The following is a 115,343-nucleotide window of genomic DNA, read 5'->3' on the forward strand; positions in this document are numbered from 1 at the left end:
TACGTGCAGTTGCTCGACCGGACACTGGCCGGCATGCCGCCCGACGCGGGCCGTACGATCGTCGCGCAGCTCGGCGGCCAGGCTTCGCCGCCGCCTGCTGCGCCGCCGCATGCGCCGAACCTCGCGGCCTTCTTCCGCACCTGGCAACGCGACGTGTTCATGCAGGCGCTCGAACGCCATTTGCCGCCCGACCTGCCGGCACGCTGGCAGTCGGGCGACGACGAACGCCTGTGGATCCGGCTTCATGCTGCCGGCACGCCGGTGTGGGTACCGCTGCCGATGGCGGCCGACGCGCAGGCGAGCGGCATCACGACGGCCCTCGTGCTGTCGGTCGCGCTGGCGCTGCTCGCGGCGCTGACGGGCTACCTGATCCAGCTCCACCTGAACCGGCCGCTCGACGCGCTGGCACGCGCGGCGCAGCGCGTCAGCGCCGGCGAGCGCCCGCCGCCGCTGCCGACCGACGGCCCGACCGAAATCGCCGATGTGAGCCGCGCGTTCAACCGGATGGCCGACGCGCTGCAACAGGCGGAAGCGACCCGCTCGCTGATGCTGGCCGGCGTGTCGCACGACATTCGCACGCCGCTCACGAAGCTGCGCCTGGCGATCGCGATGGCGCTGCCGCGCGGCACGCATGACGCGCTCACCGCGTCGGCCGAGCACTACCTCGACCAGATCGATACGATCCTGCAGCAATTCATGGATTACGCGGGCAGCGGCGAGCGCGAGACCCCGCAAACCGGCGACCTGAATGCGCTGATCGGCCAGCTCGTCGCGGATTTCGCGGGGCTCGGACACGAATTCGATTTCGACGAAGGCGACGTGCCCGCGTTTGCGTTCCGCCCGATCAGCCTGATGCGGCTGCTGATGAACCTGATGCAGAACGCGGTCGTGTACGGCCGCACGGGCCTCGGCGTACGGACCTGGACCGAACGCGGTATCGCGTATGCAGTCGTCAGCGATCGCGGCAACGGTATCGGCGCCGCCGAACTCGAACGTCTCAAGGCGCCATTCAACCGCGGCGCGAATGCGCGCAGCCATGCTGGCGGCACGGGGCTCGGCCTAGCGATCGTCGAACGGATCGCCCGCCTGCATGGCGGTTCGCTGACGTTTCGCGACCGCGATGGCGGCGGCCTTGAGGCCGTCGTCGCACTGCCCCTCGATTCACCCGCGCCGGCCCCGCCGTCACTCTCGGCGTGATGGCTGATGGCTGATGGCTGATGGCTGATGGCTGATGGCTGATGGCTGATGGCTGACGGCTGACGGCGTGACGGCTGATAGCTTGATAGCCTGACGGCCTGATGGCCCGAGTTCGTTGCGCTGCCACGGACTCCGGCACGTGACATGCGCCGACATAATTCCTGCGTGGCGCGTGACACCCGACCTCCGCATACTTGCGCCTGCGTGTTGCGCAGCGGCATGAAACCTCTCCCTCGCCAGCAATCACGCCCCGCTTCCGATCGTTCGCGTTCCTGAATGCCGCGACAGTATCGGCAAATTCATCCAGGCCACGGAGATCGACATGTTCACTTCCCTTCACACATTGGCTGCCCATGCCAAACGTCTGACCACCACCGCGCTGATTGCCGGCGCACTCGCGATGACCGGTTGCGCATCGACGGCAACCACGACCACGGCCGCAGCGCCCGCGGCCCGCACGCTGCCGCAGGTTCATGCGGACGTCGTCTACGTATCCGCGTTCGACGTGGATACCACCGACGTCAAGGTCGACGGGGGAATGATCAACAAGCTCACGATGCTCGCCACCGGTTCGTCCGCCGACGCGAAGCGCCAGCAGAGCGCGCTGAAGACCCGCGATCAGCTTGCCGACGCGCTCGTGCGCGAACTCCGGTCGCAAGGCATTCCCGCGCTGCGCGGCCCGGTACCCGACGGCCGCGACGCACTGGTAATCGAAGGCCGGTTGGATACGATCGACGCCGGCAACCGCCGCCGCCGCATCCTGATCGGGCTCGGCGCGGGCAAGAGCGAAGTGGGCGCATCGGTCACCGTGCTGTTCCAGCCGGTGCACGGCGCACCGCAGCCGCTCGGCACGTTCTCGGCCAGCGCGAACAGCGGCCACCTGCCCGGCATGGTCGAAACCGCCGGGGTGGGCGCGGCGGCCGGCCGGCTCGCGACGTCGGCGGCAGTCGGCGCCGGCCTGCACGGTGCGTCGGAAGCGAAGCACGACACGGTGGCATCCGATACGGACCGCCTCGCGCGCTCGATCGCGAAGCAACTCGCCGCGCAGAATGCGGCGAATGCATGGCTGCCGACGGCATCGGCAAGCTGACGCCCCGCGACGTCATGGGCACGGCCCGGCGGGCACGGATGCGGGCGGCCGGGCATAATGCGCGAGGCTGGTCCGGCGCGACGCGCGCCGCGACCGCCGTACCGGGCTACCCGACGGCCCGCGCCACCCCGGCTCGAATCCTGAATCCCAACCCGTCAATTCCATGCAAGTAATCGTCGTAGGAACCGGCAAGCTGGCCAACGAGCTGCTCGATGCGCACAAGCTCGACCCGGCAACCTGTCGCGTGATGCCGTGGTCGGACAGCACGCGAACCGACGCGACGCGTAGCGACGCCCGACGTAGCGACGCCCGACGTATCGACGCCCGTTCGATCGTCGTGCATGCCGGTTCCGGCCGCGAACTCCCCGCCGCGATCGCGTTCTGCCAGGCCACCGCGTCGCCGCTCATCGAGTTGTCCACCGGCTCCGACCTCGAAACCGCGTCGCACGATTTCCCGGTCGTGCTCTGTCCGAACACGAACATCCTGATGCTCAAGTTCATGAGCATGCTGGAAACCAGCGGCCACCTGTTTCGCGATTGCGAAATCAGCCTGACCGAGTCGCATCAGGCCGGCAAGACGTCCGTCCCCGGCACGGCCGTCGGCATCGGCCAGTCGCTCGGCGTGCGGCCGGAGGACATCCGTTCCGTGCGCGACCCCGACGTGCAGCGCAGCGAATTCGGCATCCCCGACGATCAGCTCGGCCGCCATGCGGTGCACCGGATCCGCATCGACGACGGCGCATGCAGCCTGCAGTTCGAGTCGCGCGTGTACGGCGCGACGCCCTATGCGGATGGCGTATCGCGTATCGTCGAAGCTGTCCGGCAGCACGATCTCGAGAATCGCCAATATTCGATCGTCGAATTCATCCGCAACGGCTGGCTGTAATCGTGGCGGCGTGCGGGCCGGCGCTTGCTCGGCTCGCCACGCAAGCCGCGCCGTTGCCGCAGCGGCTGCTCACACCGGCTCGCGGCCACCGTTACCCGTCTCCCAGCACTGCACCGCTCTCCGGCAAGGTCGCGCCGCCGTCGACGACGATCGTCTGCCCCGTGATGTACGCCGCGTCGGCCGATGCGAGAAACAGCATCGCGTTCGCGATGTCCTCCGGCTCGCCCATCCGCGCGAGCGGGATGTCGCGTGCGATCTGCGCCGCGACCGACGCGTCGCCGAGATTGCCGGCCGCCGGCGTGCGGATCATCCCCGGCTCGACGCCGTTGACCGTCACGTTGCGACGCGCGAGCTCCAGCGCCGCCGCACGAATGAAGCCGTTCACGCCGGCCTTCGACGCCGCGTAATGCGCGAGCCCCGGATAGACGACGCGCGGCCCCGTCACCGACGACGTGACGAGCAGCCGCCCGGCCCCTGCACGCTCGAATGCCGGCAACGCGGCCTGCGCGAGCCAGAACAGCGCCGACAGGTTGACCGACAGCGTTCGTTCGAGCGTCGGCTCGTCGATCTGCGCGAACGGTGTCAGCGGGAAATACGCGGCGTTATGAATGACGACGTCGAGCCGACCGCCATCGCGCTCGACCGCCGCGACGAGTGCGCCCAGTTCGTCGCGGCTGGCTGCGTCGACCCGGTACGCGCGCACATCGCCACCCGCACTGGCCAGCGCATCGGCCTGCGCGGCAGCCGCGTCGCCGTTCAGGTCGGCGATTGCGACGAACGCGTCGGATTCCGCGAAACGGCGTGCGATCGCCGCGCCGATCCCCTGCGCGGCGCCCGTGACGAGCACGACGCGCCCGCTGAAATCCGCACGCACGCGGCCGCTGCCCAGCACGGCATTCATCGCTGCGCCTCGCCGCCGAACGGATGCACGGTTTCGTTCAGCACCTGCGCGTAGGCGCCGATCTGGAAGTTCGACAGCGACCCGAAATCACCGCCCTGATAGCCGAAGATCTTGCCGTCGGTCTTGCGCTGCGCGAGGTCGATCAGGACGACGCCCAGCGTCGGCACCACCTTTTCGCGCCACACGAACAGATACAGTTCGTCGGCGATCCTGAAGTAATGACAGCGGTCGACATCGGCCAGCCCGCCTTCGACGCCCTGCAGGCACTGCCACGCGTAGAAGTTCTCGTTCAGGTAGATGTGCTCGTAGCATTCGGTCGGGCTGTAACGGTACATCGTCCGCTTGCCGATCAGCTCGCGCGTGGGCGCGTGCAGCGGCCCCGGCTGCGCGTGGCCACCGAGCGTGCCGTGCCGGAATGCCGCGTCGACACCCGTCAGCGGCAGCCCGCGCGCGACGCGCGTGAATGCGTCGATGCGCGTGTCGGCTTCGGTCGGCAGCACGCCGACGACCGACGTCCATACGCCATTGTCGAGATCGATCACGAGACTGGCCGACGTCGCGCGGGCAGCCGTGTCGATGTAGTCGACGAAGTACAGCCCGTCGCGCAGCCGCGTCACGCGGCACGGCTCGCGGCCGCCCGTGCCGGTCGCCGCGTCACGCCACTGCAGCGCGCCCGGCTCGAACGAATAGACGCGCCATGCGCCCGATGCGTCGCCGAGTGCGAGCGTTCGCCCGGCGAGCGCGTCGACGGACGCGAGGATGTTCGCTTCCGGCGCGAAGCCGTCCGCGAGCGCGCCAACCTGAATGAATACCGGATCCTGTCGTTCCACCTGCCGTCTCCCGCGCAGCTTCAGGCCCGGCGGGCCATGTACGCTGCCGATGTGCACATGGTGCGGGCTGCGCGCCCCGCGCGGTATCCGCCAAAAGGATGAAGGGCGCGCGGCGGCGGAACGCGCTAAAGTGCACGTCATCCGCGCCGCGACCGGCGCGAGGAGCGCACATGCACCGTGTCACCCACTACCGACGCACCGGCGAAGGCATCGAGGCGATCAGCCTCGAATCCGACCGCGCGTTCCCGCGCCACGCGCACGACGAATTCGGGGTCGGCGTGATCGTCAGCGGTGCGCACCGGTCGTGGAGCGGCCGCGGGCAGGTCGACGCGCTGGCCGGCGACGCGATCATGGTCAACCCGGGCGAAATGCACGACGGTTCGCCGATCGATGCCGGCACGGGCCGGCGCTGGCGGATGCTGTACCTCGCCCCCGCGCTGGTCGCGGGCGTCGCGGCGGAAGAAGGCCTCGGCGGCGTCGAGCTGGCGCACCCGGCCGTGCGCGACGCGCGGCTCGCAGCCGCCGTCGGCCGGCTGCATGCTCGCATCGTCGCGGGAGAATCCCAGCCGCTCGCCCGCGACGAGGCACTCGTGATGCTCGTCGCCGGGTTGCTCGCCCGGCATGCGAACCGCACGCTGCCGGCGTCCGGCGTCGCGCCGGCGGTCCGCTTCGCCCGGGAGCGGCTCGACGCCGCGCCGGCCGCCCCCGTTTCGCTCGCCGAGCTGGCCGGCCTGAGCGGCGTGAGCCGCTTTCAGCTGCTGCGCGGCTTCGCGCGCGAGCTCGGCATCACGCCGCATGCGTACCTGATCCAGTCGCGCGCCCGGCTGGCACGTGCGCTGCTCGCCAGCGGGATGCCGATCGCGGATGCCGCGGCCGAAGCCGGTTTTGCCGATCAGAGCCACCTGACGCGTGCGTTCGCGCGCCAGTTCGGGATCACGCCGGGGCGATTTGCGCAGGCGGTCTGACGCCAGCGCTCTCCCGGCGCAACGGGCCGCCGGCCACACCGCATTCGACGGTGGCTGCCACGGCGACGGCAACCGTTCCCCGTACCCGCCCGCGCACGCACGCACCGCATTCAACGCGCCTGCCCCGCTGCAATTTCGTTCAAGACGCACGTTGCCGCCGTACGCGACGATGCGGCGCATGAAGACACGACTGATTGGCTATCTCTATCTCGCCGCCGCGATGGCGGGCGTCGGCAGCACCGTCATCGCGAGCCGCCTCGCGGCCGGCGGCCTGCCGCCGTTCGCGGCCACCGCGCTGCGCTTCCTGATCGCGACACCGCTGCTGTTCGCACTGATGCGCGCGCAACGAATGCGCTGGCCGCGCGTTTCCACGCACGACGCCATCCTGCTCGTCATCCAGGCCGCGGCGGGCGGCGTCGGTTATACGGTGCTGCTGATCAGCGGCACGAAGCTGTCGTCGCCGCTCGACGCAGGCGTGATGCTCGGCACGCTGCCGGCCATGTCGACGCTGATCGCGGCCGTCGTGCTGCGCGAGCGGCAGACGCCGCGCGACTGGGCGGCCGCCGCGCTCGCCACGGCCGGCGTGCTGTTCGTCACGTTCGCACCTGGCCACGCGATGCCGTCGCTCCAGACGCTTGCCGGCGATGCGCTGGTGCTGGCCGCCGTCGCGTGCGAAGCCGTATTCATCCTGCTCAACCGGCGGCTTGCCGCGCCGCTGCCGCCGCTCGCGCTATCCACCGCAATGTCGGGCCTCGGCTTCGTGCTTGCGCTCGTGCCGGCTGCATTCGAATGGCGCGCGGTCGCAGACGGCTGGACCGTCAGCGCCGTGTCGGCGATCGCCTACTATGCGCTGGTGCCGACCGTGCTCGGCTACCTGTGCTGGTACGCCGGCTCGGCGCGCACCAGCGGAACCGAGGCCGCGCTCTTCACGGCGGTCGCGCCGGTCTCGGCCGTGCTGTTCGCGGTCGCGCTGTTCGGTGAGACGCTGAACCTCACGCGAGTCGCCGGCATCGCGCTCGTCGTCGCGGGCATGCTCGTCGGCGCGACGCGGCGGCGCGAGCAGCCCGCTGACACGCACGATGCCCGGCCGGCCAGCCCCGCACCCACCGCCGCGCAAACCGCCGCCGACTGACCCGCGGTCATCACGGGATTGCGGCAACGGCGGCCACTTCCTCCCCTCACATGGCCCCTGGCCCGCGCGCCCCGGCGACTGTAGGAATGTGTCCGTGTACCGCAAATCGATTGCGCGCCACCCCGCAAGATGCAATATTCGCGTGGCCGGACCCTTTGACAACCATCGAAAAACAATCCGCCACGCAATGAACAGGAAGGAAGCCAAAACAAGAATCGCGGTGCTGCTCTCCGCGGGAACGAGGAAGGCCGACGCACTGGCCGAACTGTCCGGACAGGGGCTCAAGGACCGCGTGCTCGCGCACCTGATCGCATCGCGCCCCGACCCCGAGCGCTGCCGCAAGAACAGGGTGCACGTCCGGATCCTGGTCGCGCTCGGTATCGCCCAACTGGCGATCAGCCTCATGCTCGCGTATTACTTCTTCGCAAGCGGCGCCGGCACGGGCCTCGTAGCCGTGTTCCTGGCGTTGACCGTGCCGCTATCGCTGCTGTTCATCTGGGGCTTCGCGACCCATCGCGTCGGTGCCTATCACGCGTTCATCCTGCTGTCGCTGCTGCAGTTGCCGAAGACCATCGCCGAGCTCGGACGCGATCCGTCGACCGCGCTGCCGAGTCTCCTGATCACGGCCCTGCTTGTGGGCTACGTCTGGTACGTGCGCAACCGGATGTTCCCCGACTACGGCTGGTTCACGCCGCGCAAGGTCGAAGGCCGCTACGCGTTCGTCGAACACGCCTGACGCCGCCAGCGTCGGCACCGGCCGAAAAAAAGGCGCCGGGCCGCCCCGCAATCGCGGGACGGCCCGGCGCCTTCTGCATTCCGGAACCGGTCGGCTTACTTGGCCTTTTCAGCCGTATCGCTGATCGCCTGGCCGCCCTTCGAAATGTCCTGGCCCATGCCGGCGACCGTGTTGCAACCGGCGAGCGCGGCGGTCACCACCAGCAGCATTGCAGCAATCGTACGCGTCATTCTCATTCTCCTTCGAATCAGCAAGCCCGACCGGGCGAATTGTTTGCGGCATGGCGCCCGGCAAGATGCCGGGCACGGGGCCTGACCTGATTATACGGAGACGAACGCGGCGCGCCAGTACGACGCCACCGCGTGTGACACGCGCCACACAGCCCGTTCGAGCAGATTTTCCTTGACTTCATTGCGTCAGGATCTAATATACGCACCGCGTATATTTTCCGTCAGGAGCCGCCGATGACCGTTCCCCAGCAAGCCTTCCTCCGCGACGCGATGCGCCGCCTCAACATGACCCGCGAAGCGTTCGCCAATCGCATCGGCGTCAGCCGGCGCGCACTGGATACCTGGCTATTGCCCGACGACTCGCAGGAATCGCGCGGGATGCCCGAGATCGTCGAGCGCTTCGTGTCGGAAATCGTCGAGCGCCCGGCACCGGATGGCGCGGACTATACGCAAAGCGTAGACAAACAAGGACTCTCGAAGCAGTTCCTGTTTGAAGGCAAGCCGCAGTTGATCTCGGTCGACCAGTTCTCGCGGGATTCGGTCGAGGCGCTGTTCCGCGTGGCCGACGTGATGCAGCCGATCGCGCGACGCCACAAGATTTCGCGCGTGCTGGAAGGCGCCGTGCTCGGCAACCTGTTCTTCGAGGCCAGCACGCGCACCCGCGTCTCGTTCGGCGCGGCCTTCTGCCGGCTCGGCGGCTCGGTGTGCGACACGACGGGCTTCACGTTCTCGTCGATGGCCAAGGGCGAATCGATCTACGACACGAGCCGCGTGATGGCTGGCTACGTCGACGCACTCGTGATCCGCCACCCGGAGAAAGGCTCGGTGGCCGAGTTCGCGCGCGCGACCAACCTGCCCGTGATCAACGGCGGCGACGGCCCCGGCGAACACCCGAGCCAGGCGCTGCTCGATCTCTATACGATCCAGCGCGAGTTTTCGCGGCTCGGCAAGATCGTCGACGGCGCGCACATCGCACTGGTCGGCGACCTGAAGTACGGCCGCACCGTGCACTCGCTCGTCAAGCTGCTCGCGCTGTACCGCGGGCTCAAGTTCACGCTCGTGTCGCCGCCGACGCTCGAGATGCCGGCCTACATCGTCGACCAGATCGCGACGAACGGCCATGTGATCGAGCAGACGACCGACCTCGCGGCCGGGCTGCGCGGCGCGGACGTCGTCTACGCGACGCGGATCCAGAAGGAGCGCTTCACCGACGAGTCGTTCGAAGGCTACACGCCGGATTTCCAGATCAACCAGGCGCTCGTCGACTCCGCGTGCAAGCCCGACACACTGATCATGCACCCGCTGCCGCGCGACAGCCGGCCCGGCGCGAACGACCTGTCGGTCGACCTGAACCGCGACCCGCGCCTTGCCATCTTCCGGCAGACCGACAACGGCATTCCGGTGCGGATGGCGATCTTCGCGGTGCTGCTCGGGGTCGAGAATCTCGTCCAGCATTCGATGCGCGACGCGACGTGGCGTCCGCCGGCATATCTCGGGCCGGAGGACGCGGTGTTTCACGGGGTTGATTGAACCGCAACCAGGGTCGCGCGCCTGCCTGCCATCGTTTCGGGCTGGCGTGCGCGCCCGCCCGAAGCAGAACGCGCCGCATCGCACGGCGCGTTTTTCAATTGGGGGGCAGCCTGCGGGACCGGCAGCCGCGCGCTCGCTAGCGCGCCCACGGATCGATTGCGCGAATTCCCATCGCCTCGAACGGCGTGACGTCGCGCGTGGCGACGATCAGGCCGTTCGCCTCGGCCGTGCCGGCGATAAAACCATCGGAAGGCGCGATTGCCGCACCTGCGGCACGTGCGCGTGCACGAAGCCTCGCATACGCTTTGCTCGCAGCATCGTCGAATGGCACGATCCGGCCGCGAAACAATGGCAGCACGCGCTGCTCGATGCTCTGATGCAGCCACTCTCGCCGGCGCCCTTCGGGCAACACTGCCACGCCCAACCGTATTTCCGCGAGACTGATCGCGGCCAGAAACAGCGTTTCGACGTTCTGGGCATCGAGCCATTCGATCACGGCCGCGCTCGGCTCGCGTCGTAGCGGTTCGGAAATGACATTCGTATCAACAAGGATCATTCGAAGCTCATCGGATCGGCAGGCGTCTTGTCGCGCTGGGCATCGAAATCGAATCCACCGGCCTCCTGCCCGATTGCCGCCAGCATCGTTCCCAGCTTGAGCCGCCCGCCTGGCAGAACGGCCTGTTCGAGAATGTCGCGTACTTCGGCTTCGGTGCTGCGGCCATGCTGGGCCGCGCGAATGCGAAGTGCTCGATGCACTTCATCGGGCAAATTTCGAACGGTGATCACCGGCATGATGTGCCTCGTCAAGATTGCTTTCAATGCAGTCATATTAGCACTCTGCTGTCATACCAGGCGAACCGCGACACAGCCACTCTAACCGGCCCGACAAGCCCTTCATATCCGGCCATTCGGCCAATCTTGCCTCGGCAACCACCCTTTCACATTCGTCAACAATTCCCCAACAAACGAAAACAAGAACGCTTCTCATTTAACTTGAAATTACATAGAATGCCGCCTGAAAACAAATCGTAATAATTCCCGGCGGCATGCACATTCCTGCAGCGCACCGCCTCCGGGGCCACATCGCGAGGTCGAAGCGCACCATGAAGTCCCGTCCCGACGAGCTGAAGCTCGGCAAATTCACCACCCTGTGCAGCGTGCTCGCCGCAAGCCCGGCATTCGCGGCAGACGGCACGCCGCCGCCCGCCCCCGCCAGCACCGAAGGCCATCTCGCACCGATCGAGATCCAGGGCAAGACCGAGCACAGCTACAAGGCCGACTTCTCCGCCTCCGCGAAATTCACCGCGCCGCTCGTCGACACGCCGAAATCCGTCACCGTGATCCCGCAGGAACTGATCCAGAGCAGCGGCGCGTCGACGCTGACCGAAGCGCTGCGCACCGTGCCCGGCATCACGTTCGGCGCCGGCGAAGGCGGCAACCCGCTCGGCGACCGCCCGTTCATCCGCGGCTACGACACGCAGGGCAGCATGTTCGTCGACGGCATGCGCGACACGGGCGCGACCACGCGCGAGATCTTCAACACCGAGCGCGTCGAGATCACCAAGGGTTCCGACGGTGCATACGGCGGCCGCGGCGGCGCAGGCGGCAGCATCAACCTGATCACGAAGGCCCCGCACCTCGGCACGACGGCCGCCGCGAGCGCGGGCCTCGGCACCGACCGCTATCGCCGCTTCACGGCCGACGGCAACTGGCAGTTCGCCGATCACGCCGCATTCCGCCTGAACCTGATGAGCCACAACAACGACGTCGCCGGCCGCGACGCCGTCAACAACGAGCGCTGGGGCGTCGCACCGTCGATCGCGTTCGGCCTCGGCACGCCGACGCGCGTGACCGCGAGCTACTACCACCTGTCGACGGACGACATGCCGGACAGCGGCATCCCGTACTTCTATACGACATCGAACAAGCCCGCGAACGTCGGCACGATCTATCCGGCGCCCGTTGATCGCCACAACTTCTACGGCCTGATCGACCGCGACTTCCGCAAGACCACGTCGGACATCAGCACGATCAAGATCGAGCACGACATCACGTCGTCGCTGACGATCCGCAACACCACGCGCTACACGGAATCGACGCAGGACTACATCTGGACCCAGCCGGACGACAGCCAGGGCAACGTGGTGAACGGCAAGGTCTGGCGCCGCAACAACAACCGCGACAGCTCGATCAACAGCCTCGCGAACCTGACCGAGCTGTTCGGCGAATTCCGTACCGGCCCGTTCAAGCACAGCTTCACGACCGGCATCGAGCTGTCGCGCGAATGGGGCAAGCGCGACTCGTACACGGTCGCGACCGACACCGGCAAGATCTGCCAGAAAGGCATCGGCGCCGCATCGGGCTACAACTGCACGAGCCTGTGGTCGCCGAACCCGAACGACCCGTGGGCCGGTTCGATCACGCGCAACAACGACTACGCGCATGCACGCACCACGACGAAGTCGATCTACGGCTTCGACACGATCGAGATCACGCCGCGCTGGCAGGTCAACGCCGGCGTGCGCGTCGACGACTACTCGACCCGCTTCACCGACACCAAGGCCAACGGCGGCAAGACCACCACGCGCGACGACACGCTCGTGAACTGGCAGGCCGGCCTCGTGTTCAAGCCGGCGCAGAACGGCAGCATCTACGCGTCGTACGCGACGTCGTCGACGCCGGCCGGCATGCTGCTCGGCGAAGGCAGCGAGACGCAGTCGCTCACGCCGGGCCGCGGCGGCGTCGGCCCGAACGCCGATCAACTGTCGCCGGAAAAGAACCGCAGCATCGAGCTCGGTACGAAGTGGAACGTGCTGAACGACAAGCTGTCGCTGACGGCCGCACTGTTCCAGATCGACACGACGAATGCGCGCGTGACGCTGCCGAACAACCAGTACGCGATGGTCGGCAACAAGCGCGTGCAGGGTCTCGAACTCGGCCTCGCCGGCCAGATCACGAAGCAGTGGCAGGTGTTCGGCGGCTACACGTACATGAAGAGCGAGCTGCGCGACAACGGCAAGGACAGCGCGAACAACGGCAACCGTTTCCCGAACACGCCGAAGCACAGCCTCACGATGTGGTCGAACTACGACGTGACGCCGAAGTTCACGGTCGGCGGCGGCGCGTTCTACATGTCGGAAGTCTTCGGCGATCCCGCGAACCTGCGCGCCGTGCCGTCGTACTGGCGCTTCGACGCGATGGCGCAGTACCGGATCAACAAGAAGCTCGACCTGCAGCTGAACGTGAACAACCTGTTCAACCGCACGTATTTCGATCAGGCGTACCCGGCGCACTATGCGTCGATCGCGCCGGGCCGCTCGGCGTTCCTGACGCTGAACGCGCGCTACTGATCGATGGAGGCCGTGTCGCTGAAGGCGCTCGCGTCGGTTTCGCCGCGCGAGTTCGCCGACATCCTGGCCGGGCCGCCCGAGCGCGCCGCCGCGTGGGTCGCGGCGGCCGCCGACAACGGCATCGTCGATGCGCAGGCCGTCTACGGGCAGTACCTGCTCGACGGGCACGGTGTCGCGCGCGATCCGGCGGCCGCGTTCAACTGGTTCCGGCACGCGGCGCGGGCCGCGCATCCGATGGCGATGAACATGCTCGGCCGCTGCTATGAGTTCGGCTGGGGCACGGCCGCTTGCGCGCCGGTCGCCGTGTACTGGTACCGGCTCGCCGCGCAGGCAGGGCTCGACTGGGGCATGTACAACTACGCGACGTCGCTCGCGCTCGGCAACGGTGTCGACGAGAACCGCACCGACGCACTCGACTGGTTCCGCCGTGCGGCCGCACTCGGCCATGCGAAGTCGATCAACCTGATCGGCGGCTTCTACGAAGACGGCTGGGTCGTAGCGGTCGACACCGACGCCGCATTCGACCACTATCGCCGCGCCGCCGTCGCCGGCGACTTCCGCGGCCAGTTCAACTATGCGCGGCTGCTCGCCGAGCGCGGACGCATCGACGAGGCGCTCGGCTGGCTCGCGCGCGTGCCGGCCACCGCTACCCCTGCGTTCGTCGCGAAGATGCGCGCGTATCTCGCGTCGTCGCCGATCGACGCATTTCGTGCGGCGGCGCTGCAGTTGCAACCACAGCCGCAGCCGCACTGCATGGAATCCGCATCATGATGCTTCATATCCCCGGCGTATTGACCAGGGCGCAGGTCGCGCAATGCCGCGACCACCTCGATGCGGCCGAATGGGTCGACGGCAACGCGACGTCCGGCGCGCAGTCGGCGCTCGCGAAACGCAACCGGCAATTGCCGGAAGGCTCGCCCGCCGCACGCGCGGTGGGCGACGCGATCCAGGATGCGCTCGCACGCAATCCGCTGTTCTTTTCGGCGGCGCTGCCGTTGAAGGTATTTCCACCGCTGTTCAATCGCTACGCAGGTGGCGAGACGTTCGACACGCACGTCGACAACGCGATCCGGCTGCTGCGCGGCACGGATTTCCGCGTGCGCAGCGACCTGTCGGCGACGCTGTTTCTCGAAGAACCCGATGCGTACGACGGTGGCGAGCTGTGTGTCGAGGATACGTACGGCATGCATCGCGCGAAGCTGCCGGCCGGCGATCTCGTGCTGTATCCGGCATCGAGCCTGCATCACGTGACACCGGTGACGCGCGGCGAGCGCGTGGCGTCGTTCTTCTGGATTCAAAGCATGGTGCGCGACGACGGCGATCGCACGCTGCTGTTCCAGCTCGATACGCAGATTCAGGCGCTGTCCGCGGAAAAAGGCGCGAAGGATCCGATGGTCATTGCGTTGACGGGGATTTATCACAACCTGTTGAGGAAGTGGGCGGACGCGTAGCGCGAACGGGTAACACTGGCTGCCCCGGCGCTTGCGCCGGGTCGGAATCCGCGACTAAAATGACCATCGTCAAATGACCATGCTCATATCATGATGCCGCACGCTCCCGTATCGAAATCCGAATTCAAGGCTCGCGCGCTCGAATACTTCCGGCTCGTCGAGGCGTCGGGTGAAAGCCTGATCGTCACCGACCACGGCAAGCCGACGCTCGAGATCAGGCCGTATCACGCACGCGAGGCTCAGCCGTTGGACATATTGCGCGGCTCGGTCATGCGCTACGACAATCCTCTCGATCCGATTGCGGAAGATGATTGGGAGGCGTCGCGGTGATTGTGCTGGATACGCATGCGTTGGTGTGGTGGGTAGCGGGCGATCCTTCGCTCAGCAAGAAAGCGCGAAGCGCGATCGATCGCGCACGGAGCGAAGGTGCGCTCGCCGCATCCGCGATCTCCGCGTGGGAGATTGCGATGCTGGTGCGCAACGACCGCCTCGCGCTGACGATGGATGTCGACGCGTGGCTCGCCACCGTCGCGCAGATCGACGGCATGCGCTTCGTGCCCGTCGATGCCGACATCGCCGCGAAATCCACCGACCTGCCCGGCACGTTCCACAAGGATCCGGCCGACCGCATGATCGTCGCGACTGCGCGTCGGCTCGGCGCGCAGTTGATCACCCGCGACGAAAAAATCCGCGCGTACGCGCACGTCAAGACGCTCTGGTGAGCGCCACCCGCCCGCGTACCCAACCGCCGCACGTCCTCGGCCGGACTCTGGCATATTGGCGATTCGTCTGACCAAAACGACCACGGCCGCCGCACCGCATCGGCTCGTGCCCCGCAATCGCCATCTCGTTGCCCTGCCCGTTACCGTGATACCGCTCTCCGATCCCGCCGTCCGGTCGATCGCCCTGATGGAGTCGCACGAAGGGTTCGTCGATCTCGCCACCTACGATGAACGCATCGCCGTCGACCTCACCCGCAGCGTCGTCGAAAACACGAGCCCGCATTTCCTGAAGGTGCGCCGCGGCGTCGCCGAGCGGCTGGTGGCCGCCGCGCATGCGCTCCCCGCCGGCCTGCGCCTGTACGTGAAGGAAGGCTATCGCCCGCTCGCCCTCCAGCGCGAGTACTTCGCGAGCCATCTCGCACAATTGCGCGCGACGCTGAATCCGCTGCCGTCCGACGACGCATTGGTCGAACTCGCGAGCCGCTATATCGCGCCGCCCGGAGTCGCCGCCCATCCGACCGGCGCCGCCGTCGACCTCTCGCTGATATCGGTGGATGGCATCGAAGCCGACATGGGCACCGTCATGAACGCCACCGACCAGGAATCCTCCGGCGCGTGCTACACGCACAACGCGTTCATCAGCCGCCCGGCCGCACGCAACCGGCAGATATTGATCGCCGCAATGGCGAGCGCCGGCTTCACGAATTACCCGTCCGAATGGTGGCACTGGTCGTTCGGCGACCGCTATTGGGCCGTCATTCAAAACGAATCGCACGCCATTTACGGTCCTGTCGAGGAAAGCATGCTCGACGAAGCATCGCGATGACGGTCTTTCCGGCCTGACGGGCGCGAATCGGTAACATCCTCACTTGCCGATCCCCGCCCGCTCCCGCACAATCGCAGCACCTGCCTCACTCCCCCCGCGCCGATGTCCTATGCGTCACTCGCCACCGGCGTCCTGCTCGCCGGCGGCCTTGGTCAACGCTTCGACCCGAGCGGCCTGCACAGCAAGCTGCTCGCGCTGCTGCCCGACGGCACGCCGGTTGCGGTTGCCGCCGCCCGTCATCTCGCGGCGGCCACGGCCGACGTAATCGCTGTCGTCCGCCCTGGCGCCGAGAAACTCGCGATTCTGCTGAACGAAGCCGGCTGTCAGGTCGTCTATGCGCCCGACGCGTTGCGCGGCATGGGCGCAAGCCTCGCCGTCGGCGTACGCACGACGCCCGACGCGAGCGGCTGGCTCGTCGCGCTCGGCGACATGCCTTGGATCGCGGCTTCCACCTACGAAACGGTCACACGCGCGCTCGAGGCCGACAACGTCTCGATCGTCGCGCCCGCATATCGCGGCGTACGCGGCCATCCGGTCGGTTTCGCCGCGCACCACTACGAGGCACTGGCCGCGCTCGACGGCGATACCGGCGCCCGCACGCTGTTCGCGAGCGCGCCCGTGCAACTGCTGGACGTCGACGATCCCGGCATCCTGCGCGATGTCGATACGCCGGCGGATCTGCGCTGACCGCGATCGCGCGGACCACACAACGCATTGCAGTAGACGAACCCGTTCGACGATCGCCGATCGCCGATTCACGGCTTTCAGCGACGATCGACACCCCGCCGCAAGAATCCCGCTGCAAACGCATGTTCGATTGCCTATAACGGAGACGAGGCGCACCTGCCGCGCCGCCGCCGTCACGCACTGCGCGAGTTCTCCATGACCGATCACACGACCCCGACGCCCGAGCCACCGGCCGACCCGAACCGCGATCCGGAAGACGACCCGCTGTCGTCGCCGCCGGGTCATCACCACGACAACCCGCAACAACCGGACGGACCGCCGAGCAAAGACCCGGTCTAGCCGCGCGTCGGCCGCTCCGCACATTCGCCCCTATTTCCCATGATGCGCGGCTGGCGGCTGGCGGCCGCCCGTCGCCCGTGACCGCATCGCGTGGCCTAGCGCGACGTATACCCGCCGTCGATCGGCAGCGACACGCCGCTGATCATCGACGCCGCATCGCTCAGCAGAAACAGGATCGGCTCGACGACTTCGTCCGGCTCGGCAAAGCGCCCGAGCGGAATCGCGGCCAGCATCGGCGCGCGCTTCTCCGGTTCGCTCCACGCGAACTGCGCCATCGGCGTGAGCGTGACGGTCGGGTTCACGCTGTTCACACGAATGCCGTGCGGCCCGAGTTCGATGCACAGCACTCGCGTGATCGCATCCATCGCTGCCTTCGACGCGCAGTAGCTCAGATGCGCGGGCAGGCCGACGAGTGCGGCCTGGCTCGATACGTTGACGATGCTGCCCCGTGCGCGTGCCGCCCCGCGCCCGTCGCGTTCGATCATCTTGCGCGCGACGGCCCGCGCGACGAGCGCCGCACCGCGTGCGTTGACGGCCATCACGCGATCGAAATGCTCCGCGCCGACATCCAGAGCCGGTTCGAGCGACGCGATCCCCGCGCAATTGACGAGGCCGTCGAATGCATCGTGTGCGGCAAGCGCCGCGTCGATCGCATGCTCGTCGCCGCCGACATCGATATGCAACGTCTCGCACGCGGTCTCGCCGGCGAGTGTGTCGAGCGCGGCCCTGTCGCGCGCCGCCGCGACGACCCGTGCCCCCGCCTGCGCCAGCGCGACCGCACACGCGCGCCCGATCCCGCTCGACGCCCCCGTGACGAGCACCCGCGCATCGCTGAAATCGAATCGTGTGTTCATGATGATGTGCCCAGCCTGTGGAGGATCGGCTTGAGTGCCGGATAGAGCGCCGTGTAGAGCGCGAAACGCGCGTCGTACGTGTTCGCGCTGGCGGCATCGGGCCGGGCGCGCTCGACGAGCGTGACCCAGCCACCCTGCGCTTCGTCGTGCGACACGAGCCCTGCCCCGACACCCGCGAGCAGCGCGGCGCCCATCGCGGCTTCCACATCCTGCTCGATCGTCCACACCGGAAAACCCGTCACGTCCGCAATGATCTGCATCCACAGCGCCGAATGCGCGGCGCCGCCGACGACGATCAACCGGTCGTCCAGCACGACCGCACCGCGGCGGCCGGCCTCGATGTTGTGTCGCAACGCGAACGCGACGCCTTCGAGCACCGCGCGATAAAGATGTGCCCGCGTATGCGCGAGACTCAGCCCGACGAACGCGCCGCTTGCCTTCGCATCCCACACCGGGCTGCGCTCGCCCATCAGATACGGCAGGAACAGCACGCCGTCGGCGCCGGCCGGCACGTTTTCGGCGGCCTGCTCGAGCAGCACGTGCGGATCGCCGTGCGGCAGCAGGCGCGCCGCATCGATTTCCGCCTGACAGAACTGGTCGCGGAACCATGCGACCGATGCGCCGGCCGTAATCGCGCCGCCGAACACGTACAGGTCGCGCTGCCCGTCGAACACGTGCGGCATGCTGACGAGCCCGTGCCGCGCATCGACATGCCGGTTCACGTAGCCCCAGCACATGCTGGTGCCGATCATCGCGACATGCTGCCCGGTACGCGTCGCGCCGGCCGCGAAGGTCGCGACGGCCGCATCGACGCCGCCCGCGACGACGGGCGTGCCGGCCGGCAGCCCGAGCCGCTCCGTCCATTGCGACAGCAGGCCGCCAACGATGTCCGTCGAATCGACGAGCCGCTCGGGCATCATCGTCGCCGGAATGCCGAGCATGTCGAGCGCATCGTCGGACCACTCGCGGCGCGCGACGTCGTACACGCCACCGATATTGCCGGCCGAACTGTGATCGACCGCGACTTCGCCGGTCAGCAGGTAGATCACGTAGGCGTTCGGCGGCAGGAAATAGCGCACGTTCGCCCACACGTCCGGCCGCTGGTCGCGCAGCCACAGCATCTTCGTGAAACCGTAGTAGCTGTCGACGCCATTGCCCGTGATCACGCGCAGCCGCTCGACGTTCACGTGTTCGTTGACCCAGTCGACTTCCGCGGTCGCGCGCCGGTCCATCCAGATCAGGCAGGGATGCAGCGGCCGCATGTCGATATCGACCGGAATGCCCGAGCCGCCGTACAGGCTGCTCACGCACACCGCGCGAATCGCGTCGGCCGGCACGCCCTGCGCGCGCGCGTCGCTCACGCAGCCCGCGACGCATTCGAGCACCGCGTCGAACCACACCTGCGGCCACTGCTCGGCCCACAGCGGGCGCGGCGTGTCGGGCTGGTAGCCGGCCGAACGCCGCGCGACGATCGTGCCATGCCGGTCGACCAGCAGCGCCTTGGTGCTCTGCGTGCCGATGTCGACGCCTATCACGTATTCCATGATGTCTCCGGTGAGGCGCATGCCTGCCGCATCAGCGGGCCGGCTTCAGCAGCACCTTGATCGATTCCGGCGATTTCGCGACGCGGATCGCGTCGTCCCAGTCCTCGAGCGCGAAACCGTGCGTGACGATGCCTTTCGACGTGACGAGCCCGCGCGCGAGCAGGTCGATCGCGACCGGATAGCAGTATGGCCCAAGGTGCGCGCCGCGCACGTCGAGCTCCTTGCGGTCGCCGATGATCGACCAGTCGACGGTCGCATCCTCGCCGAACACGCTGAATTCGACGAAGCGGCCGAGCTTGCGGATCAGGTCGAGCCCCTGGCTCACGCCGACGGGCGCGCCGGTCGTCTCGATGTACACGTCGCAGCCGTAGCCGTCGGTGAGCGACTTGACGATCGCGCGCGCGTCGTCGCGCTTCGGGTTGATCGTCACGTCGGCGCCGTACTGCCGCGCAAGTTCGAGCCGCTCGTCGATCAGGTCGATCACGACGAGCTTCTTCGGCGTCTTCAGGTGTGCGACCTGCGTCATCATCAGGCCGAGCGGGCCCGCGCCCGCAATCACGACGACGTCGTCGAGCTGCACGTCGCCGCGGTTCACCGTATGGATCGCGCACGACAGCGGCTCGATGATCGCCGCATCCTCGAGCGATACGCCGAGCGGGATCTTGTGGACGATCGCGGTCGGCGGAATCCGCATGTACTCGGCCATCCCGCCGTCGGCGACTTCGCGCTGGAAGCCGAAGATGTTGTGCACTTCGCACATCCAGTACTGGCCCGACTTGCAATAGCGGCACTTGCCGCACGGCACGATCTGCTCGGCGATCACGCGATCGCCCATTGCCACGCCGAAATGTTCGGCCGCGCCGTCGCCGAGCGCTTCGACGTAGCCGAAGAATTCATGGCCGGGAATCACGGGCGCCTTCACCCACGGGTTCGGGCCGCCCCAGAACATCTTCGCGCCCGTATAGCACTTGCAGTCGCTCGCGCAGATCCCGCATGCGGCGATGCGGATCACGAGCTCGTTCGCACCGGGGCGCGGCTTCGCGACCTGCTCGACGCGGTAATCCTCGGGGCCGTGGCAAACGACCGCGGTCATCCGCGGCTGGGCTTCGGGTGTCGTCATGAGTTGTCTCTTTCGTTGATGATAGGGATAGCTGATCGACTGGATCGTTACCGCGACCGTTCGCGGCTGATGTAGATCGCGAGCAGGATGATTCCGCCCTTGATCACGTTCTGCACATACGGGTTCACGCCGATCATGTTCAGCCCGTTGTTGAGCACGCCGAGCAGCAGCGCGCCGACCAGCGTGCCGAGGATCGCGCCGCGCCCGCCGGAGATCGACGTGCCGCCCATCACGACGGCCGCGATCGCGTCGAGCTCGAAGCCGACGCCCGCGTTCGGCTGCCCGCTCATCAGCCGGCCCGTCAGCACGATCGCGGCCAGCGCCGACGTGAGCCCGGCCAGCGTGTAGACGATCAGCTTCACGCGCGCGACGCGCACGCCAGTGAGCCGCGTCGCCTGCTCGTTGCCGCCGATCGCATACACGTAGCGGCCGAACGGCATGCGGTCGAGCAGCAGCCACGCGATCGCGTACACCACCAACATGATCAGCACGGGCGCCTGGATGCCGAGCACCTTGCCGCTGCCGAAGAACGCGACCCAGTCGGGCAAGCCGTCGATCGGATAGCCGCCCGTGTAGATCAGCGCGAGGCCGCGCGCGATGCCCATCGTCGCGAGCGTGACGATGATCGGCGGCATCCCCGCGAACGCAACGAACACGCCGTTCAGGAAGCCGAAGCCGAGGCCGACCGCGATGCCGATCGCGAGCGCGGCGACCGCGTTGACGCCCGCGACCATCAGCCCGGCCGCGAGCGTGCCCGACAGCGCCATCACCGAGCCGACCGACAGGTCGATCCCGCCGGTCAGGATCACGCAGGTCATGCCGACCGCGATGATCGCGTTGATCGACACCTGGCGCAGCACGTTCTCGAGGTTCGCGGCGGACAGGAAGCTCGGGCTCGCGATCATCATCGCGATGCACACGACGATCAGGCCGACGAGCGGATAGAACAGCGTCGAGCGCCGCAGTTGCGCCCACATCGCGCGTGGCGGCGGCGCGTCGCCGTTTCCGGCGGCGGTCGCGAGCGTCGTGGAAGGCGTGGAAGAAGAATCAGGCAGGTTCATGGGTCGCTCCTCGCGTGCCGGCCGTGGCATAGGTCATGACCGTGTCGGGATCGATCTCGTCGCCGGCGAGCGTCGCCTCGATGCGTCCTTGCCGGAACACGGCGACGCGATCGCACATGCCGACGATTTCCGGCAGCTCGGACGAGATCATGATGATGGCGTAGCCGCGCGCGGTGAGTTCGCGCATCAGCCCGTAGATTTCGGCTTTCGCGCCGACGTCGATGCCGCGCGTCGGCTCGTCGAAGATCAGCACCGACGTGTGATGGTTCAGCCAGCGCGCGATCACGACCTTCTGCTGGTTGCCGCCGGACAGCGTCGCGACCTCGGTATGGATCGACGGCGCCTTCACGCCGACGCGCCGCATCACGTCATGCGTCGTGCGCGCCTCGCTGCCGCGGTCGATCAGCCAGCGCATCGACCGGTACTTGCCGAGGTTGTTCAGCGAGATGTTGTCGCGGATCGAGAACGACGTGACGAGCCCTTCCGTCTTGCGGCTTTCCGGCAGGATGCCGATACCCGCACGCAACGCGTCGGCCGGATCGGCGAGCTTCGCGGCCGCACCGCGCACGCGCACGTCCTTGCGATGCGCGCGCGTCGCGCCGATCACCGCGAGCGCGGTTTCGGTGCGGCCCGAGCCGACCAGCCCGGCGAAGCCGAGTATCTCGCCGGCATGCAGCGCGAAGCGGTTCACGGGGCCATCGCGTTCGATCTGCAGCGCATCGACTTCGAGCACGGCCGGCGCATCGGCCGCGCGCGCCGGCTTCGGCGGAAAACTGCTCTCGATCCGCCGTCCGACCATCATCCGCACCAGTTGCTCGACGTCGGTGCGCGCAACGTCGGTCGTCGCCACATACTGGCCGTCGCGCAGCACCGTGATGCGGTCGCACACCGCGAAGATTTCCTCGAGATGATGCGAGATGAAGATCATCGCGACGCCCTGCCGCTTCAGCTCGCGCATGATCGCGAACAGGTGCCCGGCCTCGGCCGGCGTGAGCGTGGCGGTCGGTTCGTCGAGGATCAGGATGCGCGCGTCGAGCGACAGCGCCTTGCCGATCTCGACGAACTGCTGCTGCGCGACCGACAGCGCGCGGATCGGCGCATCGAGATCGATCGCCACCCCGAGCCGCGCGAAGATCGCGGCCGCCGCGCGGCGCATCCGCTTGCGGTCGCGCGCGCCCCAGCGGTTGCGCAGCTCGCGGCCGAGGAACAGGTTGTCGACGGCATCGAGGTGCGGAATCAGGCTGAACTCCTGAAACACGATGCCGACGCCGGCCGCGACCGCGTCGTGATAGTCCGCGAAATGGCGCGCGGTACCGTCGATCTCGATCGTGCCGGTATCCGGCTGATGAATGCCGCACAGGATCTTCATCAGCGTCGACTTGCCGGCACCGTTCTCACCGAGCAGCGCATGGATCTCGCCGCGCGCGATCTCCAGGTGAATGCCGGACAGCGCCTTCACGCCCGGAAAACTTTTCGTGATATGGCTGAGCCTGAGTATCGTGTCCATCGGCTTCTCCGTGCGAAAGGCGCCGGCCGCGCCGCCGCCCTTCTCGTCACGTCGTACGTCGTTCACCAGCTGAAGCCCTTCGCGTTGCCGCGATCGACGACCTTCACGTCGACCGGGATCGCCTTCGGCACCGTCGCGCCCCACTTGCGCGCGATCGCGATGCCGAGCGCGATGCGCACCTGGTCGGCCGGGAACTGCGCGGTCGTCTCGATGAACTTCGAGTTCGGTTTCTGGATCGCGGCGATCGCCTCGGGCGCGCCGTCGACGCTCGTCAGCTTGATGTCCTTGCCGGAACCCTCGATCGCGGCGAGCGCGCCCATCGAGCCGCCGTCGTTCACGCTGAAGATGCCCTTCAGGTTCGGATGCGCGGAGATCATGTTTTCGGTGACCGACAACGCGGTCGCGCGCTCCTGCTTGCCGTTTTGGGTATCGACGAGCTTCACGTTCGGGAATTTCGCGAGCCCTGCCTTGCAGCCGCGCACGCGTTCGAGAATCGGCACGACCGGAATGCCGTCGAGGATCGCGACCTCGCCGCTGCCGCCGATCGCCTTCGCGAGGTATTCGCACGACATCACGCCCGCGTCGTAATTCTTCGAGCCGACGAACGAATCGACGGGCCCGTTCGCGTTCGCGTCGACGGCCACGACCACCGCGCCGGCCTTTTTCGCCTGCGTGATCGCCGACTGGATGCCGGTCGAATCGGTCGGGTTCACGAGCAGGATGTCGATCTTCTTCTGCAGCATGTCCTCGACGTCGCTCACCTGCTTGCTGACGTCGTGATGCGCGTCGGTGACGACGACCTGCGCGCCGATCGATGTGGCCGCATCGTTCAGCGCCTTCTGCATCGTCACGAAATACGGGTTGTTCAGCTCCTGGAACGTCATGCCGATTCGCAGCGGCGCGGCCTGCGCGGCCGTGACGGGCAGCCAGGCCGCGGCGGCGAGCGCGGCAACGGCCGCCATGCGGGCGGCGCGACGAGGGGATGAAGCGGGCGATGCATGCGTCATGGCGGTGTCTCCGGAATTGTGTGCAGCTTTTTCGTGGGTGAGTGAGCCCCTCGCGACGTGAGCGGCGCGATCGGCTGGGTAAAACGTCGGGGAAAACTCAGGCGGGCAACGGCCCGGCGATCATCCGGGCTGCGGGGCGAGTTCGGGCGCGCCGGGTGTCAGCACGCGCGGCGGCATCGGGTTGCCGGTAGGCGCCGCGTGCAGCGCCAGGTCGCGGCTGCGCGCGTTCAGGCGCTGCAGCGCACGGAATTCGGAAGGCGCCATCCCCTTCACCGCGCGGAACTGGCGGTTGAAGTTCGACACGTTGTTGAAGCCGGCCTGGAAGCAGATGTCGGTGATGTTCGCGTCGTCGGCGAGCAGCATCTGGCACGCGGATTCAATCCGCAGACGATTCACGTACTGCACGAACGGCATGCCCGTCTGGCGATGGAATGCGCGCGAGAACGCGCTGACGCTCTGCCCGGTCAGTTGCGCGAGATCGGATTCGCGCAGCTCGGACGCGAGGTTCTTGCCGATATACGACAGCGCGTGGCTGAGCCGCGTCGGCGTGACGTCGGCCTGGTCGTACGCGGGGCTGGCGAGCAGCGTGCGTTCGGCCGCGCCGCACAGGCGTTCGAGGATCGTCATGAACAGCGCGATGCGGCGCATGCCGCGCGCGGCCAGCAGTTCGTCGAACAGCGGCGCGATCGCGGCGCTCGTCGTGGCATCGAAGCCGACCCCGCGCCGCGCGTCGTCGAGCAGCGCCTGCGCGTCGCGGCATTCGGGAAACGCGTCCATGCAGCGGCGCACGAACGCCGGGTCGAACTGGATCACGAGATTGCGGCGCTCGACGGTTTCGCCTTCGGCCATGTCGCTGACCCAGTTGTGCGGCAGGTTCGGGCCGAGCAGCACGAGATGGCCGGGGCCGAACGAACCGATATGGTCGCCGACGAAATACTTGCCGTGCGTCGCGACGATCAGGTGCAGCTCGAATTCGGGATGGAAATGCCAGCGGATCGTGCGATACGGATAGCCGTGCGACCAGACCTTGAACGACTCGTCGCGTCGCACGTCGACCACTTCGAGATCGGGGTGCATCATGTTGGCGTCTCCATTCCCATGTATCGCTGGCCGGCCTGTTCGGCATTGCGCGCGTGCGCCGCGTGGTTCGTGCGGCGACGCGACCGGTCGCATGGGAAGCAATGTAGGTCGATCGAGCGCGCGGCTCCACCAACTTTACGCCTGATTTCCGATACTTTTTTGCGCGATCCGGCCGCAAACGGCGCCGGACGGCAAATTTGTGCAGCGCGGAACGGCCGGGCGGCCGCCCGCGCCGGCTTTACGCAGCCGCGTGCTCGCGTGCCGTGCGCACCTCGTACGCCTTCAGGTGGTTGTACGCGATCCGCAGCAGCGACAGCGCATCGGCCGCCTGCGGGTCGCGGCGAGCGAGCAGGTCGCCGATCACGTGATCGGCCTCGACGCGCGCATGGTTCTCGACGTCGCGCAGCATCGACGCGGTCAGCGGCGACGGCGTCAGCACCATGCGCTGCATCCGTTCGATCGCCGTCGGGTCGGGCCGGTGGCCGTTGTGTTCGGCGATCGCGCTGCATTCGGCGAGCATCGTCTCGAGCAGGCGGCGGCCGTCCGGCGCGGCCAGGATGTCGCCGACCGAGCCGCGGAACAGCGACGTGCTCGCGGCGAGCGTCGCGAGGAACACCCACTTCTCCCACATCCGTGCGGCAATGTTGTCGCTGAGCGTCGCGTCGAAGCCCGCGCCGCCGAACACGTCGGCCACCGCGCGCACGCGCGGCGATTCGCCGCCCGCCAGTTCGCCGAACGACAGCCCGGCCGTGTCGTTCAGGTGCACGATGCGCTGCTCGCGATCGAGCGTGGCCGCGATCACGCACAACCCGCCGAGCACCTGCGCGGCGCCGAAGCGGTCGCGCAGCACGTCGAGGTGGCGCATCCCGTTGAGCATCGGCAGGATCAGCGTCTGCGGGCCGACGAACGGCGCGAACGATGCAATCGCGTCGTCGAGGCTGTAGGCCTTGCAACTCAGCAGCACGAGATCGAACGGCGCGACGCCGGCATTCGCATCCGCCGCGCGCACGGTCTGCACGTTCGCAAGCGTCAGGTCGCCGCGCGGGCTGCGGATCAGCAGCCCGTCGCGTGCCAGCGCAGCGGCACGGCCGTCGCGCACCAGGAACGTTACATCGCGCCCTGCCGCAGCCAGCCGGCCGCCGAAGTACCCGCCGACCGCGCCGGCCCCTACCACCAGAATTCGCATCGTTGCCTCCTTTCGGTTTCGTTCAGCGCCGCACCGGCGCCATCCCGGGCGCGCAACGCGTACGCAATCGCCTCGACAGTATAGCGATGCCCGTTATGCATATGCATAGATACCCGCATCGGCATCGATGCCATGGGCCGCGGTACCGGTTCCTAGGGATAACCCGTCTACGGCGACGCGCCTTCGACGCCGTCAAGATACTTAACCCGTCACGCCGCCCCGGCGAGCATCCTCGACTGACCGACCACACACCATGCGCAACCTTTCCCTGAATCAGAAACTCGCCTCGATGATCGTCATCCTGTGGCTCGGCCTGCTCGTGATCGCCGGGCTCGGCGCGTGGCAGACGCGCGCCTCGATGATCGAGGACCGCCGCGACCAGCTCGCGTCGCTGGTCGCGCAGGCCGCGAGCGTGACCGACCATTACTACAAGCTGTCGCAGCAGAACGCGCTGCCGGAAGCCGATGCGAAGCAGAAGGCGCTCGAAGCGATTGCCGCGATGCGCTACGGCGCCGACGGCTACATCTCCATCAACGACTCGAAGCCCGTGATCGTGATGCACCCGATCAAGACCGAGCTCAACGGCAAGGACGTGTCGAACTTCACCGACCCGGACGGCAAGCACCTGTTCGTCGAGATCGTGAAGGCCGGCAACCTGGAAGGCGGCAAGGGCTTCGTCGAATATCTGTGGCCGAAGCCGGGCGCGGACAAGCCGCAGGCGAAGACCAGCGCCGTGCAACGCTTCGCGCCGTGGGACTGGTATCTCGTCACGGGCATGTACATGAACGACGTGCGCTCGGCCGTGCTCGCGAGCATCGGCCGCTGGCTCGCGATGACGGCCGTGCTCGGCGCGCTCGCGACCGTCGTGATGGTGCTCGTGCTGAAAAGCGTGCGTGCGAATCTCGGCGGCGAGCTCGAAGTGGCGCTCGACGCCGCGCAGCGCATCGCGCAGGGTGACCTGACCGCGCGCGTGACCGTGAAGCAGGACGATCGCGGCAGCCTGCTGCACGCGCTGCACACGATGCAGGGCGGATTGATCGACATGGTGTCGCGCGTGCGGATGGGCACCGAGAACATCAACGTCGGCGCAAGCGAGATCGCGTCCGGCAACACGGACCTGTCGCAGCGCACCGAGGAACAGGCGGCCGCGCTCGTGCAGACCGCGTCGAGCATGGACCAGATGACCGCGAACGTGAAGCAGAACGCGGACAGCGCCGCGCAGGCTGCGTCGCTCGCCGGCCAGGCCGCGCAAGTCGCGACACGCGGCAGCGCGGTGGTCGATGACGTCGTGCGCACGATGAACGAGATCACCGACCGCTCGCACAAGATCGGCGACATCATCGGCGTGATCGACGGGATCGCGTTCCAGACCAACATCCTCGCGCTGAACGCGGCCGTCGAAGCGGCGCGCGCGGGCGAACAGGGCCGCGGCTTCGCGGTCGTCGCGGCCGAAGTGCGCTCGCTTGCGCAACGCTCTGCCACGGCGGCGAAGGAAATCAAGTCGCTGATCGTGTCGTCGAACGAGACGGTCGAGCACGGTGCGGCGCTCGTTTCGAACGCGGGCGAGACGATGGCCGAGCTCGTGCAGTCGGTGCGGCGCGTGAACGAGATCCTCGACGAAATCAGCCATGCGTCGCGGGAGCAGAGCGCCGGGATCGAGCAGGTCAACCGCGCGGTGGGCGAGATGGACCAGGTCACGCAGCAGAACGCGGCGCTCGTCGAAGAGGCCGCGGCGGCCGCGCATTCGCTGCGCGATCAGGCCGAAGCGCTGCGCGACGCCGTCACGCGGTTCGCGTTGCCGGCTTGATGGCGCCCGGCCGGCGCGGGCGTGCTCACCCCGCGCCGCCGGCCCGCAGCATGCCCGCCCCGGTGCCGAGCCCCAGCCCGGCCGCGCGCTGGATCAGCTCGACGTCGTTGCTCGCACCGAGCTTCTTCATCGCGCTGATCTTCTGCGCGCTGACCGTCTGCTTCCCCTTGCTCAGGCGCTGCGCGATCGTCTTGATCGGCACGCCCGACAGATACAGGCGAATCACCTCGATCTCCCTTGCCGACAGCTTCACGGGCGCCTCGCCGCGCTCGCCGAGCGTGTCGACCGCGCGCCTGACGGCCGGCGACTGGTACGCGCCGCCGCTGTAGCTCGAATGGATCGCCGTGACGATGTGGCCGACCTCGTCGAACTTGCTGACGACGCTCACGCCGCCGATCGCGATGATCGACCGGAAAATCAGCGGGTTCTCGTTTGCGACCAGCGCGACGATCCCGGCGTTCGGCCGCGTGCGGCGCAGCCAGTTGAACAGTGCGAGGTTGTCCATTTGCGCGTCGCCGCGAATCGCATAGTCGACCAGCACGACGTCGCAGTCGACGCCACCGAACGACGCGAGCAGTTCGGCCATGCTCCGGTAGACCGCGACGAGTTCGATCGCGCAGGTGCCGCCTGCGATCTGCTCGATGCCGGCCAGCGTCAACGGCCAGTCGTACGCGAAGACGATGCGAACATTGAATTTCCTCATGCGCAGTTCCTGATGGTTCACCGGCTACGCCGCGCGGAACGCGCGCGACCGGTTGGGCGTTGAAAGGGCATTCAGGCGATTTTTAGCCTGCATGCCGATTCTATGAACCTGCTCGCGGGCGGGATATCGGACGGCATATGAATCGGCCGCCGGAGACGTAATACGAGTTTGATATTTGCAGGGTTTCCGCGGCCGGCAGCCGGCGGTCGACCGTCGCGGCATCGGCCCAATGGCCAGCGTTGCGCGCGATACGGCCGGCCAGCAGGTAAAATTGCGCCTTTGCATGCCATTCCGGGCCGCCGGCGGCGAGCGATGCGCCGATACCGGCCGCGCGCCACCGCCCTTTTGCCGGCTGCCCGCACTCGCCGCTTTCCTCATGACCGAATCCGACCTGCAATCCGACGACACCTCCATCCACGAAGACGGCCTCTGGCGCGACAACGGCTGGACGGCCCGCATCATCAAGAACGAAGACGACGACGGCTGGGCCGTCGAGATGATCAAGGACGGCGAGTCCGAGCCCGCGCTCGTCGGGCCGTGGACGATGGGCCGCGACAAGAAGAACCCCAAGCCGATGGACGCGAACGCGTTCCGCACGCTCGTGAAAACCGCGACCGAGGTGCTGATGCGGCACGAGCAGCAGCGGCGCGCGATGCTGCACAAGGAAGTGACCGTCCAGGGCGACGACGAACAGGATGTGTCGGTCACGCTCGACATCGTGCCGGACGAGTTCGAGCCGTATGCGCAGTTGAAGGCATTCGATCCGTACGGCGAGCTGCTGGCCGAAGCGAAGGTGTCGGCCGGGTTCAAGCTCAGCAAGGCCAGCGCCGAACGCTGGGTCGCATCGGGCTTCGAGCGGCCGGCCTGAGCGGGCGCGGCGCGCGCTTGCGCGCGATCAGGTGCCGGCGCCCTGCTCCATCCGCCTGAGCCGGCGCGCCGCCAGCTTGCGCCGTACGAACTCCTCGAACTGCTGCGTCGCGACCTCCGGATCGCGCGCGGCCAGCCCGAGCGCATTGCGCACGAGCTGGATCGGCGTCAGCACGATGCCCCACGGCAGCCCCCACCAGCCGAGCGTGGCCGACGCGAGCAGTGCGGCCGCCTGCTTCCTGCGCCCGCAACGGCGGCAACACACGTGGCGTCGCGTCGCCCAGCGCGTGACGAACAGCAGCGACACGACGCGATGCGACGCATGCACGTCGACCGGCTGCCCTTCGCGCAGGCAGATCGGGCACGGCCCGTAGCGCCAGTCGTCGACATACTGCCGGACCTTCGCGTCGGGCACCCGTTCGGCCTCGACGATGATCGGATGCGCGTGCGCGCACACCCGGCTGCAATAGCGGCGGCCGTCGATCGACCGGCCGCCGGCCAGGAACGTCCTGCCGCAGTAACTGCACTCCTTCACGATAAACCCCGGATAAGCGTGATGCGCCGCGTGTCGGCCGCCGGCGCATCGATGCGCCGGCGGTCCGCACAGGTCATTTCATGTCTTAACGGCCGCTACCGCGCAGTCTTGAGCGAAGCGCACCGGCGCGCATCAGCTGTGCAGCCCGTGCGCGGTCATCAGGCGGTACAGCGTCGCGCGCGAAATGCCCAGTTCGGCGGCGACGTCCGCATGCTGGTGGCGGTTGCGCATCAGCGTTTCCTCGATCGCGCGCCGCTCGGCCTGCCGACGCGTTTCCGCAAGCGTCGGCGGCTGCCGTGACGTGTACGCGCGCAGTTCGAGATCGGCCGCCGAGATCAGCGGACTGTTCGTCATCACGACCGCGAACCGGATCCGGTTGATCAGCTCGCGCACGTTGCCGGGCCACGGATAGTTGTGGATCGCCTCGACCGCGCATGGCGTGAAGCCGCGGATCCGGTGCGCACTGTCGCCGCGATAGCGCCGCAGCACGTAATCGGCGAGCAGCATGATGTCGCGGCCGCGCGCGCGCAACGGCGGCTCGTCGATGCGCAGCACGCACAGGCGGTAGTACAGATCGGCGCGGAACCGCCCCGTCTGCATCGCGGCCTCGAGATCGACGTGGGTCGCCGATACGATCCGCACATCGACCGGAATCGACATGTGCCCGCCGAGCCGTTCGATCTTGCCCTCCTGCAGGAATCGCAGCAGGCTCGCCTGGCTCTCGAACGGCATGTCGCCGATCTCGTCGAGAAACAGCGTGCCGCCGTGCGCGGCCTCGATGCGGCCGATCTTGCGCTGGTGCGCGCCCGTGAAGGCGCCGCGCTCGTGGCCGAACAGTTCGGCCTGCAGCAGCGTCGACGGGATGGCCGCGCAGTTCACGGCGACGAACGGCGCATCGGCCCGCGGCGACTGTTGATGGATCGCCGCGGCGGTCAGCTCCTTGCCGGTGCCGGATTCGCCGGCGATGAACACGGTGGCGTCCGTGTTCGCGACCTTGCGGATCGTCGCGAACAGCCGGCGCATCGCGTCGCACGAGCCGATCATCGTGCCGCCGGGCGGCGCCGTGTCGGCAGCCGGATCGCCGTCCGCGAGCTTCAGCATCCCGTACGCATGACCGACGAGATAGCCGATCGTCGTATAGGCCGTCGCGTTGCGCACGTAATCGAAGCAGCAATGACGGATCAGGCGCGCGATCGACAGGTCGCGCAGCCGCTCGTCGTCGGCGAGCGCGACCCAGCCGACGCGCGGGTCGCGCAGCAGCGCTTCGAACGACGCGACGTCGGGCGAAGCGAAACTGTCGAAATCGACGATGCCGGCATGCGGGCGGTTCGCCTTGACGAGATTCAGTGCGTCCGCAACGGTTTTCGCGCGCCACACGTCCCAGCCGCGCGACGCCAGACAGTCGACGAGCGCGGCATCGTGCTGCTGCGACAGGTAGACGAGCGGCCGCGACGGCACCACATGATTGCGCCGGACGGCGACGAACGACATCGCGCCGGCCTCCCGTTCGACATCCTGCGGGCCTGACACTCTGAGCTGGCAGCAATAGTTCACGATGGCCTCGCCGCGTAGCGTTGTATGTCGGAGCGGCCGTTGCCGGATCGCATGTGGCGGGGCCCCGTGGTCCCGCGGCGCGGCGCCGCCCCGTCCTCGAATCGATGTTTCGTTATCGGCAGAACACGACGCGCTGCGTGTAGATCTGCGGCTCGACGACCGGCTTCGCCGACCGGTCGAGATCGTCGCGATAGGCGCGATAGGTCTTGCCGTTCACCGTCACGTCAGCCGCGCGGGCCGTCTCGATCTTGTCGAGCCCGTTGCGCTGCCACTCGGTCACCCGGTCCGCCGCCGTCACGCTCGATTCGCCGGCGATCTTCTGCGTGATCGCGCTGCCGTCGCTCCACGGCAGCGTCTGCATGTCCTCGGCGTGCTGCATCGCGCCGACCGTCTTGCCGGTCGACGACGGCCCGTTCTGCGCTTCGAACGGTGCGCCGCGGCCATACACCGGCGATTGCCACGACGGCGCGTGCCCCGCCTCGGGCATCATGTAGATCATCTGCGGGTCGCCGACCATCATCATCGGTGCGCAAGCGGTGTTGTCGGAGCGCCCGAGCGTCGTCAGCGCCTGCTGGACGCTCACGGCATTCGCGGCAGTCTGCTCGCTCAGGATGACGAACACCGCGGGATTCTGGAAAACCGACTGCGCAGCGGCTTGCACGCTGACCAGCAGCAAAGCGACCAAAAAGATCCTCATGATTGAGGCCTCCTTGCATCCTCGTCAGGCAAAAAGAGGTGTTGACCTCGGGGATGGGACCAACACCCGTCCAAACGGAAACGACCGTCGGGCATCGGGGCCGAACGGCTCCCGTGCGACCGGTGCTCCGGTCGCACGGGAAGCGGCCCCGCGCGCTTACGACGACGTGCTCGTCGAGATGACGGCCGGCGCCGGCGCGACCGGCGCAGCCGGTGCGGCCTGCTGGTCGACCGTGGCCGGCGGCAATGCCTGGGCCGGGTCGGTCAACGCCGGCATGTCGGCGGGCGGCGCAGCCGGTGCGGCAGCGGATTCGACCGCTTCGGGCACCTTCGCGTCGGCAGCCGGCATGTCGGCCGGCGCTGCGGCGGCGGCAGGCTGTGCAGCTTCCGGAGCGGGCGCTTCGACAGCCGCTTGCGGGGCCGGCTCGACAGCCTTTGCGTCGGCTGCCGGCGCCGTGACGACGGCAGCTGCCGGCATCGGTTCGGCAACGGGTTCGCCGGCGGCCTGCGCTGCGCTGTCAGTCGCGGCCGGCATCGGCTCCGGCGCCTTGTCGGCGACGGGCTGCACAGGCTCGGGGGCCTTCGTGTCGGCAACCGGCTGGGCGGGCTCGGGGGCCTTCGCGTCGGCTACGGGCTGTGCGGGCTCGGGGGCTTTCGTGTCGGCAACCGGCTGCGCAGGCTCGGGAGCCTTCGTGTCGGCCACCGGCGTGGCAGGCGCTTGCGATGCCTTGTCGGCAACCACCGGCGCGGCAATGACGGCCGCGGCCGGCACGGCTGCCATCGCGGCCGCCGGTACGACCGCTGCTGCGGGCGCGGCGGCAACGGCCGGTGCAGCGGCGACAGCAGGGGCCGCGGCAACCGCGGGCGCTGCTGCTGCCTGCGCAGCCACTGCCGGTGCGGCTGCGGCAACGGCTGGCGCCGCGACTGCCGGAGCGGCTGCGGCGATTGCCGGCGCTGCGGCGGCCGGAGCAGCGGCAACCGGCGCGACTGCCGGTACCGGGACAGGCACCGGGATCGGGACAGGCGCCGCCTGCACCGACGTCGTCTGGATCGGACGCGTCGGCGCGGGAGCCGGTGCGGCCGAACCGAGCGGCGGCAGGCCCATGCGGTCGCGCACGATCGGGTCGCGATACTTCACGTCGTCGGCGACGGTCGCCTCGACGCTCGGCGCCACGTTCGAGCGCGCGAGCGGCGCGGTCGTGCCCGGGCACAGATGGCCGGTCGCTTCCACCGCGCGCCGGTTCGCATCGCTCTGGCACAGCAGCGCGAGCGCGACGTCGGTCAGGCCCATCGCACGGAATTCACGCGCATCGAGACGCCGGACGCAAGCCTGGTCGACCAGCGTCGTGCCGCCCGTCGCGCCGAACCCCGGGAACGACACGCCGACGCTCACCGAGCCCATGCAGGTGTCGGACAGCGTGGTCGTGAGGCCGGGCGCCTGGATCGCCGGGTTGGTCTTGATCGTCTGCGTGCCCGAGTAGTTGACGTTTTCCGATGTCTGGGTGTTGTACGGGTTGGTGCCTGGCGCGCCGGACGAAGCCAGCGAGCCTACGCTCTGCGGCGTCACGTTCGAGCCGCCGCTCGTGCCGGACGGCATCGTCACGTTCACGTTCACGCTCGAATTGCCGCTGCCGCGCACCCCGCTGGAGCTGGTGGCATTGCCGCCGCGCGAGCTCGTGGTGTTCGTGTTCATGCTCGAGCCGCCGCCCTGGCTGACGGCCGTCGACGACGTCGACGACTGCGCGCTCGAAGTCGAGTCGGCAGTTTGCGCCTGGGCACCGATCGTGGTCATCGCGAACATTGCCGCGCATGCCACCTTGATCCTGTTGCTGTTCATTTCACTCTCCGGACGAGGTTAAACCTCCCACCCAGGCAACCGTGCTAATTCCCCTGAATGACTTCAGATTTCGCTGCTTCCCCGAACTGCTTCCAGCCACTGCCCAGCTGGGACCACGAGCCGGCCGACATGCCCTGCCACTGCTGGGCGTCCGGTCCGCCGATGGCACTGCCCGACGAAAGCGTTTGTTGTTCTGACGGTTTGGTTGTCTGGTCAGGGTTGTTTGACGTCTGCATAGTCGATTGCACACCATCGGCAGCACGGTCAGCGCCATACGCCGTCAGAGACGCGAGCATCAGAGCGGCGGCAATCAGGTTCTGCTTCATGCCAACTCCTTACGTGACAACAGTGCGGAAAAGAGACCAGCGTCGCTGGGAAACTGGTCCCCCCACACCAGACTAATGACTGCTCCCGGTCGCGCTCGAGCTGCCCTGGCTTCCGCCCGATGCGGACGGCGAACCGGCCGGACCGGTACTCCACGCGGTCGACGAGTTGTAGTGATTCGAACCCGTGATCGCAGCCGATCCGCCACTGCCCGTGAGTCCAGCGGCACCCGCGTTGGCAATGCCGTTGTCGTTCGCGCCCGTGGCCGTGTAGTGGTTCGCGCCGAGTACGATCGTGGCGGTCACCCCTCCCGACAATGCGTTGGCGTTCTCGTTCGTGCTGCCGTTTCCGCCGTACGAGCCTGCGGCACCGATACCGCCGCCTGCCGCGAACGCGCCCCCGTTCGTGCCGGAACCGCTGGCCGTCGAGGTCGAGTTGTGGTTGGCGGACGCCGTGCCGACGGAACCAGCGGGTGTCACGGTACTTCCGGCGCTTGCACCAGCCGTCGACGTCGAATTGCTCGTATAGCTGCCGGAGCCGACCAGTACCGACCCGGACACACCCGCGGCAACGGATTGCGTCTGGTTGGTCGTGAACGAACCCGCTGCCAATGCGGCCGACGATAGGACGGTGAGCGCTGTCGCTAATATGACTTTGGCTTTCATAGCAATCCCTTGCTGTGAGGAAGTTCGGCGGTGGCGGAGCCAGGCTCGCCCTGGCGGGGTGAAGCCCGGCATCCGTACCGCCAGCCAATGACGAACGCTACGCGCCGCGGCTTAGTGGTGGAACGTCCAGCCAGTCGAGCCGGCATTCGCGCCGCTGCTGCCGCCAGCCTGTGCGCCGCCGAAGCCGAAGCCGCCGACGGTCGACGTTTGGGTATGGTTCGTGTACGAGATCGAACCGCTGCCCGGGCCGCCCGCCACTGCGCCGGCTGCGCCGAGTGCCGAGCCGGAATCGGTCGCGGTGAAATGGCCGAAACCTGCAACCCCGGCCATCGTCTGGCCACCGCTCGACGAGTTGCTGGTGGACACCGTGCCGCTGGCGGCGAACGCTGCACCCGAAACCGCCAGAACTGCTGCTGCAATCAGAAGCTTCTTCATGGTCGACTCCATAACGGCGTGAACAGAATGAGCAAGGAAGATCGCACGCCATCAACCTTCCCGCCGTGAGCAATCCCAAAAAATTAGGATCACTATCAAAACAAGAAATTATTGTTGGCCGTGAATTCGATATTTTTGTAATTTTGGTCAGCCGAATTCTAGTTTCGTGATTTTAAGTTGTCCAAACTTTATACGTAGGTGTTTTCGATTAATTTTATGATGATTAAATCAATCACCATGAAACACCTCGATAATGACAACAAGAACGACGCATGCACTTTTACAACCCGCTATTTCCAATACACCGCCCGACGGAATGCCGGCACTCAGCATCCAGTTGCGGAATCGAAAATAGGCGAATGCATTTAAAACATCAAAAATGCAACACCGTTCAAAATGCGTCCGTTATCCGGGCGATAACAGGCCTGCATGACAGCCAGTCGGCATGTTTGCTCCCTGAGCGAGCGAAATAGGCTTTCCGGATAATCCGGCCGACAGGCGTTCGATCTAATCCGGCCGGCGCCGGTATTGACCCGGCGCGATCGAAACTGCCTTGCACGATCGCAGACGAATCGGCGTCAGGCTGTCCGGCACGAACAGTCTGGCCCATGCGGGTGAACTGGATGAGGGCGAGCACCGCTGTCGTCCGGCCGTCGCGCGCAGCGACAACCGATCCGGCACACGGCGGATGCGGAGCCAGGAAACCAGGCAATGGAATACTCGCGAAGCTGGCACTGCGTCGCGAGCAACACCCCGATCTTTCCGACTACCCCACCGGTGCGCAAAATACGCGCGGATCAAACTACTGCTTATGGTCTTCATCGCCGTTTCCCCGACTGCTACTGACGAGTTGGTCGCCCCCACATCTTTGTTGCATCGCGTCGACCGCTCGCCGATGCAACCAGTACCGCAAGCGGCATGCCACACGTTGTCCCGTCGCGCATTGCGCGCGGCAGATCGCCGCCACGCCGGGTCATTCCGCCGGAATCGTCATTTTTTGTTTCAGGAATGTATCGCGACAACGATTGCGCACGTGCCCCGATCATTGAGCGTCGCGAAGCAATACCGCGATTAGACGGACGAATCCGGCCCGTGGACCCTTGCCGGACGGCAAGATGAACGGGTGTTTCAAACTTGAGAAGCGCGCAGCCGCGCCGGCTGGGCGGGAACCGGCTTTCCACTGACGAACCACGCTTCGCGACGCATGCGACCAGGCTCCGGTCCGAAAAAGAACGAGAATCGATTCGCCCTGCGCGCGGCTCCCGGGCCACGCGCGGCGGGCGTCGATGCGCCGCCGGCACGCGCGCGCCCCGATCATCGAAACGAATTTGATTCATCCGTGAAAATACCGACACGATCACACGACGAAAAATGTTGCCATCCCGGCCGTTACCGGCGTAATAATTAAAACAAATGTAAACACGGAATTCCGACAGGATCGCAAGCGCAATTTTTCATTCCGGCTCGCGCCACCTTTCACTTCGGAGACATCCTGGCAAGCGATACCTTCGAGAAACATTTTCAAGCATTTATTCGCCTGATTCTCATCGATGAAACATGCCGATCAAGCATGCGTTTTACGTTAACAATCTCGTAAAAGCCTGATTTATCGAGCGTTTCGTCGTATCGAATCGCATTGATCCGGCGCTCGCCCGGGTCATTCCCCTGTCCCCACGATTCACGCGTGAAACGCCTGCACGCCTGTCGATCGGCGATGGCATCGCCGCGCCCGCGCCCGGCGGCACTGCGTCGTCCATGGCATGCCGATTGCCTGATGTCCGGCTCTTACCGAGCGGCACGCCACCACACACGCATCACGGGCAGTGCCGCTCGCAATCAGCGTGTCGGGGAAACGGCGATGAAGATCACCACCGATCGATCGGCGCTCGCGCCGTTCAAGCATCAACGGGGTTGTCAGCGAAACCGGAGCGCCTGTCGCGGCGCTTCGTCGACATCGGAACAGGCGGACCGGCGCTTGCCGAAACGGTACCCGTGCAGCGGGATGGAGCGCGTGCGCGACGCCGTCGGGCAAATCGACCTGTGGTTCCTCGACATGCTCGACGAAGGAGACGGCGATGAATGACCGCGCACCGCTCGAAACGCGCGCCGGTCAGCGCGTGCTGGTGACCGGCGGCGCCGGCTTTCTCGGCAGCTACGTGTGCGAGCGCCTGGTCATGGAAGGCGCAACGGTCACGTGTGTCGACAGCCTGCTGACGGGGCGCAAGCTCAACATCGCCGATCTGAAGGCATCCGGCCGCTTCGAATTCGTGAAGGGCGACGTGTCGCTCGGCCTGCCGCAGCTGCAGGCGGACGAGATCTGGAATCTCGCATGCGCAGCCTCGCCGCCCACGTACCAGATCGATCCCGTGCACACGATGCTGACAAACGTGCTCGGCATGAACCACTGTCTCGCGCTCGCGCGCAAGACCGGTGCGCGCGTGTTCCAGGCATCGACCAGCGAAATCTACGGCGACCCCGGCGTGCATCCGCAGACGGAAACCTATCGCGGCAACGTGAACACGATCGGCCCGCGCGCGTGCTACGACGAAGGCAAGCGTGCAGCCGAGGCGCTGTGCTACGACTACTACCGCACGCACGGCATCGACGTGCGTGTCGCGCGCATCTTCAACACCTATGGTCCGCGCATGTCGCCACGCGACGGCCGGGTCGTGTCGAACTTCATCGTCGCCGCGCTCAACGGCGAGTCGCTCGAGATCTACGGCGACGGCAGGCAGACGCGTTCGTTCTGCTTCGTCAGCGACCTGATCGACGGCTTCTTCAGCCTGATGGGCGCCGAGCGCAACGTCGGCACGCCGGTCAACATCGGCAATCCCGGCGAATTCACGATGCTCGAGCTGGCGCAGCAAGTGCTCGCGATGACGGGCTCGACATCGGAGATCGTATTCCGGCCGCTGCCGATCGACGACCCGCACCAGCGCAAGCCCGACATCTCGGTCGCCGCGACCGAGCTCGGCTGGCAACCGGCGATCGATCTCGATGAAGGGTTGCGCCGGACCGTCGACTACTTCAGCCGCGAACTGTGGCTCGCTCCGGTGCTGCGCCTGACCGGAGCGGTCGCATGAAAGTGCTCGTGACAGGTGGGGCGGGCTACATCGGCAGCCATACGTGCAAGGCACTCGCGCAGGCCGGACACGAGCCGATCGCCTACGACAACCTCTCGACCGGCCATTGCGACGCGGTGCGATGGGGGCCGCTCGTCGTCGCCGACATTCTCGACCGCCAGGCGCTGTCGAAGGCGCTCGCCGCGCACCGGCCCGACGTCGTGATCCATTTCGCCGCACTCGCCTACGTCGGCGAATCCGTGCTCGCGCCCGATCGCTACTACACGGTCAACGTGGCGGGCGCCTGCACGCTGCTGAGCGCGATGCACGCGGCCGGCGTCGGCAGGATCGTGATGTCGTCGTCGTGCGCGACTTACGGGATTCCGGACGCGCTGCCGATCTCGGAGCGCACGCCGCAGCAGCCGATCAATCCGTATGGCTTCACGAAGTATGCGATGGAGCGGATGGCCGCCGATTTCGAGCGCGCGTACGGGCTGAAATGGGTCGCGTTGCGCTACTTCAACGCAGCGGGCGCGGATCCGGACGGCGAGATCGGCGAATGCCACGAGCCTGAAACGCACGCGCTGCCGCTGGCGATCCGCGCGGCGCTCGGCGCGGGCAACGCATTCCGGGTGATGGGCACCGACTACCCGACGCCCGACGGCTCGGCGATTCGCGACTACGTGCACGTGAGCGACCTCGCCGATGCACACGTGAGGGCCACCACCCATCTGTGCGGCGGCGGCGAAAGCGTCGCCCTGAATCTCGGCACCGGCAAGGGGACTTCCGTGCTCGAGGCGCTGCGCGCCGTCGAGGCCGTGACCGGGCGCCGCGTGCCGACGGTGATGGCCGCGCGCCGCCCGGGCGACCCGCCCGCGCTGTATGCGGACGCGACGAAGGCCGCGCGCGTGCTCGGCTGGCGGCCGCGCTTCACCGCGATCGAACAGATGGTCGAACACGCCGCGGCATGGCATCGGAAGGCGCAGCAACTCGAACCCAGCAGCTGAGCAGCTCATTACACCCATGTTCTCAAACGCTACCCAGAGGGCTCATCATGAATGTGCGGATCGCCATCGTTGGCACCGGCTACGTCGGGCTGGTGAGCGGCGCGTGCCTTGCGGATCTCGGGCATGACGTCATTTGCATCGACAACAATCGCGGCAAGATCGACGCGCTGAACGAAGGCCTCATGCCGATCTACGAGCCGGGCCTCGATGCCGTCGTCGCACGCAACGCCGCACGCGGCACGCTGCGCTTCAGCAGCGACCTGGCCGCGAGCGTGCGCGATCGCGATGCCGTGTTCATCGCGGTCGGCACGCCGACGCTGCCGGGCACCGACCACGCCGACCTGCAGTACGTCGAGGCGGCCGCGCGGGAGATCGCGTCGAACCTGACCGGTTTCGCGGTGATCGTCACCAAGTCGACGGTGCCGGTCGGCACCAACCGGATCGTCGGGAAAATCGTCGAGTGCTGCGCACCGGACGGCGTCGGCGCGGCGATCGCATCGAATCCGGAGTTCCTGCGCGAAGGGTCGGCGATCGACGACTTCATGCATCCGGATCGCGTCGTGTTCGGCGCCGAGCATCCGCGCGCGATCGAGATCATGCAGGCGATCTACGCGCCGCTGGAAGCGACGGGCCATCTTGTGCTTGCCACCGAGATCGAGACGGCCGAACTCGTGAAGTATGCGGCGAATGCCTTTCTCGCCGTGAAGATCAGCTACATCAACGAGATCTCCGACCTGTGCGAAGCGGTCGGCGCCGATGTCGAGCTGGTCGCGAACGGCATGGGCCTCGACCGCCGCATCGGCGCGTCGTTCCTGAAGGCCGGCCCCGGCTGGGGCGGCTCGTGCTTCCCGAAGGACACGCGCGCACTGAAGGCGACGGCTTCGCAGCATGCGGTGCCGCTGCGCATCGTCAGTGCGGCGATCGAATCGAATGCGCTGCGCAAGGAACAGATCCTCCGCCGTATCGAGAACGCGTGCGGCGGCTCGATCAAGGGCAAGCGCATCGCGGTGCTCGGCCTCACGTTCAAAGGCCAGACCGACGACGTGCGGGAGAGCCCGAGCATCGACGTGATCCAGTTGCTCGTCGGTGCGGGCGCGCATATCCGCGCGTATGACCCGGCGCGTCCGCACGAGGCATCGCGGTTGCTGCCACAGGTGTTCATGGAAGGGTCCGCGGTCGACGCGGTGCGCAGCGCGGACGCCGTCGTCGTGATGACCGAATGGAAAGCGTTCGAGATGCTCGATCTCGCCGACCTGGCCGATCACATGGCCGACCCCGTGATGCTCGACATGCGCAACCTGTTCAGCGAACAGCTGGCGGTCGACAGCGGCTTTCGCCGTTACGAACGCGTGGGCCGCTCGTGCGGCGAACGCACGTCGGCCGATCCGGCGCACGAACGGCCGCATGCCAGCGAGGGCGCCCGGCTGCCACGCAGCCTGCTTCAAGACTGATGGTCCGACCTTGACGGGAGAGCACCATGAAGAAGCTGGTTGCGTCGCTTGCCGGCGGCGCTGTGCCGGATGCCGCAGACACGACGGACTCCGAATCAAATAGAACCGACTTGCAGCAAACCGGCATCCCGCTCGTCGTGCCGCTGATGGACAGCGGAACCCGGATCGTCTTCCAGATCCTCGCGCTGTGCTGGTTCGTCGCACTGGGGATCTTCTGGCGCTGGTGGCTGCGCGACGAGCACTATGTCGACGCGTTCCGCTTCGGCGTCAACTGCTTCGTGCTGTTCTGGACCACCTTCATCCCCGGCTACTTCATCTTCATCATCCGCTCGGCGGTCGTGCCGAACCCCTCGCTGCCCGTGCCGCGCGACTGGCGCGTCGCGATGGTCGTCACCAAGGCGCCGTCCGAGCCGTTCGACATCGTCCGCACGACACTGCTCGCGATGCTCGACCAGACCTACCCGCACGATACCTGGCTCGCCGATGAAGACCCGTCGCGCGAAACGCTCGACTGGTGCCGCGAGCACGGCGTATTCGTGTCGACGCGGCGCGGCATTGCCGCGTACCACCGGACCAGCTGGCCGCGCCGGACCAGATGCAAGGAAGGCAATCTCGCGTACTTCTACGACACGTACGGCTACGACAACTACGATTTCGTGTCGCAGCTCGACGCCGACCACGTGCCGACCCGCACCTATCTCGAGGAGATGCTGCGGCCGTTCGTCGATCCGGAAATCGGCTACGTGTCGGCGCCGAGCATCTGCGACAGCAACGCGGGCGACAGCTGGAGCGCGCGCGGTCGCGTCAACGTCGAGGGGCCGCTGCACGGCACGATGCAGGCCGGCTATGCGGGCGGCCTCGCGCCGCTGTGCATCGGCTCGCACTATGCGGTGCGCTGCCGCGCGCTGCGCGAGATCGGAGGGCTCGGGCCCGAGCTCGCCGAGGATCACTCGACCACGATGATCTTCAATTCGAACGGCTGGCGCGGCATGCACGCGCTGAACGCGATCGCGAACGGCGAAGGGCCGCGCACGTTCGGTGATCTCGCGACGCAGGAATTCCAGTGGTCCAAGAGCGTGATGATCATCATGCTGCGCTACACGCGCCGCTATTTCGCGGGCCTGCCGCTGAAGCTGAAGGCGCAGTTCCTGTTTTGCCAGCTGTGGTACCCGCTTTGCGCGCTCGCGATGGCCGGCAGCGTCGTGATTCCGGTCGTCGCGCTGCTGACCGGCCGCGTCTGGGCGCACGTCGACTACCTCACGTATCTCGCCTACGCGCTGCCGCTCACCGTGCTGATCCTGTGCGTCGTGACCTGGGCCACGCATTCGACGCAGTCGTGCCGTCCGCTGAATACGAAGCTGCTGTCCTGGGAAGGGCTTGCGTTCGTGTTCGCGCGCTGGCCGTGGGTCGTGCTCGGTTGCGTGTCGGCGATACTGGACTGCGTGCGCGGCAAGGAATTCCCGTTCAAGGTCACGCCGAAGGGCGGCACGATCGAACAGGATGCGCCGCTGCGCGTGGTCGCGCCGTACCTGCTGATCTCGCTGTTCTGCAGCCTGCCCGTCGTCGCTGTCGAGAACCCGCGCAACGCGGCCGGCTTCTATCTGTTCTCGACACTGACGAGCATCCTCTATCTCGCGATCGCGGCCGTCGTCGCGGTCAATCACGGCCGGGAGCAAGGGCTCGCCGCGTCGACGCTCGGGCAGATGTTCGTCAGCCGCCTGCCCGTGCGCAACGCGCTGTTCGCCTTCGCGCTCGCGATGCTGCTGACGGGCATCGGGCTGCGCGCGCCGAAGGGCTGGCAGGCGATGATGTGGCGCTCGGGCGTGCCGGCCGTCGCCATGGCCGCGCCGGCGCCGGGCGAACCGGTCAGGCAGCCCGAACTCGGCGCGTACGATCCCGAACACCGGCTGAGCGCCGATCCCGTGCTGACGTTCGACCATGTGTTCGTGTCGTGGAACGCGCCCGACCTCGGCGCGCAAATCGGCGACGCATACCGGACCGCGCAGGCCGGCAAGCGCTCGCTGATGCTGACCATCGAGCCCTGGGCCACCGGCGACACGCGGCAAGGCGCGCTGCTCGCGGATATCGCGCACGGGCGCTACGACGCACGGATCGCGACCACCTGCTCGGCGCTCGCGGCCTTGAAGGGCCGCGTGTTCGTGCGCTGGGGCCACGAGATGGAGGCGGACACCGGACGTTACCCGTGGGCCGTCGGCGACGCATCGGCCTACGTCGACGCATACCGGCGCGTCGTGACCGCGTGCCGCACGATGACCGACCAGATCCGCTTCGTGTGGTCGCCGGCCGGCAACCGGAACCTCGACGACTATTTCCCCGGCCGCGGCTATGTCGATGAAGTCGGCCTGTCGGTATTCGACTGTCCGCGCTGCGCGATCTGGCCGTCCGGCGGCCACTTCTCCGCCGCGAGCATCCTGCAGGCCAAATACGCGCGGGTCACCGACTACGGGCTGCCGGTGATGGTCGCGGAGCTTGGCGTCGACGGGTCGAATGCACGCAAGCGCGAGGAACTCGACGAATTCCAGCGCTCGCTATGGCGCTATCCGCTGCTGAAAGCCGTGGTCTATTTCAATGCGGTCGATACACCCGGCGCGTGGCCGGCGCACTACGTGCCGGACTGGCGGATCCCGCCGACGTTCCTGCAGACGACGGTCGTCGCCAGGTGAACGAGAGGCGCCGACTGTCGAGCGGCGCTATGGCACGGTCGTGGACATGCCGTGCATTCGCGCCGGCTGGCAATGGCGTGAGCCGGCGGTAACACCCCACTGGCCCACCGGGGCGACGTCGCACATCGCCAGCTTTCATGCACGCCTGCTCTTTTGCCAAAAGTTAGCATATTTGCTAATATGCGCAAATGAACTGGACCGTCAGCTATTACAACGCGCGCATCAAACGTGAAGTGTTCGCCTTGCCGCCAGGAATTCTTGCCAGCTATCTCAGGCTGCTTGAATTGATGGAGTCGTACGGGGCAGACCTGCGCATGCCGCACTCTCGGGCGATGGGTGGCGGCCTCTTTGAATTGCGCCCCAAGGGTCGCGAAGGCATCGGGCGCGTTTTCTATTGCATGCACGTCGGCCAGGAAATCGTTGTCCTTCACTCCTTCGTCAAGAAGACGCAGGAAACCCCGGACAGCGAATTGAAGATCGCCCGGAAACGAATGAAAGAGGTACAAGACAATGGCTAAGGCAGCACGCCCCGCGCACGCGCGGGATGACGGATACGCACCGGTTCGGCACACGAAGGCAGACACAAAGCGCTTGCTTGCCGACCCGGACGTGAAGACGGCATATGACGGGCTCGAGGAAGAATTTTCTGCGCTCGATGCCCTGCTTGCCGCCCGTCGTGACGCAGGCCTTACCCAGGCGCAAGTCGCAGAACGCATGGGCACCACCGCGTCCGCCGTGTCGCGCCTCGAGGCATCGTTGTCCAGCGACAAGCATTCGCCGTCGTTCTCGACACTGCGCAAATACGCAGCCGCTTGTGGCAAACGGCTTGTGATCTCGTTTGCCTGAACACGGCGCAACGTCAATGCTCAGTAGCCGGCTGTCGGTCACGACCGCGATGTCATCGACGCTGCCCTCCATGCCAACCCGCCATGGCGCGGCGGCAAGCAGCACCCAACGCCGGCTGCGGCATCAGCCGAGCAGTTCCTTCTTCCGCAGATGCACGACATCGCGCATCGGCGGCGCGCCGAACAGCCGGCTGTATTCACGGCTGAACTGCGACGCGCTTTCGTAACCGACGACGGCGGCCACCGACCCGACGTCGCCGCCCTGCCGCAGCAACAGCCGCCGCGCCTCGTGCAACCGCAGCTGCTTCTGGTACTGCAGCGGGCTCAGCGTCGTCACGTGCTTGAAATGATGGTGCAGCGACGACACGCTCATGTTGACCGCCTGCGCGAGCGACTCGACGCGCATCGGCTCCGCGAAGTGATCGCGGATCCATTCGATCGCGCGTGCGATCCGGTGCGTCTGGCTGCCCGCAATGGCCATGTGCCGCAGCCGCGTGCCCTCCCCGGTCGTCATCAGCCGGTACAGCAGTTCCTTTTCGATCAGCGGCGCGACGACCGGAATGTCGGCAGGCGTATCGAGCAGCCGCAACAGCCGCAGCGCGGCGTCGAGCAGCGGCGGGGTCAGTTCGGCGAGCGCGATCCCCTCGCCTTCCGGGCCCGCGTCGGGCTCGGGCAGCCGCATCTCGGCCGCGAGCTCGACGATCCGCTGCGGATCGAGCGTCAGCGACAGGCACAGGTACGGCGCATCCGCCGACGCGCGCGTCACGCGCGAGAGGATCGGCAAGTCGATCGACGTAATCAGGCAATTGTGCGTGTCGTATTCGTAAGCCTGGCCGGCCACGATCACGCGCTTCGCGCCCTGCGCGGCGATCACGAGCGCGGCACGCGACACGCCGCAGCCGAGATCGACCGGACGCGTGTGCCGATGCAGCATCAGGCCCGGCACGGCCGTCGAATGCGAGCCGTCGGCCGGTGCGAAACGGCCGATCAGCGACGCCAGCTCGCGCCGCCCGGATTCGCGCGACGCCACGATATCGGTCATGTCCATGACGCATCCTCGAATGATTTCCCCGTGTCGCGCGAGCATAGCGAAACGGCCCGCCGCGTGCCGGGGATTTGCAGGATTGTTCAATAAATTTGCAGGATTGGGTAGACGCAAACTTCGCGTGCTCGCGCACACTGCCCGCTAACCGGGCGCATGCCGGGTTTTCCCCACGGAGACATACAAAATGCCTACCTCGTTTGTCCTGAACGGCAAGAACGTCACGCTCGACGCCGATCCGTCGATGCCCGTCCTCTGGGCGATTCGCGAACACGCGGGACTGACCGGCACGAAGTTCGGCTGCGGCATGGCGCAGTGCGGCGCGTGCACGGTGCATCTCGAAGGCCAGGCCGTCCGCTCGTGCGTGCTGCCGCTCGCCGCGATCGCGGGCAAGCACATCACGACGATCGAAGGCCTGCAGAGCAAGCCCGCGCACGCCGTGCAGGCCGCCTGGGTCAAGCTGCAGGTGCCGCAATGCGGCTACTGCCAGTCGGGCCAGATCATGTCGGCCACCGCGCTGCTCGAGCAGAACCCGAAGCCGACCGACGCGGACATCGACGCCGCGATGAACGGCAACCTGTGCCGCTGTGCGACCTACGCCCGCATCCGGGCCGCGATCCACGACGCCGCCGCGACGCTGGGAGCCTGACCATGACGATCGAACTCGACAACACCGGTTCGGTGCGTCCGTCGCGCCGCACGTTCCTGAAGGCCGCGGGGGCCGCCGCGGTCAGCCTGACCATCGGCTTCGACTTCACCGGCTTCGGCCGACGCGCGCTCGCCGCGAATGCGCCGGCCGCCGGTTTCGCGCCGAACGCATTCCTGCGCATCACGCCCGACGGCACCGTCACGGTCATCGCGAAGCACGTCGAACTCGGCCAGGGTGCGTATACGGGCATCGCGACGATCGTCGCCGAGGAGCTCGACGCGAACTGGTCGAACGTGCGCGTCGAAAGCGCGCCGGCCGATGCGAAGCGCTACGCGAACCTCGCGTTCGGCACGATGCAGGGCACGGGCGGCAGCTCGGCGATGGCGAACTCGTGGCAGCAACTGCGCGACGCGGGCGGCAAGGCCCGCGCGATGCTGGTGTCGGCCGCCGCAGCCCGCTGGAAGGTGCCGGCCGGCGAGCTGACGACCGCCAACGGCGTCGTCACGCACGCGAAGAGCGGCAAGACCGCGTCTTACGGCTCACTCGTCGCCGATGCGTCGAAGCTGCCCGTGCCGGACAAGGTCACGCTGAAGCAGCCGGCCGATTTCAAGCTGATCGGGCACCGGATCCCGCGTGTCGACGCGTCGGCGAAATCGAACGGCACCGCGCATTTCACGCTCGATACGACCTTCCCCGGCATGCGCGTCGCGCTGCTGCAGCGCCCGCCGCGCTTCGGCGCCAAGGTGAAATCATTCGACGCGACGGCCGCGAAGGCCGTACCGGGCGTCGTGTCGGTCGTGCAGGTGCCGGGCGGCGTGGCAGTCGTCGCGACGGGCTTCTGGGCCGCGAAACAGGGCCGCGACGCGCTGAAGGTCGAATGGGACGAAACGAACGCGGAAAAGCGCGGCTCGGACGAGATCATGCGCGAATACCGGCAGCTCGCCGACAAGCCGGGCACGTCGGCGCGCAAGGACGGCGATGCCGATGCGGCGATCGCGGGCGCGGCGCGCAAGATCAGCGCGTCGTACGAATTTCCGTATCTCGCGCACGCGCCGATGGAGCCGCTCGACGCGGTCGTCAAGCTGACGGCAAGCAGTTGCGAAATCTGGGCCGGCGACCAGTTCCAGACCGTCGACCAGGCCAACGCGGCCAGGACGGCAGGGCTGACGCCCGAGCAGGTGCAGATTCACACGCTGTATGCGGGCGGCAGCTTCGGCCGGCGCGCGAACGCGTGGTCGGACTACGTGGTCGAGGCCGTGTCGATCGCGAAGGCGCTCGGCGCGGACGGCAAGCCCGTCAAGCTGCAGTGGACGCGCGAGGACGACATCCAGGGCGGCTTCTACCGGCCGATGTACTTCCACAAGCTCGACGCGGGCCTGACCGCCGACGGCAAGCTGGTCGGCTGGCGCCACCGGATCGTCGGCCAGTCGATCCTCGCCGGCACGCCGTTCGAGGCGTTCATGGTCAAGAACGGCGTCGACGCGACGTCGGTCGAGGGCGCGGCGAACCTGCCGTACGCGGTGCCGAACGTGTCGGTCGAGCTCACCACCGCGAAGACGGGCGTGCCCGTGCTGTGGTGGCGCGTGGTCGGCAGTTCGCACACGGCCTACGCGGTGGAGGCGTTCATCGACGAAGCCGCGCACACGGCGGGCAAGGATCCGTACGCGTTCCGGCGCGACCTGCTCGAGAAGGAGCCCCGGATGCGCGCGGTACTGGACCTCGCCGCGCAGAAGGCCGGCTGGGATCCGGCCAAGCCGCTGCCGAAGGGCCGCGGGCGCGGGATCGCGGTCGCCGAGGCATTCAAGAGCTATGTCGCGCAGGTGGCCGAGGTGTCGGTCGACGCGGACGGCAAGGTGAAGGTCGAGCGCGTGGTGTGCGCGGTCGATTGCGGGATCGCGATCAATCCCGACATCGTCGCCGCGCAGATGGAAGGCGGCATCGGCTTCGGGCTCGGCGCGGTGATGCACAGCGCGATCACGCTGAAGGACGGCCAGGTCGAGCAGCGCAACTTCGACGGCTACCACGTGTTGCGGATGGCCGAAATGCCGAAGGTCGAAGTGCATATCGTGCCGTCGGCCGAGGCGCCGACCGGCGTCGGCGAGCCGGGCGTCGCGCCGGTCGGGCCGGCCGTGGCGAACGCGATCTTCGCGGCGACGGGCAAGCGGCACTACGTGCTGCCGTTCGATTCGGCGGATGGCGCGAAGGCCTGACGGCCGGGTGATGCGCCGGCCGCGGGGCGAGGTTTGCACTGCGGCCGGTGTTTTTTACGCCGGCCATCCAGCTTCCGTGGCGGGTTCGATGTCGGGTTTGATATGCACTTACACCGCTGATTCATATAGATTTTTACGACGGCCATGCCGGGTTCCATGTAGGGCTGCCCGTGCCCGCCTCGTACCCAAATCGAGCGTACGTTACCCGAACCCTTACCCGCCCCCCACACGTTACGTCAGACGTAACGCCCGTAACGTCGCCCGCCGATGCTACGTAACAATCCTTCAATATTGCTCCGACCCCTTCGGTGCCCGCGCAGCACCTCCCGTTAAAAATTCTTTTAAATTCAACGCTGCCAAGCCGTTTGCGCCGGCACTGCCGTCGGCCGCCACCCGGCGATCCTTCCCCTGGCCCGAAAGTTGCAGCACAGGTCCCGCAAACACTCCTTAATGGACATGCGAGGGCCACCATGGATTGCAAATACCTGTACATCGACAACATAAAAATCAACTTCGTGCGCCGCACGATCGAAATCGACAACAAAGTCGTTGACGTTACGCCGCGTGAATTCGACGTCGTCGAATTCCTGCTCGACAACATGAACAAGATCGTGCCGCGGCAGGCAATCCAGGAAGCCGTGTGGGGCCGTGAACTCGGCGTGTCGTCGCGCACGCTCGACACCCATATCTCGCGGATCCGTTCGAAGCTGCAGCTCGAACACGACAAGAACCTGCGGATCATCCCGATCTACGCGGTCGGCTATCGCCTGGTGCTGTTCGGTGCGGCGATGACGCACGTCGAGCGCCACGACGCCGCGCCGATCCTGCGCGCCGCGCCGCAACCCGCGATGGCCGCCGACTACGCGTGACGCTTTACCCGCGCGCCGCCCGCTCGCGGCGCGCCGGCCACGTCCCCCCCCACCGCGCTGCGCCAGGCCGCAGCGCTTCGCGGCCTGTCAGCCGGAGCCGGCCTGCACGCCCTCCGGCCCGCCAGCCAGTCGCGACCCGACCGCCGCCTCCGGGCGGCGGTTGCTTTTGGGCGCCGGCCACTGCCTGCCCGGCTTCATCACGCTTCGTAGCACCCCGCTTCCCCGATCGCCGCACGATGCGCGCGACTACGGATTCCGGCGCGGCACGCGGCCATGGCCGTCCCTACAATCGACGCAGCAGCCGCGCGCCTCTTCGCGCCGCCGGCCCCATCACAACCCGTCGAATCAACGCCGAATCCGCCCCGATCCCGCCGTGCCTGCGCAGTTCCTGACGAATGCCGACGCCGGCGACGCCGCGAGCCGGGCGATGCCCGCCGCTTCCGTGCCGCCCGCCGCGCCGCCGGCCGCGGTCGCGCTCGACGCGTCGCCCTACTTGCCGCGCCTGTCCGCCGCCGCCGCGCACGGGCTGTCGCACGCGTACTGCGCGACCGGCGCCGTCCCGGTCACGCTCGGCGAGCATGCGTACGACGTGCGCTGGCGCGTCGACGCGGAGCCGGCCGCCGATGCGCACGCATACCGGTTCGTCATCGGCCCGGCCACCGGCACGCTGTGGATCGATCCGGTCGCGGAAACGGAATGGCTCGGCGACGCAGCCGATCCGGCCGTGCCTGCCGTGATCCGCGCGGCGCTGCTCGCCGACCTGAGCGCGCCGCTCGCGGCCGTGCTGCAGGCCGCGACGCGACAGCGCGTGGAATTGCTGCCGCCGCCCGAAAGCGTGCCGGCGTGGCGCGCGGCGCCGGCCGCGCTGCGCTTCGAGTTGCGGCGCGCCGATGCCGCGTGGCGCTGCCACGGCGCGCTGCTGTTCGACGTGCCGGATGCGCTGGCCGTGTTCTTCGCGACCGCGCCGGCCGCGCCCGCCGATGCCCGCGCGGCCTACGCGAACCTGCCGGTGCCGCTCGTGTTCGAGATCGGCCGCACCGAGCTGACGACGGCCGAACTGGCCGACGTCGTCGGCGGCGACATCATCGCGATCGAACGCTGGCAGGCGCACGAGCAGAACCTGCTGTGCGTCGCGCGACTGCCGGCCGCTCCGGCGTGGGAGATCACCGGACGGCCGTCGGGCAACCGGCTGACCGTCGAACGAATCAGGGAGATGCCTTTGGAACCGACCCGCACCGACAACGCGCCCGCGACGACACACGACGCGCCCTCGGCCGATGCGCCGCGCACGCTCGACGGCCTCGCGGTCGACCTGCGCTTCGAGCTGCCGCCCGCGTCGATGCCGCTCGGCGAGTTGAGCGCGCTGCAGCCGGGCGCCGTGATCGAGCTGCAGCACGGGATCAACCAGAGCGTGATCCATCTCGTCGCGAACGGGATGCTGATCGGCACCGGCCACCTGATCGCGGTCGGCCAGAAACTCGGCGTGCGCGTCGTCACGCTGACGCAACCCGCGCCGCGCGAGCGCTGAGCGATGGGTAGCCTGCCGAATCCGGTCGCGCTGATCGCGGTCATTGCCGCGCTCGGCATCGCGCCGTTCGCGGCGCTGATGGTGACGAGCTACACGAAGCTCGTGGTCGTGCTCGGCCTGCTGCGTTCCGCGCTCGGGATCCAGCAGGTGCCGCCGAACCTCGTGCTGAACGGCATCGCGCTGATCCTGTCGCTGTTCATCATGGCGCCCGTCGGGATGTCGATCCGCGATGCGCTGCAGGCACGCCATTTCGATGCGTCCGCGCAGCTGTCGACCGCCGATATCGGCGCGCTTGCCGATGCCGCACTGCCGCCGATCAAGGATTTCCTCGTGTCGCACACGCGGCAGCGCGATCGCGAGTTCTTCGTGCGCACCGCGACGTCGGTGTGGCCGAAGAACCGCGCGGACGGCATCAAGGACGACGACCTGCTCGTGCTGGTGCCGAGCTTCACGCTGGCCGAGCTGACGAAGGCGTTCCAGATCGGTTTCGTGATCTATATCGTGTTCATCGTCGTCGACCTGCTGGTCGCGAACATCCTGCTCGCGCTCGGGATGCAGATGATCTCGCCGACGACGATCTCGGTGCCGTTCAAGCTGCTGCTGTTCGTCGCGCTCGACGGCTGGTCGCTGCTCGTACACGGGCTGGTGATGTCGTACCGCGTGGCGGGCGCGGGATGAACGCGCGCGGCCTGCGACTCGCGGCCGCGTGCCTGTGCGCGCTGGTCGTGTTCGCGCTTGCGGGCATGCAGCCGCGTGCCGCGCAGGCGACCGGCAGCGGTGCGGGTTTCGCTCAACTCGCGCGTGCCTGCGCGCCGAACGTCGATCCCGACACGCTCGCCGCGCTGGTGCGCACCGAGTCGGGCTTCAATCCGTACGCGATCGGCGTGGTCGGCGGCCACCTGACGCGCCAGCCCGCGTCGCTCGACGAAGCACGCGCGACCGCACGCGCGCTCTCGTCGCGCGGCTACAGCTACAGCGTCGGCCTCGCGCAGGTGAACGAGCGCAATTTCGCGAAATACGGGCTCGACACCGCGACGATGTTCGAGCCATGCCGCAACCTGCAGGCCGGCGGCGCGATCCTGACCGAATGCTTCGCGCGCTCGTCGGGCACCGGCCGCGCCACGCAGGCCGCGTTGCGCGCGGCGCTGTCGTGCTACTACAGCGGCAACTTCACGACCGGCTTCTCGAGCGGCTACGTGAGCCGCGTCGTCGCAAGCGCGCAGCGCAACGCGCGCGAAGGCGGCGCCGGACCGATTCCCGTCGTGAGCGACACGCCGCCGCCCGAGCGCCAGCGGCGCATGGCCGCGGCGGCCACCACGCCGCCCGAACGCGCGCGCCGATCAGCCTCGCCCGCGGCGTCAACCGACGCGCCGTCGTGTCATGCGCGGCCGGTCGTGATGATGTGCCGCGGGCTGCCGGCAAACCAGGCGAAGCGGCTTTGCGTGAAGTGTCTCGATCAGTGACGGCGCACGGCCCGTTTTCCGGGGCGCGAACGTTGCCAGCGCACCACGTGACGCGGCGCCGCCGCCAGGCGGCGCGCGTCTCGTAGCGTGCGGCGCGCGCGCACGGCGGCCGCGCCGCCGTGCTACGAAACAGCGGCGATCCGGCCGCAACCCGTGTCCCTACACTCGTCGGATCGCGTCGCGGCACGCATGGCGCCGCGCGCCTTCAGGGAGACGAGCATGCTGTTGATCGACGGATTGGGACTGGGCGTCAACTGGCAGCGCTTCCTGTCGGACACGCTGAACCCGGTCGTCGCGCCGCCGCCCCCGCCGCCGCCGAAACAGAACGATCCGTCGGCCGGCCCCGCGAACCCGGTCGCGACGCCGCCGATTCCGGTGACCGCCACGCCGTCCACCGATCCGACGAAGCCGACCAACCCCGAGATCGCGTCCGCGACGTCGCTGGTCCAGAGCATGGCCGCGCAATACACGGCGCCGCCGCCCGACATCACGGTCGAGAACGACAAGACGCGCGCCGTGCAGAAGGCGATCCAGGACGCGCAGACGCAATACGACAATGCGTCGCAATCGCTGCAGGGCGCGCAGAGCGTGCTGCGCCTCGTAAACCGCGACCCCGAATCGACGCCCGACGACCGCAAGTCCGCTCAGGATGCCTATTCGAAGGCGCGCACTGCCGCCGACAGCGCGCAGCGCGACCTGAACGTGACGACCGACGCGGGCTACATGATCCTGTACGGCGAACAGGCGAACGCCGACATGCCGGCCGGGATGAAGATCGACGACTCCGGCAAGGTGACCGATCCGGGTGACGCGCAACACGCCGCCGACCAGCAGTTCAAGACGCTGCTGGCCGCGTTTCCCGATCACGCGAACGATCCGAACTGGGTACCGCAGCAGAGCGACTGCAAGAACCCGCTGCAGATCCGGCTCTACGACGACTGGCAGACCGCCAGCGCGACGGCCGCCGTCGGCGCGTCGAAGTACTACGCGGACGTCGCGAATTCGAACCTCGCCTATACGCAGTTCCAGTCGTATCTCGCCGACCCGGACTACAAGAGCGCGCTCGACTCGGGCGTCGGCCGGCTCAACGATGCGCTCCAGCCGCTGGAACTGCAGGTCACGATGCCCGACGCGCCGGCGTCGCAGGACGCCGCGCAGCAGGCCGTCACGGCGGCGGCGAAGGACGCGAACTATGCCAATGCCGCGGCCGGCGCCGCGAACGACAGCCTGGCGCTCACGAACGCACAGCAAAAGTACGACTCGACCAGCGGCAAGGAAGGCCCGACGGTGGTCGTGCCGAATGCGGTGTCGGATGCGAAGACCGCGCTCGCCCGCGCGCAGACGGCCGCGAACACGAGCGGCGGCTATCTGCAGATGCTGTCCGCGCAACAACAGGTCGACACGCTGCAGGCCGACTACACGAAGAAGCAGCAGGCCTCCGACGACTGGCACAAGGCCAACCCGGATTCGATGCTGAAGGATCCGCAGGTCGACCTCGACGTCGGCGACGCGTACGCGAAACTGTCGCAGGCGCAACAGCAGGCCGGTATCGCGCACGACGGTTTCGTCGCGACCTACGGCGCGACGCTCGCGCAGCAGTACGACGACCAGGCGTCGCAGATCCAGGCGCAGGTCAACGCACGGTCGATCTTCACGAAGCCGACGAACCAGCCGCCGCTGCTCGCGCCGTCGCTGTCGACCGCGAGCGGCCTGCCTTCCCTGCCCGCGTCATCGCTGTCGACCGCTGCGACCGCCGCCCCCACCGGCACGCCGACGCTGCCAACGTCGTCTCCGTTGCCCGCGCCGTCGTTGTCGACCGCGAATGGCGGCTTGCCGCCGTCGGTCACCGACCCGTACCCGTTCACGCTGCCGCAATCGTCGGCCACGCAGGCCGCGCCGACGGGCCCGACGATGCTCGACGCGAAGCGCCTGCAGGTCGTCGCGGGCGCGATCCGCGCGGCCGACAGCCGGCTGGCGGATTCGGTCAACGAGCGCGCGACCCAGGCCGCGCTGTCGCAGGCGCGCATCCAGCAGACGCAGGCGAAGAGCACGCTCGCATCGGTGCAGAAGCAGTACGACGACTGGGCGGCCGCGAATCCGCCGCCCGTGCGTTTCCGCTACGTCGCGGGCGACGACATGATCCCGGCGCCGTCGATGCCACGGCCGAACCTGTACCAGGACCAGCTCGACAAGGCGAAAACGGCCGTCACGCAAGCCGACAACGCGGTACAGCGCCTGCAGCTGCTGAGCGAGACGTCGCACCAGCAGGTGTTGATGGACCAGTTCGACGCGGGACTCGACGAGCGGCTGCGCTACGCGGCGCCCGATTCGGACGCCGGCAACGACTACAAGAAGGCGCTGCACGATTTCTACGAGGCGCATCGCGGCGAGCTGTCGAACTCGCTGCTCGACGCGGCGAGCGCAAGCACGCAGAACGGCAATACGATCGCGTTCGGCAAGCTGACCGACAACGAACAGCGCAACCTGATCGGCGTCGCGCTCGGGATGCAGCCCGACGTGCCGGGCACGGCATCGTCGATCGATAGTTCGGACCCCGTATCGCCGACGAGCGACGATGTCGCGCGCTTCACCGACAAGGACAAGCTGTCGACGATCAACAGCGTGCGCGACAAGCTGCTGTCGGTCGGCGGCGGCGCAAGCACGCAGGTCAGCGTGCTGCCGATGGTATACGCGGCGAAGGACGCCGGCATGACGACCAGCGCGATCTTCAAGGTCACCGGCAAGGACGGCACGCAATACGTCGACGAGACGGCGAGCACCTACAACGACATCAACGATTACATCAACAACAACGAGCTGTCGAAGGACGGCACCGTCGACATCGCGACCGGTCACAACGCGGACGGCTCGCTGCAGCTCGTATCGAAGGCCGCGCATCATGAAAGCGGCTTCGACAGCTTCCTGAACACGCTGACCAGCACCGGCCTGAACATCGGCATGATGGTCGGCGGAATGGCGCTGGAAGGGCTCGGCGGGCTGCTCGACGGCACCGGTATCGGCGCGATCGTCGGCGTGCCGCTGAACATCCTCGGCGCGGGGATGATGTACACCGCGATCGGCGCGTCGATGACGAGCGCGGGGCTGGACATCGCGACGCGCATGGAACACGGCCGCAGCATCAATCCGTTCACCGACGCGGGCGCGCGCGCCGACTTCATCAATCTCGTGCCGATGGGCGCGGCCGGCGCCGCCAAGCTCGCCGGCAGCAAGCTGTTCACGCGCGCGGTGACGGCGCTCACGCGCACGCCGAAAGTCGCGTCGCTGCTCACCACCGGCGCGAAGGCCACCGCGATCGTGACCGGCGTCGGCGGCGCGGTCGAGGCGTTCGGCGAAGCCGGCGTCGACTATGTCACGGGCAACACGAAAGCGGCCGGCGAGGAACTCAAGTCCGGGCTCACCAACGTCGCGCTGATGGCCGCGGGCGGCCTCAAGGAACGCGCGGTCACGTCGGTGCGAACCCGCACCGGCCGGCCGGTGCCGATCCGCACGACCGACGGCGACACCGTCACGGTCGACAGCAAGATGCTCGGCCAGATCCTGAACAAGGGCGACGTGTCGTCGCTCGCCTACGGCCGCACCCGCGCAACGCTCGACGGCGAAGCCGTGAAGGTGTCGCCCGAAGGCATGCTGATGGTCGGCGACAAGATCCTGACCTACGACAACAAGCCGATCCGCGTGCTGGACAAGACGTCGAGCAAGCAGATGCCGCCCGGCGAATCGGTGGTGCTCGGCGAAGACGGCACGCTGTCCGTCGTGTCGGCCTCGCCGAAGGAATGGACCAACGGCACGCGCGTCGACGGCGTAACGGGAACCGGTGAGCGCCTGTCGTTCGGCCCCGACGGCGAGATGACCACGACGCCGAACGTCGTCCCGAAGACGCCGCTCGACCTGCTCGATCACGCCATTGCGCAAACGAGCGAAGCGATCCGGCAGGCAAACGGCGCCGAAACGCAGGCGCCGCGCAGCCTCGCACAGACGGCCGCCGAAAGCGAAACGGCCAGCACCGCGAGCAACGCCCGCAGCACGCAGCGCGCGAGCCAGGAACGCGCGCGCGTCGATCAGCAGCACGACGAAACCGAAGTGAACCGCACGGCGGCCGCGCGCAGCGACCGGCGCAGCGAGGACGCGCAGACGCTGCACACGCGGGCCTCCGACCTCGAGGAACCGGCCGGCGCCGGCACGCGAACGAAGACGGACGGCACGCCGCCGCGCGTCAACGTGAAGATCGTCGACCTGACGGACGAAGCGCCCGCCGCGCGGCCTGCCACGCGCGATCCGGCCGGTATCGCGGTGCCGCGCGGGCCGAGCGCCGAACCGCTGGAGGTCGGCGACCGCACCGTCTATGTCGTGCGCGACCGTGCGGCGCAGGATGCGCCCGGCGCTCGGCCGTCCGCGCTGCGCCCGCAGGATCTCGAAGAACCCGTGATCGTCGTCGCGGGAGAGCATGACGCGGCACTGGCGCCCGAACTCGCGAACCGCTGGCAGAAGCCCGTCTACGCTGCCACGCCCGACGCGTTCGGCGCCGACGGCCAGCTGCGCGCGGACGCGCGCGTGCTGCGTTTCGATCCCGCACCGGAAACCACGGCAGCCGAAACCGGCTTGCCCGGCGCTGCCGCGGCCGACGAAGCGCCGCCGGCGTCGCCCCGCCCGGCTGCCGGCGACGACACGGTGATCGTGCTGGCCGGCAAGCGCGGCCCGAACGAACCGGCGATGCCGCGCCCTGCCGCGATGGCCGAACCCGTCAGCGCGCTCGACGGCATCTTCAGCGCGCCGAATCGCGTGCTCGTCCTCGTCAAGCCGGAGCCGCCCGCCACCGTCGAGCGCACGGCGGAACCCGAGACGGACGCCGGCACAACCGCCGGCAAGGCAGCCGGCGACACCGCCGGCCGGACGACCGCCCGCTCGAACGCGGCCGACGAGCGCCCGGCCGCCGCGAACGACGATACCGGGCTCGCCGCCGCGCATCCGGAAACGACCGAAACCCCGCCGCCCGACCATGCCGCGTCGAACCCCGGCTGGATCACGCGGATGCAGATGCGTTTCGGCGGCGCTGCGCTGCCCGAAGCCGCGCAGGCGCTGGCCATGCAGTCGGGCACGCTCGCGACGCAGTTGCGCATGCTGCAGGACGCCGGCTGGCGCGTGACGCTCGGCAAGCGCGGCGGCGGCAGCCGCATCGATCCGCGCAAGCGCCGCGTGACGATCGACGGCGGCCTCCAGCATCCGGGCAGCATCGCGTACACGCTCGCGCACGAAGCGCGGCATGCGGTCGAGGCGATGGCCGGCGTGCTCAATCTCGACTACGGCAACCGCAGCCGCTTCACGCGCAAGGCGCTCGAAGCCGAGGCGCGCGCGCAGATCAATGCGTTCGAGGCCCGCTACGAGATCCAGCTCGCGGGCGGCGGCGACATCGCCGCGCACGTGCGGCTGCCCGATGCGATCGAGCACGAAGGCAACGCCTGGCGCGCGCCGTCGCACGACTATGCGGGCACGGTCGGCCGGCTCGTCGACGCCTTCGCCGATGCGCCCGTGTCGGGCCGCGACGGCGAGACTTATCGCGACTTCTACCACGACGTATGGGCGCGCCAGAAACGCCGCGGCGGCATTCCGCGCCGGATGCCCGCGCCGCAGACGCGCGAAGCCGGCGACGCGCCGCGCGGCGTGCGCAGCTTCGACGAGCGTGTCGCGTGGAGCCGCGCGCATGCCGAGTACGCGTCGCCGTTCGGCGCCGGGCCGGCCCCCACCGTGTCCGAGCTGCAGGCGGCCCGCAGCCGCCATTTCACGGTGCTGGAAGACGCCGGCGTGATGATGCTGCACGCCGACACGCTGCCGGACGGCACGCTGCTGACGGGCGGGCGGCCGAGCGGCGTGCACGAATACGCGCTCGACCAGGCGCCCGCGTTCATGATCAAGGACGGCTATTCGATCGTGCTGTCCGCGCAGCACGGCGGCGAAGCCGCCGCCGCGCAGCTCGCAAACCTGTGGCAACGGCCGGTGTATGCGCCGCCCGCGCGCGCGGTCGGCGAGCACGCCGCGCTGCTCGACACCGGCGTGTTCCGCCGCTTCGACCCGGCGCCCGTGGCGCCGTACGACCTCGGCCCGCTGACGGCCGACGCCGAAGGCGTGCACGTCGAAGGCCGGCCGGGAGAACGGATCGACGTCGATCGCCATGTCGGCGAGCTGCTCGGCTCCGGCGGCGAGAAAACCGTGTTCGCGCTCGGCGACGACGCGGCGCTCGCGGTCTACGACACCGGCCCGCATACGTCGGAAGCACGCCAGCTCGACGCGGCGATCGACGAAAGCATCGCGCTCGACGATCTCGCCTCGTACGGCCTGAAAACCCTGACGATGAGCGGCCCGTTCTCCGCGCTCAACCGCGTCGCGGTACTGTACCGGCCGCTCGGCGTATTCCACAGCTTCAGCTTCGAGACGGGCGCGCTGCCGCGCGTGGTGTCGCGCGCGGCGCTCGAACATATCCGGCAGATCCGCGCCGTCATCGAAAGCACGGGCATCGGCTTCGACCTGCAGGGGCTGTTCACGCGCAACGGCGATTTCCTGCTGAGCGACCCCGGTTCGATCGGCATGAGTGCGGGCGAGCACTTCACTGCGCTGCAGCGCCTCGCGGTGATCGAACGCGCGCTGACGAACGGCCTCGAACGCGGCGAGATCGAGCTCGCTCATCCGCAAATCACCGAACATCTGCCGCCCGATGCCTTCGCGCAGAAGCCGTCCCTCATCACCCAGGTCAGGATGCGTTTCGGCGGCGCACCGCTGCCGAAGGAAGCCTACGCGCTCGTCGACCGCTCGACCCTGCTCGGCGGGCAGGTCGCGCAAGCCCGGGCGGCCGGCTGGAAAGTCGTGCTCGGCCGCCCCGGACGCGGCAGCCGCATCGACACCGCGAAACAGCGGATCGTGCTCGACGGGCAGTTGCGCGGCACCGGCACGCTCGTCTATGCGCTCGCGCACGAAGCACAGCATGCGGTCGAGACGATCACCGGGCAGTTGGCGCTCGATCACGCGTCGCCCGAAACACTGACCGACAGCGCGCTGATGGCCGAGGCGCGCGCGCAGGCGAACGCGTTCGCGGTGCGCCGCGAGCTCGTCGACGGCGCGGGCATCGATGTCGCGAAGGACGCGCACCTGCCCGAGGCGATCGCACGCGAAGCCGATCACGTGATGCCCGACGACGAAGCCGGGTTGCGCCGGCTCGCGGCCGCATTCGGCGACGCCGCGCCGTCGGTGCCCGGCCATGCGACCTATCGCGACTACTACACGAGCCAGGCCGCACGCATGCGGCCCGGCGGCGTCCCGCGCGAGATGCCGGCTCCCGCCCCGCTGTCGCGGCGGAACCGAGCGGCGCCCGCGCAGGCGTCGAGGCCGGCCGTCAAGCGCGCGCAGCGGGCGCTCGACCAGCTCGCCACGCACGGCAAGCGCGATCTGGTCCGCATCGACGGCGACCAGCTCGCCAGCGTCGCCGACATGAAAGCGGCGTTCGGCAACGACGCCCATGTGCTGATCGCGCCGCACATCGACCGGCCGGCCGACCGGATCGACGCACGGCATCCGCAGCCCGAGTTCATCGCGAGCCTGCGGACAGGCGCCAACGGCAAGTTCATCGACAAGAAGCCGGCATCGGACGATATCGATCCGAGGGTGGCGCAGGATGCATTCCTGCCGCTCAAGACGAAAGGCGACGACAGCCGCAAGAACTACGACTACTACCTGTCGCCCGTCCCGCTCGACGAGTTGCTCGCATTTGGCGGCCCCGCGCGCATCGAAGCGTACTTCGGCGACCTGCGCCAGTGGGACGCCGAGCCGTCGGCCACGGGCGCCGCCGACAACGTCGTCGCCACCGTGAAGCAGCTCGACGACGCGCCCCGCTTCCAGCGACCGAAGCAGGCGGAAAAATACGCGCGCAAGCATCCCGGCACGCAAACGACGCTTTATGCGATCGATCGCAAGTCCGGCAAGGTGCTCGGCTACGCGACACTCGATGCCGAACAGAAATGGACGTACGTCGAAACCACGTCGCTGGGCGACGCGACGATCGCCGAGCGCGAGCTCGCCGACGCGTTCCGGCGACGTTCGCGCCTGTTGCCCGACGGGCGCCGCGGCGTGCGCTTCGTCGTGGCCGACGTCGCGCACGACGTCGTCGACAGCTACGGCGGATTCGCGCCGGCCAAAATGCGCCGCGCGATCGACGACCGGAAGACCCCGCTGTCGAAGCCCGACGCCTACGTCCAGCGCGCGCTCGGGCGGGTGCGCCCGTCGCTGCGCCAAAAGAACCGGGAAGCGGCCGACGCCGGCACGCCGAACCTGCTGCCAGCGACGCCGGACACCGCGCTCGACTTCAACGCGCAGCACGCGCCGCAACTGTTGCGCGCGATCGAGATGGGCGAAGTCCCCGACGGCCACTTCGTGTACGTGTTCGACCACGAAGGGAGCGTCACCGACGCGCTGCGCGGCACGCTCACCGGCCTCATCGCGGTAGAGGACGGGACGATCCGCTGGTACGACACCCTCGCCCAGTTCCGCGACGCCACCAACGAAGGCCTGCCGCTGGAACGGGCAACGATCGGCCGCGGGCCGTTCGGCGGGAACCAGCACTTCCTGCTGTCCTCGCTCGCCCCCGATGCGTTCGTGCCCCGCGCCGCCGCGCTGAAGGAGGCCGCGCTGCAGGCCGAGGAAGCGGCGCGGCAAGCCGCGGCGGGCACGGCCGCTACCGCCGCGCCGCCCGCCGCGGGCAACAACAACGCGGGCCGCCAGGGCGGCCGGCCCGGCAAACCCGGCCGCAAACCCGTGCGCGGCAAATCGCAACCGAAACAACCGAAGCAAGCGGCCGTTCAGCCGGCCAAACCGCCGGCCGTACCGGCCGCGAAGCCGATCGCGCTCGAACCGTACCAGCCGGCCTTCGTGTCGAGCACGATCGTCGAATCGGTCACGCGCTACGGCAAGGCGAAGGTCGCCGATTTCGCGTCGACGCTCGAACACCTCAAGGAATGGGGCAAGCGCGACCAGGGCAAGCACGACGGCGACGGCTTGACGCTCAGCGGCGAGCCGCGGGCCATCATGGCCGACGCCACGCAGTGGAAGAAGATCTTCAAGACGCTGAACATGTGGCGCGAGGCTTCGAGCCTGCATCCGCACGGCTTCCTCGCCAATCCGGGCGGCGGCCGCAACTGGCTGGTGCGCCGTTCGCAGCAGTTCGCCACCGACCACGGCGCCGCGCGAACCGCCGACAGGAAGCTGATCGACGCGTACGCCGAGCTGCCGCCCGAGATCCGCGACCGGCTCGTCCCGATGTCGCGCTCGTTCTCGCTGCGAGACGATCCCGAGCAGATGAGGCAGTACCTCGAGCAGTACGGCGGCGCGCTCTCGGCCGTCGCGCTCCAGGTCGATCCGTATTCGCAGGCTGCCGCGGTCGGCGGCAAGCAGGATCCGGGGCTGATCCGGCGCGCCCGGCAGTTCGGCGACCCGACGGGCGCCCGCTACGACGACGATACGGCGACGATCACGCGTACGGACCCCGACGGCACGCAACACACGCTCGAACTCGATGACCTCGCCCACCTGCACAAGTGGCTCACGGCGGCATCGAAATACGGCTTCCTGCTGCGGCTCGAGGCCGCACCGTCGCGGCCGCTCGTGTCGCGCGAAGACGGTCATGCGATGGCCGGTACGAACAACGGGTATGCCGAAATCCGGCGCATCGCCGAATCGCTGGAAACGTGGGCGAAGCAGCACGAAGGAGACAAAGCGCCGCTCGTGCTGCTGACCTTCCACGGTGCCGATGCCGTGCTCGAGCCGGTGCCGGGCGAAGGTCACGTGCAGTTGATGGACAACCTCCTCGGCCGGAAACAGCTCGACTGGGTTCATGTCGGCCTGTCATGGGGCACGAACGGCGACGACTTCATCGCGAATGCGGATCTGACGCGCGCGCTGGCGGCGAAACTCGTCGACTACAAGCTGAACGCACCCGGGAAGTTCGCGAGACTGCACGGCGGCGATGCACTGACGCGCGTCTACGAACCGGTCAGCGCCGAAGACTTCGCGAACCAGCAGCGCATCCTGTTCACGGAAGTCGAGCGCATCGCGAAAACGAAAGGCATGACGGACGACCAGATCGCCGGCATGCGCGACGAACTGTACGAGCAGCACACGTCGACGCTGCTGAACCAGGCGCGCCGTGCGGCGAACGAGTACGGCCAGGGCATGTGGCGGCGCAACGGCGACGACAGCGTCGGCAAGCTCGAAAAGAAGGTGCGCGAGATCGGCCGCGACTGGCTCAAACGCCATCGCGCCGGCACGCCCGCGCGGCCGAAGCTGGCGCCGCAGCCGGCCTCCGACAGCCGCCTGCACTGGAAGAAGGTCACCGGCCAACCGGCGCTGCAACACGACGACTCCCATCCGATCGGCGCCAATCGCAAGGCCATCGCCCAGCCCGATACGCCCGCCACCGCGACGATGGACGAGGCGACCGCGCAGCTCAATGCGCTGCGCGTGCACCGGCCGTCGAAAGAACCGTCCGACCGGAAGAAGACGAACATCACGAGCGGGATCGTCCTCGGCGCGTCGAGCCTGATCGGCCTCGACGCCGCATTCCACTGGATCAACCCGACCGTCATGAGCAACATGTCGTCGTCGTTCCTGCTCGCGTCGCGTCTCGGGCGCGTGTTCCAGGTGATGCACCAGGGCGCCATCCGCAGCCTGCAATCGGGCGACCCGAAGGCCGCGGTCGCGGCGCTCTCGCATCTCGAGACGACGCTCGCGCGGCAATTCGGCTCCCAGACGCACGAATACGGCGAGCACCGGCCGATCCAGCTCGACGCCGCGGTACGCGACGCGCAGGCGATGGCCAGGCAATACGTCCGGCAATACCGGCGCGGGACGATGAGCTTCGAGGACGCCAAGACCAACATCACCGCGCTCGCCGACGACGTGCTCACGCAAATGCAGGGGTTCGTCGGCGGCACGTCGTTGCAGCAGCTTCACGCGGGCAATCCGCGCAGCCTGCTGGGCATCGCCGGGCGTGCGGGCACGGCCGTCGCGTCGGTCGCCACCCTCGCGAGCGGCATCGGCAAGATCGCCGGCGCGCACGACGGGTTCACCCTGGCGCTGGGCACGACCGGCGTCGCCAGCGGCGTGCTCGGCGCCGCGTACGCGGGCGCGTCGTTCCTGATCGTGTCGCGGCGCGTGAACGCGGACAAGCGCAGCCGCGTCGTGCGCGTGCTCGATTCGGCGGGCGACTTCGCGTCGGTCGCGCTCGGCGGGCTTTCCACTGCGTCGCAATGGAAGCAGGGCGAATACGATCTCGCGGTCGCGACCGCGACGTCGACCGCCCTGCTGCTCGCCGGCCGGCTCAATACGCACTTCCCGAATGCCACGCCGTTCGTCAAGAAGATCCCGACCGCCGTCGTCATGATTCCGGTCGCCGCATTCGGCTACAAGTTCATCATCGGCGTCGCACCGATGATCGGCGGCCTGTTCAACTGGATCTTCGGCAGCGGCTCGCCGTCGCAGTCGAATCTCGCGCCGGGCGCGTCACCGGGCGCGTCACCGGGTGCCTCGCCGAGCGCATCGCCGTCCGCATCGCCGAGCGCCACACCGTCCGCCGCGCCGTCGCCCACGACCAGCACGACGACACCGCAACCGTCGCAAGGCACGCCGTCGAGCCCGCCGGCACCGTCGAACTCGCCGCAACCGTACATCGTCGTCGCCGGCGATTCGCTGTGGGTGATCGCGGACCAGCATCGCCAGTCGCTGCTCGACGCCGCTCAGGTATCGCGGGCCGACCAGCAGGCGATGACGCGCGGCGAGCAGGACGCGCGCGCGCTGAACGAGATCCTGCAGCTCAATCCGTCGGTAGCGGGCGATCCGGGCCGTCTCGCGATCGGCACGCCGCTGAACGTCGGCTGACGGCCAGCCGGGTCCGACTGCGGATGGCCGGAAAGCCGGCCATCCGCCAGGTCACGCGTCACCCCGCGCGCTGCGCCTCCAGCCACGCCTGGAACATCAGCACCGTCCACAACTGGTGCTGCCAGTTCATCCGGCCGGTCGTGTGCTGCCGCCACAGACGCTCGACCGCGGCCGCGTCGAAGAAGCCCTCTTCGCGCAGCCGCGACGGCCGCAGCAGCGCCTCGGCCCAGTCGCGCAGCGAGCCGCGCAGCCAATGGTCGACGGGCGCGCAGAAGCCCTGCTTCGGCCGGTCGATCAGTGCGGACGGCACGTACCGGTCGAGCAGCCGGCGCAGCAGCGCCTTCGACTGCCCTTCCGGCAAGCGCACGGCCGCCGGCACGCGCCACGCGAATTCGACGACGTGATGGTCGAGGAACGGCATGCGTGTTTCGAGGCTCACGGCCATCGCCGCGCGATCGACTTTCGCGAGAATGTCGGTCGGCAGATACGTGAGCGTATCGATCGCCATCGCCTGCTCGGCGAAGCTCAGGTGCGCGGGCCACGCCGACACCGTGTCGAGCGGCGTCGGCGGCTCCTGCCCCGACAGCGCGATGCGCTCGGGATGATGCACCGACGACATCAGCAGCCGGTACAACCCGATGCGGCTCTCGGCCGTCATCACGTGGCCGAGCTTGTGCAGGCGATCGCCGATGCGCGCCGCCGAGTCGCGCGCCTCCACGCCGCCCCACGCACCCTGCGCGACGGCCGCGAGCTGGTCCGCGTGATCGGGCCGCAGCGCATGCAACGCGGCCGCGATCCGCGCGCGCACGGCCGCCGGCACGCGATGCAGCTTGCGCCACAGGCGCGGCGTCAGGAAGTAGCGCGTATAGCCGCCGAACAGTTCGTCGCCGCCGTCGCCTGACAGGCTGACCTTCACGTGCCGGCGCGTCATTTCCGACACGAGGAAGGTCGGGATCTGCGATGCATCGGAGAACGGCTCGTCGTAGATCGACGGCAGCTTCGGCACGACGCCGAGCGCATGGTCGGCCGTCACGTAGAGTTCGGTATGACGCGTGCCGAGGTGGCGCGCGACGGCCTTCGCGTAACCGGCTTCGTCGTAGCCGGCCTCGTGGAAGCCGATCGTAAACGTGTCGACCGGCGTCGACGATTGCGCCTGCATCAGCGCGACGATCGCCGACGAATCGACGCCGCCCGACAGGAACGCGCCGAGCGGCACGTCCGCTTCCATCTGCCGTGCGACGGCCTGGCGCAGGATCGTGTCGAGCTGGCCGACGGCCTCGTCGGCGCTGCCCTCGAACGGCTGCGCACGGCCCGCTTCGATGGCCTGCTCGAGCGTCCAGTACGCACGCACGCGCGGCGTGTCGCGCGCATGCTCGAACTGGATGTAGGTGCCGGGCGGCAGCTTGTGGATGCCGCGATAGATCGTGTAAGGCGCAGGTACGCTCGACTGGCGCAGGTACAGGCACAGCGCGTCGCGATCGATCGTGCCGTCGAAGCCCGGATAGCCGCGCAACGCCTTCAGCTCGGACGCGAACACCAGCGCGTCGCCGATCCGGCCGTAGTAGAGCGGCTTCTCGCCGATCCGGTCGCGCGCGAGCGTCAGCACCCGCGACGCGCGATTCCACAGCGCGATCGAGAACATGCCGGTCGCGCGGCGCAACGTTGCCTCGACACCCCACGCGACGATCGCCGCGATCAGCACCTCGCTGTCGGAGTGGCCGCGCCACGCCGGTGCGCGCCCCGCGCGCTCGAGTTCCGCGCGCAGTTCGCGATGGTTGTAGATTTCGCCGTTGAAGACCATGACGTAGCGGCCGCACGCGGATGCCATCGGCTGTCGGCCGTGTACCGACAGGTCGACGATCGCGAGCCGCCGGTGGCCGAGCGCGATGCCGGCCTCCGGGTCGACCCAGATCCCCTGCCCGTCCGGCCCGCGATGCGCGAGGCTCGCCGTCATTCGCGCGAGCGTGCCGCGCGCTGTCTCCTCATCGAAGGCGACGCTATTCAAAAAGCCGTCGATTCCGCACATTTGATTTGTCCGCCCCTGTTGACCTGTTCCGTCACGCAGGGCGCAACCTCGCGGCCCGCCGTCAGGCGTGACGGTCGAGCCATATTACGAAGAAATAATTCAGCAATAATTCACCGGTGAATGCGGGACAAAACCGGAAAAAAAATGGCGTCAAGCGCCCTGCACGGATAGCTACGTCAAGGGGCCATATCGAATTGGAACGGATGGCCGCGGCGCCTGGCACAGCGGAAAAAAGGGGCGGCATTCAAGAAGACCCGCCACGCGCGTCACCCCGCGCCGGTCGCCCATTTCAGCAACTGCGCGACCTCGCGGAAATGCTGCGCCTGGATCGTGCCGTTCTCGGGCGTCGTCTCGTACAGCGCCTGCGCGAGCCCGACGTTCGCGAGCGTCGGGCGCAACGCGTCGCGTGCGAGCCGCACGATCCGTTCGGCCGCGTCGCCCTCGCCGCGCGCGAGCACCCACGGCAGCGTGCCGATCCCGCCGTAATAGAGCGCGACCGCGACGCGCGGCGAATACACGACCACCGACGCGTAGCCGATTCGGTCGGGCAGCGACGCGAACTGCGCTTCGCGCGCGAGTTGCCGGCGCTTCGCCTCGATGTGCGGATCGCCTTCGTCCTCCTTGTGCTCGCGCCGCACTTCGTCGATCGACATCTTCATCTTCTGGTTGAACTCGTGCCGCTGGTGCACGATGTCGATCAGCGCCATCACGATGTAGATCAGCGCGGCCCAGCCGAACAGCATCATCAGCAGCTTCACGATCAGCGCGAGGATCGAAGCCGGCCGGGTGAAACCCGACTGCACCGCCGGGTCGAGCGACTCGACGATCAGCCAGCCGAGCGTCGCAACCAGCAGCGCCGTCTTCAGCAGCATCTTCGCGAGATTGACGAGGTTGCGCAGCGACCACAGGTTCTTCATCCCCTCGGCCGGATTGAGCCGCGACAGCTGCGGCACGAGGCGGCTCCACGCCATCACGCCGCCCACCTGCACGAAGCCCGCGAGCAGGCCCGCCAGCAGCCCGGCCGCGACGATCTGCGCGGACAGCGTCACCCAGTCGCGCGCGGCGCCGTCGATCAGCACCGCGATCCGCGCGGACGGATCGGCCGCGCCGGCCGCGTCGAACACGAGCCGGAACAGCGCCTGCAGCCGCGCGAACAGCGAACCGATGCCCACCGCGAGCGCAACGCACACGCCGACGAAGAACGCCGACGAAATCGTTTCCGCGCTCTTCGGCACATCGCCTTTCTCGCGCGCCTCGCGCAGGCGCTTCGCGGTCGGCTTCTGGTCCTTTTCGGCCATGTCGGCTCCCGCGCGCTCAGCCGCCGCCGTGCGCGGCGAACAGCGCGCGCAGCAGCGCCATCAGCCCGCTGTCGGGGCTCAGCAGCGAATGCAGCGACGCATACACCACCGGCAGGAACAGCATCATCATCAGCAACGCGAGCGCGCTCTTCAGCGGTTGCGAGAACACGAAGATGTTGAGCTGCGGCACCGCGCGCCCGACGAGGCCGATGCCGAGCTCGACGAGGACCAGCACGATCGTCACCGGCGCGGCGAGCTTCACCATCCATTCGAAGATCGTGTCGGTCTGCCGCACGATGAAGGTCTGCAGCATCGACGAGAAATCGGGGCCGAGCGAGCCGATCGGCCACCACGCGTACGACTGCGCGAACAGTTGCACGAGCACCTGCAGGCCGCCCGCCGTGACGAACAGCGCGATCGCGACGAAATTGAGGAATCCCGACGTCGGGCCGCCCTCGTGCCCGCCCATCGGATCGAAGAACGCGGCGCTGCCGCTGCCGGTCTGGAAGTCGATCAGGTAGCCGACGCCCTGGATCGCGAACAGCACCGCGCTGAATGCGCCCGCGAGCAGCATGCCGACCACCGCTTCCTTCGCGACGAGCAGGCACCACATCAGGAACGGCAGCGCGGCCACCTGCGCGGAATCGATCGCCGGCGCGACGAACGCGGCGATCACGACGGCGATCCCGTTGCGCACGAGGCCCGTGATGATCTGCTCGTTGAACACCGGCACGACGAACATGATCGGCAACAGGCGCGGCATCACGTAGAGCAGCGGCCGCAGCGTGCCCGCGACGTCGTTGAATCCCGCGGCCTGGTCTAGCATCGGCGCTCCGCGACGGCGGGTGGAGCGGGATCGTCGGCGTGGCTGGAGGTGCCGGGTTCAGTGCCGGCGTCAGTGCCCGCCGCGGCGTCGGTCATCTCCGCATCGAACGCGGCGGCCGCTTCCGGCTGCGCGACGGCATGGGCGGCTGCATCGCCCGCACCGGCCGCCCACGCGCCGGCCGTCGCGAAACGCCGCACGGCGTAGCCGTCCGCGACTTCGTCGGCGTCGCGCTCGACCCGCGCGGCGCGTGCATGCAGCGCCTTCTCGCCGGCCTTCTCGAGCTTGTCCTCGGCGGCCTTCGCCTTGCGCGCGGCGCGCTGCAGGTCGGCCAGCGTCGCCTCGTGGCCGCGATGTACGTGCGCTGCCTCGTTCACCGATGCGTTCGCGCTGCCGATGTGGCGGTCGAACGTGCGCGTGTCAGCCGCCGCGTCCTGCAGCGCGCGTGCCTCGCGCACATCGTCGGCGAGCCGCGTCTGGATCGCGGCCTTCGCGGCGACCTGCTGCGCGAGCTGCGCATGGGCGGCATCGAGCGCGCGGCGGCTCTGCGCGGCGATGCCCTGCTGGCGCGCGGCCGCGACGCGGGCGATCTGGCTGCGCATCTCGCGCACGCGCTTCAGGCGCGCGAGCGTCGCGAGCACGAGGCGGTCGTCGGCTTCAGACATGATCGTTCGCGAGCTTCATCAGCTTCGCGAGCTGCGCGTCGAAACGCACGTCCTCGGTCGACGCCTGCGCGCAGAACGCACCGATCGCGTCGCGCGCGCGCAGCGCGAGATCGCCGAGCCGGTCGCTGCCTTCGCGATACTCGCCGATCTGCACGAGCAGCTCGATCTCCTGGTACTTCGCGATCAGCTCGCGCACGCGCGCGGCCGCATGCTGGTGCGCGCGGCTCGCGACGAGCGGCATCACGCGCGACAGGCTCGCGAGCACGTCGATCGCCGGATAGCGGTTCGCGAGCGCGATCTTGCGCGACAGCACGATATGGCCGTCGAGGATCGAGCGCACTTCCTCCGCGATCGGATCCGACTCCTCGTCGCCTTCGACGAGCACCGTGTAGAGCGCGGTGATCGACCCGTGCGCGCCCTGCCCCGCCCGTTCCAGCAGGCGCGGCAGCACCGCGAACGTCGACGGCGGGAAGCTGCGCCGCGTCGGCGGCTCGCCGCTCGCGAGGCCGACCTCGCGTTGCGCGCGGGCGAAACGCGTCAGCGAATCGACCAGCAGCAGCACGCGCTTGCCCGCATCGCGGAAATGCTCGGCAATCGCGGTGGCGACCAGCGCGGATTTCACGCGCTCCATCGCGGGGCGATCGGAGGTCGACACGACGACGATCGAACGCGCGCGCACCTCCGGCGACAGGCTGTGCTCGATGAATTCGCGCACCTCGCGGCCGCGTTCCCCGACGAGCGCGATCACGTTCACGTCGGCCTGCGCACCGCGCGCGATCATCCCGAGCAGCGTGCTCTTGCCGACGCCGGACGGCGCGAAGATGCCGACGCGCTGCCCGATGCCGAGCGTCATCAGGCCGTCGATCACGCGCACGCCGGTCGGAAACGGGGTGTCGATCATCTTGCGCGCGAGCGGATTCGGCGGATCCTGCTGCGTCGACACCCACGCGGCGCCCGTCACGGGCCCGCGATCGTCGAGCGGCCGGCCGAGCCCGTCCAGCACCCGGCCGAACAGTCCTTCGCCCACCGGAAACACATGCTCGCGCCCGGACGGCACGACGGTCGTCTCCGGCGACAGCCCCGCCACGTCGCCGAGCGGCGTGAGCAAGGTCGTCTGCCGCGAGAAGCCGACCACCTCCGCGAGCAGCGTCGGCTGGTTCGGCGTGCGCAGCTCGCAGATTTCGCCAAGGCGCGCACGGATGCCCGTCGCGTTCAGGATCTGCCCGACCGCGTGATTGACGCGCCCCTGCACCGACACCGGCGAGAAGAACGCGAGCCCCGCGTCGAGCTCGCCGACGAGGCGGCCGCGATCGAACGGCGCGCCGTCGTCTTCTCTGCCGAACGGCTGCGGATCGTCGAGCGGTGCGCTCATCGCGCGGCGCCCTTCAACGCATCGCGGCGGATCGCCTGGCGCAGCGCGTCGATCTGCAGGTCGAGGCTCGCGTCGATGCGCCCGGACGGCGTCTCGACCGTGCACGCGTGACGTTCGAGCTGCGCGTCCTCGACGATGCGGATCTTCTGGCGGTTCGACTGCCCGGCGAACGCGCCGTCGAGCGCATCGCGCATCTCGTCCTTGCGGCCGGGCGCGACATGCACGACCAGGAACGCCTCGTCGCGCACGAGCGGCGCGATCCGCGCGAGCGCGGCCTCGTACAGCTTCTGCGTGCTCATCTCGCCGACGATCGCGCGCACGGCTTTCACGACGATATCGGCCATCGCATCCTTCATCGTCTCCATCGTGCGCGTGGCGGCGAGTGCCTGCGTGTACGCCTGCGCGGCCTGCTCGCGCTGCGCGCGGCGCATCCCTTCGTCGTAGCCGGCCGCCTGGCGCTTGTCGAATTCGCGCTGTGCGTCGGCGACGATGCGCGCGGCCTCTTCATGCGCGGTCGCGATCACCGCGGACGCGTCGAGCAGCGCCGCGTATTCGCGCTCCTTGAGCACCTTGCGCTCCGACAGCAGTTGCAGGTTGTCGCTCGTGATCAGAAAAGCCAGTCCCATGACGCAAGCCTCTCGGGAATCAGAAACAGGAACATCAGTTCGCCGAACTGGTCGCGCTGCGCGCGGTTCAGCCAGTAAGGCGCTTCATCGTCGATCGCGCGGTTGAATTTCAGGCGGACGCGCCGCGCGACCGCATCGCCGGCCACGCCGATGAAATCCGCGAGCAACCGCCCGCCGCGTGCACGGATCACGACCGGCAACGCGGCGGGATCGGCACGCCACGGTTCGAGCGTTTCGGACAGTGCGCCGAATTCCGGCGCGCGTTCGAGCGCCAGCTCCAGCGCGTCGCCACCGAGCCGCGCCGCGACTTCCGCGCGAATGCGGCGCGCGGCCAGCGCCTCGCGCAGCCAGGTGCGATGCAGCAGCAGCCCCGCATACGCGGCCAGTTGCTCGAGCGCCGCGCCCGGCAGCAGCGCGAGCCGCGCGCTCGGGTTCGCGACGTCGAAGTCGTGCCGGTCGGCCACGCCGTTCGCATCGAGCAGGTGCCGCGCGAGCAGCTTGCGGCCAGCCGCGCCGAACGCGTCCGGCGAGCGGTAGCCCGCGGGCCAGCCGGCCGGCACGCGCGTCACGTGCAGGTAGCGGTCGGGCCGCAGGTTGAAGTCGCAGACGAGCGCATGGAACGCCGCGCGGCGCGGTGCGGGCGGCGCCGCGAGCGGCTGCAGCCACGGCAGTGGCGCGGCGTCGGTCAGGTTGAGCCCGGCGCCCGGCGGCGGTGCGTGCGGATCGCTCATGCGCCGTCGCGCGCGCCGTCCGGCGTGCGCAGGCCGCCGCCCGACTGCGACGCGCCGCCGGCACCGTTCGCTGCGCGCGGCGCACCGAGCAGGCCCGCGAGCCGCGCGCCGAACATCCCGCGCCGGGCGGCCGACAGCGCGATGACCGCGCAGGTCAGCAGGATCAGCGCGAACACGAGCCAGCCGAGCGGCGAACGCAGCCGCAGGATGTCGGACACCGCGCTGCCGATCCCGTCCACGCGCGTTGCCTGCACGGCGGCCGGCTGCAGGAACAGCGCCACGTTGTCGTACTGCAGCCCTTCGATGCTGTGCGCGACGAGATCCTTGACCATCGGCGCCATCGCGCGCAGGTCGACGCCCGGCCGGTAACGGATGTACACGGCCGCCGACGACGGCTTGATCTTGTCCGCGAGCGGATCGTTCTCCGGAATCACGACCTGCACGCGCGCGACCACCACGCCCTCGATGTCCTGCAGCGTACGCGACAGGTCCTGCGACACGCCGTACAGGTAGCGCACGCGTTCCTCGGCCGGCGTCGACACGAGGCCCTGCTTCTGGAACAGCTCACCGAGGCTCGCATAGCTGGGCTTCGGCAGCCCGTTCGCGTGCAGCACCGTGAGCGCCGGCTGCATGTCGCCGTCCGCGACGCTCACCAGCCATGCGTTGCGGTCCGACGTATCGCGCGCGTCGTTGTCCTTCGACGCGCTGATGCCCGCGTCGCCGAGCACCGCGATCATCTGGTTCGCGTCGCGCTCCGACAGTCCCGAGTACAGCTCCTTCTGGCACCCGGCCAGCAGCACGAGCAGCCCCGCGAGCAGCGCGCGCGCCGCCCGGCTGCGCCACGCATGCGCGCGCGGCGTCGAATCGATCGTCGTCATCGTTTGTCCGCTTCAGGGCGCGCGAGACCGGATCCGGCCCACGCGCGCCATCACTCCTGCGTCTTCAGCACCGTGTGCGTGAAGCCGTTCGCCGCCTGCGCGACCGACAGGCTCAATTGGTATTCCGAAATGGTGGTGGTCGCCGTCCACTGGAAATCCATCGCCTTCACCATCGTCATCAGCGGATCGCTGCGGTTGTCCGCCATCGACGTCAGCATCTCGCTGCGATGCTTGTCGATGTTCGCGTACCGCGAATCGAGATCGTTGCCGTAGGTGCGCAACCGCTCGACCAGCGACGACTGGTTCGCCTGCGCGGGCGTCATCTGCACGGCCGGCGCCGCATCCGCCGGCGCGCGCGACATCGCGACGCCTGACGCGGACGGTGGCGCGGCCGGCGATGCGCCCGGCTGCATCAGCGCATCGAACTGGCGCACCTGCGCCGGATCGGACGCCGCACCCGTCTGCTGCTGCGCGGCACTCGCGAGCGCGGCCGCGCCCGGCGGCGCCGCGCCTACGCCTGTCACTGACATGTCCATGCCCTCCTTGAATGGCCGACACCGGACCGGATCGGTCGGGCCAGCCCGGAACAGGCCGGCCGGCACGCGCGCATCCGCCGCCGGATGCCCGTCTCGGGCAAACCCGGCGCGCGGCCACGCGCGGCACGGCCGGCGACCGGCGTCATGCGCGGCCGGCCGAGCTCAGGTGTTGCGCGACCTGGGCGTTCGCCGTCCCTTCTTGCGCGGTCACTGCGTTGCTGGTTTCGAATGTCGCCGTCGACTGCTGAACCTGGAAGTTGATCTTCGTCAGTTCGAGCTGCGTCTTGGTCAGGTCGTCGGCCTGCTGCTGGACCTGGTTCGTGTTGGTTGCACCACCTGCTGCCTGCGTACCCATGTTGCGCTCCTTGACGTGAACTTCATCCACCTTCCGGCGGCAGCCCCATGCCCCGCCGGCGACGTGAGCCGCCGCACCGCTGCGACGCCCCGCGTAATGCACGCACCGCGCGCCGCGCGATGCGCATGACCTGTCGCGGCGCTAGTGCGCCACCTCCTTCGATGCCCCGGCGGCGGCCGCAGCCTCCGGCAACAGCGTCGGCCCCGGCACCGGCTGCGCGACCCCCGCGGCCGCGCCGCTCGCGAGCGGCGCCACGGGCGGTGCCGGCGCCTGCTCGGGCGCACTCGCCGACGGGCCGCCGAGCGGCATCGTGATGCGCTGACCGTTGCGTTCGAACACGACTTCGTCCGCGCCGATCGACACGACGGTCGCGCCCTCCTTCAGCCGCGCGCCTTCGAAATAGCGGCTGCCGTCGGCCGTCTCGATGTAGCGCTGGTCGCCGTCGCCCGCGAACACCGTCGTGATCTCCGGAATCCCGGCCATGCCGCCAAGCGTCGTCGCCGTGCGCGGCGCGGCCGGATCGGCATCGCGCACGCGATCGACGACTTCGAGCGCCGGACGCGCGTCCTTCATGTAGTTGCGGATGCGCGGCTCGATCTGTGCGCGCGCGGCCGCCCCCGTCAGTTCGATCCGGCCGCGGCCGAGATACGTGACCGTCAGCGCCGTATCGCTGAAATAGGTCTGCGCGGTCGCGACCAGGTCGCTCACCACGTAGATGTTGCCGAGCGCCGCGTTGTCGACGCCCGCGACGATCTGCGCGACGCGTTCGCGCGCGGCCGGATCGCCGACGTAGCCCGACACGATCACGCCGTCGTCGCGCGGCGCGACGGCCAGCTCCGGATACGCATGCAGCAGTTGCTGCAACCGGTGCGTGCGCGCGAGCACCGATTCGTGCTGCCACGGCAGGCGCCCCGACCACGTAACGAAGCCGTAGCCGAGCGCGCCGAGCAGCACGCCGATCCACAGCGCGACCAGCGCGATCACGAGCCGCCGGCTGCCGAGGCGGCGCAATCCGCCCGTGAGCCAGCCGAGCCACGCGGCCTCGCGCGCGGCGTCCGGCGCATCGGCTGCGTCGGGCACCGCGACGCTCGCCTGCGCATGCCGCGCGATGCCGAGCCGGATCGAACCGACCGTCACGACGTCGTGCGGCGTCAGCGAGCGGCGACCCGCGCCGAGCGGTTCGTCGTTGAACAGCACCGCCGCGCCGGTCTCGCCGCCGTGGTTCTGCACGGTCACCGCGAGCGCGCCGACCTGCAGGCACACCTGCTTCGCGCCGATCTCGCGATCGGGCAGGATCACTTCGCAATCGGCCGCCGTGCCGACCCAGTTCGCACCGCGCGCGAGCGACATCGTGCGGCCGTACATCGGCCCGCTCAGGAAGCACAGGTTCCACGGCGACGCGAGCGCCGCCGCGCCGCCCCCCGCGCCGCCGGGCAATGCGCCGTCGCCGTGCGGATCAATGATGGTCGTCGACATGCGTGGTCACTCCTGCGGTCGCCGCCGCCGGCTGCGCCGCCGCGTCCTTCGGCGGCGGCGGCAGTGCGGGCGGGCCGAACTTCGTGCCGGGCAGCGGCTTCGGCGTCAGCGGCACCGCGACGTCGTTGTCCGGCGGGCGATACATCGACATCCCTTCCGGATTGGCCGGCCCGTCCACGCCCGGATTCACGGGCGAGCCGTCCGGCGCATACATCGACGCGTTCGTCACCACGCGCGGCGTCAGCAGGTAGAAGCGCTCCATGTGGTTGCCCGACTTGTCGGTGTACTTGAACAGGTTGCCGATCAGCGGAATGTCGGACAGCCAGGGCACGCCGCTCTTGTTCAGCTTCACCTCGTCGTCGTTGAAACCGGCGATCAGCAGGCTCTTGCCTTCGTCGATCATCGACTTGGTGACGATGTTGCGCTGCTGGATCACCGGGATGTTCGACACGGCCTGGCCTTGCACGACGTTGCCGTCCTGGATGTCGATCGACATCATCACGCTCTGCGGGTTGCCGGACACGGCGGCCGCGTTGCGGATCGCCTCGTCGACGATCATCGGCGTCACCTTGATGCTCGTGCCGGTCGTCACGCTGTACAGCGACGAATCCTGATAGCCCTGCACCTGCACGTAGAACTGCGTGAGGTTCTCGAGGATAGCCTCGGTGTTGTCGAGCGCGAGCACCTTCGGTTTCGAACGCAACTGCGCCTGCCCCTTCTGCGCGAGCGCGTTCACGCGTGTGAGCAGGTAGTTGCGCAGCGAGCCGCCGATCGACGCGGTCAACGCAATGCCGGTCGGCAGGAAGGTGCCTGTCTGCCCGGTTTCCGACGTGCCGACACCGAACGTCAGCGGCGGATTGCCTGCGCCGTTGTACTGCGAGTTGCCGTTCAGCGGATTCGCGCCGTTGCCGATCTGCACGTCGCCGTGCGTCGTGTGCAGGCGCCAGTCGATCCCGAGGCTGTCGAGCGAATCCTCGTTGATGTCGATGATCGTCACGTTGATCTCGACGATGCGCGGCCGCTCGTCGAGCTGGTTGATCAACGACTGGTAGCGATACATGTTCTCCGGCAGGTCGCGCACGATCACCGCGTTGATCGCCGGATCGGCGACAATCTGCGGCAGCGCGTCGCCGCCGCCGGCGTTCGCGAACGGCGAGAGTCCGCCGGCCGCGCTGCTGTCGCCGGCATAACCGCCCGAACGCGGGCCGCCGGAAATGTCGGGGAAGTCGAGGCGCGGCACCGCGATCGTCAGCCCCGAGCCGAGCTTCACCTGGCGCGCGGCCTGCCCGAGCGGCGTGCTCGACGGCAGCGCGTTCGTGCCGCCGCCCTTGCCGAACAGCCGGCTCAGGATCGTCGCGACGCCCGGCACCGTCACTTCCTTGCCCGAGCGGTTGATCGTGAAATCCGACGCCCAGCCGTACTTGAGCCGGAACGCGCGAATGTCCGCATGCGCCCCGTTCGCCGACGGATCGCCGACCGAGCCGACCGCCTGCCGCACGAGTTCGACGTAGCGGCGCGGGCCCGCCACGTACACGCTGTTCGCGCGGTCGTTGATCACGAGCGTGTAGCGCTTGTCGGGAATCTGCATCGCCTGCAGCGCGCGGCCGATTTCACCGGATGCATTCGGCGGGACCGGGATCATCTGCGTCTGCGACTGGTCGGCCGGATCGACGTACAGGAACGAGCCGTCGTAGTACCACGTGAGCCCGTAGGTCGAACAGATCGTGTCGAGCGTCTGTTGCGGCGTGCCCGAGAAGCGGCCGCTGATCACGCCGTCGACCTTCGGGTCGACCACTGCCGTCACGCCCTGCGACGACGCCAGCTCGCGGATGAAGTCGCCGATCTTCTTGCCGTTCGCAACGATCGTGAACGGCTTGTTGCGCCAGCGCAGGTCCGCGGCCCGCGCATGCTGCGCGGGCGCCATGCACAACGACGCCGTGAGCAGCGCGGTCGCGCACATGGCAAGCGCGGCCCGTTGCAGGCTGCGCGATTGAAACCGGATCGGGGCGACGCGTCGACGCATCAATAGACTCCTGTGGAAGAAACGAACATGCGTTCCAGCGCCTGCTGCGCGAAGCGCAGCACTTCGCCGCCGAGCCAGGCCGACAGCAGCACGAGTGCGACCATCACGGCGATCAACCGCACCGCGATGCCGATGTTGGCGTCCTGCACCTGCGTGACGGCCTGCAGGATCGCGACGACGAGGCCCGTGACGGTGGCGATCAGCACGATCGGCAGCGACAGCAGCAGCACGAGCATCAGCGCCTGGCGCGTCAGGTCGAGGATCGTCGAGCTCGTCATTGCACGGCTCCCGGCACACGCACGTCGGCGCCTGCGCCGACCGTGCCGTCGTCCGGCGGGTTCTTGACCCAGCCGACCGTATGCAACTGCACGTCCTCCTCGACTTCCTGGTACGACAGCACCGCGAGGTCGGGCAGCACGGGCTGCAGGATCGTCTTCACGTAGCGGCGCGCGCCGAGCGCGACCATCACCGCGAGCCGCACCGCGCCCTGCGCATTGCCATGGCCGCCGGGGCCCGCCGCCTGCGCGGCCTGGACGATCGCGCGCACCTGCTCGCCGATGTCCTGCTTCACCGCGCTCGACAGCGCGAGGAAATTGCCCTGCTTCGTGCGCATCACCGCGCTCTCGATCCGTTCCTGCAGGTTCTGCTCGAACAGCACGACCCGCAGCTGGCGCGTCGTGCCCGCGTGGCGGTCGGTGATCATCCGGCGCAGGTCGACGCGCACGAGCTCGACCAGCGCGATCGCGTCGTCCGGTTCGTTCGGCGCCCACGTGATCAGGCTTTCGAAGATCACGCGCAAATTGCGGATCGGCACCTGCTCGGCAAGCAGCCGGCGCAGCACCTCGGTCACGCGCTGCAGCGGCACGAGCCGCGTCAGCTCGCCCACGAGTTCCGGGTGCTCGCGGCGCACCAGATGCACGAGCGCCTGTGTTTCCTGGATCCCGAGCAGTTCGTCCGCATGCTGGCGCACGATCTGCTCGACGTGCGCGGCGAGCGCGCTTTCGCTCGACAGCCACTTGCCGTCCGGCGCGGTGCCGTCGGGCTTGATCCACAGCGCGGTCGCGAACGGGCCGAATGCCTCGGCCGGCTGGCGCTCCGCGCGCTCGGGCAGCGGCGCGACGCCGTCCCACAGCAGCCAGCCCGGCTTCAGCGCGCCGTGCGCGGCGAGCACGTCCTGCAGATAGATCCGGTAGGTGCCTTCCGCCGCGCCTTCGTCATCGTTCAGCGTGATGCGCGGGAACACCGTGCCGATGTCCGCATCGACGCGCGCTTTCGCGCTCGACAGCGCGGCCTGCAGCTGCGCGAGATTCAGGCCCGTGCGCAGGTCGTCGGACAGCGACACCGCGATCAGCGACGTGACGCCGGCCGCATGCGATACCTTCGCGGGCTGACCGTCGTCGGCCGCGCCGACACGCCCCGCGATCTGGATCAGGTTGAAACTCGGCGCGGCCGTCTTGCGCTTGAGCTGCGAGAACGCGAACACGCCGAGGCCGATCGCGATCAGCGCGAACGACCATTTCGGGAAACCGGGCACGACGAGGAAGCCGCTCAGCACGACCGCCGCGATCAGCAGCGCACGCGGATGCGCACCCAGCTGCTCGCCGAGCTGTTCGCCGAGCTGGCGCTGCCGCGCATCGCGCGTCGCGACGCGGGTCGTCACGATGCCGGCCGCGATCGACACCAGCAGCGACGGAATCTGCGAAGCCATCCCGTCGCCGACCGTCAGGATCGCGTAACGCTGCAGCGCCTGGCCGATATCCATCCCGTGCATCAGCGTGCCGACCGCGATCCCCGCGACGATGTTGATGAACGCGATCACGAGGCCCGCGATCGCGTCGCCCTTCACGAACTTCATCGCGCCGTCCATCGCGCCGTGCATCTGCGACTCCTGCTCGAGCTTCTCGCGGCGCTCGCGCGCTTCGTCGGCACTGATGATGCCCGCGCGCAGGTCGGCGTCGATGCTCATCTGCTTGCCCGGCATCGCGTCGAGCGAGAAGCGCGCGCCGACTTCCGCCACCCGCTCCGACCCTTTCGCGATCACGATGAACTGCACGACGGCGATCACGAGGAACACCACGCCGCCCACCACGACGTTGTTGCCGACCACGAGCCGCCCGAACGCATCGATCACGTGGCCCGCGTTCGCGTGCAGCAGGATCAGCTTGCACGACGCGATGTTCAGCGCGAGCCGGAACAGCGTCGTGAACAGCAGCAAGGCAGGAAACGACGAGAAGCTGACCGCCGACGGCACGTAGGTCGATACCGTCAGCAGTACGACGCTCGCGGCCAGGTTCAGCGAGATCATCCCGTCGAGCGCGGCCTGCGGCAGCGGCAGGATGAACAGCGCGACGACCGCGATGATGAACGCCGCGATAAACAGGTCGGCGCGCGGCGACGCGCCTCCGAGACGCCGTCCGGACACGCCGCGGCCGGCGGAAAACAACCGCTGCCAGTCGCGTGGGAGCGCCTTCGGTTCTGCCATCGTGCCGTTGTCCTGTCGTTATCGCCGGCTGGCACGGGCAATCCTGCCCCCTGCCGCGCGGACCGTTGAATGGGACGAGTGTAGCGACGGGAAACGATGGAAAAGGGGATGCGCCTCGTAGCGTGAAAGCGCGTTTTCCGGCGACGATCGAATCGGACTACGAAACCCGGCGGCACGCTCGGGCACGCGCCGCCGGAACCGCTTCCATTGCGCGCCGGGCCGCCGGCGTGCGCGTCAGCGGCGCGTCAGGCGAGGGTTACAGGCGCCGCGCGGCGAGGTACGCAAGTTGCGCGCGGTTCTGCACGTTGAAGAGTTTCTCGAGCGAACGGATGTGGTGGCCGACCTTGTGCAGCGACGTGCGCAGCGCGCTCGCGATCTCCTGGTCGGACAGCCCGTGCACGAGGCGATCGAGCACCTGCTGCTGCTCGTCGCCGAGCGCGAAGCCGCGCATGCGCGCGATGCGCGCCTCGAGGAACGGCAGCGCGACGCGATGCACGGCGAGGCTGACCGACAGTGCACCGCCGACCACGCGATCGTCGATCCATTCGGTACCGTGCGTCTCCGACGTGACGTTCACCGCGACGCGCAGGTCGAGGCGCGGCGCCGACAGACTGAAGATCACGCCGCTGTTCATTGCGTGCGCACGCAGATGGCCGGCAAGCGCCAGCACCTTGCGGTCGCCGCTGCCCTGCGCGGCCGCCTCGATCTCGTCGAGCCGCCACGCGACCGGAAAGCCGCTCTGCCGCACCTGCGCGAAACGCGGGTCGCTCTCGTAGAGCATTCCTTCGATAAACGGCTGCATGAATGTCGCCGGCGCGAGGTCGCGCAGCAAATGCGCGCACAGAATGCGCCGCCCGATCATTTCGTACGCGCCGTAACCGAGCGTACTGAAACCGATTTGCCGCAATCGCGCATGGCACTGCGCGAAATCGATCGGCGCGAGGTCGCTTTTACCGGACCCGATTTGAATGCCGGTAAAAACGTCGCGCTCGATTGCCTGATATTCGTTCGAATAAGCGGCAGCCGCTGCAATATCGGCTTGTGAGAACCATTCGACGCGTGGTGCGCCGTCAGCATATGTCATGAGGAGCCCGCCCCTTTCCCAATATGTGGAACTGCGCCCCGTCACGTTCTGGTCTTTTCTTTATGATTTTCTGGTCGACGTTATATGCGTGCGAATATGAACCTTCCGCCGCCATTCGTATTACGGCATATTACGCATTTACGGGCATTTTTGTACAATGCCCCCGCGTTTCGTCAGGGATGACGATCGGCGCATATCAAAAACGATGCTCGATCGCACCGCCGCGAATGCCGTACACGATACGGACGCCGCCAGGCGATGCGCGTCGATTCCGAGGGATGGCTCATGTCCGATATTGCATTGCATGAAGAAGCGGTCGCCCCAACCTTTCCGCGTCCGTCGCGCGGGTCGAATGCCTGCGCGGATGCGCTGCGCGAGCGCGCCGTGCAGGTCGTCTGGTGCGACGACGTGAAGCGCGGCGACGTCCCGCAGCCGCACGCGCCGAAGCTCGGCGTCGCCGATACGCTCGCGCACGCGCAGAGCACGGCCGAGCGCAACCGGATCGTCACGAGCCTGTTGCACCTGACGGGCTTCTCGACGTTCGCGTACTTTGCGCTCGAATTCGCGCGCGACCGTGTCGAAAGTCTCTACCTGCACGAAGCGTTCACGCCGGCCACCTATCGCGGCGACTACGTGCGGCACAACCACCACGACGTCGATCCGCGCACGCTCGGCGCGCGCGTGTGCAACATGCCGATCGTGTGGGACCTTCAGCAGCTGCGCCGCGATCACCGCGAACGCGACGACGCGCCGTACGTGAGCCCGGCCGCGCTCGACGGCTTCCTGCAGACGATGCAGGACGACGGGATGTGCAGCGGCATCATGTATTCGATGGCCGTGCCCGGCACGCGGCTGCATGCGTTCATGAGCTTCACCGCGCCGCGCCGCACGCGCGAATGGATTACGCCGGCGACGATCGAGCAGGCGCTGTCGATCGGGCTGTCGGTACACAAGTTCGCCTCGCCGCAACTGATCTCGACGTCGCGCGAGCGCGCGGTGAACGGGCTCACGCCGTTCGAACAGGAACTGCTGCTCGGCATCGCCGAAGGCGCATCCGACAAGGAGATCGGCCGGCGCCTCGACACCAGCGCGCACAACGTCGACTATCACCTGCGCAAGCTGCGCAAGCGCTTCGGCGTCGCGAACCGGATCCAGCTCACCTACCTGACGTCGAAGCTCGAGTTGATCTGAGCGCCGCGCCGCTTCGTGAAAGCGAACGCGTAAACGCACATGCCGGCCTCGCGGGCCGGCATGCACGGGTTGCGGCGCGGTGCCGGGTCCGGCGCCGCTTCCTGTCAAACGTCCCGCGTTACTTCAGCAGCGTCATCTGGACGACCTTCACGATCACGAGGCCGACCGCGATCACGAGATAGCCGCGCAGCACGGCCATCCAGATCCGCGTCGCAACCGTCATGTTCTGCGGCTCGAGCGTATCGAGCGGCGGCATGCGCCACGTGTCGCGCAGCGAGCGATCGAGCGCCGGCTCGACCACGCGCTTGTTGCGGCGAATCAGGACCGTCGCGAGATAGCCCGCGATCGCGAGCACGGTGCCGCCCACCAGCACGTCGACGATCGCCTCGCCGCTGATATCCGGATACATCACCGATGCGGTCAGGATGATCGACAGCAGCACGAGTACCCAGATCACCGCGCCCGTAAACACGTTGAGCTTCGTCGAGTTGATCCACGGGCCGAGCACCTGGCGGTCGTTGCACAGCACGAGCAGGAACACCGTCGCGCTCGGCAGCAGCACGCCGGCCAGCGTCTGCACGGCTTCGGTCAGCAGGCCGAGCGGGCTGCCCGGAATCAGCACGAGCGTGGCCGCGGCCGCGACGATGCCGAAATAGACGAGATAGAAGCCCTTCGCGTCGGTCACGCCGCGATGCAGCGAGTGACGGATCTTGAACACGTCGCCGATCGCATACGCGGTCGACAGCGACACCGCTGCCGCACCGATGATGCATGCGTCGAGCAGCGCGATCGCGAACAGCGTCGCGCTCGTACGGCCCGCATACTTCTCGAGGCCCGCGATGATGCCGCCCGCATCGGTGAAGTTGCCGGCTTCCGGATGGCCGTTGAACAGCGCGGCGCTGAAACCGATCATGGCCACCGCGCCGACCAGCACGAACGCGATGCCGATCCACAGGTCGGCCTTCTCGTACTTCATGAAGCGCGGCGTGATGCGCTTGTCGATCACGTAGCTCTGCTGGAAGAACAGCTGCCAGGGCGCTACCGTCGTGCCGACGATGCCGATCACGAGCAGCATCACGTCCGACAGTTTCGCGTGCGTGGGCCAGTTCGGCACGAAGAAATCGCGCGACATCTGCGCGACGGGCGGATGGATCGACACGAGCACCGGCACGAGCAGCAGGCTCAACACGCACAGCCCGATCGCGAATCGCTCGAAGCGCCGGAAATCGCCCGTACTCACCGCGGCCATCGTCAACGCGGCGGCCACGCACACGCCAGCCACCTTCGGCAGCCCGAAGAAATCCAGCACGAACGTGATGCCGATGAACTCGGTGACGATGGTCAGCGCATTGAGCAGGAACAGGTCGATCACGCTGAACGCACCCCAGAACTTGCCGAAGCGTTCGAAGATCAGGCGCGCATGGCCGACGCCCGTGACCGCGCCGAGGCGCAGCACCATTTCCTGGTTCACGTACAGCACGGGCACGAGCAGCAGCAACGTCCACAGCAGCGTCGTGCCGTAGTTCTGGCCGGCCTGCGTGTAGGTGCCGAATGCACCGGCGTCGTTGTCGCCGACCATCACGATCAGGCCCGGGCCGATGATCGCGAGCAGCGTGCGCAGGCGCGCCCACCACGAGCCGCGCGCACCGGTGTCGTGGTGCGAGATCGTGCCGAGTGCACCGCGGATGTCGCCCAGGTGTGCTTCGTCGAGCACGGCGCTGCGTTCGGCGGCGATCGGTGGAGAGACGTTGGATGGCGTGGACATGATGTGTTCCGTACGGCTAAGGGTTATTCGATTCGATAAGCGTGTGACCTTGGAATGCGCACGGGGCGGCCGCTCGAAGGCGGGCGCGCGTGCGCATGCCGAGGCGCGCTCGGCGCTTCTTTCAGTGGATCAACGATTTCAGCTGGTTCAGCAGGCGGGAGAACACCCGCGGACGGGCATCGAGCGTCAGCATCGTGTCGTAGTGATTGCGCGATTCCGTGACGTGCGGAAAGTTCGACAGCAGAAGGCCGAAGTTCATGGTCTGGCTCCGTGCGGCGACGGCAGGCGTGCCGGCCGCGTGGTGGGTGCGGGGCCAGTCCGGGGCCTGAACGACGTGCCAGGCTAGTCGGCCGGATTGTCCCTGCGACCCGGGTTCAAAAGGGTCTGTGTGTGCAACGGGCATAAGGGACAACTGTCACTGTCGTTCATGGCAACTCCTGTGCGGTGTTCCGGAAAACACGGTTGACCGCCGTCAGGCCTGCGGGCCGCCATTCGCGAGCCGGAAAAAGGCCTGCGCGAACGCGGCCGCCTGCCGGGCGGCGGTGAAACCGGGCAACGCATGCGAAAACGCATCACGCTAACCGGCGCGAATCAGGGTGCACGTAGGAATTTGCTGCGGAATACTGCTGCGCGCACCGTTTGCCTGGGAGACAAACGGCGGCTTCGATGAGGCGCGGACGTCGGTCGCTCAGGCGGAAATTTCGTTCGAAGATCGACTACTGCAAGCGTCCAAGGCGGCGGCCCCAAGAGTGAAGATGGCGGATTCTATGGACCGCCCGAAAGTGAAGTCAACCCCTCCCAACCCCATTTCTCGAAATAAATTTCCCGCTTTCCGCCACTGAAAGATTTGCCCTTGAAATGGCGTACCGGAACCTTTCAGCGCGTCACGATGCGGTCACGCAACGATGCGTGCGAACAACGACGCGGCATCCCGCCGCGCGCGCTTGCCGCCCCCTGCCGAATCGCCGCCGCGCCGCGGCGGTCCGTTGCGACGCGCACGCCACAGACGTCATCTTTTGTGCTTTTTTGCTTGCACCGCAGCAAAAGTCGCGACTACAATCCGCCCCAATTCATCAAGGGAGTCCCTCCGTGGACACATGCTCTAGTTGCAGTTCGATGCCGGTCCAGGCCGGCCAAGCCATCGCGAGATAGCAGCCAGACGCATGTCTTTCGCCGCTAGCTCGCATTCGCCGGGTTAGCGCGCTTCCTCCCGGGCCGGCCATCGCCGCCTCGCCAGTCGCACGCTCCGTTACGTTCCACCCTCCGATCGCAGGTCGCGTCATGCGCCCGCGCTCGATCACGTCGTCCGGCCTGTGCCGGACCGGACGGAGGCAGCGTCATGTTCATTCAATCCTTCGCGCTCAGACTCAAGCGCATCGTGCACGTCGCGTGCGACCGCTCGTTCGCTTCCGGCCTCTCGCCGCTCGCCCACGCGTTCAGCAACTGGCGCGGCATGGCGCTCGCCCACGTGCCGGCGACGCCGCGCCCGCTCGACTGCGTGCTGGTCGCCGCGATGGCGGCCGCGGTCGTGCTCGCCGCGCTGCTGTGCTCGGCCGCGTCGCGCCTCGGCTTCGCGCAGGTGTGGCGCGTCGGCGGCTGGCTGCCGTAACCCGTCGCCGCGCGGCTGAGCCACGCACCCTGGACCGCCGCACGAACGTCTCGCCACGTTTCGTGCATCGCGTCTTCATTTCGTCAGCTTAACTAATCAAACCGCCAACGGAGCCCACATGAAGAATCATCTCGAACCTGTCCCGTGCAAGCTCCGCGCCAACGCGCTCGCCACGCTGCTGCTGTCGCTCGCCGCCACCTCCGCATTCGCGCAGGCGTCGTCGCCGGCCGCAGCCGAACCGGCGGCCGGCGCCAGCGACGCCGCCGCTCCCGCACAACAGGCCGCCGATGCTGCCGCGCCCGCCCCCACCGGTCTCTGGGAGCGTTCGAACCTGCTCGGCAACATGGGCGGCCTGCGCGATTTGCTCGGCGATCACGGCGTCACGCTGAGCCTGCAGGAAACCAGCGAGTACCTGTACAACACGTCCGGCGGCACGAATCGCGGCGGCGCGTACCAGGGGCTCACGCAATTCGGTTTCGACGTCGATACCGGCAAGGCGATCGGCCTGCCGGGCGGCACGTTCAACGTGTCGGGACTGCAGATCCACGGCACCAGCCTCACGCAGCGCTACCTGCAGACGCTGCAGACCGCAACCGGCATCGAAGCGAACTCGACCACGCGCCTGTGGGAACTCTGGTACCAGCAGTCGTTGCTCGACGGCAAGGTCGACGTGAAGGTCGGCCAGCAGAGCGTCGACCAGGAATTCATGGTGAGCCAGAACGCGGCGACGTTCATGAACGCGACGTTCGGCTGGCCCGTGCTGCCGTCCACCGACCTGCCGGCCGGCGGCGCCGCGTATCCGCTGTCGTCGCTCGGCGTACGGCTGCGCGTGAAGCCGGCCGACGCGTGGACCGCGATGATCGGCGTGTTCGACGGCAATCCGGCCGGCCGCACCGACGGCGACGCGCAGGTGCTGAACGCACACGGCACCAACTTCAACCTGCGCAGCGGCGCGTTCGTGATCGGCGAAGTGCAGTACGCGCTGAACGCGCCGCCCGCCGACCCGAAGGCGCCGCAACCGGCCGGCTTGCCCGGTACGTACAAGCTCGGCTTCTGGTATCAGTCGCAGCACGCGAACGATCCGCGTTTCGGCACCGACGGCCTGTCGCTCGCGGATCCGGCCAGCAACGGCACGCCCGCCACGCATCGCGGCAACTACGGGTTCTACGCGGTCGCGGACCAGATGGTGTGGCGGCCGTCGGCCGACAGCCCGCGCTCGGTCGGCGTGTTCGCGCGCGTGATGGGCTCGCCGGGCGATCGCAATATCGTCGATTTCGCCGCCAACGCAGGCGTGACGCTGAAGGCGCCGTTCAAGGGACGCGACAACGACGTCGCCGGTATCGCGGTCGGCTACGCGAAGATCGGCTCGCGTGCGCGCGGCCTCGACGGCGACACCGGCGTGTACACGACGCCCGGCTATCCGGTGCGCCGCGCGGAGACGGTCGTCGAAGCGACCTACCAGTACCAGGTCGCGCCGTGGTGGCAGGTGCAGGCCGACCTGCAGCACTTCTTCCGCCCGGGCGGCGGCATCCCGAACCCGAACGCGGCTGGCGCACGCATCGGCGACGAAACGGTGGTCGGGGTACGCACGACGATCACGTTCTGATGCAAGCCGCATGAAGACACGGGCCGGTCGGCCGCTTGCGCGACCGTCCGGCCCGTGTGCTGGCGTACGTGCGGGCATGTGGCCCGCGCCGCGTATTACTCGCCGTACAGCCCGAGCAGTTTCAGCGTGACGCCGTTGGTCCAGCCGAAGCCGTCCTGCAACGGATATTCGCCGCCTCCGCCCCCTCCGGTGCCGGCGCCTTCGACCACGTATTTCTCGACGAGCTTGCCTTCGGTCGCATACACATGCTTCACGTCGGACAGGAAGCGCGTGCCGATCTCCTTCGCGAGCGCCGGCTCGCCATAGCGGCGCAGCCCGTCTATCGCGATCCACTGCAGCGGCGCCCAGCCGTTCGGCGCATCCCACTGCTGGCCCGTGTTCTCGGTCGTCGTCGCGAGGCCGCCCGGCTGCAGCAGCGTCCTGCGCACTTCGCGCGCGGTCGCCTTCGCGCGCTCGGGCCATGCGACGCCCGCGAACAGCGGATACAGCGTGGCCGCCGTCACGCCATCGCGCGGCTTGCGCAGTTGCCAGTCATAGTCGCCGTAATAGCCGCGACGGTTCCACAGATAACGATTGATCGCGGCCGCACGCCGTGCCGCGCGCCCGGAGAAATCGGTCACGCATGCCAGGTCGCGCGTGACCGTGCAGCCCTTCGCGATCGTCGTCTCGAGATGGAACATCAGGCTGTTCAGGTCGACCGGCACGATCGACGTCGTGCGGATCGTCGCCAGCGTCTTGCCGTCGCCGAACCAGCGCGAGCTGTAGTCCCAGCCGCTTTCCGCGCCCGCGCGCAGGTCGCGGTACACCTCGTTCGCCGGACGGGACGGCACGGATTTCGCGGTCGTCACGTCCTCGAGATACGACTCGTCGCGCGGCGTGTCGCTCGCGTCCCAGTAACGGTTCAGCACCGCGCCGTCGGGCATCGCGACCACATTGCGCGCGGCCTGCCCGCGCGGCGTCGTGGTTTCGCCCTGCATCCAGTACGCGTACTCCTTGCGCAGCTCGGGCAGGTATTTCTGGTAGACCTTGTCGCCTTCGGCCTGCGCGGCGAGCGTGACCATGTACGCGAAGAACGGCGGCTGCGACCGGCTCGCGTAATACGTGCGGTTGCCGTTCGGGATGTGGCCGATCGTATCGATCAGATGTGCGAAGTTGTCGAGCATGTCGTCGACGAGATCCTCCCGCCCCGACACCTGCAGCCCGAGCATCGTGAAATAGGTATCCCAGTAGTAGCCTTCGCGGAAGCGGCCGCCCGGCACGACGTACGGTTTCGGCATCGCGATCAGCGAACCGTACTGGGGCACCGTGACGCTCGTGCGCGTGAGCTGCGGCCACAGCCAGTCGATGTGCTGGCGCAGCGTCTGGTTCGGCGGCGGCGTCACGCCGCTTTCCGGCGGCGGCGTGAAGTGCTGGCCGACGAACGTCTTCAGCGAAAAGCCCGGCTGCGATCTCTGTTGCTGATACAACTGCACGATCGTCGCGGGATCGGTATCGGGCGTCGCGTCGACGAAGGTCTTCTGGTCGGGATAGATCTGCGCGGTCTGCACCGCGACGAACAGGTCGCCGTAAAGCTGGCTCGGCGGCGGCAGCAGCGCGCCAGGCGCGGGGGCCGTCGCGGCGGTGGCGGCCGCGACCGTGGACTGGCCGGCCGCTTGCGCAGCGGCCCGGTTCGCGCTGTCGGCCTGCGCGGCGCAGCCGGCGACGGCGAGATAGGCGACGGCCAGCGCGGCGGCCCAGCGCAGGCGCGGCGTGGGCAGCGCAGCACGTGACGAGAGATGAACCGGGAAGCGAGATGCAATCGATGCGGCACGACGTGACGTCATGACGTGTCCCCTCCTTTCGATGGTGAGTGGATCGGCACGAGGTCTCGTTCGCGCGCGCGTTCGTCTCGATGGCCCTCGATCGATACGCGTCATGTTGTGGTGCGAGTGGGTCCGACTGTCGCACGAAACGTGCACATCAAGCAAGTTTCGATTCGCGCGACTCGCGCAGATAACCGCGTACCGCCCGCCACGCGCGCGCTTCGAGCGGCGCCGCATCGGTCTCGCCGCGCGCGCCCGCCGCATCGACGACCCCTTTCACGATCGCGAGCAGGTCGTGCGCAACGACGTCGGGTGCGGCGACACGCGGCGCGTCGCGCAGGCCCAGCGCATGCAGCAGCGTCGCGTGGATGCGGTCGGCAACGCGCGCGGCGCGCGCACCGAGCGGCAGCCGCGCCTCCTCGAAATCGATCAGCCGCGCGAGCACCGGCCGGCGCATCTGGTGCGCGACGGCCCCGCGCACCAGCATGCGCAGCACCTCGTCGCAGGACGACAGCGCGGCTGCCCGGTCGACGTCGTCGAGCAGACGCGCACTCTCGCGCTCGACGAGCGCGGCCGTCAGCGCATCGCGATTCGGGAAGTATTGATAGAGCGAACCGATGCTCACGCCGGCCAGCGCCGCGACGGCGTTCGTCGTGTAACCGTCGAAGCCGTCGCGCTCCAGAATGCGAGCCGCGGCCTCGACGATCGCATCGACGGTAGCCACCGAGCGGCGCTGGCGCGGCGCCTTGCGGGGCGAAAGCGGGATACGCGAAGACGATTCGGACATGACGGGAACGCGAGTTTCGAACATGAGTAAACGCTCATATTCTAGAAACGCCTGTTCACGCCGTCAAAAGGAATCACCATGCCCCGCCGAACTTCGAACACGCACACTGTATTCATGCTCGTGAAGATGCGCGTCGGCGCCGCCGTACCCGGGCGCTTCCGGCGACAGCACGAACACGTCGAGCCGTTCCGGGATCGCTGCGTCGGCAGCGTCGGGATCCTGCCGTGCGTCGAGCGCGCATCGCGTGCGCCGAGCGACGGCGAGGCCGCGCAGTTCACCAGTCAGTTCGGTCGCACACATAAACACGATCGCGGCGCCACGTTTGCGCAGTCGTTCTTTCTACACGGCTTGCCGGAAAGGACGACTGTTGCAACATGCGGAACAACTGTTGTCACGCGTGACTCAGCGGTCACATTGTGGGCATAATGACGCCTTTACCGCGCGCCCAGCCCATGTCGCCCGTCTTTCTAGCACCGCTCATCGTTGCCTGTGCGTTGTTCATGGAAAGCGTCGACGCAAACATCATCGTCACCGCGCTGCCCGCGATGGCGAGGGACTTCGGGCACAGCCCCGTCACGCTGAACATCGCGATCACGGCCTACGTGGTCGGCCTCGGCGTGTTCATCCCGATCTGCGGCTGGCTCGCCGACCGCTTCAGCGCACGCTCCGTGTTCCGCACCGCGATCGGCATCTTCGTCGTCGGCTCGCTGATGTGCGCCGCCTCCAACTCGCTCGGCGTGCTCACGTTCGCGCGCTTCATCCAGGGCGTCGGCGGCGCGATGATGGTCCCGGTCGGCCGCATCATCATCTTCCGCGCGGTGCCGCGCTCCGATCTCGTGCGCGCGATGAACTACCTCGCGATTCCCGCGCTGTTCGGGCCCACGGTCGGGCCGCTCGTCGGCGGCTTCATCACGACCTACCTGCACTGGCGGATGATCTTCTTCATCAACGTGCCGATCGGCATCTACGGGATCTATCTCGCGAGCAAGCACATCGCGAACACCCACGAGCCCGATCCGGGCCCGCTCGACTGGTTCGGCTTCCTGCTGTCGGCAAGCGGCGCCGCACTGCTGCTGATGGGCCTCACGCTGATCGACGGCTCGCTCACGTCGCGCTCGAACGCGATTCTCATGTGCGTGGCCGGCACCGTGATGCTCGCGCTGTACGTACCGTACGCGCGCCGCAAGGAGCGGCCGGTGCTCGACCTCAGTTTCCTGAAGATCCCGACGTATCACGCGAGCGTCGTCGGCGGGTCGCTGTTCCGCATCGGCCTTGGCGCGGTGCCGTTCCTGCTGCCGCTCGCGCTACAGGAAGGGCTCGGCATGACCGCGTTCCATTCGGGGCTCATCACGTGCGCGTCCGCGCTCGGCGGCGCGGTGAGCCGCTCGACGGCCACGCATACGCTGCGCCGCTTCGGCTTTCGCACGGTACTGATCTACAACGCGGCGTTCGCGGGCCTCGCGATCGCCGCGTACGGCGTGTTCCATCCCGGCATGGCGACCTGGGCGATCTGGCTGATCGTGCTCGTCGGCGGCATCTTTCCCGCGCTGCAGTTCACGAGCCTGAACTCGATGATCTACGCGGACATCTCGCCGCGCGACGCCGGCCGCGCGACGAGCCTCGGCAGCGTCGTGCAGCAGATGTCGCTCGGCCTCGGCGTGACGGTGGCCGGCCTCGTGCTGCACGTGTCGCACTGGCTGCAGGGCCATCAGACGATGATGTGGTCGGATTTCTGGCCCGCGTTCCTCGTGGTCGGGCTGTGCTCGTTCGCGTCGATTCCGATCACGCGGCGGCTGCCGCCCGGCGCCGGCGACGAAGTCGCGCGCGGCAAGCGGCAATAAGCAGGTAGCAGGTAGCAGGAAGCGGCCGGTACGGCCCGGGGAAACGAATGCCGCGGCAGGACATGCCGCCCGGCGAAGCGTGAAAAACCGGAAATACAAAAAAATCAGCGGACATCCACTCGGGGCCGGTGCACAGCCGCATGGATGTCCGCTCAGGGCTCCTGGATTCTCGATGGGGGTTGAGAATCCAGACTTCGCTTCCTGCGTGCCATGGACATATGTGCGTCGGAAGCGGAATCGTTGCGCGCACTTATCGTCGCGCCATGAACTGCACTATAGGGAAACTTGCGAAACCCATCTGTCAACCATTGTCAGACGCGGTGCAGCGGCGCGTCGCACGTGTGCGCCGCTTTCGCGCTAAAGTGGTCCCCGATCGCCACCCTCGACCGCCATTCCGATGCTTACGCTCTCGCCCGCCGCCGCCCGCGCGCTGCATCTCGCCGCACAGGGCCTGCTGACGCCGCCCCGCCGCAAGGCGACCAAGGCCGACGTGCTCGACTCGATCCGCCGGATGGCGCAGTTGCAGATCGACACCATCCACGTCGTCGCGCGCAGCCCGTATCTCGTGCTGTTCAGCCGCCTCGGCGATTTCGCGCCGCAGTGGCTCGACGAGCATCTCGCCGAGGCACGCCTGTTCGAGTACTGGTCGCACGAAGCGTGCTTCCTGCCCGTCGAGCAGTTCGGGCTGATGCGCTACAAGATGCTCGATCCGTCGGGGATGGGCTGGAAATACGCAGCCGAGTGGCATGAGCAGAACCGGCCCGACATCGAGCAACTGCTCGCGCGGATTCGCGACGAGGGCCCGGTGCGGTCGGCCGACTTCGAGCGCGAGGATGGCCTGAAGGGCAACGGATGGTGGGATCGCAAGCCGGAGAAACAACACCTGGAGGTGCTGTTCACGACGGGTGACCTGATGGTGTCGGAACGCCGCAATTTCCAGCGCGTGTACGACGTCCGCGAACGCGTGCTGCCCGGCTGGGACGACTCACGCGACCTGCCGCCACGCGATGCCGTGCTGCCGGCGCTACTCGACTACACGTGCCGTGCGCTCGGCGTCGTGCGCGCGGACTGGGTCGCCGACTACTACCGGCTGCCGCGCCGCTCGTACCGCGAAGAGCTGGAGCGGCTCGCGGAGGCCGGCGACCTGATTCCGGTGCAGATCGACGACTGGAAGGAGCCCGCGTACGTGCATCGCTCGCTCGAGGCCTTGCTGCCGGCCGCCGGGGCCGACACGCTGCGCTCGACGGTCACGACGCTGCTGTCGCCGTTCGATCCGGTCGTCTGGGACCGGCGTCGCGCGTCGACGCTGTTCGGCTTCGACTACACGATCGAGTGCTATACGCCGCAGCACAAGCGGCGCTACGGCTATTTCTGCCTGCCCGTGCTGCATCGCGGCCGGCTGGTCGGCCGCGTCGATGCGAAAGCACATCGCAGGCTGGGTACGTTCGAGCTGAAGGCCGTGCATGTCGAGCCGGGCGTGCGCTTCGGCACGGGGCTCGCGGCCGACGTCGCGAAGGCCGTGAAGAAACTCGCGGCATGGCACGGCACGCCGGAGGTGACGGTCACGCATGCGCCGCCCGAGTTGGTGAAGGCGCTGGCCGGCGCGTAACGGCGTCACGCTCACGCGGCCGGCTGTCCCGGCGGCACACGCGCCGCCGGTTGCGGATCAGTCGCGCAGCTTGCGAAAACGCGGCGTGCCGTCCTCGAGGTTCCCGTTGAACATCGCTTCCGGGCGCACCCACAGCCCGCGCGCATGCGGCCACAGATGCTCGTACACGACCACCGATTCCTCGGTTTCGGAATGGCGCGCAACGCCGATGTAGCGGTACAGGCCGCCCTTGTAGTGACGGTGCGTCGCGAGCTGTTCGGCTTCCTGTTCGGTCATGATGGGCTTCTCTTCGGCAAAAACGGAAAGCGCGTATTGTATGCGCAGCGCCGCGCGTCAGCGTTTCGCGTAGATGTCGGGGCGGCGGATCTCCATCAGCCGCTCGGGATTCGCGGACGGCCCGAATCCGACCGGCCGGTACAGCGCGTGCGCATCGGTGGTCACGAGCATGATGCGGCGCAGCCGCTGCACCATCTCCTGCGCGAACACGTGGTCGATCAGCGCGCGGCCGTAGCCGTTGCCGCGATCGGCCGGCAGTACGAACACATCGCACAGGTACGCGAACGTCGCGTGATCGGTGACGAGCCGCGCGAACCCGACCAGCCGGTCGCCGACATACGCGCCGAAGCACAGCGAACCCTCGATCGCCTTCTCGACCACGTCGCGCGGAATACCCTGCGACCAGTACGCGTCGCGATGCAGGAAGTCGAAGATCGCGTCGATGTCGAGTTCGCGCTTGTCGGTGGAAAATCTCGGCGTAGCGGGGGCGGCTGCGGGCACGGCTGTTCTCCGGTCGGGGGCGGAAGGCGGAGCATCGACGATACCGCGCTGTGACGCGGGGGACAAGGGACACCTGCAGGCTGCGGTTCACCGGATGCGTTCCGTCCAGAAACGAGTGTGTGCGCCCCGTCGAACCGCCCTCCCCGGCTCACGGCGCCGGCAACACATGCACGCCGAACGGCACGCGTACGCATTTCGGTGGATCATGTAGCCCGTGCAGGCTGCAAGCAACCGCACACACCGACAACGACAGACAGGAAGGAGCGACCCATGCGCGCCCAAGCCGCACTCACCGCCTCTGCGACCCGACCTCCCCTCGCGCGCCGCGCCGCGTGCTGGCTCGCCGCCGTCGCGCTCGCGTCCGCCGCGCTGCCGGCCGAAGCGGCCGGACTGCGCGTGATGATCTCCGGCGGCTTCACGGCCGCTTACCAGCAATTGGGCCCCGGCTTCACGGCGTCATCCGGCGACACGCTCGACACGATCTCCGGCCCGTCGATGGGCCAGTCGAAGGAAGCGATTCCGAACCGCCTCGCGCGCGGCGAGAAAGCCGACGTATTGATCATGGTCGGCTATGCGCTCGACCAGTTGATCAAGGAAGGCAAGGTGATTCCCGCGTCACGCGTCGAGCTCGCCGATTCGCGGATCGGGATGGTCGTGCGCGCCGGCGCGCCGAAGCCCGACATCGGCACCGTCGACCAGTTGCAGGCCGTGCTGCTGCACGCGAAATCGGTCGCGTATTCGGACAGCGCGAGCGGCGTGTACGTCGAAAAGGAAATGTTCCGGAAACTCGGCGTCGAGGATCAGGTGAAGCCCAAGGCGAAGATGATCCCGCGCATCCCGGTGGCGTCCGTCGTCGCGAACGGCGACTACGAAATCGGCTTCCAGCAGGTCAGCGAACTGCTGCCGGTGCCGGGCGTCACGTATGCGGGCAAGGTGCCCGAATCGGTGCAGTCGGTCACGCGCTTCGCGGGCGGCATTCCGGTCGGCGCCGATCATCCGGAAGAGGCGAAGAAGCTGCTCGACTATCTCGCGTCGCCGCAGGCGCAAGCGACGGTGCAGGCGACGGGGCTCGATTCGGTGACAATGTCACCCGCTCCATAACCCCGTCACACCGCGTCATGCCCTTTCGCCTCATCGCATTCGACTTCGACGGCACGCTCGCCGATTCGCTCGACAGCTTTCTCGCGGCGCTGTCGGAAGCGTCCCGCCTGCACGGCTTTCGCGACGCCACGCCCGAACTGCGCCCCGCGTTGCGCGGCATGTCGGCGCGCGACATCATTCGCGCGCTCGACGTACCGATGTGGAAAGTGCCGCGCGTGACGATCGACATGCGCCGCCTGATGCAGCCGCGCGTCGCGCAGGTGAGACTGTTCCCCGGCGTCGACGCAACGTTCGACGCGCTCGCCGCGCGCGGCATCCGCATCGCGATCGCCACCTCAAACACCGAAGACATCGTGCGCGACCGGCTCGGCCCATGCGCCAGCGCGCGTGTCGACACTTTCGCATGCGGCATTCCGCTGTTCGGCAAGGCGCGCCGTCTGCGCGCCCTCGTTCGCGAGGCCGGTGTACGCGCCGACGAAGTGCTGTACGTCGGCGATGAAATCCGCGATGCCGACGCGGCGCGACGCGCACGCATCGCGTTCCAGGGCGTGGCGTGGGGCTACACCGCACCCGACGCATTACAGGCACATTGCGCGACACCGTTGCTGCCGCGCCTCGATGCGTTGCTCGATCGCGTGTGACGCTTTTTCGCGCATCGCATGCACGACCCGACACGTCGCTCGACGAGCACGACACGGCAGCAAGACGATGAATTGCGAATGACGCGCGCGTGTCGCTCATGCATTGCACGCGCCACGCGCACGCAAAAATTGCCGCCACGGCACGCGCACCAGGTACGCAATACCTGTCTGCAAGCGCGCGCATCGATTCGTCTTACCAACCGTTACACAAACCACAGCACGGTTGCACCTGCTACCCGACCGCTCTCCTAGAATCAGTCGGGCCGGGACACACTTCGACCGGCGCCGCGGCAGAGCGGCGGTCGAATCCGGCCCGGGCGCGCCCGGTCTCTCGCACAGCGACGGATCACGTCATCCGTTTTTTAACCAGAGCCCCGATCGAAAGGAGGTCCCATGAACCGCTTTCCCCACATCTCGCGCCTTGCCTTGTCTGCCGCTGGCCTGCTTCTCGTCGCCGTGACGGCGACCGCGCAAACCGCACAACCGGCACCCGCGGCGCCTGCTGCGCCGGCCGCCGCCGCGACGCGCATCCACGAAGCCGACCAGGCCTTCATCACGGACGGCACGAAAACCGTGTCGACGCAGCACGACGCAGCACGCATCGCCGATTCGCGCACGTCGGACAGCCAGGTCAAGGCATTCGCGCAACGCGTGTCGGCCGACGATGAGAAGATCATCCAGGCGATGCGCGCGGCGAGCCCGCGCGGCGTCGACGTGCCGGCCAACGACCCCGACACGGCCGTGCTCGGCAGCATCAAGAACCTGCGCGGCGCCGAGTTCGACAAGGCGTATATCGAGCAGGTCGCACTCGCCGGCCAGCAGAAGGCGATCTCGGCATTCCAGGCCGAAATCGCATCGGGCCGCGACACGAAGCTGAAGGAAGTCGCACGCCAGTCGCTGCCGATCCTGCAGGCGCACTACGCGGATGCGCAGAAGCTCGCGCAGCGCCACCACCTCGCATCGGCGCAGTAACGCGATGCAGCGCCGCGCCTCGTGCGCGGCGCACCGCTTCCCCCTCGCCGCGCTGCCGCCTCCCCTGCCGGCGGCGCGACGCACGTCACACACGTCACACGTTACGTCGCAAGCTTCGCTCTCAGCCGCGCACTCACTTCCGGCCATTCGTCGTCGATGATGCTGAAGCGCACCGAATTGCGCTTGCGGCCGTCGGGCATGATCCGTTCGTGCCGCACGATCCCTTCCTGTTTCGCCCCGAGCCGCAGGATCGCCGCGCGCGATTTCTCGTTCAGCTCGTCGGTCGTGAACTGCACGCGCACGCACTGCAGCGTGTCGAACGCATAAGCCAGCAGCAACCACTTCGCTTCGGTATTCGCACGCGTGCGCTGCGCCGATTCGCCCAGCCACGTATGGCCGATCTCGAGCTTGCGATTCTTGCGGTCGATCTTCCAGAAACGTGTGCTGCCGATCACGCGGCCCGATGCGCGATCGACGATCACGAACGGCATCACGGTGCCGGCCGCGCGCCCCTGCAACGCGGTATCGATATAAGCGTCGACCGTCTCCGCGCCCGGCACGACCGTAACCTTCAGGTTCCACAACTCGCCGTCGGCCGCGGCATCGAGCAGCGCCTGCCGGTCGGATGCATCGAGCGGCCGCAGTACGACGCGTTCGCCGGAGAGGGTCGGTGGTTCGAGGGAAGACGCTGCGTCGGTCATGACGAGATTCCGGAAAGTGAGGAAGGTGGCGGCGAAGCGCCCATCATACGGTGCCGCTAGCCGAGGTGCGCGGCCAGCCTGCGGCGGATCGCCTTCGCCTCGCCGCGCAGCGCATCGGCGAATGCATCGACGAGCAGATTCTTCGGCCGGTGTTCGGGCACGATCATGCTGACGCGGTACGGAAACGATCGCGTGAGCGGCCGCACATGCAGGTCGCGCCCGACGAAATCGAGCGCGGTCAGCGGATTGACGATCGCGACGCCGAGCCCCTGCCGCACGAATGCGCACACCGACACGGCCGATGGCGTATCGACCACCGAGCGCGGCGCGACGCCGAGTTGCGCGAACGCCTCGTCGATCAGGATGCGGTACGGATCGTTCAGCGACAGGCTCACGAACGGGCGATCGGCGAGATCGAGCAGGTCGATCGCGTCCTGCGCGAGCAACGGATGGCCGTCGGGCAGCACGCACACTTCGTCGACTTCGAGCAGCGGCGTGAGCACGGTGCCGGCCGGCGCGATGTCGTGCTCGGTCAGCCCGAGGTCGTAACGCTGCGCGGTGAGCCACTCTTCGAGCATCGGCGATTCCTGCGTTTCGACCGATATGCTGACGCCCGCATGCGCGTCGTGAAATCGGCGGGCCGCACCGGGCAGGATCGCGTGCGAAAACGCCGGCAACGCGATCACCGACAGCTGGCCGTCGCGAAACTCGCGCAGGCGCGCGGCGGTCGCCGCGACGCGTTCAAGCCCCACATACGCGAGCCGCACGTCATCGAACAGCGTGAGCGCGGCCATCGTCGGCCGCAGCCGGCCGTGCGTGCGCTCGAACAGCGCGAAGCCGACGACCTGCTCCATCCGCGCGAGCTCGCGGCTGATCGTCGGCTGCGACGTGTACAGCATCTCGGCCGCACGCGTCGTGCTGCCGGTAACCATCAGCGCGCGGAATACCTCGATATGACGGTGCGTGAGCATGATCTTCTATATCAGAATTGAATCGAATATCGACAAACATGCATTTTACTGCATAGCCATTCAGGTGCATCATCCACGCTATCCGTTCATTCGATCCGATTCATCCGCCATGTCCCTCGATTCCCGCCAGCTCGCGACGCTCGCGCAGCAATACGGCACCCCGCTGTGGGTGTACGACGCCGACGTCATCCGCGACCGCATCGCCCAACTGCGCCAGTTCGACGTGATCCGCTATGCACAGAAGGCGAACTCGAACATCCATATCCTGAAGCTGATGCGCGAGGAAGGCGCGTGCGTCGACGCCGTGTCGCTCGGCGAGATCGAGCGCAGCCTCGCGGCCGGATTCAGTTCGGCAGGCGATCCTGCGGCAGGCGAGCCGGAAGGCGTCGTGTTCACGGCCGACCTGATCGACCGCCCGACGCTCGCGGCCGTGCTGAAGCACGGCGTGACCGTCAACGCCGGTTCGCTCGACATGCTCGCGCGCATCGGCGAGCACGCGCCGGGCCACCGCGTATGGCTGCGCGTCAACCCCGGCTTCGGCCACGGCCACAGCAACAAGACCAACACCGGCGGCCCGCAGAGCAAGCACGGCATCTGGATCGACGACGTGCCGCGCGCGATCGAGATCGTGCGCCAGTACGGGCTGAAGCTCGTCGGCATCCACATGCACATCGGTTCGGGCGTCGACTACGGCCACCTGTCGCAAGTGTGCGATGCGATGGTCGATCTCGTCACGTCGCTCGGCCATGACATCGACGCGATCTCGGCCGGCGGCGGCCTGTCGATCCCCTATCGTGACGGCGAGCCGCGTGTCGACGTCGGCCACTACTTCAGCCAGTGGGACGCCGCGCGCAAGCGGATCGAGCGGCACCTCGGTCACCCGGTGCGCATCGAGATCGAACCGGGCCGCTTCCTCGTCGCGGAAGCCGGCACGCTCGTCACCGAAGTGCAGGCCGTCAACCGCCGGCCGAAACACGATTTCGTGCTGATCGACGCGGGCTTCAATGACCTGATGCGTCCGTCGATGTACGGCAGCTATCACGCGGTGTCCGTGCACGCGCACGACGGCGCGCTGCCGGCCGGCCGGCCGGCCGTCGATCTCGCGATCGCCGGGCCGCTGTGCGAATCGGGCGACGTGTTCACGCAGGACGCGGGCGGCGTGGTCACGCACCGCAAGCTGCCGCAGCCGCAGATCGGCGACCTGCTGTTCCTGCACGACGCGGGCGCGTACGGCGCGTCGATGTCCTCGAACTACAACAGCCGGCCGCTCGCGCCGGAAGTGCTCGTCGATCGCGGCGCGCCGCGGCTGATCCGCCGCCGGCAGACCATTGAAGAACTGCTCGCGCTCGAAACGTTCGAGTAACGCGCATCGCGCGTGACGAAGGCCGACGGCCAGGCTTGCCACTACCGGCAGCCTGGCCGTTTTGCTTTTCGGCGAGCCACCGGTTCACCCGTTCACGATGCGGAGCAACCGCACCGTCGCACCGTAGCACCCGATGCTTCGCATCACGCGCAACCGCAGCAGATCGCTTGCGCCTCCTTCCGCACGTAGAGAAAAACATTCCACGGCGCGCAGAAAGTGCGTGCATCTTTGGAAACACATTCCTTTTTGACAAACCTAAGATTGCCCTCAGTCGCTCAGCATTCGTGTCACCGGATGCGCATCGACGAGGCACCCGGTCCACTCCTCTCGCAAAGCCGTACGGGCAATCATGAACACCATGCTTGAACTCTTCGCCGCGCACCGGAACACATTCGACATGCATGCCGCGCGGTCGGCTCACGCGTCACTCGACGGCCGCTCGCACTGCTCACGCCCTCATCCCCGCGCCACCGTCGCGCGTGAACGCATGCCGTAACGCACGGCATCACGCACGGCGGTGCCCGATTCGCGCCGCCACCCGCCGCACCGACTTCCCGCCCAACGGCGACGCCGCCCGTCGCCGCGGCGTCGCACACCCTGAATTTTCGACAACAACCCCGGAGACAACCATGAAACACTTCAACCCGACGCTCAAGCAAGGTATCGCGGCCGCCCTCCTCTGCATCGCGGCCGCAACCTCGCATGCGGCCGACCTGCTCGACACCGTCAAGCAATCCGGTGTACTGAAGATCGCGCTGGAAGGCACCTACCCGCCGTTCGACTACCGCAACGCCGACGGCCAGCTCGAAGGCTTCGACGTTGATGTCGCGAAGGCGGTTGCGGCCCGCCTCGGCGTGAAGCCGCAGTTCGTCACGACCGAATGGAGCGGGATCCTCGCGGGCCTGCAGGCCGGCAAGTTCGACGTGATCGTCAACCAGGTCGCGATCACGCCGTCGCGCCAGCAGGCGCTCGACTTCAGCGCACCGTACGTGTATTCGTCGGCGCAGCTGCTGCAACGACAGAACGATGCACGCGCATTCAAGTCGCTCGACGAGCTGAAGGGCAAGAAGGTCGGCGTGACGATGGGCAGCAACTACGTCGATCTCGTCAAGACCGTGCCCGCGATCGACCTGCAGGTCTACCCCGGTACGCCGGAAAACCTCCGCGACCTCGCCGCCGGCCGTCTCGACGCCGCGGTCAACGATCGCCTGATGCTCAACTACCTGATCAAGAACTCGCACTTGCCGCTGCGCCCGGGCTCGGTGCTCGCGGGCGGCGAGGACCGGATGGGCATCCCGTTCCGCAAGGGCAACCCGAAATTCGCGAAGGCGATCGACGACGCCGTGGCATCGCTGCAGCAGGACGGCACGCTGAAGAAGATCTCGATGCAGTGGTTCGGCACGGACACGACCAAGCCGGTGACGCAATAACGCAGCCCACCGCGCCCGCGCGCACGAACGCGCGGGGCTGTCCGGCACACAATCAGGAGACACGCAATGGAAGCACTCCAACTGGTCGTACATACGCTGCCCGTGATGGTCAAGGGCGCCATGCTCACGCTGAAGTTTGCCGTCGCGTCGATGGCGCTCGGCCTCGTCGTCGGGCTCGTGATCGCGATCATGCGCATCGGCAGCAACCGGCTTGCCGCCAGCCTCGCGCAGGGCTACGTCAGCCTGATGCGCGGCACGCCGCTGCTCGTGCAGATGTTCGTCGTCTACTACGGGCTGCCCGATCTCGGCATCACGCTCGACCCCACGACAGCCGGCATCTTCACGCTGACGCTCAATGCGGGCGCCTACCTGTCAGAAAGCATGCGCGGCGCGATTCTCGGCATCGGCCGCGGGCAATGGGCGGCCGCACACAGTCTCGGTCTCACGCACGTGCAGACGCTGCGCTACATCGTGTGCCCGCAAGCGCTGCGCCTCGCGGTACCGAGCCTCGGCAACACGCTGATCAGCCTGATCAAGGACACGTCGCTGGTCTCCGTGATCACCGTCACCGAATTGCTGCGCTCGACGCAGGAAGTGATCGCCGCGACGTTCCAGCCGCTGCCGCTCTACCTCGCCGCCGCCGCGATCTACTGGGTTCTCAGCACGCTGCTCACGCGGCTTCAGGGTCGCGTCGAGACGCGCCTCGCGCTGCCGTCCACGCATTGAGCGCGCATCCGGTATTCACATGAACTCCATCGACGGACAGAACATGATTACGCTCGACAACGTATCGAAGTGGTATGGCAAGCACCAGGTGCTTTCGGCATGCAGCGCGGCAGTCTCGAAGGGCGAGGTGGTCGTCGTATGCGGGCCGTCGGGCTCCGGAAAATCGACGCTGATCAAGACGATCAACGGCCTCGAACCGTTCCAGAAAGGCAGCATCACCGTCGACGGCACGCGGCTCGGCGACCCCGCAGCGAAGCTTGCGCAACTGCGCGCCCGCGTCGGCATGGTGTTCCAGCATTTCGAGCTGTTTCCGCACCTGTCGATCACCGACAACCTGACGCTGGCACAGATCAAGGTGCTCGGCCGCCGCAAGGACGAGGCCGTCGAGAACGCCATGAAACTGCTCGACCGTGTCGGCCTGAAGGCGCACGCGCACAAGTATCCGGGGCAGTTGTCCGGCGGGCAGCAGCAGCGCGTCGCGATCGCGCGCGCACTGTCGATGAACCCGGTCGCCATGCTGTTCGACGAGCCGACCTCCGCGCTCGATCCCGAGATGATCAACGAAGTCCTCGACGTGATGGTCGAGCTCGCGCGCGAAGGCATGACGATGGTCTGCGTGACGCATGAAATGGGTTTCGCGCGGAAGGTTGCGCATCGCGTGATCTTCATGGATCAGGGCGCAGTGGTCGAGGACGCGGCCAGCGACCGGTTCTTCGCGGCGCCGCGCTCCGAACGCGCGCGCGACTTCCTCGACAAGATCCTGCATTGACCGGTGCGACAGCCGCCCCGCTTCGACTGACCGACACTCAAAGGAGACATCTTGAACCACCTGCATTCGACCGACACCGTTCTCGCCCATGAAGGCCGCTCGCACGGCCAGCCCGGCTCGCCGGTGAACCCGCCCGTCTATCGCCAGTCGACGCTGCTCTTTCACGGCACCGATGCGCTCGATGCCGTACGCGGCACGCCGCTCGCGTACGGTCGTCACGGCAGCCCTACCACGCGCGCGCTCGAGAAAGCGCTCGCGCGACTCGAAGGCGCGCACGCCGCGCTGCTGACGCCGAGCGGCCTCAGTGCGATCACGACCGCGCTGCTCGCGGTGCTGAACCCGGGCGACCATCTGCTGATGGCCGATTCCGTGTACGACCCGACCCGTTCGTTCTGCGACGAAACGCTGGCGCGCCTCGGCATCGAGACGACGTACTACGATCCGACGATCGGCGCGGACATCGCATCGCTGATGCGGCCGAACACGCGCGCGGTATTCACCGAATCGCCGGGTTCGCTGACCTTCGAAGTGCAGGATATTCCGGCGATCAGCCGCGTCGCGCACCTGCACGGCGCGGTCGTGCTGCTCGACAACACGTGGGGCACGCCGCTGAACTTCCGTTCGTTTTCGCACGGCGTCGACGTGTCGATTCACGCCGCGACCAAATACATCGCCGGGCACTCGGACGTACTGATGGGGGCGATCCTGACGACCGAGGCGCTCGCTCCGAAGGTCACGCGCTGCTACCGACAGCTCGGGATGACCGTCAGCGGCGACGATGCGTATCTCGCGCTGCGCGGCCTGCGTACGCTGTCGGTCCGTCTCGAGCGGCACCAGCGCAACGCGCAGGTGCTAACCGAATGGTTCTCGCAACAGCCGGAAGTCGCGCGGATCCTGTATCCGGCACGCCCCGGCGACGCGGGCCACGCGCTGTGGCAGCGCGATTTCACGGGCGCGTGCGGGCTGTTCGGCGTGGTCCTGCATCCGCAGGCCGACGACGCCGTGCGCGCGCTGCTCGACGGCATGACGTGTTTCGGCATGGGGTATAGCTGGGGCGGCTTCGAAAGCCTGATCATCCCGTCCAATCCGTCGCGCCACCGTACCGCCACCCAATGGGCCGCGACGGGCCCGCTGCTGCGGATTCATGCTGGGCTCGAGCACCCCGACGACATGATCGCCGACCTCGCTGCCGGCTTCGCGAGAATGCGCGCCGCCGCGCTCGCGGAGGCCTGAAATCCGGCAACTTAGTACACGCCACCCCGCATCACCCTTTCTTCAACGTTCGTCCCTCTCTCATAGCGAGACCACCATGAAAGACACGCTGTTCATTCTGCGCCCGGGTTTTTTCAAGGACTCCGAAGGTCCGTTCTACTGCGGCGATTCGGTTTCCGTCGAAGGGCTGCTGAGTTTTTATCCGCAGCTGCGCGACGCCGTCGACGTCGAGTACATCGACGCGCCGCGGCCGCGCCAGCCGATCGTTGCGCTGATCGGCGCGGACAACCAGTCGGCGCCCGTGCTCGTGCTCGGCGACGGACCAGCGCCTAACGACGACACGCTCGCGATTCGCGAGCACAACGGCAGGCGCTTCATCGATTCGCCTGCCGAGATCCGGCGGTACTTGTCTTCGCAATACGACGTCGCGCACGTCGCATAAGCGCACCGGCGCGTGCGGCCGAGCGGCCGCACGCTACCTCACCGCCACACGCACGTCGGCGCCCGCCGCACGCCACGCCTTCAGCAGCACCGCTCGCCGCCTCGGATAACGCACATCCAGCCGTTCCAGCTCGACGATGCGATCGGTCCGAAAATGCCGGAAGTCGTTCCGCCCTTCGCACCACGCCGCCAGAATCCGCGCGTCATTGAAATAGCCGAGCGCGAATGGCCACACGATCCGTTCGTCGATCGCTTTCCGGCCTTCGCCCGCATATCGAATCCTGATCTTGCTTTCGGTACGAATCGCCGTGCGCACGGCACCCATGTCGACGATCTCCCGATCCTCGACCGTACGCGGGCCGACGAGCAGCGTCGTGCATTCCATCTCGCGGCGCAGCTCGGCGGGTAGCACCGCGGAGATCTTCGCGAGCGCATCGGACGCAGCCGTCGTGAGCTGCGCATCCGCGAACTTCCCGACCCAGCGAAAGCCGAGCATCAGCGCTTCAAGTTCCGATTGAGAAAACATCAATGGCGGCAGCATGAAACCGGCACGCAGCACGTAGCCGACACCCGGCTCGCCTTCGATGTCCGCACCCTGCGCCTGCAACGATGCGATGTCGCGATAGACCGTCCGGAGGCTGACACCGAGTTCCCCGGCCAGCACGCGGCCGCTCACCGGGCGGCGGTGACGCCGCAGCACCTGCAGCAGCGAGAGCAGTCGTTCGGCACGCGTCATCGTTCCATGCTGCCACTTTCTGACAGCATCCGTTCATAGAATGGGATGCATCTTAATCGATCCCTGGACGGCTCCACATGACCTCCCCGAATCTCGTTCTTCTGTATGTCGACGACCCGACGCGCAGCGCGCAGTTCTACGCACGCCTGTTCGGGCGCCCGCCCGTTGCCACGTTTCCCACCTATGCGGCGTTCACGCTCGACAACGGGCTGCATCTGGGCCTGTGGTCGACCCGCGCGCGCGATTTCGTGTCGGGCGGCGCCGGCCACCGCTCGGAGCTGGCATTCATGGTCGACGACGACCACGAGGTCCGGCGCCTGTACGAAGCGTGGACGGCGCTCGGTGTGACGTTCGAGCAGGCGCCGATGACGGCCGTGTTCGGCCTGACGTTCGTCGCGCTCGACCCGGACGGCCATCGCTTGCGCGTGTGCACCCCGGACGATTGAGCGCGAGCGGGCGCGACCTGCGACGGGTCGCGTCCGCGCCCCTGCTCAGGCGCGCGCGTCACCCCGCGCGCTGCACGGGCGCCATCTTCGAGAAGTATTTCGCGCCCGCCACGCAGCCGACCACGACGACCGTCACGACGACCATCGACGGCGGCACCGTCTCGTGCAACAGGCCGGCCGCCAGCAGGAAGCCGAAGAACGGTTGAAGCAGCTGCAACTGGCCGACGCCGGCGATCCCGCCGAGCGCGAGCCCGCGATACCAGAACACGAAGCCGATCAGCATGCTGAACAGCGACACGTACGCGAGCCCCCACAGCGCGGCGGCATCGACGCCGTCGAACGACGCGGGCCACGTGAGCCACGTGAGCGGCACCATCAGCGGCAGCGACAGCACGAGCGCCCACGAGATCACCTGCCAGCCGCCGAGCTGGCGCGACAGGCGCGCGCCTTCCGCGTAGCCGAGCCCGCACGCGACGATCGCGGCCAGCATCAGCGCATCGCCGACCACCGACGCCTGCCCGCCGTTGCGCAGCGCAAACGCGGCCACCGCACCGCTGCCGACGATCGAGAAGATCCAGAACGGCAGCCGCGGCCGCTCGCCGCCACGCCACACGCCGAACAGCGCGGTCGCCAACGGCAGCAGCCCGACGAACACGATCGCATGCGCGGACGTCACATGCTTCAGCGCGAGCGCCGTCAGCAACGGGAAGCCGACCACGACGCCGAGCGCGACGATGGCGAGTGACACGGCCTCGGCCCGCGTCGGCCGCCGCTGCTTCAGCACGATGAGCAACAGCAGGCCGAGCGCACCGGCGATCGTCGCGCGCGCAAACGTGAGGAATAGCGGGTCGAGCCCCTGCACCGCGATACGCGTCGCGGGCAGCGAGCCACTGAAGATGATTACGCCCAGCAGGCCGCTGAGCCATCCGTCGGTCGTCTTTTGCACGGGAAATCCTGAACGGGGAAGGTGGATGACCGATGATCCGCCGCCCGCGAAAAGCGCGTAAGCTACAGCCCAATACAATTCAGACAAACTGTACTGGACAACCGGCCGTACAGTTCATTTTCGTCATGAGCCAAGCCGCCCCGCCTCCCGTTCCGCCCACCGCGTCGCGTACGCGAGTCGAAACCGTGATGGATACCTTGCGCGCGCGCATCGCGAGCCGCGCGCTGATGCCCGGCGCGCGCGTGCCGTCGATCCGGATGATGGCCGACAGCCTCGGCGTGTCGAAATCGACGGTCGTCGACGCGTACGAACGGCTCGCGAGCGAAGGCGTGCTGATCGCACGGCGCGGCTCGGGCTTCTACGTGTCGGGGCACGCGCCGCCGCTCGCGCTCGCCGATCTCGGCCCGCGCCTCGATCGCGAGCTCGATCCGCTGTGGCTGTCGCGCCAGTCGCTCGAAGCGGCGCCGACGTCGGTGAAACCCGGCTGCGGCTGGTTGCCGTCGTCGTGGCTGCCCGATGAAAGCCTGCGCCGCGCGCTGCGCGCCGTGTCGCGCGACGATTCCGACGCGCTGACCGACTACGCGACGCCGCTCGGCCTGCCCGCGCTGCGCCAGCAGCTCGCGTGGCGGCTCGCGCAGCACGGCGTTCACGCGGAACCCGCACAGATCATGCTGACCGACGGCGGCACGCACGCGCTCGACCTCGTGTGCCGCCTGCTGCTGGAGCCCGGCGACACGGTCGTGCTCGACGATCCGTGCTACTTCAACTTCCAGGCGCTGTTGCGCGCACACCGCGCGCGGATCGTCAGCGTCCCGTTCACGCCGAACGGCCCCGATCTCGCACGCTTCGAGCAAGCGCTCGCCGAGCACCGGCCGCGCCTGTACATCACCAACGCGGCGCTGCACAACCCGACCGGCGCGACGCTCGCGCCGCCCGTCGCGCACCGGCTGCTGACGCTCGCGGCCGAGCACGGGCTGCTGATCGTCGAGGACGACATCTTCGCGGATTTCGAGAGCACGCCCGCACCGCGCCTCGCGGCATTCGACGGGCTGTCGCGCGTCGTATCGATCGGCAGCTTCTCGAAGACGCTGTCGGCCGCGATCCGCTGCGGCTACGTCGCCGCGCGACCGGAGTGGATCGACGCGCTCGTCGACCTGAAGCTCGCGACGTCGTTCGGCAACGCACAGATCGGCGCAAACGTCGTGCACCGGCTGCTGATCGACGGTACGTATCGGCGCCATCTCGACAGCCTGCATGCGCGTCTCGCGGATGCGATGGGCGAATCGATCCGGCGCCTGACGCGCGCCGGGCTCGGCATCTGGACGGAACCGCGCGGCGGTTTGTTCGTGTGGGCGGAACTGCCCGACGGGCTCGATGCCGCGCGCGTGGCACGCCACGCGCTGGACCACGACGTCGTGCTGGCCCCCGGCAACGTGTTCAGTCCGTCGCATGGCGCGACGTCGTACATGCGCTTCAACGTGTCGCGCTGCAAGGGGCCCGTTGTGTTCGATGCGCTGGCGCGGGCGATGGACGCGACGCGTGCGGCGGAGCGCAACGGCGTAGCGGCGGATGCGGAACGGCGCTCGCTCGCCGGCGAGCTGTGACGACAGGCGATCGCGCTAGATTCCGATCGCCACGATCTCGCCCACGAAATCGACGAACGCCCGCACCTTTGCGGGTGGCAGGTGACGCGACGGATAGTACGCAAACAACGGGAACGCCTCACCGCGCCAATCCGCGAGCAGCTCGACGAGCCGCCCCTGCTCGATCAACCCCGCAACCCCGCTTGCCTTGAAGCGTGCAACGCCCGCACCGGCCAGGCATGCGCCGAGCATCGTGCCGGCGTCGTTGACGAGCAGCCTGCCGGTCGTCTTCACCGGCACACGCTTGCGGCCAAGCTGATAAACCCATTCGAGTGGCTGGCCGGTCAGCGTGTTGCGCATCTGGATGCATTCATGGCCGACAAGATCGGCAGGCGTCGCGGGACGCCCGTGCCGTTTCACGTACGCGGGCGCCGCGACCGTCACCGCACGCGTCTCCAGAAGCTTGCGCGCCACCAGCGACGATGACGACGGTTCGCCAAACCGCACCGCGATGTCGAATCCTTCCGCAACCAGATCGCCGAGCTGCTCGCGTGCCGCCAATTCCAGCGACAGATCGGGATGGCGCGCGAGAAAAGCGGGGAGATGCGGCGCCAGCACCCGCCGCGAAAAATAGGCGTCGACATTCACGCGCAACCTACCACGTACGGCGGCGACCGAGCCGGCGGCCAGCGTGACCGCGTCGCCGATGCCGGCGAGCAGCGGGCCGATATCCTCGTACAGGCGCCGCCCCTCGTCAGTCAGCGTCACCGACCGCGTCGTTCGATCGAGCAGCCGCACACCGACACGCGCCTCGAGCCGGCCCACGGCCCGGCTGACGCCCGACGGCGACATCCCGAGTGCATCGGCCGCGCGCGCGAAGCTGCCGCCCTCGACGATCGCAGCCAGCACGCCGACGTTCGCCAGAATCCGCCCGTCGATGCCCATGATTTCGCTCATGACAAAAAATCACCAATCAAATGATATGGATTCGATTCCATCAGGAATCGTCGTTCCCTATCATGCAACCCGATGCATCGCGACGGCAAGCCCCACCGGCGGCATGTCGAACACGACAGGCAGATCCGCCGCTCGCCTGTTCGGGCGCGCGTCCCTTCATTTTTCAGATGAGGATTTCGAACCATGTACGCCATTACCGGCATCACCGGGCAAGTCGGCGGAGCGCTCGCCCGAACGCTGCTCGCCTCCGGCCGACGCGTGCGGGCCGTCGCGCGCACGGCGGATCGCGCCGCGCCCTGGGCCGCGCGCAACTGCGACGTCGCACTCGCCGACATGACCGACACCGCCGCACTGACGACGGCTTTCTCGAACTCGGCCGGCGTCTTCGTCCTGCTGCCGCCGTGCTTCGATCCGTCCCCGGGATTTCCCGAAACACGCGCCGTGATCGACGCAGTCGGCGCGGCGTTGCGGGCCGCGCGACCGCGCAAGGTCGTCTGTCTGTCGACGATCGGTGCCCAGGCGATGCAGGTGAACCTGCTTAGCCAATTGACGATGATCGAGCAGGCGTTCGGCGACTTGCCGATGCCCGTCGCGTTCCTGCGCCCCGCGTGGTTCCTCGAAAACGCCGCATGGGACGTCGCCACGGCACGCGACGCCGGTGTCATCCGCAGCTTTCTCCAGCCGCTGGACAGACCGGTGCCGATGGTCGCCACCGAAGACGTCGGCCGCGTAGCGGCCGCGCTGCTCCAGGAAGAATGGGCCGGCGCACGCGTTGTCGAGCTCGAAGGGCCTCGTCGTGTCAGCCCGAACGACCTTGCGGCCGCGTTCGCCCGCGTGCTCGGGCACGCCGTCCACGCCGAAGCCGTACCGCGCGACACATGGGCAGCCCTGTTCGATACGCAGCAAATGCGTTACCCCGAACCACGCATGCGCATGCTCGACGGCTTCAATGAAGGCTGGATCGAATTCGCGTCGGCACGCGCGGATGTATTGAAAGGGGAAATCGAAGCGGACGTTGTACTGCGCACGCTCGTCGCTCGCAACGCCTGAGCGGGAACGGGGCGGCGGCGCACACTGGCGCCCCGCTCCCGCCTGTCACCTCGTCACGCCTCCCCCGCGTGCGCCCTCGCCCGCACCTCGGCAAACGACGTATCGACGAGCAGCCGCCCCGTATCGAACACCGTTTCGAGCGCCTCCTCCCACTCACCTTCCAGCGCACGGTCGTCCCATGCAACGGGCAGCGTCACGGTCCGATACTCGCCGGTGCGGCGATTGCGGAGCAGCGTGAGCCTCCCTTTCTTCGAACGCTTGCCCTGATCGGTGACCGGATCCTTGCGAACGTCGTGCCACACGCCGCCGCGCCGGATCGCCGAGCACTTCATCGCAAAACGCTGCGTATCGCGGTTCACCTGCTGCAGCAACGCGCCGCCCATGCCGAACACCACATTGCCGGCCGCATAACCCGCGTCGTCGAGTGCGGAAAGGATCGCGTCGATCGACAGCTCGTCGACACCGTCACCCTGAATCACGCGCACGCGGTTCAGCACGCGCCGCCCCTTTCCATTCACGGTCGAGCCGAACGACGCGTCGAGCGCGCGCACGGTCTGCATCACGATCGCCACGGGGTCGCCCGAATCGGGACGCACGACGAGCGTCGCACCCGAATCGATCACGGCCTGCCGAAGCTCGCCGCCCCACAGATCGAGCGCAGCAAACAGATCGTAGGAATCCGATACGACCGACACGATCGCGCCGGGCAAACCGAAGCGCGCAATCATGTTCCGGTACGCATCGACCTCGCCTTCGCGCCCCCACGACGTGATCGTGCTGTGCTCGGCCGCCGGCACCGAGTACGCGGCCATCGACTCGCGATAGAAGCGGTTCGCGGCCAGCACGCCGAGCACGGTGTCCGAGCCCATGAAGTTCACCAGGTGCGCGGCGCCGCCGATCGCGGCCGATTCCGCACTCGATACGCCGCGCGCGCCGAAGTCGTGCAGCTTGAACGGCAGTTGCGCGAGATCGTCGTCGGTCTTTTCGAGGAAGCGGCGGATCGTCTGCCGCAGATGCCAGCTGCGTGTCGCGACCGTCACCGGATACCAGACGCGCAACAGCATCGTCTCGAGATACGACGCAAGCCAGAACACCTGCGGATCGTCGCATTCGACGGTCATCAGCGCGTTGTGCACCGGCACGATCGAGCCCTCGGGCACCGCGCGGATCTTCACCGGCAGGTAGCCGTCGTAGCGCTCTACGATGGTGCGCCACCCGGCTTCGTTGAACGGCTCGCCGTGTACCGTGAAGAAATCGCGCGCTTCGTCGATCATCGCGTGCGTGACGGGCTTGCACAGATATTCCTTCAGCAGCATCTGCAGTCCGAAGAACACCGTGCGGTCGTAGCGGCCGCCGCGCGATTCGACGTACGAGAACATCGCCTGCGCGTCGGGCGGATATTGCAGGAAGTGCGAAGCCTTGTAGGAATCCGTATTGAGGATCGGATTGGCGAGAACCGCGGCAAAGCCGCCGAGATCGTTTTGCATGGCTAGAGCTCCTCTAGGCCGTTGAAGTGCCGCCGCGTCTGTCGCGGCGGACGGAATGCGGGGAATCAGCGGATCACAGCTTCCCCAGGAAGTGATAGGCGATGTCGAAGTGATCCTCGAACATCACGTTGCGCATCTGCGCGAATTCGTTGAGCGGCACCCAGCGCGCCTTGTCGGCGTCGTCGCTGCCCTTCACGCGCGGCAGCTCGCCGGTCGGAAAGTTGAACAGGCACGCGTGCGTGATCGTGCGGCCGCGCAGCGAGCGCGTCGGGTGATCGAACACCTGGCGATCCTTGATCGAGCCGCGCAGCACGGGCTCCGGCAGCTTGAGGCCGGTTTCCTCGCGCAGCTCGCGGATGCATGCGGCATCGAGCCGCTCGTCCTGGTTCACGAACCCGCCCGGCAGCGCCCACAGGCCGCGGCCCGGCTCGCTGCGGCGACGCACGAGCAGGATGTGGCCCGAGTGCACGACCACCGCGTCGACCGTCACGAACGTGACGGGATACGGTGCGGCCGCCCACGCCTTGCGATACGCGGCGATGAATTCGGCTTCCGACTTCAGCTGCGCGAATTCCGGCTGCGTGCGGAAACGCTCGAGCCAGCCGAACACGGGTTCCGGCACGGCCCACTGCACGAAGCTGTTGGTGCGTTCGGCGAAATACTGGTCGCGGATCTCGGTGGCGGAAATGTCTTCCGTCGCATCGACGTCGACGAGTTCCCATTGCGGGAACATCCGCAGGTAATACGATGTGGCGTCCTTCTCGTGGCCGATCAGCCCGACCTTGCGCTGTGCGACATCGCCGAGCGTGACTGCCACGGCCTCCTGCACCCAGCGCACCCAGTCGCCGTCGTTGTACGTCGAATCCTGCAGCGGCGCGATCGTCACGCGGTCGCGCTCGGACGCGTCGAGCAGCGAAGCCAGCATCTGGCGACGCTCGTCGAACGAGAACGGATCCTTGATGGTGCGGGGCTTGTCGGTCGACCCGATCAGCACGCACACGCGCTCGGCCCGGCTCAGTGCCGACTTCAGCACATTCAGGTGACCACGATGCGGAGGCTGGAAACGACCAATGAAAACGAGCGCGTCGAAGCGCCGGTTCTGTTGCGTACTCATGAGGCTCCCTCAAGAGATTGAAACGCTCCGGGTCTGTCCCGAAGGGTTGGAATGAATCCTAGGGTAAATCCCGGGGTGCGTCAATCGCGCCCATTCGAGCACACGCTCGACTTGACGAAGTCTGACGAAACGCAGGTTATTGGCGGGTTACACTCGATTTCATCCTAATCCGCGCCGTCGCGCCCGCCATCATGAGGATCTCAGTCAGCCGGACCGTCGGCGTCGATCGCAGACGCCTCTTCACGTGGTCGCAGGATTACGCGCGGCGGCTCGTGTGGGACAGTTTCCTCACCGACGCCTACCTGCTCGACGGGACCACGGCCAACGTGGGCGTCGACGCGTTCTGCCGCAGCCAGTCGGGCGCGACGATGGTGTCGCGCTACATCTCGTACCGCCCGCCGCAGGTTGCCGCCGTCGAAATGGTCGAAGGTCCGAAGGTGCTCGAACGCTTCAGCGGCAGCTGGAACTTCACCGAGCACACGCCGGGGTCGACCGAGGTGAAGTTCACGTACAACTTCCGCGTCCAGCCGTCCTGGCTGCGCTGGCTGCTGGAACCGCTGATCGGCGCGTTCTATCTCGTGCAGACGCGCCGGCGTCTCGATTCGTTCAAGCGCTGGGCCGAAGCCGAAGCACTGCCGCGCTGACCGGCGCGCGCCGAGCGCCGCGCCATCGGATATTTGCCAGATTCGCCGAACCCGGGGAAACTACGGGCCACCGTCATCCCGACGGCACGCCCTGACCGAGAGAACAGGGCGCGCTCCCTGTAACGGCATCGACACAAACACAATCCGATGAGCCTGATATCCCGATTCTTTGGCCGCAAGGAAGAACCCGAAAACCCCGTCGCGCTGGTCGCGGCGCCCGACGTCGAGAATCCGCTGAGCGTGACGGTCGTCTTCGACGGGCCGCTGCAGGTCGACATCGCCGCGCTGACGGCCGCGCTGCGCGCATACCACCCGAGCATGAAGCAGGCGCGCGTCGAAACCGAGCCGACGCTGGAGCAGGTATTCGGGCTCGCGGGCTGGGGCAACCACGTCGTCCGGCTCGTCGGCTTCGATGCGCCCTATCCGTCCGACGCGCTGGAAGCATGCGTGGCGCCCGCCCACTACGGACAGGACCTGAAGCAGCAGGTCCGTGCGAGCCGCAGCCACGTGATCCTCTACTACGCCGGGCACGAAGCGAATCCGCTCGACCAGTATGTCGCGCTGGTGGCCGTCGCCGGCGCGCTGGCCGAGCAGAACGGCCTCGCGGTGCTGAACGAGCACGCGCACACGTCGCTGCCGGCCGGTGTCTTCAACGCGAAGGAACTCGGCGACGAAAGCCTCGAAGTGCTGCGCGACTTCCCGCTGAACCTGTTCTTCTGCGGCTTCGTGAAATACGAGGTCGAAGGCGTCGAAGGCGTGTGGATGCGCACCTATGGCGCCGACGTGTTCGGCCTGCCCGATTTTGCCGCGCTCGCGGCAGGCCATCACGAAGGCGAACGCTATTCGGGCATCTTCAACAACGTGATGCATTACCTGCTGGAAAGCGGTGCGCGGATGCACGCAGGCGAAACGATGCAGATCGGCGCGGAAACGTTCATGAAGCTTCGCGAACCGCTCGAGCACGAGTATTACCTTCAGGGTCCCGCGCAGGTGCTGGTAGCCGAGCTGATCTCGGCGGACGAAATCAACCGCTGAAACACACGTTGATGCACGGCGTGCGGAGTCGAGCGTTCTCGAACCACGCGCGCCGCTGCGTCAGATGACGGCTGCGTGACAGCCGCCGGCCCCACCCGATGAGGAGATGTCCGTGTTCGGCATTCGTCTTGCCCTCACGCTGGCCGCGATCGGCCTCTCGTTGCCGGCCCATGCCGACAGCATCGACTGCTCGCGCGCGAAGACGCGCACCGATCGCCTGATCTGCGGCGACAAGGCGCTCGTATCGGCCGACAGCACGCTGTCGAACACCTACTACGATGCAGTCGGCATCGCCGCCGACCAGCAGGCCGTGATCCAGTCACAACGAGCATGGCTCACGCAGCGCAATGCCTGCGCCGACGCGGCGTGCATCGCCACCGCGTACCGCGACCGCACGGCGGCGCTGAAGCAGGTGAAACACGCGGGGTGGAAAACCTATCGTGATCCGGCGCTCGGTATCTCGTTCGAATACCTCGCGAACCGGCAGGTGAAGAAGCCCTGCCCGGAAGGTGGCGGCGACCATTGCGTCGCGATCGTCGGCCGCAACATGACCTACAGCAGCAGTTTCATCTCGTTCGAGATCGTCGACGGCGCGCTGGAGCCGGTCGCGGAAAAGGAAGCAGGATTCGTGAAGCAGGACGACGGCAAGCGGGTGACGTCGTTCGGCCCCGGCATCCCGCAGGAAGTCGAGCGCTTCTCCGGCCCCGGCTGGCACGGCATGCGCGCGACGATCACGTGCGGCATCAGCGATCCGGAAACCGGCTTCCATGCGGCCGGCGGCGAATGCTACTGGGCCGTGCTGAGCAACGGCAAGCGCTCGGCCGTCGCGGGAACGCAGGGCATCGTCGGCACCGACGACGCGACGATGCACAGCGTGTCGACGTTCCGGTTCGACCGCTAACGGGAGCGTCACGGCGTTCGCCCCCCGGATACGCCTCTCCGGGCAGCGAAGCGTCATCGCGATGACGCCCCGGCGGCATGTCGCCATGCGTCGGCAATGATGAACTCACCCTTTCCGGCCCGATCCGAAACGGCCGCCGCACCCGCCGCGCCGCCCGGGCCACATTCGCACTAACGTGCGCCATCCCGCCGCAACGGGAACGTCTCCGCACCGGCGTCGCGGCGCAACGTCACCTCCGTACCGGTCAGCCATCCTGACGATTTCAGGATCGGGCGCGCCACCGCATACAACCGATCGGCGCTGGCGCCATACAGGTACAGATAACCGTCGTTGCCGTCGCGATGCAGTTCGGTCTCG

Annotated in this window: 103 protein-coding genes (2 of these 103 only partly in view); 52 read left to right on the forward strand and 51 right to left on the reverse strand. The window is 67.8% G+C overall.

Going from position 1 to position 115,343, the window contains the following annotated elements; genetic code table 11:
• The 3 genes from HWX87_RS25740 to HWX87_RS25750 all read left to right on the forward strand — a co-directional run.
• Positions 1-1,197: the 3' portion of an ATP-binding protein gene (locus HWX87_RS25740; protein ID WP_176049906.1), read on the forward strand. 150 nt of this gene lie to the left of the window's left edge; the window shows 1,197 of its 1,347 coding nt (coding positions 151-1,347); its start codon lies off the left edge, out of view; its stop codon occupies positions 1,195-1,197.
• Positions 1,198-1,519: 322 nt separating this feature from the next.
• Positions 1,520-2,287: a DUF4410 domain-containing protein gene (locus HWX87_RS25745; protein ID WP_176049907.1), complete on the forward strand. Its 768-nt coding sequence runs from the start codon at positions 1,520-1,522 to the stop codon at positions 2,285-2,287.
• A 163-nt stretch (positions 2,288-2,450) separates the two neighbouring features.
• Positions 2,451-3,173 carry a dihydrodipicolinate reductase C-terminal domain-containing protein gene (locus HWX87_RS25750; protein ID WP_176049908.1) on the forward strand — a complete coding sequence of 241 codons (723 nt, stop codon included), beginning with the start codon at positions 2,451-2,453 and terminating at the stop codon, positions 3,171-3,173.
• 91 nt (positions 3,174-3,264) lie between these two features.
• Here the strand turns inward: HWX87_RS25750 and HWX87_RS25755 are convergent, their stop codons facing one another.
• Both HWX87_RS25755 and HWX87_RS25760 read right to left on the reverse strand, forming a co-directional pair.
• Positions 3,265-4,074 carry an SDR family oxidoreductase gene (locus HWX87_RS25755; protein ID WP_176049909.1) on the reverse strand — a complete coding sequence of 270 codons (810 nt, stop codon included), beginning with the start codon at positions 4,072-4,074 and terminating at the stop codon, positions 3,265-3,267.
• Entirely contained in the window at positions 4,071-4,904 is an 834-nt protein-coding gene (locus HWX87_RS25760; protein WP_176049910.1) for a molybdenum cofactor biosynthesis F family protein, read from the reverse strand. The genes HWX87_RS25755 and HWX87_RS25760 overlap by 4 nt, the downstream gene beginning before the upstream one ends.
• Before the next feature lie 170 nt (positions 4,905-5,074).
• On the opposite strand from HWX87_RS25760, the gene HWX87_RS25765 reads away from it, so the two are divergent.
• The 3 genes from HWX87_RS25765 (at position 5,075) to HWX87_RS25775 (ending at position 7,737) form a co-directional block, all read left to right on the forward strand.
• Positions 5,075-5,869 (forward strand): AraC family transcriptional regulator, encoded by a 795-nt coding sequence (locus tag HWX87_RS25765; protein ID WP_176049911.1) that lies wholly within the window; start codon positions 5,075-5,077, stop codon positions 5,867-5,869.
• Between the two features lie 178 nt (positions 5,870-6,047).
• Positions 6,048-7,001: a DMT family transporter gene (locus HWX87_RS25770; RefSeq protein ID WP_176049912.1), complete on the forward strand. Its 954-nt coding sequence runs from the start codon at positions 6,048-6,050 to the stop codon at positions 6,999-7,001.
• A gap of 187 nt (positions 7,002-7,188) precedes the next feature.
• Positions 7,189-7,737 (forward strand): permease, encoded by a 549-nt coding sequence (locus HWX87_RS25775; protein WP_176049913.1) that lies wholly within the window; start codon positions 7,189-7,191, stop codon positions 7,735-7,737.
• A gap of 95 nt (positions 7,738-7,832) precedes the next feature.
• On the opposite strand, the gene HWX87_RS25780 is transcribed toward HWX87_RS25775, so the two are convergent.
• On the reverse strand, positions 7,833-7,967 hold the full coding sequence (locus HWX87_RS25780) for an entericidin A/B family lipoprotein (RefSeq protein WP_009688930.1): 135 nt from the start codon (positions 7,965-7,967) through the stop codon (positions 7,833-7,835).
• 234 nt (positions 7,968-8,201) lie between these two features.
• On the opposite strand from HWX87_RS25780, the gene HWX87_RS25785 reads away from it, so the two are divergent.
• Entirely contained in the window at positions 8,202-9,497 is a 1,296-nt protein-coding gene (locus tag HWX87_RS25785; protein ID WP_176049914.1) for an aspartate carbamoyltransferase, read from the forward strand.
• Positions 9,498-9,633: 136 nt separating this feature from the next.
• On the opposite strand, the gene HWX87_RS25790 is transcribed toward HWX87_RS25785, so the two are convergent.
• On the reverse strand, positions 9,634-10,053 hold the full coding sequence (locus tag HWX87_RS25790; protein ID WP_176049915.1) for a PIN domain-containing protein: 420 nt from the start codon (positions 10,051-10,053) through the stop codon (positions 9,634-9,636).
• Positions 10,050-10,289 carry an Arc family DNA-binding protein gene (locus tag HWX87_RS25795; protein WP_059619278.1) on the reverse strand — a complete coding sequence of 80 codons (240 nt, stop codon included), beginning with the start codon at positions 10,287-10,289 and terminating at the stop codon, positions 10,050-10,052. The genes HWX87_RS25790 and HWX87_RS25795 overlap by 4 nt, the downstream gene beginning before the upstream one ends.
• A gap of 311 nt (positions 10,290-10,600) precedes the next feature.
• On the opposite strand from HWX87_RS25795, the gene HWX87_RS25800 reads away from it, so the two are divergent.
• From HWX87_RS25800 to HWX87_RS25835, 8 genes are all read left to right on the forward strand, one after another.
• Positions 10,601-12,847 (forward strand): TonB-dependent siderophore receptor, encoded by a 2,247-nt coding sequence (locus HWX87_RS25800; RefSeq protein ID WP_176049916.1) that lies wholly within the window; start codon positions 10,601-10,603, stop codon positions 12,845-12,847.
• Positions 12,848-12,850: 3 nt separating this feature from the next.
• A complete protein-coding gene (locus HWX87_RS25805) occupies positions 12,851-13,618 on the forward strand; it encodes a tetratricopeptide repeat protein (RefSeq protein WP_176049917.1) in 768 nt (255 codons plus the stop codon).
• A complete protein-coding gene (locus HWX87_RS25810) occupies positions 13,615-14,298 on the forward strand; it encodes a Fe2+-dependent dioxygenase (protein ID WP_176049918.1) in 684 nt (227 codons plus the stop codon). The genes HWX87_RS25805 and HWX87_RS25810 overlap by 4 nt, the downstream gene beginning before the upstream one ends.
• 90 nt (positions 14,299-14,388) lie before the next feature.
• Positions 14,389-14,628: a type II toxin-antitoxin system Phd/YefM family antitoxin gene (locus tag HWX87_RS25815; RefSeq protein ID WP_011659184.1), complete on the forward strand. Its 240-nt coding sequence runs from the start codon at positions 14,389-14,391 to the stop codon at positions 14,626-14,628.
• Positions 14,625-15,020: a type II toxin-antitoxin system VapC family toxin gene (locus tag HWX87_RS25820; RefSeq protein WP_176049919.1), complete on the forward strand. Its 396-nt coding sequence runs from the start codon at positions 14,625-14,627 to the stop codon at positions 15,018-15,020. The genes HWX87_RS25815 and HWX87_RS25820 overlap by 4 nt, the downstream gene beginning before the upstream one ends.
• A 187-nt stretch (positions 15,021-15,207) precedes the next feature.
• Entirely contained in the window at positions 15,208-15,846 is a 639-nt protein-coding gene (locus tag HWX87_RS25825) for a M15 family metallopeptidase (RefSeq protein WP_244137759.1), read from the forward strand.
• A 102-nt stretch (positions 15,847-15,948) separates the two neighbouring features.
• On the forward strand, positions 15,949-16,533 hold the full coding sequence (locus tag HWX87_RS25830; protein WP_176049920.1) for a nucleotidyltransferase family protein: 585 nt from the start codon (positions 15,949-15,951) through the stop codon (positions 16,531-16,533).
• Positions 16,534-16,728: 195 nt separating this feature from the next.
• A complete protein-coding gene (locus tag HWX87_RS25835; RefSeq protein ID WP_165948077.1) occupies positions 16,729-16,872 on the forward strand; it encodes a hypothetical protein in 144 nt (47 codons plus the stop codon).
• A gap of 95 nt (positions 16,873-16,967) precedes the next feature.
• Here HWX87_RS25835 and HWX87_RS25840 read toward each other — a convergent pair whose 3' ends face one another.
• The 8 genes from HWX87_RS25840 to panE all read right to left on the reverse strand — a co-directional run bounded on the left by HWX87_RS25840 (position 16,968) and on the right by panE (position 26,231).
• On the reverse strand, positions 16,968-17,726 hold the full coding sequence (locus HWX87_RS25840) for an SDR family oxidoreductase (RefSeq protein WP_176049921.1): 759 nt from the start codon (positions 17,724-17,726) through the stop codon (positions 16,968-16,970).
• Positions 17,723-19,270 (reverse strand): FGGY-family carbohydrate kinase, encoded by a 1,548-nt coding sequence (locus tag HWX87_RS25845; RefSeq protein WP_176049922.1) that lies wholly within the window; start codon positions 19,268-19,270, stop codon positions 17,723-17,725. Before HWX87_RS25845 ends, HWX87_RS25840 begins: the two co-directional genes overlap by 4 nt.
• A 31-nt stretch (positions 19,271-19,301) precedes the next feature.
• A complete protein-coding gene (locus tag HWX87_RS25850; RefSeq protein WP_176049923.1) occupies positions 19,302-20,390 on the reverse strand; it encodes an alcohol dehydrogenase catalytic domain-containing protein in 1,089 nt (362 codons plus the stop codon).
• Positions 20,391-20,437: 47 nt separating this feature from the next.
• Positions 20,438-21,451, reverse strand: coding sequence for an ABC transporter permease (locus tag HWX87_RS25855; protein WP_176049924.1), 1,014 nt, complete (start codon positions 21,449-21,451; stop codon positions 20,438-20,440).
• Positions 21,438-22,958: a sugar ABC transporter ATP-binding protein gene (locus HWX87_RS25860; RefSeq protein ID WP_176049925.1), complete on the reverse strand. Its 1,521-nt coding sequence runs from the start codon at positions 22,956-22,958 to the stop codon at positions 21,438-21,440. Before HWX87_RS25860 ends, HWX87_RS25855 begins: the two co-directional genes overlap by 14 nt.
• Positions 22,959-23,020: 62 nt before the next feature.
• Entirely contained in the window at positions 23,021-23,965 is a 945-nt protein-coding gene (locus HWX87_RS25865) for a substrate-binding domain-containing protein (RefSeq protein WP_176049926.1), read from the reverse strand.
• A 120-nt stretch (positions 23,966-24,085) separates the two neighbouring features.
• Positions 24,086-25,045, reverse strand: a complete 960-nt coding sequence (locus HWX87_RS25870) for an AraC family transcriptional regulator (RefSeq protein ID WP_176049927.1) — start codon at positions 25,043-25,045, stop codon at positions 24,086-24,088.
• A 238-nt stretch (positions 25,046-25,283) separates the two neighbouring features.
• Positions 25,284-26,231 carry a 2-dehydropantoate 2-reductase gene (gene panE, locus HWX87_RS25875; RefSeq protein WP_176049928.1) on the reverse strand — a complete coding sequence of 316 codons (948 nt, stop codon included), beginning with the start codon at positions 26,229-26,231 and terminating at the stop codon, positions 25,284-25,286.
• Positions 26,232-26,484: 253 nt separating this feature from the next.
• Here panE and HWX87_RS25880 point away from each other — a divergent pair, with 253 nt between their 5' ends.
• Entirely contained in the window at positions 26,485-28,038 is a 1,554-nt protein-coding gene (locus HWX87_RS25880) for a methyl-accepting chemotaxis protein (protein WP_176049929.1), read from the forward strand.
• A gap of 25 nt (positions 28,039-28,063) precedes the next feature.
• Here the strand turns inward: HWX87_RS25880 and HWX87_RS25885 are convergent, their stop codons facing one another.
• Positions 28,064-28,741, reverse strand: a complete 678-nt coding sequence (locus HWX87_RS25885) for a response regulator transcription factor (protein WP_176049930.1) — start codon at positions 28,739-28,741, stop codon at positions 28,064-28,066.
• 376 nt (positions 28,742-29,117) lie between these two features.
• Here HWX87_RS25885 and HWX87_RS25890 point away from each other — a divergent pair, with 376 nt between their 5' ends.
• On the forward strand, positions 29,118-29,609 hold the full coding sequence (locus HWX87_RS25890) for a hypothetical protein (RefSeq protein WP_176049931.1): 492 nt from the start codon (positions 29,118-29,120) through the stop codon (positions 29,607-29,609).
• Between the two features lie 27 nt (positions 29,610-29,636).
• On the opposite strand, the gene HWX87_RS25895 is transcribed toward HWX87_RS25890, so the two are convergent.
• From HWX87_RS25895 to HWX87_RS25910, 4 genes are all read right to left on the reverse strand, one after another.
• A complete protein-coding gene (locus HWX87_RS25895) occupies positions 29,637-30,143 on the reverse strand; it encodes a hypothetical protein (protein ID WP_176049932.1) in 507 nt (168 codons plus the stop codon).
• A 132-nt stretch (positions 30,144-30,275) separates the two neighbouring features.
• Positions 30,276-31,634 (reverse strand): sigma-54 dependent transcriptional regulator, encoded by a 1,359-nt coding sequence (locus HWX87_RS25900; protein ID WP_244137760.1) that lies wholly within the window; start codon positions 31,632-31,634, stop codon positions 30,276-30,278.
• 175 nt (positions 31,635-31,809) lie between these two features.
• Positions 31,810-32,394 carry a hypothetical protein gene (locus tag HWX87_RS25905; RefSeq protein ID WP_176049934.1) on the reverse strand — a complete coding sequence of 195 codons (585 nt, stop codon included), beginning with the start codon at positions 32,392-32,394 and terminating at the stop codon, positions 31,810-31,812.
• A 156-nt stretch (positions 32,395-32,550) separates the two neighbouring features.
• Positions 32,551-34,002 (reverse strand): chemotaxis protein CheA, encoded by a 1,452-nt coding sequence (locus HWX87_RS25910; protein WP_244137761.1) that lies wholly within the window; start codon positions 34,000-34,002, stop codon positions 32,551-32,553.
• Here HWX87_RS25910 and HWX87_RS38110 point away from each other — a divergent pair.
• Positions 33,977-34,252 carry a hypothetical protein gene (locus HWX87_RS38110; protein WP_244137762.1) on the forward strand — a complete coding sequence of 92 codons (276 nt, stop codon included), beginning with the start codon at positions 33,977-33,979 and terminating at the stop codon, positions 34,250-34,252. The genes HWX87_RS25910 and HWX87_RS38110 overlap by 26 nt on opposite strands.
• 22 nt (positions 34,253-34,274) lie before the next feature.
• Here the strand turns inward: HWX87_RS38110 and HWX87_RS25915 are convergent, their stop codons facing one another.
• From HWX87_RS25915 to HWX87_RS25925, 3 genes are all read right to left on the reverse strand, one after another.
• Complete coding sequence (locus tag HWX87_RS25915; RefSeq protein WP_059239774.1) at positions 34,275-34,556, reverse strand: hypothetical protein; 282 nt, start codon at positions 34,554-34,556, stop codon at positions 34,275-34,277.
• Between the two features lie 72 nt (positions 34,557-34,628).
• Positions 34,629-35,219 carry a hypothetical protein gene (locus HWX87_RS25920; protein WP_176049936.1) on the reverse strand — a complete coding sequence of 197 codons (591 nt, stop codon included), beginning with the start codon at positions 35,217-35,219 and terminating at the stop codon, positions 34,629-34,631.
• A 111-nt stretch (positions 35,220-35,330) separates the two neighbouring features.
• Positions 35,331-35,654 (reverse strand): hypothetical protein, encoded by a 324-nt coding sequence (locus HWX87_RS25925; protein WP_176049937.1) that lies wholly within the window; start codon positions 35,652-35,654, stop codon positions 35,331-35,333.
• A gap of 1,858 nt (positions 35,655-37,512) precedes the next feature.
• Between HWX87_RS25925 and HWX87_RS25930 the strand changes: the two genes are divergently transcribed.
• The 7 genes from HWX87_RS25930 (at position 37,513) to HWX87_RS25960 (ending at position 44,704) form a co-directional block, all read left to right on the forward strand.
• Positions 37,513-37,737, forward strand: a complete 225-nt coding sequence (locus HWX87_RS25930) for a hypothetical protein (protein WP_244137763.1) — start codon at positions 37,513-37,515, stop codon at positions 37,735-37,737.
• On the forward strand, positions 37,730-38,737 hold the full coding sequence (locus tag HWX87_RS25935; protein WP_176049938.1) for a UDP-glucuronic acid decarboxylase family protein: 1,008 nt from the start codon (positions 37,730-37,732) through the stop codon (positions 38,735-38,737). The genes HWX87_RS25930 and HWX87_RS25935 overlap by 8 nt, the downstream gene beginning before the upstream one ends.
• Entirely contained in the window at positions 38,734-39,723 is a 990-nt protein-coding gene (gene galE / locus HWX87_RS25940; RefSeq protein ID WP_176049939.1) for a UDP-glucose 4-epimerase GalE, read from the forward strand. The genes HWX87_RS25935 and galE overlap by 4 nt, the downstream gene beginning before the upstream one ends.
• Positions 39,724-39,770: 47 nt before the next feature.
• Entirely contained in the window at positions 39,771-41,174 is a 1,404-nt protein-coding gene (locus HWX87_RS25945; protein WP_176049940.1) for a UDP-glucose/GDP-mannose dehydrogenase family protein, read from the forward strand.
• Between the two features lie 26 nt (positions 41,175-41,200).
• Positions 41,201-43,858 (forward strand): glycosyltransferase family 2 protein, encoded by a 2,658-nt coding sequence (locus tag HWX87_RS25950; RefSeq protein WP_176049941.1) that lies wholly within the window; start codon positions 41,201-41,203, stop codon positions 43,856-43,858.
• A 188-nt stretch (positions 43,859-44,046) separates the two neighbouring features.
• The gene (locus HWX87_RS25955) at positions 44,047-44,376 is read left to right on the forward strand and encodes a type II toxin-antitoxin system RelE/ParE family toxin (RefSeq protein ID WP_176049942.1); all 330 of its coding nucleotides are present in this window, start codon (positions 44,047-44,049) and stop codon (positions 44,374-44,376) included.
• Positions 44,369-44,704: a helix-turn-helix transcriptional regulator gene (locus tag HWX87_RS25960; RefSeq protein WP_176049943.1), complete on the forward strand. Its 336-nt coding sequence runs from the start codon at positions 44,369-44,371 to the stop codon at positions 44,702-44,704. The genes HWX87_RS25955 and HWX87_RS25960 overlap by 8 nt, the downstream gene beginning before the upstream one ends.
• Before the next feature lie 123 nt (positions 44,705-44,827).
• On the opposite strand, the gene HWX87_RS25965 is transcribed toward HWX87_RS25960, so the two are convergent.
• On the reverse strand, positions 44,828-45,751 hold the full coding sequence (locus HWX87_RS25965) for an AraC family transcriptional regulator (protein WP_176049944.1): 924 nt from the start codon (positions 45,749-45,751) through the stop codon (positions 44,828-44,830).
• A 181-nt stretch (positions 45,752-45,932) separates the two neighbouring features.
• Between HWX87_RS25965 and HWX87_RS25970 the strand changes: the two genes are divergently transcribed.
• From HWX87_RS25970 to HWX87_RS26000, 7 genes are all read left to right on the forward strand, one after another.
• Positions 45,933-46,394, forward strand: coding sequence for a (2Fe-2S)-binding protein (locus HWX87_RS25970; protein WP_176049945.1), 462 nt, complete (start codon positions 45,933-45,935; stop codon positions 46,392-46,394).
• A gap of 2 nt (positions 46,395-46,396) precedes the next feature.
• Positions 46,397-48,604 (forward strand): xanthine dehydrogenase family protein molybdopterin-binding subunit, encoded by a 2,208-nt coding sequence (locus tag HWX87_RS25975; protein WP_176049946.1) that lies wholly within the window; start codon positions 46,397-46,399, stop codon positions 48,602-48,604.
• A 470-nt stretch (positions 48,605-49,074) separates the two neighbouring features.
• The gene (locus HWX87_RS25980; RefSeq protein WP_176049947.1) at positions 49,075-49,473 is read left to right on the forward strand and encodes a winged helix-turn-helix domain-containing protein; all 399 of its coding nucleotides are present in this window, start codon (positions 49,075-49,077) and stop codon (positions 49,471-49,473) included.
• Positions 49,474-49,846: 373 nt separating this feature from the next.
• Complete coding sequence (sctQ, locus tag HWX87_RS25985; RefSeq protein WP_176049948.1) at positions 49,847-51,001, forward strand: type III secretion system cytoplasmic ring protein SctQ; 1,155 nt, start codon at positions 49,847-49,849, stop codon at positions 50,999-51,001.
• A 3-nt stretch (positions 51,002-51,004) separates the two neighbouring features.
• The gene (gene sctR / locus HWX87_RS25990; RefSeq protein WP_124449673.1) at positions 51,005-51,679 is read left to right on the forward strand and encodes a type III secretion system export apparatus subunit SctR; all 675 of its coding nucleotides are present in this window, start codon (positions 51,005-51,007) and stop codon (positions 51,677-51,679) included.
• Positions 51,676-52,464 (forward strand): lytic transglycosylase domain-containing protein, encoded by a 789-nt coding sequence (locus HWX87_RS25995; protein WP_176049949.1) that lies wholly within the window; start codon positions 51,676-51,678, stop codon positions 52,462-52,464. Before sctR ends, HWX87_RS25995 begins: the two co-directional genes overlap by 4 nt.
• Positions 52,465-52,683: 219 nt before the next feature.
• Positions 52,684-64,398 carry an LWXIA domain-containing protein gene (locus HWX87_RS26000; protein WP_176049950.1) on the forward strand — a complete coding sequence of 3,905 codons (11,715 nt, stop codon included), beginning with the start codon at positions 52,684-52,686 and terminating at the stop codon, positions 64,396-64,398.
• Between the two features lie 58 nt (positions 64,399-64,456).
• Here the strand turns inward: HWX87_RS26000 and asnB are convergent, their stop codons facing one another.
• From asnB to HWX87_RS26075, 15 genes are all read right to left on the reverse strand, one after another.
• On the reverse strand, positions 64,457-66,424 hold the full coding sequence (asnB, locus tag HWX87_RS26005; protein WP_176049951.1) for an asparagine synthase (glutamine-hydrolyzing): 1,968 nt from the start codon (positions 66,422-66,424) through the stop codon (positions 64,457-64,459).
• Between the two features lie 266 nt (positions 66,425-66,690).
• Positions 66,691-67,722 (reverse strand): EscU/YscU/HrcU family type III secretion system export apparatus switch protein, encoded by a 1,032-nt coding sequence (locus HWX87_RS26010; protein ID WP_176049952.1) that lies wholly within the window; start codon positions 67,720-67,722, stop codon positions 66,691-66,693.
• A 16-nt stretch (positions 67,723-67,738) separates the two neighbouring features.
• Positions 67,739-68,548, reverse strand: a complete 810-nt coding sequence (gene sctT, locus HWX87_RS26015; RefSeq protein WP_176049953.1) for a type III secretion system export apparatus subunit SctT — start codon at positions 68,546-68,548, stop codon at positions 67,739-67,741.
• Positions 68,542-69,210: a hypothetical protein gene (locus tag HWX87_RS26020; protein ID WP_176049954.1), complete on the reverse strand. Its 669-nt coding sequence runs from the start codon at positions 69,208-69,210 to the stop codon at positions 68,542-68,544. Before HWX87_RS26020 ends, sctT begins: the two co-directional genes overlap by 7 nt.
• Positions 69,203-70,582 (reverse strand): type III secretion system ATPase SctN, encoded by a 1,380-nt coding sequence (gene sctN / locus HWX87_RS26025; RefSeq protein WP_176049955.1) that lies wholly within the window; start codon positions 70,580-70,582, stop codon positions 69,203-69,205. Before sctN ends, HWX87_RS26020 begins: the two co-directional genes overlap by 8 nt.
• Positions 70,579-71,208, reverse strand: coding sequence for a type III secretion system stator protein SctL (sctL, locus tag HWX87_RS26030; RefSeq protein WP_124449655.1), 630 nt, complete (start codon positions 71,206-71,208; stop codon positions 70,579-70,581). The genes sctN and sctL overlap by 4 nt, the downstream gene beginning before the upstream one ends.
• Positions 71,190-71,939 (reverse strand): SctK family type III secretion system sorting platform protein, encoded by a 750-nt coding sequence (locus HWX87_RS26035; RefSeq protein ID WP_176049956.1) that lies wholly within the window; start codon positions 71,937-71,939, stop codon positions 71,190-71,192. The genes sctL and HWX87_RS26035 overlap by 19 nt, the downstream gene beginning before the upstream one ends.
• Positions 71,936-72,817 carry a type III secretion inner membrane ring lipoprotein SctJ gene (sctJ, locus tag HWX87_RS26040; RefSeq protein ID WP_176049957.1) on the reverse strand — a complete coding sequence of 294 codons (882 nt, stop codon included), beginning with the start codon at positions 72,815-72,817 and terminating at the stop codon, positions 71,936-71,938. The genes HWX87_RS26035 and sctJ overlap by 4 nt, the downstream gene beginning before the upstream one ends.
• Before the next feature lie 50 nt (positions 72,818-72,867).
• Positions 72,868-73,347, reverse strand: a complete 480-nt coding sequence (locus HWX87_RS26045; RefSeq protein ID WP_176049958.1) for a hypothetical protein — start codon at positions 73,345-73,347, stop codon at positions 72,868-72,870.
• Positions 73,348-73,495: 148 nt separating this feature from the next.
• Positions 73,496-73,708, reverse strand: a complete 213-nt coding sequence (locus HWX87_RS26050; RefSeq protein WP_034180511.1) for a hypothetical protein — start codon at positions 73,706-73,708, stop codon at positions 73,496-73,498.
• Positions 73,709-73,849: 141 nt separating this feature from the next.
• Complete coding sequence (gene sctD / locus HWX87_RS26055) at positions 73,850-75,184, reverse strand: type III secretion system inner membrane ring subunit SctD (protein WP_176049959.1); 1,335 nt, start codon at positions 75,182-75,184, stop codon at positions 73,850-73,852.
• Complete coding sequence (gene sctC, locus HWX87_RS26060; protein ID WP_176049960.1) at positions 75,165-77,207, reverse strand: type III secretion system outer membrane ring subunit SctC; 2,043 nt, start codon at positions 77,205-77,207, stop codon at positions 75,165-75,167. Before sctC ends, sctD begins: the two co-directional genes overlap by 20 nt.
• The gene (gene sctS / locus HWX87_RS26065; protein ID WP_176049961.1) at positions 77,207-77,485 is read right to left on the reverse strand and encodes a type III secretion system export apparatus subunit SctS; all 279 of its coding nucleotides are present in this window, start codon (positions 77,483-77,485) and stop codon (positions 77,207-77,209) included. Before sctS ends, sctC begins: the two co-directional genes overlap by 1 nt.
• The gene (gene sctV / locus HWX87_RS26070) at positions 77,482-79,689 is read right to left on the reverse strand and encodes a type III secretion system export apparatus subunit SctV (RefSeq protein WP_176049962.1); all 2,208 of its coding nucleotides are present in this window, start codon (positions 79,687-79,689) and stop codon (positions 77,482-77,484) included. The genes sctS and sctV overlap by 4 nt, the downstream gene beginning before the upstream one ends.
• A 256-nt stretch (positions 79,690-79,945) precedes the next feature.
• Positions 79,946-80,773, reverse strand: coding sequence for an autoinducer binding domain-containing protein (locus HWX87_RS26075; RefSeq protein ID WP_176049963.1), 828 nt, complete (start codon positions 80,771-80,773; stop codon positions 79,946-79,948).
• A gap of 285 nt (positions 80,774-81,058) precedes the next feature.
• On the opposite strand from HWX87_RS26075, the gene HWX87_RS26080 reads away from it, so the two are divergent.
• On the forward strand, positions 81,059-81,964 hold the full coding sequence (locus HWX87_RS26080) for a LuxR family transcriptional regulator (RefSeq protein ID WP_176049964.1): 906 nt from the start codon (positions 81,059-81,061) through the stop codon (positions 81,962-81,964).
• A gap of 118 nt (positions 81,965-82,082) precedes the next feature.
• Here the strand turns inward: HWX87_RS26080 and HWX87_RS26085 are convergent, their stop codons facing one another.
• Together HWX87_RS26085 and HWX87_RS26090 are read right to left on the reverse strand one after the other, a co-directional pair.
• Entirely contained in the window at positions 82,083-83,729 is a 1,647-nt protein-coding gene (locus HWX87_RS26085; RefSeq protein WP_176049965.1) for an Nramp family divalent metal transporter, read from the reverse strand.
• A 121-nt stretch (positions 83,730-83,850) separates the two neighbouring features.
• Positions 83,851-83,988: a hypothetical protein gene (locus tag HWX87_RS26090; protein WP_176049966.1), complete on the reverse strand. Its 138-nt coding sequence runs from the start codon at positions 83,986-83,988 to the stop codon at positions 83,851-83,853.
• Between the two features lie 1,080 nt (positions 83,989-85,068).
• Between HWX87_RS26090 and HWX87_RS26095 the strand changes: the two genes are divergently transcribed.
• Entirely contained in the window at positions 85,069-85,338 is a 270-nt protein-coding gene (locus tag HWX87_RS26095) for a hypothetical protein (protein WP_176049967.1), read from the forward strand.
• A 118-nt stretch (positions 85,339-85,456) separates the two neighbouring features.
• Positions 85,457-86,944 carry a carbohydrate porin gene (locus HWX87_RS26100; protein ID WP_176049968.1) on the forward strand — a complete coding sequence of 496 codons (1,488 nt, stop codon included), beginning with the start codon at positions 85,457-85,459 and terminating at the stop codon, positions 86,942-86,944.
• Between the two features lie 95 nt (positions 86,945-87,039).
• On the opposite strand, the gene treA is transcribed toward HWX87_RS26100, so the two are convergent.
• Positions 87,040-88,767 (reverse strand): alpha,alpha-trehalase TreA, encoded by a 1,728-nt coding sequence (gene treA, locus HWX87_RS26105; protein WP_176049969.1) that lies wholly within the window; start codon positions 88,765-88,767, stop codon positions 87,040-87,042.
• 136 nt (positions 88,768-88,903) lie between these two features.
• Positions 88,904-89,533 (reverse strand): TetR/AcrR family transcriptional regulator, encoded by a 630-nt coding sequence (locus tag HWX87_RS26110; protein WP_176049970.1) that lies wholly within the window; start codon positions 89,531-89,533, stop codon positions 88,904-88,906.
• 452 nt (positions 89,534-89,985) lie between these two features.
• On the opposite strand from HWX87_RS26110, the gene HWX87_RS26115 reads away from it, so the two are divergent.
• Positions 89,986-91,374, forward strand: coding sequence for an MFS transporter (locus tag HWX87_RS26115; RefSeq protein WP_176049971.1), 1,389 nt, complete (start codon positions 89,986-89,988; stop codon positions 91,372-91,374).
• 397 nt (positions 91,375-91,771) lie between these two features.
• Complete coding sequence (locus tag HWX87_RS26120) at positions 91,772-92,983, forward strand: crosslink repair DNA glycosylase YcaQ family protein (protein WP_176049972.1); 1,212 nt, start codon at positions 91,772-91,774, stop codon at positions 92,981-92,983.
• Between the two features lie 57 nt (positions 92,984-93,040).
• On the opposite strand, the gene HWX87_RS26125 is transcribed toward HWX87_RS26120, so the two are convergent.
• Together HWX87_RS26125 and HWX87_RS26130 are read right to left on the reverse strand one after the other, a co-directional pair.
• Positions 93,041-93,259, reverse strand: coding sequence for a DUF1653 domain-containing protein (locus HWX87_RS26125; RefSeq protein WP_006480837.1), 219 nt, complete (start codon positions 93,257-93,259; stop codon positions 93,041-93,043).
• A gap of 57 nt (positions 93,260-93,316) precedes the next feature.
• Positions 93,317-93,760, reverse strand: a complete 444-nt coding sequence (locus HWX87_RS26130; protein ID WP_176049973.1) for a GNAT family N-acetyltransferase — start codon at positions 93,758-93,760, stop codon at positions 93,317-93,319.
• 270 nt (positions 93,761-94,030) lie between these two features.
• On the opposite strand from HWX87_RS26130, the gene HWX87_RS26135 reads away from it, so the two are divergent.
• The 3 genes from HWX87_RS26135 (at position 94,031) to HWX87_RS26145 (ending at position 96,474) form a co-directional block, all read left to right on the forward strand.
• Positions 94,031-94,861: a substrate-binding domain-containing protein gene (locus HWX87_RS26135; protein WP_176049974.1), complete on the forward strand. Its 831-nt coding sequence runs from the start codon at positions 94,031-94,033 to the stop codon at positions 94,859-94,861.
• A gap of 17 nt (positions 94,862-94,878) precedes the next feature.
• Complete coding sequence (locus tag HWX87_RS26140; protein ID WP_176049975.1) at positions 94,879-95,502, forward strand: HAD hydrolase-like protein; 624 nt, start codon at positions 94,879-94,881, stop codon at positions 95,500-95,502.
• Between the two features lie 393 nt (positions 95,503-95,895).
• Positions 95,896-96,474 (forward strand): DUF4142 domain-containing protein, encoded by a 579-nt coding sequence (locus HWX87_RS26145; RefSeq protein WP_176049976.1) that lies wholly within the window; start codon positions 95,896-95,898, stop codon positions 96,472-96,474.
• Positions 96,475-96,575: 101 nt separating this feature from the next.
• On the opposite strand, the gene HWX87_RS26150 is transcribed toward HWX87_RS26145, so the two are convergent.
• Both HWX87_RS26150 and HWX87_RS26155 read right to left on the reverse strand, forming a co-directional pair.
• Entirely contained in the window at positions 96,576-97,175 is a 600-nt protein-coding gene (locus HWX87_RS26150; protein ID WP_176049977.1) for a GNAT family protein, read from the reverse strand.
• 56 nt (positions 97,176-97,231) lie between these two features.
• Entirely contained in the window at positions 97,232-98,146 is a 915-nt protein-coding gene (locus HWX87_RS26155) for a LysR family transcriptional regulator (protein ID WP_176049978.1), read from the reverse strand.
• Positions 98,147-98,255: 109 nt separating this feature from the next.
• Here HWX87_RS26155 and lysA point away from each other — a divergent pair, with 109 nt between their 5' ends.
• The 6 genes from lysA (at position 98,256) to HWX87_RS26185 (ending at position 104,088) form a co-directional block, all read left to right on the forward strand.
• A complete protein-coding gene (lysA, locus tag HWX87_RS26160) occupies positions 98,256-99,509 on the forward strand; it encodes a diaminopimelate decarboxylase (RefSeq protein WP_176049979.1) in 1,254 nt (417 codons plus the stop codon).
• Between the two features lie 629 nt (positions 99,510-100,138).
• Positions 100,139-100,939, forward strand: coding sequence for a transporter substrate-binding domain-containing protein (locus tag HWX87_RS26165; RefSeq protein WP_176049980.1), 801 nt, complete (start codon positions 100,139-100,141; stop codon positions 100,937-100,939).
• 66 nt (positions 100,940-101,005) lie between these two features.
• Complete coding sequence (locus tag HWX87_RS26170) at positions 101,006-101,665, forward strand: amino acid ABC transporter permease (protein ID WP_175022152.1); 660 nt, start codon at positions 101,006-101,008, stop codon at positions 101,663-101,665.
• 43 nt (positions 101,666-101,708) lie between these two features.
• On the forward strand, positions 101,709-102,434 hold the full coding sequence (locus HWX87_RS26175; protein ID WP_176050037.1) for an amino acid ABC transporter ATP-binding protein: 726 nt from the start codon (positions 101,709-101,711) through the stop codon (positions 102,432-102,434).
• A 51-nt stretch (positions 102,435-102,485) separates the two neighbouring features.
• On the forward strand, positions 102,486-103,667 hold the full coding sequence (metC, locus tag HWX87_RS26180) for a cystathionine beta-lyase (RefSeq protein ID WP_176049981.1): 1,182 nt from the start codon (positions 102,486-102,488) through the stop codon (positions 103,665-103,667).
• A 76-nt stretch (positions 103,668-103,743) separates the two neighbouring features.
• Positions 103,744-104,088 carry a DUF3088 domain-containing protein gene (locus HWX87_RS26185; protein WP_176049982.1) on the forward strand — a complete coding sequence of 115 codons (345 nt, stop codon included), beginning with the start codon at positions 103,744-103,746 and terminating at the stop codon, positions 104,086-104,088.
• Between the two features lie 33 nt (positions 104,089-104,121).
• On the opposite strand, the gene HWX87_RS26190 is transcribed toward HWX87_RS26185, so the two are convergent.
• A complete protein-coding gene (locus tag HWX87_RS26190; RefSeq protein WP_176049983.1) occupies positions 104,122-104,823 on the reverse strand; it encodes a YafY family protein in 702 nt (233 codons plus the stop codon).
• A gap of 77 nt (positions 104,824-104,900) precedes the next feature.
• Here HWX87_RS26190 and HWX87_RS26195 point away from each other — a divergent pair, with 77 nt between their 5' ends.
• The gene (locus HWX87_RS26195; RefSeq protein WP_176049984.1) at positions 104,901-105,269 is read left to right on the forward strand and encodes a VOC family protein; all 369 of its coding nucleotides are present in this window, start codon (positions 104,901-104,903) and stop codon (positions 105,267-105,269) included.
• Positions 105,270-105,327: 58 nt separating this feature from the next.
• Here HWX87_RS26195 and HWX87_RS26200 read toward each other — a convergent pair whose 3' ends face one another.
• Complete coding sequence (locus HWX87_RS26200) at positions 105,328-106,215, reverse strand: DMT family transporter (protein ID WP_176049985.1); 888 nt, start codon at positions 106,213-106,215, stop codon at positions 105,328-105,330.
• A gap of 125 nt (positions 106,216-106,340) precedes the next feature.
• Between HWX87_RS26200 and HWX87_RS26205 the strand changes: the two genes are divergently transcribed.
• Positions 106,341-107,819: a PLP-dependent aminotransferase family protein gene (locus HWX87_RS26205; protein WP_176049986.1), complete on the forward strand. Its 1,479-nt coding sequence runs from the start codon at positions 106,341-106,343 to the stop codon at positions 107,817-107,819.
• A gap of 15 nt (positions 107,820-107,834) precedes the next feature.
• Here HWX87_RS26205 and HWX87_RS26210 read toward each other — a convergent pair whose 3' ends face one another.
• Complete coding sequence (locus HWX87_RS26210; RefSeq protein ID WP_176050038.1) at positions 107,835-108,743, reverse strand: LysR family transcriptional regulator; 909 nt, start codon at positions 108,741-108,743, stop codon at positions 107,835-107,837.
• 195 nt (positions 108,744-108,938) lie between these two features.
• On the opposite strand from HWX87_RS26210, the gene HWX87_RS26215 reads away from it, so the two are divergent.
• Complete coding sequence (locus tag HWX87_RS26215; RefSeq protein WP_176049987.1) at positions 108,939-109,805, forward strand: NAD(P)H-binding protein; 867 nt, start codon at positions 108,939-108,941, stop codon at positions 109,803-109,805.
• Positions 109,806-109,858: 53 nt separating this feature from the next.
• On the opposite strand, the gene HWX87_RS26220 is transcribed toward HWX87_RS26215, so the two are convergent.
• Positions 109,859-111,292, reverse strand: a complete 1,434-nt coding sequence (locus tag HWX87_RS26220) for a nicotinate phosphoribosyltransferase (RefSeq protein ID WP_176049988.1) — start codon at positions 111,290-111,292, stop codon at positions 109,859-109,861.
• 73 nt (positions 111,293-111,365) lie between these two features.
• Complete coding sequence (locus tag HWX87_RS26225; RefSeq protein WP_034189376.1) at positions 111,366-112,406, reverse strand: bifunctional nicotinamide-nucleotide adenylyltransferase/Nudix hydroxylase; 1,041 nt, start codon at positions 112,404-112,406, stop codon at positions 111,366-111,368.
• A 191-nt stretch (positions 112,407-112,597) separates the two neighbouring features.
• Between HWX87_RS26225 and HWX87_RS26230 the strand changes: the two genes are divergently transcribed.
• The 3 genes from HWX87_RS26230 (at position 112,598) to HWX87_RS26240 (ending at position 114,986) form a co-directional block, all read left to right on the forward strand.
• Positions 112,598-113,050 (forward strand): SRPBCC family protein, encoded by a 453-nt coding sequence (locus HWX87_RS26230; RefSeq protein WP_176049989.1) that lies wholly within the window; start codon positions 112,598-112,600, stop codon positions 113,048-113,050.
• 147 nt (positions 113,051-113,197) lie between these two features.
• Positions 113,198-114,085: a DUF4261 domain-containing protein gene (locus HWX87_RS26235; RefSeq protein WP_176049990.1), complete on the forward strand. Its 888-nt coding sequence runs from the start codon at positions 113,198-113,200 to the stop codon at positions 114,083-114,085.
• A gap of 112 nt (positions 114,086-114,197) precedes the next feature.
• The gene (locus tag HWX87_RS26240; protein WP_176049991.1) at positions 114,198-114,986 is read left to right on the forward strand and encodes a lysozyme inhibitor LprI family protein; all 789 of its coding nucleotides are present in this window, start codon (positions 114,198-114,200) and stop codon (positions 114,984-114,986) included.
• A gap of 170 nt (positions 114,987-115,156) precedes the next feature.
• On the opposite strand, the gene HWX87_RS26245 is transcribed toward HWX87_RS26240, so the two are convergent.
• A protein-coding gene (locus HWX87_RS26245) for a hypothetical protein (RefSeq protein ID WP_244137764.1) crosses the window boundary here: on the reverse strand, positions 115,157-115,343 show its final stretch. Its footprint extends 230 nt past the window's final position; only the last 187 of its 417 coding nucleotides appear in the window; its start codon lies off the right edge, out of view; it ends in the stop codon at positions 115,157-115,159.

Origin of the sequence: Burkholderia sp. BCC1644, from assembly GCF_902833225.1 — a bacterium.
GTDB lineage: Bacteria > Pseudomonadota > Gammaproteobacteria > Burkholderiales > Burkholderiaceae > Burkholderia.

Coding starts and splice junctions, on each gene's coding strand:
- HWX87_RS25745 (WP_176049907.1), top strand. CDS start 1,520: ATGTTCACTTCCCTTCACACATTGGCTGCCCATGCCAAACGTCTGACC.
- HWX87_RS25750 (WP_176049908.1), top strand. CDS start 2,451: ATGCAAGTAATCGTCGTAGGAACCGGCAAGCTGGCCAACGAGCTGCTC.
- HWX87_RS25755 (WP_176049909.1), bottom strand. CDS start 4,074: ATGAATGCCGTGCTGGGCAGCGGCCGCGTGCGTGCGGATTTCAGCGGG.
- HWX87_RS25765 (WP_176049911.1), top strand. CDS start 5,075: ATGCACCGTGTCACCCACTACCGACGCACCGGCGAAGGCATCGAGGCG.
- HWX87_RS25770 (WP_176049912.1), top strand. CDS start 6,048: ATGAAGACACGACTGATTGGCTATCTCTATCTCGCCGCCGCGATGGCG.
- HWX87_RS25775 (WP_176049913.1), top strand. CDS start 7,189: ATGAACAGGAAGGAAGCCAAAACAAGAATCGCGGTGCTGCTCTCCGCG.
- HWX87_RS25780 (WP_009688930.1), bottom strand. CDS start 7,967: ATGACGCGTACGATTGCTGCAATGCTGCTGGTGGTGACCGCCGCGCTC.
- HWX87_RS25785 (WP_176049914.1), top strand. CDS start 8,202: ATGACCGTTCCCCAGCAAGCCTTCCTCCGCGACGCGATGCGCCGCCTC.
- HWX87_RS25790 (WP_176049915.1), bottom strand. CDS start 10,053: ATGATCCTTGTTGATACGAATGTCATTTCCGAACCGCTACGACGCGAG.
- HWX87_RS25795 (WP_059619278.1), bottom strand. CDS start 10,289: ATGCCGGTGATCACCGTTCGAAATTTGCCCGATGAAGTGCATCGAGCA.
- HWX87_RS25800 (WP_176049916.1), top strand. CDS start 10,601: ATGAAGTCCCGTCCCGACGAGCTGAAGCTCGGCAAATTCACCACCCTG.
- HWX87_RS25805 (WP_176049917.1), top strand. CDS start 12,851: ATGGAGGCCGTGTCGCTGAAGGCGCTCGCGTCGGTTTCGCCGCGCGAG.
- HWX87_RS25810 (WP_176049918.1), top strand. CDS start 13,615: ATGATGCTTCATATCCCCGGCGTATTGACCAGGGCGCAGGTCGCGCAA.
- HWX87_RS25815 (WP_011659184.1), top strand. CDS start 14,389: ATGATGCCGCACGCTCCCGTATCGAAATCCGAATTCAAGGCTCGCGCG.
- HWX87_RS25825 (WP_244137759.1), top strand. CDS start 15,208: ATGGAGTCGCACGAAGGGTTCGTCGATCTCGCCACCTACGATGAACGC.
- HWX87_RS25830 (WP_176049920.1), top strand. CDS start 15,949: ATGTCCTATGCGTCACTCGCCACCGGCGTCCTGCTCGCCGGCGGCCTT.
- HWX87_RS25835 (WP_165948077.1), top strand. CDS start 16,729: ATGACCGATCACACGACCCCGACGCCCGAGCCACCGGCCGACCCGAAC.
- HWX87_RS25840 (WP_176049921.1), bottom strand. CDS start 17,726: ATGAACACACGATTCGATTTCAGCGATGCGCGGGTGCTCGTCACGGGG.
- HWX87_RS25845 (WP_176049922.1), bottom strand. CDS start 19,270: ATGGAATACGTGATAGGCGTCGACATCGGCACGCAGAGCACCAAGGCG.
- HWX87_RS25850 (WP_176049923.1), bottom strand. CDS start 20,390: ATGACGACACCCGAAGCCCAGCCGCGGATGACCGCGGTCGTTTGCCAC.
- HWX87_RS25855 (WP_176049924.1), bottom strand. CDS start 21,451: ATGAACCTGCCTGATTCTTCTTCCACGCCTTCCACGACGCTCGCGACC.
- HWX87_RS25860 (WP_176049925.1), bottom strand. CDS start 22,958: ATGGACACGATACTCAGGCTCAGCCATATCACGAAAAGTTTTCCGGGC.
- HWX87_RS25865 (WP_176049926.1), bottom strand. CDS start 23,965: ATGACGCATGCATCGCCCGCTTCATCCCCTCGTCGCGCCGCCCGCATG.
- HWX87_RS25870 (WP_176049927.1), bottom strand. CDS start 25,045: ATGATGCACCCCGATCTCGAAGTGGTCGACGTGCGACGCGACGAGTCG.
- panE (WP_176049928.1), bottom strand. CDS start 26,231: ATGCGAATTCTGGTGGTAGGGGCCGGCGCGGTCGGCGGGTACTTCGGC.
- HWX87_RS25880 (WP_176049929.1), top strand. CDS start 26,485: ATGCGCAACCTTTCCCTGAATCAGAAACTCGCCTCGATGATCGTCATC.
- HWX87_RS25885 (WP_176049930.1), bottom strand. CDS start 28,741: ATGAGGAAATTCAATGTTCGCATCGTCTTCGCGTACGACTGGCCGTTG.
- HWX87_RS25890 (WP_176049931.1), top strand. CDS start 29,118: ATGACCGAATCCGACCTGCAATCCGACGACACCTCCATCCACGAAGAC.
- HWX87_RS25900 (WP_244137760.1), bottom strand. CDS start 31,634: ATGTCGTTCGTCGCCGTCCGGCGCAATCATGTGGTGCCGTCGCGGCCG.
- HWX87_RS25905 (WP_176049934.1), bottom strand. CDS start 32,394: ATGAGGATCTTTTTGGTCGCTTTGCTGCTGGTCAGCGTGCAAGCCGCT.
- HWX87_RS25915 (WP_059239774.1), bottom strand. CDS start 34,556: ATGAAGCAGAACCTGATTGCCGCCGCTCTGATGCTCGCGTCTCTGACG.
- HWX87_RS25920 (WP_176049936.1), bottom strand. CDS start 35,219: ATGAAAGCCAAAGTCATATTAGCGACAGCGCTCACCGTCCTATCGTCG.
- HWX87_RS25925 (WP_176049937.1), bottom strand. CDS start 35,654: ATGAAGAAGCTTCTGATTGCAGCAGCAGTTCTGGCGGTTTCGGGTGCA.
- HWX87_RS25930 (WP_244137763.1), top strand. CDS start 37,513: ATGAAGATCACCACCGATCGATCGGCGCTCGCGCCGTTCAAGCATCAA.
- HWX87_RS25935 (WP_176049938.1), top strand. CDS start 37,730: ATGAATGACCGCGCACCGCTCGAAACGCGCGCCGGTCAGCGCGTGCTG.
- galE (WP_176049939.1), top strand. CDS start 38,734: ATGAAAGTGCTCGTGACAGGTGGGGCGGGCTACATCGGCAGCCATACG.
- HWX87_RS25945 (WP_176049940.1), top strand. CDS start 39,771: ATGAATGTGCGGATCGCCATCGTTGGCACCGGCTACGTCGGGCTGGTG.
- HWX87_RS25950 (WP_176049941.1), top strand. CDS start 41,201: ATGAAGAAGCTGGTTGCGTCGCTTGCCGGCGGCGCTGTGCCGGATGCC.
- HWX87_RS25955 (WP_176049942.1), top strand. CDS start 44,047: ATGAACTGGACCGTCAGCTATTACAACGCGCGCATCAAACGTGAAGTG.
- HWX87_RS25960 (WP_176049943.1), top strand. CDS start 44,369: ATGGCTAAGGCAGCACGCCCCGCGCACGCGCGGGATGACGGATACGCA.
- HWX87_RS25965 (WP_176049944.1), bottom strand. CDS start 45,751: ATGGACATGACCGATATCGTGGCGTCGCGCGAATCCGGGCGGCGCGAG.
- HWX87_RS25970 (WP_176049945.1), top strand. CDS start 45,933: ATGCCTACCTCGTTTGTCCTGAACGGCAAGAACGTCACGCTCGACGCC.
- HWX87_RS25975 (WP_176049946.1), top strand. CDS start 46,397: ATGACGATCGAACTCGACAACACCGGTTCGGTGCGTCCGTCGCGCCGC.
- HWX87_RS25980 (WP_176049947.1), top strand. CDS start 49,075: ATGGATTGCAAATACCTGTACATCGACAACATAAAAATCAACTTCGTG.
- sctR (WP_124449673.1), top strand. CDS start 51,005: ATGGGTAGCCTGCCGAATCCGGTCGCGCTGATCGCGGTCATTGCCGCG.
- HWX87_RS25995 (WP_176049949.1), top strand. CDS start 51,676: ATGAACGCGCGCGGCCTGCGACTCGCGGCCGCGTGCCTGTGCGCGCTG.
- HWX87_RS26000 (WP_176049950.1), top strand. CDS start 52,684: ATGCTGTTGATCGACGGATTGGGACTGGGCGTCAACTGGCAGCGCTTC.
- asnB (WP_176049951.1), bottom strand. CDS start 66,424: ATGTGCGGAATCGACGGCTTTTTGAATAGCGTCGCCTTCGATGAGGAG.
- HWX87_RS26010 (WP_176049952.1), bottom strand. CDS start 67,722: ATGGCCGAAAAGGACCAGAAGCCGACCGCGAAGCGCCTGCGCGAGGCG.
- sctT (WP_176049953.1), bottom strand. CDS start 68,548: ATGCTAGACCAGGCCGCGGGATTCAACGACGTCGCGGGCACGCTGCGG.
- HWX87_RS26020 (WP_176049954.1), bottom strand. CDS start 69,210: ATGTCTGAAGCCGACGACCGCCTCGTGCTCGCGACGCTCGCGCGCCTG.
- sctN (WP_176049955.1), bottom strand. CDS start 70,582: ATGAGCGCACCGCTCGACGATCCGCAGCCGTTCGGCAGAGAAGACGAC.
- sctL (WP_124449655.1), bottom strand. CDS start 71,208: ATGGGACTGGCTTTTCTGATCACGAGCGACAACCTGCAACTGCTGTCG.
- HWX87_RS26035 (WP_176049956.1), bottom strand. CDS start 71,939: ATGAGCGATCCGCACGCACCGCCGCCGGGCGCCGGGCTCAACCTGACC.
- sctJ (WP_176049957.1), bottom strand. CDS start 72,817: ATGACGACGATCGATTCGACGCCGCGCGCGCATGCGTGGCGCAGCCGG.
- HWX87_RS26045 (WP_176049958.1), bottom strand. CDS start 73,347: ATGTCAGTGACAGGCGTAGGCGCGGCGCCGCCGGGCGCGGCCGCGCTC.
- HWX87_RS26050 (WP_034180511.1), bottom strand. CDS start 73,708: ATGGGTACGCAGGCAGCAGGTGGTGCAACCAACACGAACCAGGTCCAG.
- sctD (WP_176049959.1), bottom strand. CDS start 75,184: ATGTCGACGACCATCATTGATCCGCACGGCGACGGCGCATTGCCCGGC.
- sctC (WP_176049960.1), bottom strand. CDS start 77,207: ATGCGTCGACGCGTCGCCCCGATCCGGTTTCAATCGCGCAGCCTGCAA.
- sctS (WP_176049961.1), bottom strand. CDS start 77,485: ATGACGAGCTCGACGATCCTCGACCTGACGCGCCAGGCGCTGATGCTC.
- sctV (WP_176049962.1), bottom strand. CDS start 79,689: ATGGCAGAACCGAAGGCGCTCCCACGCGACTGGCAGCGGTTGTTTTCC.
- HWX87_RS26075 (WP_176049963.1), bottom strand. CDS start 80,773: ATGACATATGCTGACGGCGCACCACGCGTCGAATGGTTCTCACAAGCC.
- HWX87_RS26080 (WP_176049964.1), top strand. CDS start 81,059: ATGTCCGATATTGCATTGCATGAAGAAGCGGTCGCCCCAACCTTTCCG.
- HWX87_RS26085 (WP_176049965.1), bottom strand. CDS start 83,729: ATGTCCACGCCATCCAACGTCTCTCCACCGATCGCCGCCGAACGCAGC.
- HWX87_RS26090 (WP_176049966.1), bottom strand. CDS start 83,988: ATGAACTTCGGCCTTCTGCTGTCGAACTTTCCGCACGTCACGGAATCG.
- HWX87_RS26095 (WP_176049967.1), top strand. CDS start 85,069: ATGTTCATTCAATCCTTCGCGCTCAGACTCAAGCGCATCGTGCACGTC.
- HWX87_RS26100 (WP_176049968.1), top strand. CDS start 85,457: ATGAAGAATCATCTCGAACCTGTCCCGTGCAAGCTCCGCGCCAACGCG.
- treA (WP_176049969.1), bottom strand. CDS start 88,767: ATGACGTCACGTCGTGCCGCATCGATTGCATCTCGCTTCCCGGTTCAT.
- HWX87_RS26110 (WP_176049970.1), bottom strand. CDS start 89,533: ATGTCCGAATCGTCTTCGCGTATCCCGCTTTCGCCCCGCAAGGCGCCG.
- HWX87_RS26115 (WP_176049971.1), top strand. CDS start 89,986: ATGTCGCCCGTCTTTCTAGCACCGCTCATCGTTGCCTGTGCGTTGTTC.
- HWX87_RS26120 (WP_176049972.1), top strand. CDS start 91,772: ATGCTTACGCTCTCGCCCGCCGCCGCCCGCGCGCTGCATCTCGCCGCA.
- HWX87_RS26125 (WP_006480837.1), bottom strand. CDS start 93,259: ATGACCGAACAGGAAGCCGAACAGCTCGCGACGCACCGTCACTACAAG.
- HWX87_RS26135 (WP_176049974.1), top strand. CDS start 94,031: ATGCGCGCCCAAGCCGCACTCACCGCCTCTGCGACCCGACCTCCCCTC.
- HWX87_RS26140 (WP_176049975.1), top strand. CDS start 94,879: ATGCCCTTTCGCCTCATCGCATTCGACTTCGACGGCACGCTCGCCGAT.
- HWX87_RS26145 (WP_176049976.1), top strand. CDS start 95,896: ATGAACCGCTTTCCCCACATCTCGCGCCTTGCCTTGTCTGCCGCTGGC.
- HWX87_RS26150 (WP_176049977.1), bottom strand. CDS start 97,175: ATGACCGACGCAGCGTCTTCCCTCGAACCACCGACCCTCTCCGGCGAA.
- HWX87_RS26155 (WP_176049978.1), bottom strand. CDS start 98,146: ATGCTCACGCACCGTCATATCGAGGTATTCCGCGCGCTGATGGTTACC.
- lysA (WP_176049979.1), top strand. CDS start 98,256: ATGTCCCTCGATTCCCGCCAGCTCGCGACGCTCGCGCAGCAATACGGC.
- HWX87_RS26165 (WP_176049980.1), top strand. CDS start 100,139: ATGAAACACTTCAACCCGACGCTCAAGCAAGGTATCGCGGCCGCCCTC.
- HWX87_RS26170 (WP_175022152.1), top strand. CDS start 101,006: ATGGAAGCACTCCAACTGGTCGTACATACGCTGCCCGTGATGGTCAAG.
- HWX87_RS26175 (WP_176050037.1), top strand. CDS start 101,709: ATGATTACGCTCGACAACGTATCGAAGTGGTATGGCAAGCACCAGGTG.
- HWX87_RS26185 (WP_176049982.1), top strand. CDS start 103,744: ATGAAAGACACGCTGTTCATTCTGCGCCCGGGTTTTTTCAAGGACTCC.
- HWX87_RS26190 (WP_176049983.1), bottom strand. CDS start 104,823: ATGACGCGTGCCGAACGACTGCTCTCGCTGCTGCAGGTGCTGCGGCGT.
- HWX87_RS26195 (WP_176049984.1), top strand. CDS start 104,901: ATGACCTCCCCGAATCTCGTTCTTCTGTATGTCGACGACCCGACGCGC.
- HWX87_RS26205 (WP_176049986.1), top strand. CDS start 106,341: ATGAGCCAAGCCGCCCCGCCTCCCGTTCCGCCCACCGCGTCGCGTACG.
- HWX87_RS26210 (WP_176050038.1), bottom strand. CDS start 108,743: ATGGGCATCGACGGGCGGATTCTGGCGAACGTCGGCGTGCTGGCTGCG.
- HWX87_RS26215 (WP_176049987.1), top strand. CDS start 108,939: ATGTACGCCATTACCGGCATCACCGGGCAAGTCGGCGGAGCGCTCGCC.
- HWX87_RS26220 (WP_176049988.1), bottom strand. CDS start 111,292: ATGCAAAACGATCTCGGCGGCTTTGCCGCGGTTCTCGCCAATCCGATC.
- HWX87_RS26225 (WP_034189376.1), bottom strand. CDS start 112,406: ATGAGTACGCAACAGAACCGGCGCTTCGACGCGCTCGTTTTCATTGGT.
- HWX87_RS26230 (WP_176049989.1), top strand. CDS start 112,598: ATGAGGATCTCAGTCAGCCGGACCGTCGGCGTCGATCGCAGACGCCTC.
- HWX87_RS26235 (WP_176049990.1), top strand. CDS start 113,198: ATGAGCCTGATATCCCGATTCTTTGGCCGCAAGGAAGAACCCGAAAAC.